Origin of the sequence: Bacteriovorax sp. BAL6_X (genome assembly GCF_000443995.1) — a bacterium.
In the GTDB taxonomy this organism is placed as follows: Bacteria; Bdellovibrionota; Bacteriovoracia; order Bacteriovoracales; family Bacteriovoracaceae; genus Halobacteriovorax_A.
In genome coordinates this window covers 1-115,343 of record NZ_AUMC01000009.1, presented here as the reverse complement: position 1 = coordinate 115,343, position 115,343 = coordinate 1, and the positions used below count along the sequence as shown (strand labels likewise).

Here is a 115,343-nt window from a genome sequence, read left to right as displayed (position 1 = left end):
AGTTAGCACAAGAGATTATTTCAAAATACTACCGAGGAATTAAGTGAGTGATATATTAGAAGAGAAAATTGCAAGTCGTAAGAAAAGCTTTCTTAAGATGTGTCGCGATTCATTTTTAATTATCTTATTTCTTCTCACTTTCAGATCTTCTTTCTATGAACCTTACCGAATCCCATCTGGATCAATGATTCCAACATTAGAAATAGGGGACTTTATTCTAGTTGAAAAATTTAGTTATGGATTTAAGCTTCCTTTCTCTGATATTGCCTTAGGTGGAATAAATTCAAATCCTTTCTATTTGCTAAGAACTAATGATGTTCAACGTGGGGATATAATCGTTTTCAAGTATCCAAATGATCCTAAAATTAATTATATAAAGCGAGTAATTGGCCTACCTGGTGAAAGCATAGAAATTAAGAATAAGAAGATCTATATTAATGGTAAGGAGCTTACCGAAAAACTTATAGCAACTAAATATAATGATAATTATGACTACCTTGAAACAACAATGAAGGACAAAAAATTTGTTGTGAAAAAAGATATGGATAATATATATAAGCTTAATTATCCACTGACAAAAATTCCAGAAGGTCACTACTTTGTAATGGGTGATAACCGCGATAATTCTTCTGACTCACGAGCGTGGGGATTTGTCCCATTTGAAAATATCAGAGGCCGTGCGTTCTTTGTTTGGTTTTCAATGATGCAAGATAGTTATACTGGTCAGATGAATATAAAGTCAGAACGTATCTTTAAGACTATTGAGTAAGATCAATACGTGTTGCCCCATCGTTACCTTCGTCCGGTGACCAACTTAAATCTCGCTGTCTTCTAAGTTCATTTCTAAGCCACTTCTTTAAAGTTCCATCTCCATGTCCGTGGACAATAATTAAATATGGAATATGGCCCATTCTAAGATCGTCTATACAAGAGAAAACCTTTTGCTGAAATTCATTTAAGCGCATACCACGACAATTAACTTCGGTAGTATAGTTAATTGTTTTGAAAACATTAATTTCAATTTTTTTGGACTTTTGAGGCTTTTTATTATTGATACCTTGTTGATCAAAGAGGGATGTCTTTGGTACAGAAATCTTTTTACCATTTACTTCGACAGTACAATTCTTGCCCTTAATTTCAGAGACAACGCAAGTCGTGTTTAAACGATCACAAAAATAACGTGAACCTACTTTTATCTCTGAAGCAACTTGCCTTTCCTCTTTGGGTTTTTCAATTTTACTGGGCTTGAGCCTTTCATATTGTTTATTTAGAGAAGATATCTCATTACTTAAACTTTTGGTTTTGACATCATTAAGACCTTTGATAATTTTTTTAATTTCTTTCTCATATTGATCATAGGCCCTTTGTTTCTCTAGAAAGAGAATACCTTCTTGAGATTTTTTTTGATTTTTGAGTTCGTGATTAAGCTGTATATTTTCTTTAAGTGTTTTATTGATTCTTTCTTGTTTCTTGGAAAGGTCTTGTAGAAGTCTTTCGTAGGTTACATATTTTGTATCAAGCATCTTTTTTGCATCATCTAATATGAATGCAGGTATATTATGCTTCTTACTTAAGCGATTAAAGATTTCCAGTGCCATCGATGAACCCGGAGTTCCAATGATTAGCTTGTAAGTAGGAATATTATTGTCAAAGTCATAGCCTACATGGGCAGAAATAAATTCTTTACTCTCTTGTATCTTTGTTTTTAAGAGTTGGTGGTGAGTTGAAATTAAAACGTCACAACCCAGCTCTTTAGTGACATAGTTAATAATTGAGTAGGCCAGCGATGATGCTTCATCTGATGATGTCGAATTAAAGATTTCATCCGCTGCAATAAGTGAATCATTTTGGATATTCTCAAGCATTGATAGTATAACTTGAACTTCTCCCGCAAATGAACTTAAACCCATTTCTAAGTCTTGATAGTCACTATCAAAATAAAACACATCGCTTTTGTACTGTAGCTTCGCTTTTTGCGCTGGAATAAATAATCCAAGCTTTAAAAATAGGTGCGCAATAACAATACTTTTAATGGAAACAGTTTTCCCCCCTGTGTTTGGCCCTGAGATGATAATCCCCCTCATTTTACTTTCAACTTCAATCGTATTTCGAACACAGTTTTCAATAAGGGGATGGTAGAAGTCCACTAAGCTAGTCGTTCCATCTTGGCTAACCTCTGGGGAGCAGAAATCCTTAGTATGTGAATAACTAGCTAATGTATATGTATAGTCTAGCTCGATAAAGAATGAGTAAACAGCACGCATTGTCGTAAGATCATTATTGATCAGATCGCAATAACCTTTGCAAATTTGAGAAATTGCGTAATCAATCTTTGAGTTAATTTCGATTAGCTCGTTTGACATTTTCCTTGTTGCAACAGGTTCAACAAAGAGTGTGTTACCTGTTGATGATCTTGCTACAATACTACCTAAGTCACTTCGATAAGAATCGCTTCTAATAGGAATGACAAATCTTTCATTAATAATATCAAAAGTGTCCATTTGAAGACGTTTTGAAATATCTTCGTCTTTTAAAATAAAGTTAATAGTTTCACGAATTCTTCTTTCTAGACTTATTTGCTCTTGAATAAGAGGCGCAATGATAGGGTGTTTTTCAAGGTGAACACTTCCATCAGCATCCACAAACTTTCTAAATGGATTAATAAATTTTTGCTTAAGCCTCTGTGTTTTATTAACTAATTCATCTAGGAAAGCTAGATAGTGGCCAAAGTTTAAGACTCGTTTAGTTGAAAAAAGATTTTCGATCGTATTAGCTAAGAAATTAAGCTGATCTAATGTTGCGACGCCACCTTTTGCAATATAATTTAAGGCATTGTGGTTCTCATCACTATCTCTCAAATTGCTAAAGAAGAAATCACCAAGATTCCCTGTTTCGTCAATTTTCCTAATAATCTCGTTTAAGTCATAAAAATGTTCGTTTAGTTGTTCAGATTCGAATATCTTTGGATTATGTTCTATAATATTCTTATTAACCTGAAACCTTGCATGGGTGATAATTTCAGAAGCAATCTTGCTCCAGTCAATATTACTCAGTGTTTGTGACAAAATTGTTGGATTATTCATGAATTTAAATTTCTCAGAGCTAGGGCGAAATGTCGATAAAATTAATGCGCAATTATTTGAAAACGGTATGTCGACAAACCCAAAAATTCAAAAAATATTTTCCTCTGGAAAGCTTGTTTTATTACAGCTGAGACTCAGAGGTAAGAATCTTTGTATTACATTGGGAAGAGGCGGAGAGCATTGTGGAATTTGGGACTCAATTGCATCCATACCTTCTGAATATCGAATAACTAGGGATCAGTTTTTAGAGTTTTTAAGATCAAATATTAGAAACGCACGTTTAAGTGAGATTGAAGTCGACACGAAAGATAAATGCTTAAATTTAAAGTTCTCTGACAAGAGTAATCTCTTGCTCTTTTGGAAAGGACGTCAACTCTTCTTCTCTTATATATATCTAAATGAAGGGAGAAGGCTTCATTTCTCCCCTTGGCAATCAAATAAAAAACAGATATTTGAGTTTGAAAATTTCTTCGATATTTTTAATGAACTAGGTCGCAAGCAGCTAGATAATAAAGATATTAATGAGAAGAAACTCGTTTTAGAAGAAATTGAAGTATTCAATAAAAAAGCTGAGACAACTTATAATAAGAAGTTGATGAGAAAAAAGAAGTTTATTGAAAAAGATTTAGAAAATTGCCAAGTCAGACATGAAATAGAAAAAAAACTAATCAATGATGAATTAGATTTGAGCGAACATATCTTCAAGTATAAGAGTCTTAAGGCAAGATTTGATTATGGCCTTAGTTATTATCAAAAGAAAAATGTAATCTTTACTAAAATAAAAAAACTTAGAAAGGGTGAAGAGTTTCTTGAGAAACGTCTTGAGGATGTCATTAAAGAAATAGAGTCTAAGAAAGTCGTATTTGTTAAAGAAAAGATTAATGTGCCTGTTTGGAAAAAGGTAGCTCAAAAGAGTACTGAAGTGAATAAGTCAGATGATCACTCAATCTTTAGATGGAATAATATCTCAATTGCTGTTGGCCTAAATACAAAAGGAAATGATTATATCCGTAGTAAATGGTCAACTAAAGGCGATATTTGGTTTCATCTCGATGGCGATAAGAGTGCTCACGTTATTGCAAAAAATTTAGATGTCTTTGACTTCGATAAATACAGTGTTGTAGCCTCAATATTGGCCGATTATAGTGAATTTAACGCTGATCAAATACCTGTTATTTTTACTCAAGTAGAAAATCTCAAAGGAGTAAAGGGAGCTGCTGGAAAAGTCATTTATAAGAAAGAGAAGCATTTGATTCTCCCTAAAGTCAATTGGAAGGAAATAATTTCAACTAGTTGGTAATGGTCTATGTCCCTTTTAAAATAAGTTAAAAGGACATAATATGCTGAAATTTAACTTATCTCTAATTATTGTTTTATTGCTTTCTGTTTCATCTGTTTTTTCTAATAATAGTAATATTTTTAACGATCACAAGTTAAGAACGTATACTCCATTAGAAGGACAAATACAGGACCTGTTTTTTGATATTCGTGAGCCAAACTTAGAAAAATACGTAAGGTCAAATACGGCCTTAGAACCAGATGATGTTTACTATCGCGTATATTGGGTTTATCCAAGTAATATTAGAATTAGAGTTGAGGGATTACCAGATAAGGGTTTTGATTTATTAAAGCAAACTTTAATCTCAAAAATTAAGCCGTATGTAGAGTTGGTGTTAGCGAAAAACTTAACGACACCTCTTGAACAGAGTGCATTCAAAAAAGATCCAAAAAATAATAGTCGTTACATTCGAGTTAAAGATAAGGCAGAACTACTAGATTTAAGTATTGAGCTATACTCAAGTGGACAAATTAAAGAAATTGAATCAAGTAGTCCTCAGTTACATACGAAAACGTCATTTTCTTACGCCAAGAAGTCATGGGCAAAAGGAAGAAGCGTAATTTCTCAAATTTCTATTTCAGAGGGAAGGGGTGCCTCTTCTGTTATTAAAGAAATTGAAATTGACTATGATAAATTTGGAACATTCGGATTACCAAGTAATATCAAAGCTGTGTCATATGTTGTGACAGGGGATAAGAAGGTTGAGCTAGGTAAACTTGATTTGAAAATTCAAAACTATCAAATCAATACTGGGCAAGCCAAAAAGATTATAGGTCTATAAATGAGACAAATAGAAATTAATAAAAAAGTTAGACTTTACTTTGAAAGTAAAGTGATCCATTTATCTGAAAACGATATTGAAGACTCACTCCGTTCACATCGTCCTGGGGAGTGGTGTAGCTTTAGTCATTTAAAAGATAAATATATTGGATTTGTTAATCCAAACTCAACACGGAAGAAGAATATTGCGATATTCAAATCATCACTTGAACCTTGGGAATATGTGGCAAAAGCTATCGAAGATGCAATCAACTATCGCTCTGAAATAGGTTATGGACAAGATGCTCGTTTGATTTATGGTGATGAAGACGGACTTCCTGGACTGATACTTGATGGCTATAAGAACTGCGCCATTGTTCAGATAAATACTGCAGGAATGGACACTTACCGAAATGAAATAAAGACACATATACAAAAGCTTCTCGATAAAGAAGTGATACTTCTTGATAATAAGAAGTATCGTGATATCGAAGAACTTCCGGTTTTTGAAAGTGATGAACTACCTGAGCTAATCGAAATTGAAGAAACTGGTTTTAAATATCAGATCAAAAGAGAGATGATGCAAAAGGTGGGATACTATTATGATCACCGTGAAAATCGTAGAAAGTTTGAAGAACTTATTAAAAGAACAGGGCAAAACTATAAAAAAGGACTAGATCTATTTACTTATGTGGGGTCATGGGGATTGCACCTCTTACGTGCTGGAGTGGAACAGGTTGAGTTTGTTGACCAAGCAAATATGGCAGAAGTGGTTAGCAATCATGTTGAGCTTAATAACTTTAGCAATCGTGGGAGTTTCACGCGTCAGGACGTCTTTAAGTTTTTAGATGAAAAAGTAAGTGAAGGTGCAAGCTATGATGTAATCGTTTGTGATCCTCCAGCATTTAGTAAGAGCTATAAAGATAAGAAAGCCGCACTTAGTGGTTACGAAAAATTATATACTCGTATTTTTAAAATGATTAATAAGGGTGGAGTTCTAGCGGCAGCATCATGCACTCAAAATATCTCAATGAATGAATTAGATCAATGTGTTGTTAAAGCTGCTCAGAAGAATGACCTTACAATTAGGTTAATTGATACAGGTATTCAAGGCCTGGATCATCCTATTAGTCGATTAGATTCAAAATCAAATTATATAAAATATTTAGCTTATAAGGTGGAAAGAAATGACTGATAATTCAAGACAGAAGGTTAATAGTGTTTTAGATAGGGCCAAGAGAATTGTATATGGTCAAGACGAAATGCTAGATAGTATTATTGCAGCATTAGTCTGTGAAGGACATCTCCTTATTGAAGGTATGCCTGGTTTAGGTAAAACATTATCTGTATCAACAATGAGTAAGCTTTGTGACTTAACATTTAAAAGAGTTCAGTTTACACCAGACCTACTTCCATCTGACCTTGTCGGAACAATGGTTTATTCGCAACAAAAAGAAGAATTTTCTACTAAGTTTGGCCCAATCTTTACACAACTTTTACTTGCCGATGAAATTAATAGATCACCGGCCAAGGTACAATCAGCACTATTAGAGGCCATGGCCGAAAAGCAAGTAACGATTGGTGATTCTACTCATAAGCTATCAAGTCCATTTGTTGTACTTGCAACACAGAACCCTATTGAGCAAGAAGGAACTTATCCTCTTCCAGAAGCACAACTTGATCGATTTATGATGAAAGTAAGCGTTAATTATCCTGATTTTGAAGCAGAGAAGTCAATTCTAGATTTAGAGAATATTAAACAAGATTTAAGCTCTATTCTTTCAACTGATGATATTCTTTCAATACGTGCAGAGATTGATAAAGTTTATGTAGATGACAAGATGAAGGATTTAATCATTAAGATAGTAAGAGCAACAAGACCGGGTGACAAACACTTCTCTCCTGATTTTAAAGGACTTGTGCAAGCGGGAGCATCACCTCGTGCTGCTATCTGGTTACAAAAGTTAGGACGTTTTAACGCATTTATGGCCCAACGTGATTATGTCACGCCGGATGATGTAATGAAAGTAGTTGCTTCTGTTTTAGGACACAGAATTATTTTAACTTATGAGGCATCTATTGATGGAATTAACCCAAGGGACTTAGCAGTTAAGATTGCTCAGAAATTGATTTAATATGAAAACACTTGAAGTACATCAAATTGTTCAAAATATGAAAAATAGTTTGTTCAAAAGAGCAAACTCATTTTCCATTGGTATGCTTAAATCTCACTTCAGAGGTACGGGATTGAAGTTTAAGGAACATCAGGTGTATGTTCATGGTGATGACGTACGTTTTATTGATTGGAAAATGGTCGCTAAAACAAATACGCCATATATCAAAACATTTGAAGAAGAAAGAAATGTTGAGATTACAATATTACTTGATTGTAGCCCTGGAATGGTTATCGGACACAATGGGAAGTCAAAACTAGCTGCTGCTTTTGAAATTATCTCATTACTCTACTTACTCTCTGAAAAAACTCATGACTATATTGAAACAATAATTTGTTTGAATGATCGTGTTGTAAGAGTTCAAAAGAAAAGAGGTGAAGCAGGGCTTGTGGCATTTGTTGATGCACTAAGGAAGTCTAACGTTTTAAATACGGTTGGAGAAATTGATACAGAATATCTAGTTTCTCAAAAAGAACGCAACTTTGAAAAGTTTGATGCTGAGTTAGTAAGAGAATTTTATAAGAAAAGAGAAGTTGTTATCCTTAGTGACTTCTATGAGTTCTTATCGCCGGAAACCTTGAAGAGACTAACTGCACGAAAACATGTTCATGCCTTTAGATTACTTTGTCCACTTGATACTTCAAATGAGTTTCGTTTCTCTGTGATTGGACGTATTGCTGGGAAGGGAAGCGGTAAAGTAGATGCCAGACTTAAAGGTAAAGTTGAACCTTTAGATTTTGGGTTCAGACTAAAGGATATAAATGTAGGAGATCGCTACTTGGAAGATTTTGTTAAGGAGATGTTATAATGAGACTACATTTCTTTTATTCACTGCTTTCAATAGTTCTAATGATATTTACTTTTAATGCGAAAGCTCTTGATACTAAAGTAGAACTGAGTCTTGAAGGTGATGAAAAGGCTTGGAGTGTTGGTGAAATTCGTGATTTCAAACTTACAATTTATCCTATAACAGATGTAATTGATGAAGATATTAACAATAATCTAATGTCACGTGACTTCGCTGACATTGTTAAGATATCAAAAATTAATAAACAGTATTTTTTAAAAACAAATCCGCAGTACTATATCATTGAAGCTAGTGGAGTTTTAGTTGCAACACCGAAGAATTCTTTTCCAAAAATTTGGGACTATCGTGGTATGGCCCTAGGTGTTTCATTTTCTGGTATCAATTTTCAAGATACTCAAGTTACACAACAAGATTTCATAGTGTTTGATAAAAAAATAGAAGAGGAAAAATCTTTTGTCGAGTATGTCATATATATAATAGTACTACTAATTGTATGTTTGGCTTCATTTTATGGGTTTCATGTTTACAATATAAAGCAGAGTGCAAAAAGAGTTTTGGCCGAAAAGATTGATCTATTTAAAAATGCTGATACTCGTGAAAAACATGAGGATATCTATTCGAAAAAAATAAATTATGAAGAAATATTTGAAAACGCAGAGTTTTTTAAGGACTACTTAAATAAGATTAATGAGCTTCAATATAAGAGAAGTTGGACCCATGATGATGATATAACAATTTCTGATCTCCATAATCGTGCAAAGGAGAATATCATTGTTAAGTAATTATATCTTTCACAATAAGTATTTATTCATCGTAGGAATTATAGGCTTTCTATTTTGGTGTATTGATTTTTTTGCAATCTTCAAAAAAGGAGAACTAATCCTTCCTCCTCGATATAGCCTGAAGTCTGGGCCATCATTTTTAAGAGGGATTTTATTTCTTATCTCATTTCTATCATGGGCGCTTATTAGTTTTGCTTTAATGGGACCAAAGACTCCTATGGGGAAGAGTAACGTAAAAAAAGAAATTAACGATATTTACTTTGTTGTTGATGTGTCTAGATCAATGTTAGCGGAAGACTTTCCTCCTAATCGTTTAGAAGCTGCAAAAAGTCAGATAAGGAAGTTTGTTGAACTATCTCCAGTTGATCGTATCGGTATAATCATGTTTGGAGATAAGGTATTTACTTTAATTCCAGTAACTACAGACTTAAAGCTTGTAGAACAATCTGTAGAACAAATTAATATAGGATTTCTAGGTTCGGGGACAAATATAGGTGATGCGCTTGGACTCGCCCTCGCTAGATCAGAAACGAGTGTTGCTGAAAATAAGTCAATTGTTTTACTAACTGATGGGAGTGCTAACGCTGGCCTAATGTCTCCTATGCAAGCAGCAGAAAAAGCAAAAGAGTTAGGAATAAAAATTTATACGATTGGTATCGGTGGTGATCCAGATGCGAAGTTACCAATTGGTCGTGATGCTTTTGGGAGAAAGCGGTACCAGAATATGCCTGGCGCAAGTATGGACTTTGAAACTCTACAAAAGATTGCAGAACTATCAGGTGGAAAAGATTTTGTTGCTTCTGATAATGACTCCTTAAATGAAGTTCTTTCAGAGATTAATAAGCTCGAAAGAAAAGGGCTTGAGATTAAAGGTCGTATTATTTATCAAGAGGATTATTATAAGTTTTTACTTGTCGGTGTTTTGCTTTTAATGTTTGTTGAGGGAACTCGACGTTTATACTTAAGGGAAGTTGCATAATGGATTTTGTTAATACGAAGCTATTGATCATTTCTATTATATCGGTTGCTATATTTATTTCACTCTTATACTTATTGAGAAAACGTTTTTTTAAAATAGTTAAACAGGTTTGGAATTTTAATTCTAGACCAATCAGTAAATTATCAATGCTGTGTTATACCTTAGCCTTTTTTGGTTTCGCGTTTTCTCTTGGAGATCTTCGTGGTCCCGAAGAACTTGTTGAATCAAATATTCCTAATCAACGTACACTAATCTTGATTGATAATTCTCTAAGTATGCTAGTTGAAGATATTAGACCTAATCGAATTTCGAAGGCAGCTATTATTGCAAAGCACTTTGTTAAAAATGCTTATGGCCATCAAGTTGCTTTAAGTATTTTCTCTGATATTCAACGTAAAATAGTACCATTTACGGATGATGTCGATATATTAGAATCCCGCCTGGGTACAATGTTGAGTGCAGCACCAGAAGGCGGGTCAAATGTTAGTCTTGCGCTAAAGGAAGCATTCCAATTCTTTAAAACAAGTGATGGATTTTCAAAAGGAAATATTCTACTAATCACAGATGGTGAAGAGCACTCTAATATTGAGGTTGATATTCCTAGTGAAATAAGTTTGGCAATCGTAGGTGTTGGAACAGACGAGGGCGGAAAAATACCTAGGCGTGGAAAACGTGGAAACTTTCTTGGTTATAAAAAGTTCAACAGCGTTGAAATTATTTCTAAGCTAAATAAAAAGTTTTTTGAAGATCTCGTTAATAAATCAAAATATGCAAAAGTATGGTTTGTGGAATCATATAGTTTGCCAACTAAAGAAATTCTAGGGTTCTTTAAAGATATTCATTTGAACTCTTTCACCAAAGGAACATTGAGATCAAGGCCTGTGCTAGGATATTGGCTAATTGTTGTCAGTATTTTTCTTTATGTTTTATCTGTTTTTTTGGGGCGTTTCAAGACATTCAAACCGATAGTCATGATAATTTTAGTTTGTTTATTGATTGTTCCTGCTAACAGTCCCTTAGCACAAGAAGAAGTAGAAGTTGATCCAAAACAAGAAATGCTCGTTGATAAAATGAGAGCGGGTAAAATTTCAAAAGATGAAAAGCTAAAGCTGGCAGAGCTTTTTTTAAAACAAAAGGATGGCCAAAAACAAGCAGCAGAGATCTATAGTGAAACACTGAATAATTATGAAGATGAAGCACCTACTGACCTGTTTAATTATGCAACAGCACTCTTAAAAAATAATCAATTTGTCGATGCAGTTAATCTTTATAAGTATATTTTGGAAAAAAATGCGGACAATAAAGAGCTTGCAGATGCAGTTAAAAAGCAAATTAAATTTGCTCTCCAAAAGCAGAAGCAGGATAAGAAGAAACAAGAACAAGATAAGAAGAAACAAGAAAAGAGTAAAGATAATAAGGATAATAAAGATAGCAAGAATCAAGACCAACAGCAGAAAAAGAAAGATGGTCAAAAAAATAAAGATAGTAATCAAGATCAAAAAAAGCAAGGACAAAAGGGTCAAGAAGATCATAAAAAAGATCAAAAAGAATCTGATAAAGGTAATGAAAAGAAAGATCAAAATAAGTCTGAAAAGAATAATGATAAAAATGAAAAGAATAAGAAAAAGACTCAGCAGCAACAGTGGAAAGAACTTGAAGATCAGGCCAAAAAGAAGAAGCGTATGAGGAAAGCAAATGGAGTCTTTAAGCAAATTATGAATGATGATTCACAACTACAGAAGAAATTTATCGACACAACTTCAGATGGAAATAATAATCGTAAGGATTGGTAATGTTTAAGTATATAATTTTAATTTTATTAACATTTTCTTCTATCGCACAAACTATAACTGCAAAACTAAGTTCATCTGAGGTCGCGTTAGAGGATTCGTTCAAACTAATAATCAATTTCGAGTATCAGGGAGAAACTGAGCCTTATGTAAGCTTTAAGCTTAATAATGCAGAAATAGTATCTGATAACACAAATGATGCGAGTAGACTGATGGTGAAAGGGTATTTTGCTGGCGGTAAAATGATTCAGAAAAAAGTTTATAATTATGTCTATGAACTTAGAGCATTAAAAAAGGGAAGTGCTGTAGTTAGAGATATTAAAGTAGACTTTGGAAATGAAGTTATCAAACACCGATCTTTAACTGTGCGTATTTTGAGTCAGAGGGCCCGTTTGCAAGATTACTTCGTTAGGGCCGAGGTAGATAAAACGCAGGCATATGTTGGAGAGAAGATTGATCTTATCTATTATGTATATTTTAAGGGCGAAATAACTAATCCTGAATTCGTAAAATTTCCAGTACAAAAGAATTTTTTAAAACGTTTTGAGTTACCTAGGACAAATGTTGAAAGAGTAAGTGTACAGGGAGACGTCTATAAACGTATTCCTGTATACAAAAGTGTTCTTTACCCTGAAAAGCCAGGAGACCTTTCAATTGATCCTATTGAAATTCGTTTTCAACACCCTGATTATAAAAATAGACGTGGAAACGCCTTTGGGATGTCGTTTTCATTTAGCTCTTCAACTTATAAATCAAAAACAATTAGAAGTGAACGAATTAAAATTAAGGCCCTTCAAATTCCAATGGAAAATATGCCTAAATCTTTTACTGGGCTCGTTGGTAAACACTCTTTTAGTTTGAGCCTTAATAAAAGTAAAGTTGTTGTGAATGACGTATTAGAAGCTCGTTTAGAAGTTCGGGGTGATGGAGCTCTTGAGAAATTTGATGCTCCTATATTAATCAATTCAGACGCATTCGAAGTTTTCGAGACACGGGCCGAAATGATTGAACAAACTCCGCTTATTAAGAATAAAGTATTTGATTATACGTTCTTAGCAAAAAGAGCAGAGTTTGTATCTCAAAGAAAGATTGAACTATCGACATTTAATCCAATTTCAGGTCAGTTTGAAACGACAGAGTTAATCGTTGACCCACTGGTTATTATCGGCTCAGGTAGTGCTGCATCAAATATTGCTTCTAGTGAAACAAAGGAAGTTGTAAAAAATAATCAAACTGTTTCACCAACTGTACAAAAAACAATACTTGCAGAAAATATAATGGCGCCAATATTTGTTACTTCTAGTAAAAGAAACTTATGGGATATTATCAATTATTCTCTAATGGGAGTCATCGTTTTAATACTAGTGATTACGGCATTCCCTTATATTAAATTTTTTGACAGAGATCCATTTAAGAATCTAAAAAAAGAATTTAACTATTCAAATATTTTTCACTACATCACAATATTTACACCTAGTGTACAGGGTGATAGCTTAAATGATCGTATTAAGGGGATGAAAGTTTCAGATGAAGCTAGAAAGTACTTTTTTGACCTTGTGGATAACGCCGGTAAAAATGAGTATAAAGGGGCCAGGTTGCCTCTTAAATATAAGAAAGAGTACTGGCAAGAACTAGCTAGAGCAGAATATGAAAATAATTAAAAACTTAAACGAAATAAAATGTGATAATTTTGCTGTTACTATCGGTAACTTTGATGGTGTTCACCGTGGCCATCAAAAAATCATTAATCAGATTTATAATGAATGCTATGATGCGGGCTTAAAACTTGTCGTGATAACATTTACTCCACATCCGATAGAGATTCTAAATCCAAAAGAGCATTATCTAATTAATAGTTATGAGGAGAGAAGAGAGCTTCTTTCTAGTCAAAATATTGATTACCTACTAGAGATTGAATTCAATCGTGACCTTTCAATGAAAGAGCCAGAAGTATTCTTAAATGAATATATTTTCAATCATATAGAGCCGAAAAGAATTTATCTAGGTCATGACTTTGCCTTTGGAGCTCAAAAGAAAGGAAATCATGAATTTGTTAAAAGCTTTTGTTCATCAAAGAAGACAGAAGTAAATGTACTTTGCTCTTATGATGTTGAAGGGGATAAGGTCTCAAGTACTGTTGTACGTGAATCTCTGGCAAATGGTGATGTTGAGAGTGTTGGTAAATACTTAGGGCGAAATTATTTTATAAGAGGTCGAGTTATCAAAGGTGCTGGCCGTGGCCGTCAGATTGGAATTCCAACCGCTAATTTGGCCCTCGATCGCTACCGTCGTTACCCCAAAAATGGTGTCTATATTACGAAAACTAAATTTGGTGAATCAACTTGGTACTCAGTAACAAATATCGGTCACAATCCTACATTTACAGATGGAAATAATGTTTTTGTTGAAACACATATTCTAGACTTTGATAATGATATTTATGGAAATGAACTAGAGGTATCATTTATTAAAAGATTAAGAGATGAAAAAAAGTTTTCATCAGTAAATGAACTCATTGAACAAATTAAATTAGATGTGAAAAAGACGCGAGAATATTTTAATGCTTAAGCTGGGTCTTTTGGGAAAGAATATTCAACATTCAAAGTCACCAGATATATATGATGAACTCTATGATGGTAAAGTCAAATACACTCTTTTGGATATTGATGATGAAAAAAATATTCCAAAATTAAAAGAGATATTCTCTAGTCTTCAAGGACTTTCGATTACAGCTCCCTATAAGAAACACTTTCTAAACGAAGTCTCACTAGAAGAGAGCGTAAAGGAAATTGGTGCAATTAATTGCATTAAGTATGATGGAACACAATTTTTTGGCACAAATACTGACTATTTGGCCGCTAAAGAGATCATTCTCAAAAACTCATATGAACAAAGAGATGTTGTTATGCTGGGTGATGGCGCTATGACAAATATGTTCAAAGTTTTATTTAAAGAGCTAAATATCATTTTTCATCAATTCTCTAGACGAAAGAATGGCGATCTTAATTCTGTTAAATATGATTCGTTTGTTGATCTAGATAAGGCACTGTTTATTAATTGTTGCGCACGACAATTTCACTTTAATTCCGAACTATCTAAAAACTCAATTTTTTGGGACATGAACTATTCCCATGAATATCATCTGTCTTTTCTGAGTAATAAACTCACTTATGTAGACGGAAGTGAACTTCTTTACCTACAAGCAGTAGCCGCAAAAAAATTTTGGAACTTTACGTTATAATAGTAAACAAATAGTAAATAATTAGAGTGTCTAAGTATTCAATATTTAAAGAAACTAATATTAGGATAACGTAAGGTGATAAGAAAAGAATTTCTAGAAGTCATTTCAAAAACCGGTATGGTACCACGAAAAGATTTAGTGCCATTAGCTGCGAATAAGAACCCTGGTGTTGTATCAGAATTAGATCTATTAAAGTTTAATTTTTTTGATGATATTAAATTTGCAAAGGCCGTAGCAGAACAAAGTGGCCTAGCTTATGTTGATTTAAAGGAGACTCGTGTACCTGGATCAACACTAAAACTAGTAAAAAAAGGTGTTGCAACAAAATTTCGTATTGTCCCTTTAAAGAGGCAGTCAGGTACTATATCTTTAGCTATTTTCGATCCGTCACTTGTTGAAATTCGTGCAGAGATACAAAAGGAAATTCAATCAAACGTTGAGTTTGTACTTACATCTTTATCTGCATGGAAAACTCTTTATCAAAATATTCAAGCATCAATTGATGAAATTCTTGAAACAGTAAGGGAAGTTAGGGGTGATCAGGCCCAAGGTGATGAGAATGTAAAAGAAGAGGATATTGGTGAAGATATCATCTCATACGTTAATAAAGTATTAGCGGAAGCGTATATTAAAAAGGTATCCGATATTCATGTGGAGCCTTATGAAAATAATTTTAGAATTAGATTTCGATTAGATGGTTCTCTCCATGAGTACGCTGCTCCTCCAAGGTCAATGCTATTGCCATTAGTTTCAAGAATGAAAATTCTTTCACAACTTGATATCTCTGAAAGGAGAATTCCACAAGATGGGCGTATTAAATTAGAGATTGATGGCAACCCTATTGATTATCGTGTTTCTACTCTTCCGACATTATTTGGCGAGAAAGTTGTAATGCGACTTTTGGATCAATCAAATCTTCAGTTAGATATGACAAAGCTAGGTTTCGAAAAAAAACAACTTGAAGTTTTTTTAGAGGGTATTAGACAACCGTATGGAATGTGTCTTGTTACCGGCCCAACAGGTTCAGGGAAAACAACGACTCTATACTCTGCATTGTCAGAACTTAATAATATTGAAAAAAATATTTCGACGGCCGAAGATCCTTGTGAATTTAACTTAGAAGGGATTAATCAGGTAAACGTTAGAAAAGATATTGGACTGGACTTTGCTAGAGCTCTTAAGGCATTTCTTAGACAGGATCCAGACATTATCATGGTTGGAGAGATTCGTGATCAGGAAGTAGGTGAGATTGCCATTGAAGCGGCCTTAACTGGTCACATGGTTTTATCAACTCTTCACACAAATGATGCCCCATCTACAGTTACACGTTTACTAAATATGGGAATAGAACCTTTTCTAGTAACAGGCGCCCTAAATGTCGTTGTTGCACAAAGATTATGTCGAAAGATTTGTGAAAACTGTAAGACTCTCGATAAAAGTGTAACTGTTGATCAAATTGTTGCATGTGGTGTGACTCCAAACTCTGCGAAAAATCTTAAGGTATATCACGGTACAGGTTGTGAGTTTTGTGATGGCTCCGGTTATAAGGGACGAGTTGCTATTTATGAAGTTCTGGAGATGACTCCTGCTGCAAGAGATCTTGTTTTAAAACATTGTTCGTCGGATGACTTGAAAAAGCAGGCAATAGCAGATGGGATGAAGACATTGAGAATGTCGGCCCTGACTAAAGTTGCTGAAGGTGTCACAACTTTAGCTGAAGCAATTAAGAATTCAAGTGTTGATAAATTATAATAATATTTTCTATAGGTGAAATAGATGAGTAGCGATGGTACGCAAACAAAAACTAAAACGGAAACAAAGACTGGTGCTGTCACGAGTGCCGAATCCCTAAAAATCCAACAACTATTTAAGTTGATGGTTGATAATGGTGGCTCAGATTTACACTTAACACCTGGGACAGCTCCAGCAATGAGAGTTAATGGTGATATTGTAAGAGTAAAACTTCCTGCCTTAGATGCTTCTACAAGTAAGTCGCTTATTTATCAAATTCTTTCTGAAGAACAAAGAAATGAATTTGAAAAAAACCTAGAACTCGATCTTGCCTTTGGAATTAAAGGGCTAGCGCGTTTTAGGGCCAATATATTCTATTCAAAAGGTGGAGTGGCCGCAGTATTTCGTTTGATTCCTAGTGCTGTTCCTGACTTTAAAGCACTGAACTTACCAAATGTATTGATGGAAATGACTGATGTTTCAAATGGTCTCTTTCTTGTAACGGGACCAACTGGTTCGGGGAAATCAACAACACTTGCAGCACTTATTAATCGTCTTAATGAGATGGAACCTGCTCATATTGTAACTCTTGAAGACCCTGTCGAATTTGTCCATCCACATAAAACAAGTATTGTGAATCAGCGTGAGATTGGACGTGATACTCACTCATTTGAAAATGCTCTTAAAGGACTCCTAAGACAGGACCCTGATATTGTTCTTGTTGGTGAGATGAGGGATGTGGAAACAATTGAAGCTGCTTTAACTGTTGCGGAAACAGGACACCTAGTTTTTGGTACACTCCACACTAACTCGTGTGTGCAGACGATTAATCGACTTGTAAACGTTTTTCCGTCTGATCAACAAGACCAAGTACGTACACTGCTTTCATTTGTTTTACAAGGAGTTGTCTCACAGCAGCTATTACCAAAAACATATGAACCAGGGCGAGTTGCTTGTCTTGAGATTTTAAGGCCAACACCGGCCATTAGAAATTTAATACGTGAAGATAAAATGCACCAGATTTACTCACAGATGCAAATTGGTCAGGATCAAACAGGAATGACGACAATGAATCAATCTATTAAAAAGCATGTAGATTCTGGTGCAATTGATGTTGAGACAGCAATGTCATATTCAACAAACCCAGAGGAACTAGGTCCACAGCTAGGTATTAAGGAGCGATAGAGTAAGATATGCCACTATATAAATGGGAAGGACTTGATAAGAATGGAAAAAAGGCCAGTGGACAAATCCAGGCCAATGATGAAAAGGATGCGAAGAAGAGACTGCGTGCTCAAGGTAATCGTGTTCGAAAGATTATACCGCCATCTATTTTTGAATTTGATATTAACGCATGGTTAATTGAGAAGGGAATTGGTTCGGCCTTCGGTGCTCCCGAATTAATGAATTTTACTAAGCAATTATCAATTATGATCAATGCAGGTGTACCTATTATTTTAGCACTTGAGATTATTTATAAATCAGAAAAGAATCCATCTTTGAAAAATGCTGTTAAGAATATTGCAACAGACGTAGCAGAAGGGAATACTCTTGCAGAGAGTATGCGTAAACAACAAGGTTTCGATAATCTCTATTGTAACCTTGTTAAGGCAGGTGAGATTGGTGGGATTCTTGATGAGATCTTATCTAAACTTACTGAGCATTTAGAAAAACAAGAAAAAATAAAAAAACAAATCAAATCAGCTATGAGCTATCCATTAATTGTTTCCGGTATTGGTGCACTTGTTGTTTGGGGTCTTATTACATACGTTGTACCTCAGTTTACTGGAATGCTTGCTGATACAGGACAAGAACTTCCTTGGATTACTCAGTTTGTTATTGATACGTCGGAGTTCTTTGGTGAGTACTCAGGGAAAATGATTATAGGTGGAATTGTTACTATGATTTTCCTTACATACTTTGTTAAGACTCCACAGGGAAAGATTGCTTTTGATAAGTTTGCTATGAATATCCCAGCATTTGGTAAGGTTATTATAAAAGGAAGCTTGGCTCAATTTTCGAGAACATTGTCGACTCTTCTTGGTTCAGGTGTTGCTCTAATTGATGCTTTAGAAATATGTGTTGAGACAATTGATAATACTGTAATCAGTGGTGACATCAAGGAAGTTAGAAAGAAGGTTATTGAGGGAAAAACTTTAACTGAACCTCTTACAAAGATTGACTACTTTCCAGAGATGGTTGCGCAAATGATTAAAGTTGGTGAATCCACAGGTTCAATTGATCAAATGTTAGCGAAAATCTCTGTTGTTTTTGAAGATGAAGTTAATGATGCAATTACTGCTGCAACAAAAATGTTAGAACCTTTAGTTTTAGTGGTTCTAGGTGGAATTATTGGTGGTGTACTTATAGCAATTTACTTACCAATGTTCATGTCAGCAGGAGCCTAAATAGCTGGATTGACAGACTTTAGTGGCAAGATTGTCGTTATAATAAATTATTAGTCTAGCGTAAGTTGTTAATATTATTGAAAGCTAATATTTAAATTAAATATACCGTAAAGTTATTATAGGAGTGGTTAAATCTTAATTTTGGCCAAGCCTTATATATTTATAATTAATCTATCTAAATTAGGTTAACGAGGAGAAAAGACATGAAATTTACAAACGAGTTGAGAAACTCTAAGGGGTTTACCCTGGTTGAGTTGATGGTCGTTGTTGCCATCATCGGAATTCTATCTGCGGTAGCAATTCCAAACTTTAAAAAGTACCAAGCAAAAACGAAAACTTCTGAAGCAAAGCTTCAACTAGCTTCAATTTATTCAGCGATGACTGCTATCCAAACTGATTATGATTCTTTTGGTACATGTCTAGGTGATGCTGGTTACGTATCTCCAAACGGTACATGGGACTCTTCTACACCAACGAGTGGAAGTAACTATTATTCAATTGGATTTAGTGCTGCTAATTCTACGCCAAACCAAATTGTTAGGGATAATGGTGGAACTTGTCAAAATATTGAATTTGGTGCACCTGCATTTAGAAAAGTTGGGGGACAGAGAACAACTGTTGCTAACATCTCGACTATTGCAATTTCAAACATGGGTGATGGTTCACAAACAGCACCAGGAGTTGATGCTCAGGGTGGTTACTTTGTAGCTGGTGCAATCGGTTACATCGATTCAGATTTCATTACTACAGCTAATGCAAGTAAGTGGGCGATTGATCAAGATAAAGTACTTAGAGAAATTAATAAGGGTTATTAATCTTTTAACAAGTAACCTTAGACAGAAGGCTTCATTTATTTGAGGCCTTCTTTATCTCTTCTATTTTCTTTCGTAAAATCTCTCTTTCTTTACTGTCTTTTGTTTTATTCATCTGTAACATTAAAAGTTGAATATGGGATTCTTTAGTTTTCTTCTTATCCTTTGCTTCTTTTATTAACCTTGGAAGTATAATGAAATTTGTTGCATATGGACTTTGTTGAATCTTTTGATACAAAATAAGTGAGTTATTATAGTCTCTAAGTTGGAAGTGATAGTTGAATGCAGCATTATACATTAGGCGATAGTCATTTGGAAAAACTTCCAAACCTCTATTGAAGATTATTTCTGCGCCTATGATATCATCTTTAATAATCGATAAATAAATACCACCATGAAGGTAGTTCTCATAAAACCCTCTGTCTAGGTCAGCTATTAGTTTGAAGCGATAATATAGCCAAGATTTCTCTCCGCTTTTCACGTGCTCAACATCAGCATCCAGTAGTGTTTTGGTCCAGTAGTAGCTGGAAATAAAGCGGTAATTTCCAAATGATATAACCTTTATAAAGTCACTGTTTAAGGTAGTAAATAACTCAGGATTAATAGGCTTTCTAAATGAAAGCATTTGGTTAATACCTACTAAAAAAGTGAATAGGATCAGTGGAATGAATTTATTTGCAAGTTGTGTTTTCTTCATGAGCATATCTGATTATACTGGTATTAAAAAAAATAAAAAGGCTTCTATGTTAATTTGTAAAAATATATCGAAATCGTTTAAGAAAGATTTCTGGAATAAAGATTTCGTGGCATTACATGATGTTAATTTTGAACTTAATGATGGAAAGATTGTTGGTTTTTTGGGTGCAAATGGTGCTGGAAAAACAACATTAATTAAAATAATACTTGGATTCATTAAACCAAATACAGGCTCAGTTAAGATTTTAGATATTGATTGGACTGAAGATGAAGTAAGGAAACTTATTGGTTATATGCCTGAGCGTCCATTTTATTATCAGAATCTCACAGGACATGAATTCTTAACTTATTGTGGTGAATTACAAGAGATTGATAAAGAAACAATAGATAAAAATATAGAAAAATGGGCGACTAAGCTAGAAATAAAGTTTGCCTTAGATAGAAAAATTAAAGGCTACTCTAAAGGTATGTTGCAACGTCTTGGGTTTGTTTCTGTACTTCTACATAATCCACGTCTTATTATTTTAGATGAGCCACTTTCTGGATTGGATCCAATTGGTCGTAAAGAGTTTAAAGATGTTATTAAAGAAGTTAATGAAGAGGGTGTTGGTGTTTTCTTTTCTTCACATATTGTAAATGATGTTGAAGAAGTTTGTCATGATGTCGTAGTTCTAGAGAGTGGAAATATTATTTATAATGGTCCAATCAAGGAATTAGTTTCTCAAAATACAAGTAATAAATTTGTTATAAAGTATAATGATGGAATCAAGGACTGTGAATTAATTGTGGAGGAATCACTTAAAGATAAGAAAATGCTAGAACTAATTGAGTCTGGAGCAATAATATCAAAATTAATTAGAGAAACCTCGTCTCTAGAAGAAATTGTATATCGGTTAAATAAATGAATAATATATTAACAATCGCAAAATTTACATTTAAAGATATCGTTAAGAGTAGGGTTCTTTATCTTACTCTATGGATTGCTCTCTTTGTTTTAACTTTAAGTTATATAACCTCAGAATTTTCTTATGGGAATGTTTTGAGGATATCAATTGATTTCGGTCTTGGTGGAGCATCTTTGGCCGCAAATCTATTGGCTATTTTTGTAGGTGTAAATGTACTTTCTGATGAAATTGAATCTAGAACTATTTACATAACTCTGTCTCGTCCTATTTCAAGAGTTAAGTTTTTATTAGGTAAGATTTTGGGTGTTTCTTCGATTCTAGTTCTAAGTGCTTTAATCATTTTTGGAACTTCTCTCGTGGTTTATTTAATTCGTGGTGGAGTTTTGGATAGTATTATTATTAATTCGCTGTTTTTAGGGATTTTAGAATCAATTCTTTTATTTTTAGTAGTTCTGTTTTTTAGTTTAATAACTTCACGTGCACTTAGTGTTATTAATACTGTTGTTATATATTTTGTTGGTCATGCAATAACACATATCTCTAGTTTGTCTTTTGTAAAAAGTCGAGAAGGATTAGAACTAATTCTTAGGCTCTATAAAGCAGTTTTGCCTGACTTGAATTTACTTAATTACAAACCTTTTGTTTTCAATGCTGAACTTGTCTCAAGTCAAAATATCATTAATAGTTATCTATATGGTGTTACTTATATCTTGGTGCTTTCATTCATTAATGCTTTTGTTTTCAAAAATAAAGAGTTGAGCTAATGATATTTCTATTTAAAATCTATGCATTTATTTTTGGTGCTCTTATTGGGAGTTTCTTAAATGTTTTAATACTTAGACTTCCGACTAATGAGAAGTTTTTTATTGATCGTTCTCGTTGTCCTAAATGTGGATTTCGACTTAAATGGTTTCATAATATTCCAATTTTAAGTTTTGTAGGTTTATTGGGGAAGTGTGCCAATTGTAAAACAAAAATAAGTTTTCAGTATCCAGTAATAGAGCTTTTAACAGCGTCAATCTCTCTCTTGTTATTTGGTAACGATATCAGTTTCCATGGCCTAACTTCCTATTTATTCTTCTTCACAATTGCCTGTTGTTTACTTGTCCACTTTGTTATTGATATTCGACACCAAATCTTACCTGATGTTATCAATGTATACCTTGGTGTGATCTTCTTTATTCATGTTGTGTTCTTCTTTCATTGGAAACACTGGGTACTTGGTAGTTTAATAGGATTCTTAGTACCTTACTTAATTACTTACCTATTTTATAAAATTAAGGGTGTAATAGGTCTTGGAGGTGGAGATATCAAGCTCTTTGGCGTCTTAGGTATATATCTCGGTCCACTTGGTATTATTCACAATATGCTCTTTTCTTGTATTCTTGGAAGTATACTGATGCTTCCACTGTTGATGTTTAAGGTTATCAAAAGAGATCAGGCAGTAGCCTTTGGGCCATTTATAATAATCGTTGCTGTTATTCAAATCTACTTTCCTAACGTGTTTAAAATGATGCTGAGCGCATTACTGTTTTAAATAACTTCTTGAAATGACTGGACTGTGCAGAGTATAATAAAATAATACTTTGATAGGTCACGGATGAAGAAGAATATTGATATACAGGATGTTATATTTAAAATTAGGGAAGGTTTAGGTTTAGTTCCTAAAGAACTTATTGGCGTTGACATTGGTCAAAGCTCGGTAAAGATCTCTAAAATAGTCACTAAAAACGATACTTATAAATTAGTTAAGTATGCATCTGTTCCTCTTCCTGAAGCTGCAATTATTGAAGATGAAATTCAAGATGAAGAAGCTCTCAAAGAAGCTTTAGAGGATGCTTTTAAAGAAGCTAAAGTAACAGAGCCATATATTTGTCTTGGTTTATCCGGCCCCAATACAGTCATAAAAAAATTGCAATTAGCTGGTGGTGATGACGAAGAACTTGAGGACCAAGTTATTTGGGAAGCTGAGCAGTATCTTCCATTTCCTGTTGAGGATTGTAATATTGACTGGTATGTCATTGGCGAAAACATGGGGGGTGGTCTCGATGTTATTGTCTGTGCAGTTAAGAAGGATGTTCTCGAGTCATTCAAGTCAATTATTGAGTCATTAGGTAAAATCGTTAAAGTGGTTGATTTATGTTCAATTGCTCTCACTAACATCTATGAGCTTGCTTCTGAAGATGATGATATTGAAAGTAATATTAATAATGATTTTGACGACGAAGTTTTTGAATCTACATCAAGTACAGATGTAAACAAGGTGCTAATTCCTTCAAGTTTATTAATAGATATAGGATCACAGGCGACAGTATTTATTGTTCTTAAAAAGGGAATTCCTGTTTTTGTTAAGGAAATCATTATTGGTGGTGCCAGCATTACCGAAGAGATCCAAAGACAATTAGGTGTCACCTTTCGAGAAGCAGAAGACTTAAAAAAGATGTCTGCTGGTGGAGGAGTTCCAGATGATGTCTTGATGATTATTAATGAAATCAACGGAACGCTGGTTAATGAGTTAAAAAAGGCACATGATTTTTATATTAATGCTACATCAGACGATTCATTGAAAAATATTACTGTGACAGGGGGCTCTGTTCGATTACCAAATTTACTAGAAGAAATTCGATCTTCATTTGGAGTTGATGTAAGCGTACTGAATCCATTTAATGAGATTGAGTTTAATGAAAGTGATTTCGATGATGATGAATTAAATGCAATGGCCCACGAAGGTGTTGTTTCATTTGGATTGGCCCTTAGGGAGTTTCCAAAATGATAGAAATTAACTTATTAGAGAAAAAGAAGCCAATAGAGCTTCCTGTTATACTTGGTGTTGATCTTAATAAAGTGAATAAGAAATCACTCGTGATTGCTTATGTTTTGTATTATGTAATGACATCTTATTTAGTACCAAATTTTAAAAATCAAAATAAAGATATTCAGGATCAGATCGTTCAACAAAGAGCGACTTATAATAAGCTAAAGAAAGAAGTCGATTCTTATGGTTCTTTAACAGAAGTAATGGATGCATTTACGAAACGAATTGAAGAGCTTAAAAGCCGTGAGGCCCTTGTTGCACAAGTTATGTCGAAGAAATCAAATCCATATAAAGTGTTAAGAGGTCTATCTGGATCTTTAAATGATGATATCTGGTTCAATACACTTACTATCGATGATGAGAAGGTTATCAAAATTGAAGGGGAGTCCATTTCTTTTTCTTCAGTTGGGGACTTCATTAATAATGTAAAAGAGCTAGAATATTTCATTCCAAGAAATGGTTTTAGCTCAGAGACCTTTGGAATGAAAGAATTGAAAGAGATACAGGACCAGCTATATGGTGAGAATGTAACGTTACAAAGTTTTTCGATTGAAGGGAAAGTTCAATCATATGGAGATCTTTAGTAATGTTATCATTAATTAATAAGTTATATTTACTACTTATTTTTTGGGGAGCCTTTCAAGTGTACGAGGCTTATAATTTAGTTGATTCAGAAAGAGAAATTTTACAATCTGATCTGAATGCAATAAATGGCCGAATAGCTAAGAAGAAAAAAGAACTAAAAAAACTTAAAGATTATGAGAGAGATGTTGAGCAAAAGAAAGAAGAAATTGAGACAGTTGCTCAAAAACTAGAAGAAACACAAAGACGCTTACCTAAAGATATAAGTGATAATGAAAGTATTAATCTTATTAAGAAGTTGGGTGAGAGCCTTAAGGTAAAAGATGTACAAATCAATCCAAGTGGCCAAGAAGAGAATGGATTTTATATCACAAAGTATTACACATTTTCTGGAAAAGGAACGTATCTACAGTTCTTACTACTACTAGAGAATATATCTAAACAAGAAAGAATTCTTAATGTTAGAGATATTAACTTAAGTAAAATTACAAAAACGAATAAGTCTAGATACGAGATTATAAATCTTTATGCGACAATTGAGAGTTATATTTATAATCAAAATCATAGAGAAAATCGTGGTATTAAGGAAATTGAGCAGCAGTTAAGTGAAAAACAAAAAAAGACTGCACCGAAGAAGAGAACTAGGAAGAGAAAATGAAAAAAATTAGCAACGTAATGCTCATCTGTTTATTTTCGTATCTCTCATTTGGAGATGTATCTTCTGACTTAAGCTCTGGACGAAATATTCGTGACCCATTTAAGGTAAAGTATAAGAAGAAAATGGGTAATAAGAAGGCCAGAAGAGAGAAGTTTACTGGGTTTTCAAATAAGCTCACTACAGACCACTTAAGAATTGATCGTTTAAGAGTAACGGGAATATTCTTAGGTAAAGATGCAAGAGCAATTATTAAACAAGTTGACGATGAAGGACTATCTGAAGCTGTTATAATTAAAGAAGGGATGAAAATTGGCCCAGATCAAGTTGAAGTTAAAGCAATTTTACCTGGTGGGGTTGTATTAGTTGAGAAAATTATTAATGTATATGATGAAGAAGAGTATCTAGAAACAATACTCCCTTTATCAGAGTAATGCATAATACTTTTATAAAACTCAAATTGTGATATCATAAATATATAATAATTTTACTTAGGAAGAGTAAAAATGAAAAAAATAGTCATAGCAGTATCGATTCTATACTCATTTTTTGCACTATCTGCAAATTTAACAAAAATTGATTTTCAACAAAAAGATGACTTAAGTTACTTGAATTTTAACTTTGACAAGAATGACTTCAAAATTAAGAAGTTTCAAGTAGTAAAAGATAAGCAAGTAATCATCGATATTGAAAACGCTGTATCTACTCAAAGAGTTTTAAGGGCCTTTGATACATCTGAATTTTCTGGAAGTGTTGTATTTGTTTCAGCATTTAAGGCACCAGGAAGTTCTAAAGATATAAGAGTCGTCATTCAACTACGTGATAATGTACGTTCAAAAATTCAAACGTCTGGGAATTTAGCGAGTATTATTTTTGAAAATCGCTACGGGGCATTTGCTAGTTCAAAAGAGCAGGATAATGTTGTATCTGCGGTAGAAGAAAAGAAAGCAGAAAGGCTTTTAAAGCCTAAGTCCAAGAGCATGGAAGATATTCTCGAAAACCTAACTCTTTCAGGACAAAAGAAATATGTGGGTAATAAAATCTCTCTAAATGTTAAGGATATGAAAATTAACGATATTCTTGATCTGATTGCAGATGCTTCTGGTTTTAACGTTATTATGACAAACGATGTAGCAGAGCTTAAACCCTTATCGCTGAACCTTGTTAATGTTCCGTGGGATCAGGCATTAGACACTGTTTTATCAATTAATAAACTTGTTGCTGAAAAAAATGGCGCAATTTTAACGATTAAGACGCTTGCTCAAGCAACTGAAGAGAAAAGAAAAGAGAGAGAAGCTACACAGATTAAAGAAGTCGCAGAGCCTCTTGTAACAAAAATTCTTCCAATTTCATACTCAAAGGCAAAAGACTTAACAACACTTCTGAAGGATTATGTAACTCCTGCAAGAGGTTCGATTATTGCTGATGAGCGTACTAATAATTTAATTATTAATGATACTTTAGAGACTACTGAAAAGATTGCTAAAATTGTTGATATCTTAGATCGTCAAACACCTCAGGTATTAATTGAATCAAAAATTGTTGAAGTCAATGAAGGATATCAAAAACAAATTGGTCTACAGAATGGTTTAAATTTTGGCTATGACCCTATTGGGCAAATTCCTACTTCGACAGAGTTAACAGGCTCGGCAAGTACGACGAGTATTTCTGGTCCAGGGTTAAGTTTTTCAAGTGCTCCGACAACTGGTGAAGCTACAAGAAATCTACTTGGTGTAACAATCTCTCGTTTTGGTCGATTATTTGACCTAAACTTTCAATTACAGCTTCTAGAAAGTGAGTCGAAAGGAAAGATCATCGCATCTCCGCGTGTTGTAACTAAGCACAATGTTAAAGCTGAGATTATTTCAACTGATACTACTTCATTTGAAGAAAGAGAAGGAACAGGTGAGGACCTTACAATTACATTTAAAGAAACAACAGCTGAGCTTAGCCTTGCTGTTACACCACAGGTTGCAAATGATGGGGCAATTGATCTAATTGTTGAACTCTCAAAAGAACAATTTGGTACGGCACCAGCTGCGGGAGCACCACCTGATAAAACTAAAAGACAGGTAAAGACAAATGTACTTGTTGAAAATGGTTCAACTATTGTTCTAGGTGGTCTTTATAGCTATTCTAAAATTGAATCACATTCAGGTGTACCTTATTTAAAAGATGTTCCAATTGTTGGTTGGTTATTTAGAACTCCATATAACCCACAGATAAGTAAGACAGAACTGGTCATTTTTATTACACCAAGGGTTATAAATCAAGAACGTGCAGGTTTAACAAGTAGCTTGTAGATGAAAAATTATAATAATTTAATAACAAAATATAAGAGTCAGTTGGAGAAGGACCCTCGTTCGAAGGTCTTTGCTCCGCTTGCCGAAATATATCGTAAAGTAGGTATGAATGATGAAGCTCTTATTTTACTGAAAAGAGGTTTAATCCATCACCCTAGCTTCTCTGCTGCAGTTATTATTTATGGACAACTTCTTCTTGAACAAAATGAGATAGAAGAGGCATACACTATATTAAGGCCCCAACTTTCTATAAATGGCGATAATATTAAATTTTTAAAATTATTTGCTCAATCTTGTTTTAAGCAAAACCTTATTCTTGAAGCACTAAATACATATAAGAGAGTTCTCTTCATCTCACCTAAAGATATAGAAGCTTCTGAGTTTATTGTTAAGTATGATAATTTCGATAGCGTTGAAGATGAGGACTTAACTCAAAAAACTTTTGATATTTCTAATCTTGATGACGAGATAGAAAGCTGGAGCACACTAAGTTTGGTTCCACAAATAAAAGAAGAACCTGTAGTTGAAGAGAAGAGTAAAGAGGAATCAGGATTAATCTTTAGTCATACATTAGTAGATCTTTACTTAAAGCAAGGTGCCAAGCAAAAGGCTATTGAAGTACTAAATAGCGCACTCGTTGAGAACCCTGATGATACTAGAGTTCAAGATAGACTAAGAGAGCTTGAAGGACTTGATGAGATAAGTGAGAGTAAAGGCCGTGAAGATTTAATGGCCGCGTTTGAATCTACGGCCAAGAAGCTAGAAGAAAAACCAAAGGTTGAATTAGAAAAATTATCAATGGCATTTGAGCTATTTGAATCATATCTAAAGAAAAGAAGCAGTGAAGTTTTAAATGGATAAATTCTTAGTCATTAATGGTCCTAATTTAAATTTATTAGGTAAGCGTGAACCTGAAATTTATGGAACACTAGATCTTGTCGGTATTGAGGCGTATACAAATAAAAAACTTGAGAAGCTCGGCTACAAAGTTGATGTCGAATGGTTCCAGTCTAATGGTGAACAAGAAATTATTGAAAAAATACATGCTGCGTCAGAGGGTGGTTATAAAGCACTTATTATAAACCCAGCTGCGTTTTCTCATACTAGTATTGCTATTTTAGACGCTTTGCGCGTCATGAAGTGTCCAGTAATTGAAGTACATTTATCTAATACAAATCTTAGAGAGGAGTTTAGAAAGAATAAAATTACTGCAAAATCTTCATCAGCTGTGATAGAAGGTTTAAAAGAAAAAGGTTACTTCCTAGCAATATTATCGCAATTAATTTAAAGGGTTTTTATGGAAATATCGACAAATGATTTTAGGAAAGGTTTAAAACTAGAAATCGATGGCAAACCATATGTTTGTATTAAATGTGACTTCACTAACCCTGGTAAAGGTTCAGCTTTTTACAAGCTTAGAATTAAGAATCTTGAAACAGGTGCAGTTATTGAAAGAACTTTTAAATCTGGTGTCGCAACGGGTGCAATGCAACCGGATCTAGACGAAAAAGAAGTAGAGTATTTATACAATGATCCTGATGGATTTAATTTCATGGATCAATCAACTTTTGAAACAATTCATGTTGCAACAGAATATATTGAAGATGCTGCTAACTACCTTCAAGAAGGTATTAAAGTAGAACTATTATATTATAAAGGAAAGCCAATCTCGATTGAACTTCCAAACTTTGTTGAACTTGCTGTAACTGAAACTGATCCAGGCTTGAAAGGTGATACAGCTCAAGGTGGACTAAAGAAGGCCATCATGGAAACAGGTCTTCAAGTCAACGTTCCATTATTTATCAAAGAAGGTGAAACCCTGAAAATAGATACGAGAACTGGCGACTATGTAGAGCGTGTAAATAAATAAAATATCCAATATTAAGGGCCCTTTTAAAAGGGCCTTTTTCTTATCTCTATTCCAATTATTTCTGTGGTAAAAAGTACGCTTAACATTAATTAAATTAATTATTTGATATAATAATATTAGATAGTTAGTTGTATTTTATACCAGGGGCAATGTGTCAGAAAACACAGTGACAAATTCAAATTTTGATTTAAAAACGTTACTCGGTAGTACGCGGGAACTCATTGCGTTTTTAGAAAGTGATTCAATTAATAATAATGAATTGAGTTTAAGTCATAATTTATATATCGATTCAATAGTTAAAATTCTATCATTTCATTCAACTGGAAAAGTACAAAAACTTTCACTCGAGATTAAAAAATTAATAAGCTATTTGTTAAAACGAAAAAAAATTAATCGTCTTAATGAATTGAAAAATATTTTAGACCATTTCAATGTTTCATACTCACTAAATTTTGATTCATATATAAGTATATTTAGTGCTGATAAAGTAGATGAAACATTCTCGAATTATATTTCAACGATAAGTACTGTTAAAAACTCTGAAAAATATTTTCAGTACTCAACATTAAGAAAAAACCTTGAAAGAGATTTGGAATTAATCGATCCTTTGATGTTCATCGAATCTATTTTTAAAGTCATTCCTTTATTTTTCGAAACAAGTGAATATAAGTCTATTATTTATAAGTATGGAAAGAATTGTGATGACAATGATCTGATAAGAGCTATTAATTACTACTTAAAAGATTATAGTGATATTCCAGAGTTTGTTAAAACTACTCCAAAGCCTGTATTGGATAGAGAATATATTGATGGCAATGATATAAAAATAAATAAAAGAGACGAGCTTCTATTATTAGTTGAGTTAAGAGAAAGATTAGTTGATGGATGTAAGTCGAAAGATGAATATATAAATACATTATTTGAAATGGCAGTTGCCTACAAAAAACTCGGAAACGAGGAGAGAGCATACTTCTTAGCAGTTATTGTTAACCGAATATGTCCTGGTTATAGAAATGTAGAGGGTATGTTAAAGAGATGAGATTTGTTAATAAATTTCTAATCATATTCACTCTTGTTTTTGGACTTCTTGCAGTTGGAGCTTGGCGCTTTATTCAATCGCGATATGTATCAACGATATTAACAGAATATATAAATAAAAATCTCATTCTTGATTCAGATATGAGTCTCTCATTCTCTAGAGTCTCAGGTGGATTTTTTCCTCCTCGTACAATCTTAGAGGATGTTAATTTTAAGGTGAAAGATGAATTAGAAGTTCATGTAAAGGATGTTTCTGCAGCTTTCTCTTTATTGAGCCTATTTTCATCGAATATTAGATTTAATTCAGTAGACTTCAGTGATGGCTACATTGTTCTTGAAAAATTAGAAAAAAGTGAAGATGATACTTCTCAGGTAAGCGTTTTTAATACGCTTGATAATGTAACTGATCAACTACCTTTCAAGATAAATAAAATTGAAATTAGAAATTCTGATTTTTATATCTCTGAAAATAACCTTAATATTCCAATAAAATATTTGGCCCTAAGTCCTTTCGAATATAGTTACGATATTATTTTAGATATTGAAAATGTTAGTTGGCAGGGTGCTGTCGTTGATAATTTGTTTTTAGATGCTGAAATAGTTGAAAACAATATTCGTGTTAGAGATGGATATGTATTTATTAAAGATTCAAAAATAAGTGGTTCTGGAAAATACGAGTTTAAAAATAAAAAAATTCATTCAGATATTGAGTATAAAATAAACTTTGATAGCTTTGAGGAGTTAAAGAAGAAATATCATGTAAAAATAGATGGTATCCTAGAAGGAAAGGCTACGATAACTGGTGCTATTGATAAGAAAGATATTTTTGTTAGTGGGGTTTCAAATGGAAGTAATATTCATTCTGATTATGTTAACCTTGATAAATTTCAAACGAAATATTCATTCCGTAATAATAAACTAGCATTAAGAGAATTTGTTGGTGAAGTTAATAATGGACAAGCTAGAATCTCAGATAAAATAGTTTTGAACTTTAGTGCGGAACAAGTAGTTGAAAATAAAGTTATTGTTGAAACTAGGAATCTTCATTTAAATGACATTTTATACTTCTTAGGAGATGACTTTGTCCTTTTAAAAGGTCGTGCAAATGGAAAAGTATTATTAAGTATGAATGAAAACGGAGACGTCCTTGTTGACAATATAAAAGGTAGTCCCGTCTACATCAAGAATTTAGCTCTAAAACCATCTCATGATAACATTTTAAATTTTGAAAGAGTTGATATATCAAGCCTAAATATCTTTGCTGGGAATGATTTTAGAATTGGTATTAATGCAAAAATGAATAATTCTTCTCTTGTTGGTTGGGGATCTGTTATTGGTAGTGAAGTGGACTTCACAGTTAAAGCAAATGATTTCAATATTTCTGACCTAGGTGGAGAGATTGCGGAGGTTGCAAAAGGTCGAGGTGACTTTGATATTAAGATTAAAGGATCCGATGAAGTTGTTATTGATGTTCATACTTTGAACGCGAAGTATATTGAAGTATTTGGTTTTCTTTTAGAAAAAGAATCTAACGTAGATCTAAGATACTCTATTGATAAGAATATTATTTATGTGAATGAACTTAAAAACAGCACTAATGGACAAACATCTATTGCAGGAACTGTTAACCTAGATAAAGAAGTGGTTAATTTAAATATTGGACTTAATAATGTTGACTTAAATCTACTAGAACGAAATGTTAAGCCAATATGGGAAGATATAAAAGTCTATACGACACCTTTTGATGGTGTTTTTAATGCTGATGTAAATTTGAATGGTAAGTTTTCAAGCTTTAATACTTCTTTAAAAATCAACTCAGATAAAGTTAGCGTTTATAAGGAACCTATTGATAATATCTCTTTGAAGCTTGTCGTTACAAATGACGATGTTTCTATTAAAGATGCATTTGTTAAGAAAAATCAATCAAGTGTATCGGCAGACTTCATTTATAATTTTAAAAATGGATTTGAAGAAATTAATTTTCTAACTACACCGATAAAGCTTGGTAGCTTTTATCGATATCGTGATCTTGGTTTAGGCTATAATGGCCACTTTTCCGCTAGTGTTGAAGCAAAGAAAAACGGCGTTCTTAAAGGAAAAGGGAATGCATATTTATCTGAAACAAAAATTGGAAATGAAGAGATTGGAGCTTCAGAGTTAGAATTTAGTTTTAAAGATAAGGTAATCAACTTTAAAACTAATTTACTAAATCAAAGTATCCATATGGACGGCGAATTAGACTTTAGTAAAAGTCATCCACGAATTAATTTAAACTATAATGTAGACATGCCAGACATCAAACCGTCTCTAGCATTTATTTCTGAGCACAACTCTTTTAATAATGAATTGAATGGATTCGTGCAACTTAGTGGTCAATTATCTTACGACTTCGATCCAAGTCGTCCTGTGAGTTCTATCGTAAATTTGACTCAGTTTCACATAAGTAATTACGGACGCTCTTTAACATTAAAAAGGCCGACTTCGATTGAAGTCGACCAATCTGAAATTAAGCAGCTAAACATATCACTTAGTGGCTCTGGTGGCTTCTATAATTTAGTGGGTAGTGGTAATGTTGATACTAATTTTCAACTCGTGCAAGACTTAGACATTAATCTTAGTTATTTAACTCTTTTAACAAGTGAGATTGAAAGGATTCTTGGAACAATTAAAGGGAAGGGGATTATTGTTGGAAATCGTAATAAATATGACTTGTCTCATTCATTAAGTACTTCCAACTTTGGACTCAAGCTAAAAAGCGTTGCATTAGAAATTTCAAATGCAAGTGGTGTCGGTTCTTATCGTGACAAAAAAATATTAATTAATAATTTAAGTGGTGAGATTGGGTCTGGTGACTTTGATTTGTCTGGATATATAAAGGCAAGTTTTCCACTGCCTGAGGTATATTTAACCTCTAATTATACGAATGTAGGCTATCAAGTAGAATCGCGATCAATTATAAACACAGATGGTAAATTAACTCTAAGTGGCCGTGGCTTTCCTTATTTAATTAAAGGAAGTGTTTTTGTTAATGGTGGACTTATTGAAAATGAATTTAATGACTTTAAATCTTCATCAGAGTTTAATAAGAGTTTGAGTAAGTATATTACCCAAAACCAAAGAGGTATTCCTGATCTAATCAATCTTGATATCGATTTAAGTATTAAAGAAACTGTTAGGTTAAGAAATCGTTTAGCAGACCTTTTGATTGCGGGTGACTTACAAATAGATGGACAGTTTACAAATCCCTCAATGCAGGGACAACTTATTATAGTTCCTGGCTTGAGTAAGTTTAAATTCAGAGGTAATGACTTTATCTTATCTGAAGGAGTAGTTTTCTTTACGAAAGAAGAGAATATTGAACCTATTACTTTGAATCTCTTAGCAAATTCTACTATTGGACAATATGATATTGAAATGGGAATTACAGGTTCAGTTGATGATATTTCAATCAACTTAGAATCAAATCCATCTCTTTCTCGTGATAATATTTTTTCATTGCTCACGCTTGGAGTAACATCTGACTTTTCCCAAAACTTAGAAGATAGTCAAAGAACAAATTTAACAACGATTGGAATTGGAACATTTTTAGTTGATCAGTTAAATATTAATGAAGGACTAGACGCTGCACTTGGCTTAAAACTTAGTGTTTTACCAGAGTTTACTGAAAGCTCTGATAGCCCAATTGAAGAAGCTACGAAGTCTGAGCAATCTGTAAAAACTGCCACTAAATTACAAATTACGAAAAAAGTAAATGACAATATCAACTTAAAGTTTTCCAATACCTTTGATAGTGAAAGTAATAAGCAATCGATCAATGTTGATTATAGTATAAGCGACAAGCTTTCTATTGAAGGAATTTTTGAAAGTGAAGATGATACTAATAATAAAGAAGGAACAGACGGCTCTGTGGGTGCCGATATAAAATATAAATGGTCATTCTAAGATTAATTCTCACATTCATTTTTATTTTTGGTACTGCTCTAGGTGCTAAAAATATTCACATTAAAAATGTCGATATTGATTGTACGGGCCGTGAAGAGTGTCTTTTTATCATTGAAAGTTTTAAAAAATACGAAGGCAAGGAATTAACACGTGAAGAGTTAAGTCGTATTATTCAATTTGAATTAACTAAACCGTATTACAAAACTTTTTATTATGAAGTAAAAAAGAACCGTCTAAATATAGTTGTAGAAACAAAGCCTAGAATTCTTTCTATTAATGTAGAGGGGACAGACTCTGTTCTTAATCGTCGTATTAAAAACGATTTTAAATTGAAGGAAGGTGATTATTTTGATGAAATGGCGGCACAAGATGGTCTTAAAACCATAGGTAAAGAGTATTTCAAAAAAGGGTCAAAAGTAGGTTCAATCTCTAAAGAGTTAAATCAAGAGGGAATAAAGATTACATTAAACCTATTTAAAAACGAGATTAGACGACTAGAGGAAATAAAACTAAATGGTCTCGCTGGTTTAAAATTATTCGAAGCTGAAAAGTTCTGGCATCGTATTAAAGGAAACTCACTTGATTTTACAAATTATAAGAAAATGCTTCAAGAGTATCGTTCCTTATTAATAAGAAATGGTTTTTGGCTATCACGAGTAAAAGAAGAATTAAATGTTTTAAAGAATGGTAATTATGAGCTAGTTTTTAATGTTGAATTAGGATCTCGATTCGGTGTTAATTTTCATAATAATTATCGCTTGAATCATAACGTCCTTCTCTCCCACGTTAAAAAATATATACAAAACAATAAGGGACGATTTGATGATATTTCACTTAATCGACATATTGTTAACTTGTACCGTGAAAATGGTTATTACTATGCAAAGTCTAAACTAACAGAAGCACGTGGCGTTGATATTAATGGAAATAAAATTTTAAATTTTTATTTTACACTTAATGAAGGACGCAAGGTCAAAGTGGCCCAGATTAATTTTAATGGAAATCACTTTAAAAATCGTAAAAAACTAAATGAAGTCTACTATAAGACTGACTCTGATCTGTTAAAGGCAGACTATCTGCATGAAAGAGGACTTGAGAATGCCTCTGAGAAGATTAAAGAAATTTATGTTAAAGATGGTTATATCTTCGTTAATATTGAAAAGCCTAAAGTCGACTTTATCGATGGCGGGGATGCTGCAATCGTATCTTTCTCAATTTCAGAAGGTTCTCAGTATGTTTTAAGTAAGATCAATATTGAGGGGGTTGAAGATGAAGAGGCCAGATACTTTATTAAGGATGTACTTAAAAATAAAATAGGAAGGCCCTTCAATGTTGTTCATATTGATGAGGACTTAAAGAATGCTCTTGTTTCTCTAAAAACACGTGGTTATTACTTTAGTACTTATACTGAAAAACGTCCGAAAAAGATTGTTAATGTAAACTCGGCAACTAATGAAATTGAATTAAACCTAAAATTTGGTGTTGGTGTAAAGACCTACCTTGGTAATGTCATCGTTACTGGGAACTCAACGACAAAAGATGTTGTTATTAGAAGAGAGCTTCCGCTAGAACGTGGTGATCTCGTTACTCCTAAGGCCATGAATGATTTTATTGCTCGCTTAAGAGAACTAGGCTTATTTTCAAATGTAAATATTTCTTCATTTGTTGGTGAAGAAGTCTCACCGACAGAAAAGTACTTAAACTTTGTTATTAAAGTTACAGAGAAAGATTTTGGTCTTGCTGAAATAGCCCCAGGCTTTAGAACCGATCTCGGTTTAAAATTCTCTACTACAATTTCTTACAATAACTTCAATGGAATGAACCGCTCTTTCATCTTTAAAGCACAGACAAACTGGAGAACTGATTTCTCGTATCTTGATGATCGAAGAAGAGAGGACTCGAGAAAATTGTTAGAAGGATTAGTACAGTTTCAATATGTTGAGCCGTATCTATTCTATGATCTATTCAAATCAAAAGTAACTTTTAAGGCCACTGCTCGATATGAAAGAAAAAGATACTCTGACTTTGATGCTGATATTATTAGTTTCTCTCCACAACTAATTAAGACCTTCTCTGACGTCTTATCAATGACTCTTACTTATGAATTTGATAATATCAGACAATTTGATGCAACTGATGCAATTGATGAAGATAAATATATCATTGGTGCAATCAGGCCTGAGATATCATTAGACTTTAGAGATAATAAAACGCTTCCTAAGAAAGGCGCTTGGTTTAATTTCTCTTGGGAATTTGCAAACCCGTACCTTGGTTCACAAGAAAGCGAAGACCTAACTATTGACTATCATAAGGCCGTGATTCGCAACTTCAACTATATCCCTATGGGAGATATTACTTTAGCAACTTCGATTGCCTTAGGCTACGAGCACAACTTCTCAAGCGATATCGTTAAAGATAGCAGTGGAAATATTATTATCGATACTGATGGTAAGCCAATGACAACAGGTTATATCCCACCCTTAAAGGTTTTTCGTTTAATTGGACGCGACTATCTTCGTGGTTATAGTGATCTAGAAAGTGGAAGGCTGACAGATGGTACATATATTAATGATACAACAGTTAGAGGCGAGGCCTTCTTTGTAAACTTTAGACTTGAACCAAGATATTATATAGGTGATTATTCTGCCATTGCTGTCTTTTTTGATGCGGGACGTGTCTTTGTTGATAAAATTGATAACTTCGACCTATTGAAGTCGGTAGGTATGAGCTTTAAGTTTTTTACTCCTATTGGCTCTTTAGATTTTGACTACGGGATTAAATTAGACCGCATTGGTGGTGACTCATTTGGCCGTTTTCATATCACGATTGGCCAATTTTAGAATTTTTCGTAATTTCAGATATTTAAGATCGAAGAAAATATTACGCATGGCCAAAAAAATAACAATTTCCCATTGTTTTATTGGCATAAATTGTTTAATATCTGCCGAAACCCGTTACCCCACAAACAACGGAATTATGGGCCTTTAGGTCCTTAAGTGTTGTAAACAAGTCATTTTATTCTGATGATGCGTTTACGTTTTATTGATTTTTAACATTATTAAAGTGGAAGGTTACTATGTACACTGAGAAATCATTTGTGTTGAAGCCAGCAGACGCTGACAAAAAATGGCACTTAATTGATGCTACTGATATGGTAGTTGGACGTTTAGCAACTGAAATCGCTAATGTATTAAGAGGAAAGAACTCACCAAAGTACACTCCTCATACAGATTCTGGTGATTTTGTTGTTGTTATTAACGCAGAAAAAGTTAGATTTACTGGGAATAAGTGGAACGATAAAGTTTACTACAGACACACAGGGTATGCTGGTGGACTTAAAGAAAGAACTGCTAAAGAACAATTAGAAAGAAAGCCAGAAGCGATTCTTATGAACGCTGTAAAGGGTATGCTTCCTAAGAATTCTCTAGGTAGAAAACAACTAACAAAACTTAAGGTTTTTGCTGGATCTGAGCATGCTCATAGCGCTCAAAACCCAGTAGAATACAAATTCTAGTAAGAGGTTATTATTATGGCTAAAGGAAAAACTTGGGATTCACAGGCAGTTGGTAGAAGAAAATCTTCAGTTGCTAGAGTTTATATGGCTGCAGGAACTGGTAAAGTTGTTGTTAATAATAGAGATATCAAAGAGTACTTCACAAAAGGTACAGATAGATACGTTGTTAACCAACCTCTAAACCTACTTAAACTTGCAGATAAATATGATCTAAAGATCAACGTTACTGGTGGTGGAACTACTGGTCAAGCGGGTGCTACTCGTCTTGGTATTGCAAGAGCAATTCTTAAGATCGATGCAGCTCTTAGAGGCGAGCTTAAATCAGCTGGATTCCTTACAAGAGATCCAAGAAAAGTTGAAAGACAAAAAGCTGGTCAGAAAGGTGCAAGAGCAAAGTACCAATTCTCGAAGCGTTAAGATTTATCTTACAATATTTTCGAATATATGCGGGGCCCACAATTGTGGGCCTTGTTTATTCATGGGCCTATCAAAAACTTTTCATCTATGCTATAAACTCTTATGGCAAAATCCATTCAGCTTAAAGGCGTAAGAACTAATAATCTAAAAAATATTGATGTTGAATTTCCAATTAATAAGATCTCTTGTGTTTCTGGTGTATCTGGATCAGGAAAGTCTTCACTAGTTTTTAATACATTGGCAAATGAGTCCAAGAGAAGATTTTTAAATTCGCTTCCTTCTTCAATGAACTTCTTTGAAAGAGTTCCAACAAGTGCTGAGGTTGATAGTATTTCTCCTGTTTTACCTGTTTGGAGTTTAGCGCAAAATAATCCAATCGTTGGATCACGCCTAAATATGGCCGACCAACTTGAGATAAGCTACGAGTTAGCGCAGTTATTTTTTGAGCCGTACTCAACAAAGTGCTTAATACATGGAAATAAATTTGTTGATGGACTTTCACAAGTTGAAACGGAGATATCTGATACTCTAACTGATAATTGTAAAGTTATTCATGTGCTAATTGGTAAGGATCATTATCTCGAGAACATAAGTGGGATGCCTGCTAGAAGTTTTGATTCAAAAACAACAACAATACGTGATTTTGATAAAGATGATTCCCAATGGGAGATCTTTCGAATAAAGCCTAAGAGTATTGGCCAATTTAGAAAAAAATGGATGGAGTTAATAAAGAATAATTCTGTTGCCCAGTTAAGTGTTTATCTTGCTGGTCAAGACGAACTTAAACACTTCAACTTAAATACGACGGCCTTTTGTCCTAAGTGTTCAAAAGAAGAAGTTCGTAGTGCGAGACAAATTAGCGATCTTCTTCCTTACAATGGAGTTGGAGCGTGTTCTGAATGTAAGGGATATGGATCGACACTTAGTTATGATATTAATAAAATTGTAAAATTTCCTAAGAAAAAAATCTCTGATGGGGCCATTACTTTCTTAGAGTATGCAAAATATAGTGAGCATTATAAGCACTTTATTGCCGAAATTAAGAAAGTAGGAGTCTCTCCAGATAGTCGTTTTTGTGATGTTAAAGACGAAATTGAAGAAATTCTTATGAGAGGAAGTGGACGCTTTTATGGTGTTTTAAACTTTCTCTATGGACTTGAAGAGAAGCGATATAAGCGTTCTGCGAGAATTTTTCTAAGGTCACTACAAAGTGAAAAATGTTGTCATATTTGTGACGGTAGAAGAGTTTCTCCTAGTGCTCTACTTCATTGTGGAAAACTACAGAATATAATCTCATATGGAGATTGTTTATCTCTAACTCTTGAAGAATTATATGAGAACCTATTTGTAGACAAGAGTGATACAATCGTAAAAAAAATCTTAAGTAAATTAGAAATTGCAATCGAATTAGGCTTAGGTCAATTTCCTCTAATGACAAAACTTAAGTCACTAGAGACGAGTGAGTATCAAAAATCTCTATTAGTACGTTATTTAAGCTTTCAAGGAAGTGGTTCTTTATTTGTTCTTGATGAGCCAAGCCTTGGGATGAACTCGGATGAACAAAAAGTACTATTAAAATTTTTAAAAAAACTTTCAATAAATAATACAGTTGTGATGGTTGAACATAGTAGAGTTCTGCAACAAGGAAGTGACCACAATATTGTAATTGGACCAGGTGCAGGTCATCTTGGTGGTGAAGTTGTTGCACATAAATTACCAAAAATTGAAAAAGTCCAAAAACAATTATCAAAAAAGAAAATATCAGACGAAGAAATTATTTTTAAAAATATAGAGTTTGAAGGATTTAGATATAATGAAATTAAATTTCAAGTTGGAACAATTAATCAAGTAAAAACTAAGATAGATTCCTTTGATAAGAGGCTTGTTATCAATGCTTTGTTTAATGAGTTGAATGAAGATATCTTCAATGAAAAGTATGATTTTGAAACTACTTATGAAATCGATGATTTAAATTATCCTGATGGTATTGAGAATATCTTTATTTATGAAACAAGAATTGAAAAATCGACTAGTCGTTCAACTGTTGGAACGGCCCTAGACTTGAGTGGCCACGTAAGAAATTATTTTTCAAAGCTTCCTGTTTCTAAATCTCTTGGCCTAGAAAAAGGACACTTTTCTAAAAACAGCAAACTTGGTCAATGTGTAGTTTGCGAGGGAAAGGGGATTCAAGAAATTGATATGCAATTTTTAGAAGACGTTACTTTCGATTGTGATGAATGCGGTGGAACGGGGTTGAAGAAATTCTACGCTTCTATAACCGATGGAAGGTACACTATTATTGATGCTTGTAAGACACCAGTATCAACTTTATTTGAAACACTTCCTACAACACCTAAAATCAAAAGAACGATTGAATATTTAAAACTTCTAAACCTTGACTACTTAACTCTCGACCGAACAATTCCTTCGCTTTCTGGTGGAGAGAGGCTTCGGGTAAAACTTCTAAAGGCGATTGATAAGAAGGTAAAGAACTCGATTATTGTGCTAACAAACATCTCCTATGGTTTATCAATTAACGAACTGTCTTCCATTTGTGAATTGCTTGAGGGATTAACTGGCCAAGGTAATACGCTAGTTCTTCTCGATAACCATGAGGTTTTTAGTAATTTCAATACGATAGAACTTGATTAAAAGGCTAAAGTATTAGATGTAATATCCGATAAGAATCGTATGTTAAGGTTCTTATTGTGCTCTATTCTTATATTTATTTCTATAACTAGTTCAGCACAAGAGTTATTTCAAATCCCATTGAGTAAACAGCTCTCTGAGTCCAATGCTATTATTATGGGAACCTATCAAGGTAGTTTTCCTAAGAAGTTAAGTGATGGATCAGTTGTAACTAATGTTTCATTTAATTTAGAGAAATCAGTAGGCTTAGGCTCTCGACAACTTTTGAATAAGAACTCCTTTAGCTTCGTCTATAGTGGCGGAACTTGGCAGGGGATTGATTATCCTAATAAGCTAAAACCGAGATTCGTTGTTGGACGCCGCTATATCGTTCTTTTGAGAAAAGGTGAGTATGATTTTTATCCGTTAAATGAACGTCTTGGTGTTTATAATGTTATTGGTCGCAATGGTGAAGATGCCGTCATTTCACAAGCATTTCCAGATAATCCTAAATTTGGTGCCAATTCATTTAGCACATTTAATCTATGGATAAGTAGTATCTATGGTGAAGGGTTGAAAGGAATTGGAACAGATAAAGATATTTTTCATAAGAAGTCCGTAGGTAGAAAAATTGCATCAGTCGATAATTCTAAAGAATCTAGTGAATATAAAATTCACATCTATTGGTTAGCTCTTTTGTTTGGATTACTTGGTGCGGCACAGTTAAGAAAATCAAAAGCCTAATTATCCAAATTTACTATTCATTTTTAACGCGCAATTTAGTAAAATTTAACTAATTATCCCATGGAAGGTAAATATGAATCTATTAAAAGTACTTTTGTTATTCACAGTTTTTTCACTGGGCCACCAGGCCTATTCACAAGATTTATTAAACGAAAGAATTCGTAAAATTCCGGATAAAAAAAGGTCAATCTTTTTCAATAAAGGAATCTTTCACTCGACAAATAGTAATGCTACTTCTGTATTGAAATCAATTCGTCATGGAAATGGTAGCTCAAGAGGTTTTGAAAGACTTGTCTTTGACTTTGAAACAAGTGAGGCTCCAAGAGTCTATGGTTATAAGTCGGAAAAAGAGAATAAGATCTATGTAGATTTCTTTAAAACAAAGCTTAATAAAAAAGTTGGTTCTTTTGGAACTTCTAAACTTGTGAAGAAAGTAGATTTTTATCCAGTTGGAGACGATACACTTTCTGCAGAACTTGTCATTGATGGAAAACATTCAATTGATGTTTTTACTTTAAAAAATCCAGGTCGATTAGTAATCGATATTAAAAAGTAGGTGTGACTTATTATGAATGAATACGAAGAGTACAACGTGCAAATTAAAGACTCTCAAGGAGATGAAAAATTTCCTGAAGATGTTGTAATCATACCTATTATGAATAGCCCGATTTTTCCGGGAATGATTGCGCCAATTATTTTAACTGAAGATAAGTTCACTGCTGAATTAGATGAGTATCTAATTAAAAGTGGTTATCTTGCTCTTAACCTTGTTAAGAATGATCTTAAAAATGAAGAAGGAGAAATTGATCCTTCTATTCAAGAAGACCTAGACTCTAGGGAAATAACTTCAAAGGATATTTATAAAGTAGGTGTTCTTTGTAAGGTAGTTAAAAGATTGAAGTTACCGGATGGTTCAGTTAATGTTCTCGTTCACGGTATAAAAAGATACCGTGCTTCAAATATTTACGAACAATCTCCACTACTAAGAGCTAAGTACGAAGTATTTGACGATATCTTAGAAGAAGATGAAGAGCTTGATGCATACACTCGTTCGATCATCAATCAGGTTAAAAAACTGAGTGAAGTAAATGCTTACTTTAACGAAGAAATGAAACTTGCGATGATTAACTCTTCTTCACCTGGAGCGCTCGCTGACTTGGTTGCATTTGCACTATCGCTAGATATTCCAGAAGCACAAGATTTTCTAGAAACCCTTGTTGTTAAGAAACGTTTTGGAAAGCTATTAGTATATCTAAAAAGAGAAAAAGATGTTGCTGATATTCAAAAGAAAATTTCTGATGAAGTAAACGATAAGGTTAATAAGTATCAGAGAGAATACTTCCTACGTGAACAGCTCAAGGTAATTAAATCTGAGCTTGGTCTAGAAGAAGACGACAAGGCCCGTGATATCAGTAAGCTTAAAGAAAGAATTCTTGAAGCAAAACTACCGGAAGATGTTCTTAAATCTGTAAACGAAGAAATTGAAAGACTTGAGGTAATTCCTGATTCTTCTCCAGAGTACAATGTTACTCGTACATACCTAAATTGGATTGTCGATCTTCCTTGGTCAAAATCAACTGAAGATCATGTTGATATGGATAAGGCGCAGAAGATTCTTGAAAAAGAACACTATGGCCTTGAAAAAGCAAAAGAAAGAATTATGGAGTTCTTGGCCGTTCGTAAGTTAAAGCCACAATTTGATGGAACAATTCTTTGTTTAGCAGGTCCTCCTGGTGTTGGTAAAACATCGATGGGGAAATCAATTGCGGAATCTTTAGGTCGTAAATTCTATCGTTTTTCTCTTGGTGGTATGAGAGATGAGGCAGAGATTAAAGGACATAGAAGAACATATGTTGGAGCAATGCCTGGCCGCTTAATCCAAGCGATGAAGCGTGTTGAGGTGAATAATCCTGTCATCATGCTTGATGAAATCGACAAGCTAGGACAATCTTTCCAAGGCGACCCAGCATCCGCGCTACTAGAGGTTTTAGATCCTGAGCAAAACCATAACTTTATCGATCACTACCTAGATGTTCCTTTTGATCTTTCGAAAGTTCTTTTCATCTCGACAGCTAATTACATTGGCGATATTCCTGAGCCTCTTTTAGATCGTATGGAGATTATTGAACTTAGTGGTTATACGATGGAAGAAAAGCTTTCAATCGCGACTAAATGGGTAATTCCAAAACAAATTAAAAAACATGGATTAGAAAAGAAAGATATTAGCCTGACAAAATCCACTCTTAAGAAGTTAATCGAAGATTATGCACGTGAGCCAGGTGTTCGTGTGATGGAGCAGATGATCGCTAAAATGTGTCGTCGTGCTGCGCTTGAAAAAGTTAAGGCCAAGAGACATAAGGTATTTAATCCAAAACCTACAGAACTTGAAGATATCTTAGGAACTGCACGCTATCAAAGTGAGAAGGCACTGAAAAAGCTTTGTCCTGGTATGACTACGGGGCTTGCTTGGACTGGTTACGGTGGTGATATTCTTTATATCGAAACACTTTCTCTTAATGGCAAAGGTTTCAAGCTAACTGGTCAGTTAGGTGATGTAATGAATGAGTCTGCTAATCTTGCATATAGTTATGTTAAGCAACTTCTTCAAAATGAGATGGAAGAATTTTTCAAAATGAAGCCTAAGAGAAAGGCTTCAGATGAAAATGAAGATGATATGGAAGACTTCCTTTCTGAAAGAGAAGTTCACCTTCACCTTCCAGCTGGTGCGACTCCAAAAGATGGGCCATCTGCAGGTATTACAATGGCACTTGCTCTTTACTCGCTTGCTCACAATGTGACAATTAAGAGTAACCTGGCCATGACTGGTGAGCTATCTTTAACAGGTAAGGTTCTTCCTGTTGGTGGAATTAAAGAGAAAGTATTAGCTGCAAAGAGAGCAGGTATTACGAATATCATGTTACCAATTGATAATGAAAAGGATTTAAAGGAAGTTCCTGAAAGACATAGAAAGGGAATGAAGTTCTATCCTGTTGCGCACTTTGATGAAGTTTTAAAAATAGCGCTTCCAAAATTCAAACCAAAATTTAAGTAATAAAAAAGGCCCTTATTAGGGCCTTTCTTATATTCAAAATAGTTTTTTTAAAATTAAATTCGACTTAGAACTCGTCTGAATCGTACTCACTTACCGGAGCATGCTTAACTTTACCAGCTGCGATCTCTCTAAGTGCTGTAACAACATCTTTATTTTTACTCTTAACAAGTTGGTCTGCACCATCTCTTAATTGCTTTACGCGTTTAGCAGCTAGGTGTACTAACTCATAGCGGTTTTCAACTTTTTCTAGACAGTCTTCAATCGTAATTCTTGCCATTTTGTGCACTCCGAAAAATTAAATGTGACTTAAGTTATTTTTATAGGACAAAGCGCTGTTTTTGTCTAGAGATAGGGCCTAAATATTTAAAATATTTAGAAGCTCTTATACATGAACTATGCAATTTAAGCTAGTTAGAGGTATTTGTTGAGCACTTTACTTGCATAATAATATTTTATGAAGCAACAATTATTTATATTTATTGAACATCAAGCTGTATTAGAATCGGTTAAACACTATAAACAACAATTCCATGGAATTTGTGCTGGAAACATTTTAAGAAAAATTGATTTAACTTTTAAAAATGGTCCATGTAATTTGGCAATTGGTTACTATATTTTTAAGATTGATATAATAAAAATTGAATCACAAACACTTTTTGGTGAAGTGTTAAGTTATAAGTATTTTGGTGACTAATGGATAACTCTACTATTGTTGAACTTGCCTTAGAGGAAAGAAAGTTTCTTCACGAAATGTCTAATAAGCTAGCTATTGCAGATGGAATGGCCTCAAAGGTATTAAGGCTATTAGAAGAACAAGGTGGAGATGAAGAATTAATAAGAAGACAAAAAAAGGCTACAAAGGCCATTAAAGAGCAGATAGAACTTCTTAAGCAAAGAAGGTTTCTGCTCCATGAACGCTCTAATTAAGACTTACGTTAACCTTATCTCCAACCATAAATGCAGTTATCTCTAGAATTGGATGCCTTTCTTTATCATTAAAATGTTTTGTAACAGCAATTGAGGTATCGGAATCGTGATGAATAACCTCAAGCTGTCCAACTTTCATCTTATGACGGTAACGTTTCTCACGATCATATGGATCGTTTAGAATCACTACACGATATACATCAAGAAGAGTACCATTCTTAATACCTTGTTTTTCACCTAAGTTTACATAGTAGTTTTTTTGAATTTCTTGTACGTCATTGGTCATTGGTAGTTCATGCTCTACTGAATAGATCATGTAGTCTTTTGCCATCACCTGAGCTTGAAATAGTATGCCTATGATGACGAGTATGAAATGTGCAAGAGTCTTCATTCATTACTTCCTTTGTTGCAGTAGTAGGCTTTGAGAGCGTACTGATCTACTATTCGGAAATATGGGGAAAAAAATGATAGGGGCAGTTGTGTCGAAATACGGGGGAAATTTATTCCCCCGAAATAAGATGCTTATTTACTATTTTAATCTTAAGTATTTAACTTTATTAACAACAAGATCGTTATATCTAAAGTTTTTTAGTCGGTTATGATAAACGATATAGTCACGTGAATAGTACAGGAGGACCCATGGAAGGTCTTCTAAAACAATATCTTCAACTTGTGACATTAATAGATATTTTTCATCACTATCATTCATAACTTTAATACTTTCAAATTTCTTATCAAAGTCTGTGTTTGAATAATTTGAAACATTAGGACCAGGAGCTTGGTTCTGGGTTGTTAAAAGCTGTAAAACATTTTCACTATCTGGATAATCAAGAGTCCAACCATCTAACCAAATTTGAAGTTTTCCTTCTTTTGATTTCTTTAAGAAAGCAGGAAATGTATTAAGTTGAATTTTCATTTTAATACCAATTGCTTCAAGATCTTGCTTAAGAAGCTCTGCACGTTGTCTTTGTGTCGTAGAAGATGCTCTCGTATCGTAAATAAGTGTTGGAAGTCCTTTCCCATCCGGGTAACCGGCTTTTCGTAGGTATTCCTTAGCTTTTTCTATATTATATGAATATGGAAGTTTTCTTGATGGATCATAACCTGGGATTCCAGGAGGATAGATCGAGTTGGCCTTAAGACCGATATTATTTGTAAAGGTCTTAATATACTTTTCAACATTAACAGCATGTGCAATGGCCAATCTTAAATTTTTATTTGTCCCTACAATTGGATCCTTCATATTAAATGAGAACCACCAATAAGTGAAACTTGAAAAGATATCAAGAGTAATCTTCTTATCACGAAATTCTTCTGTTAGCTCTCCACTAGGTGAAACAAGCGAGTGATAGTTATCTTTTGGAACTCTTAGGAAGTCGAGTTTTCCTGACATGAATTGAAGCCATCTCGTTTGTGCTTCTTTGATAATATGAAATTCAATTTTATCAATAAAAGGAACGCGCTTGCCTGCATCTGTTAAAAGGTTCTTACTGTGGGCAAAACGATCACCTTTTCCTGGATAAAAAGATTTGTGATAATTATTAAATCGGCTCATAAAAAGCTTTGAGCCACGAAACCACTTATCTAGTTTATATGGACCTGTACCTATTAACTCATCAAGAAAAGTTTCTTTCTTCATAACTTCAAACGGTATTGGTGAAGTAAAGCTCATTGCAAGAGCATTTAACATTTGAGGATAAGGAGCGATTAGTTTTATTTGAAGCGTTCTTTTATCTAGAGCTCGTAGTCCATCAACATTAGTTGTTAATAGTTTTTCAAAATCACTTCCAACTTCTTTTCTAAACTTATTTAAACCAACGACTCTTCCATCAAAAAGCCACCAACCATTACTACGATAGGGTGTAAAAGCGAGACGTTTGATTTGATTAATAAAGTCTTGAGCCTCAACATAACGTGGCAGTCCGTTGAAAGCAGGGTGATCGTGGTACTGAACTCCCTCTTTAATTTTTATCGTATAGGTAAGTCCATCGTCAGATACTTGTGGCATTTCTTCCGCTAATAGAGGAACAAGTTTTAATGGCTTTCTTAGATAGTGATATTCAAATAATTGTTCATAGCCTTGATAGATTACAGACATTGATACAGAATCATATGCATTTACTGGGTCAATTGTAGAAATCGATTCTGTTAAAGGAAATCGAAGTGTGTTCTTATCATCTTTGTCAACTCTACAAGAAAATAGAGGTAGCAATAAGATAAATAGAATAAAATTAAAAAGGGGAGTTTTGTGCATTACTTTCCTCATCATTTTGGACATTTTTTAGTTCAGTATTAATTTTGTCGTATGAATGTCCTTTTGACAAAAGAAAGCGTATCAACTTTTGCTTAAAATTAAAATCTTCAAGGGCCGAAACACCCTTTGAGCGCAATTTCTTGTTAATTAAGTCTCGTAATTGCCCATTTTCAGTATATCTATACTCATCAAACAATTCATCGATTAGCTCTGTACTTGGTTCAACTCTTTCTGAGCGCAACTTATTGAGAATATTTCTCTTACTTAGTCCTTTGTACATAAAGGTTTTAATACGAGTACGAATATATTGTTCTTCTTGTAGATATTTTGCCTCTTCTAAGAAGTCGAGTAGTTGATCAATAAATGGAGTGTATTTCTTTTCGTATAGTTTTTGAGATAATTTATATCTTGAGTAATCTCTCTTTGAAAGAAGCCAGATGCAGTATTGATAAGCTCTCTTGAATGAACGAATATCCTCTGATTTTGTTTCAGATTCTCCAAGCGGAAGTTTATCGATAGTTTCTTTGAGAGTCATTTAAAAGGGTGCCCCTTAATATTAATATCTATCATTCGATAGGATAGAAACCTAAGGGGCTATATTTGATTATTGTACTACTTTCTTAGACTTAGATTTGCTCTTAGTCTTCTTTTCTTCAACAACTGGCTCATCTTCGATAATTTCACCAGTTGCTTGGTCTATAACAGTGTTATCTTCAATAAGTCCGTGTAGGGCCAGAATTTTATTTTTAATTTCTAGAGCTACTTCTGGGTTATCTGCTAGGTACTGCTTAGAGTTTTCACGTCCTTGACCAATTTTAGCTTCATTATATGAGAACCAAGCACCTGCTTTTCCAACGATATTATTCGCTACTGCAAGATCTAATAAGTCACCAGTTTGAGAAATACCTTGTCCATACATAATGTCGAACTCAACGATTTTGAATGGAGGGGCAACTTTATTTTTAACAACTTTTACTTTTGTTCTGTTACCAATTACTTCATCACCATTTTTAATTGCACCAGTTCTTCTGATATCAAGTCTTACTGAAGAGTAGAACTTAAGGGCATTACCACCAGTTGTTGTTTCTGGATTACCAAACATAACACCGATTTTCATACGAAGTTGGTTAATAAAAATTACTGTACAGTTAGAACGATTAATCGATCCTGTAAGTTTTCTAAGTGCTTGTGACATTAGTCTTGCTTGAAGTCCCATGTGTGAATCACCCATATCTCCTTCAAGTTCAGCTCTTGGAGTAAGTGCTGCAACAGAGTCAACAATTAAAAGATCAACTGCACCTGAACGTACAAGCATATCCGTGATTTCTAAAGCTTGTTCACCACTATCTGGTTGAGAAATTAGTGTGTTTGGAATATCAACACCAAGTTTTTGTGCATAAACTGTATCTAGTGCGTGCTCAGCATCAATAAATGCTACGGTACCACCTTGCTTCTGAGCTTCTGCAGCAATATGAAGAGTTAGAGTTGTCTTACCTGATGATTCTGGGCCATAGATTTCGATAATACGACCTTTTGGTACACCACCTACACCAAGAGCTAAATCAAGACCTAAACAGCTTGTTGGAATTGCTGGAATTTTTTCTGGACCATTTTCATTGTCCAGCTTCATGATTGCACCTTTACCAAATTGTTTCTCAATTGTTGAAAGTGCTAGGTCTAATGCTTTTTGCTTGTTGTTCTTTTCAGTTGATGTTGTGGCCATAAGCTCTCCATTTTTCTATTTACTTTGTTCTACCAAATTTATCTGTCATCAGCTAATGCAAAAAGGACGATTTTTAACTTCTGTGTAAGTACAGTTAATTAAAGTGTCTTATTAGATGACTTTCTAATTTTTTACTTTTTGCTTATTAATATTTTTAGCGTAAGTTTTGCGTAAGTCAAGAGATAAATTCTAACAATTTAAAAGTAAGGGTGTAGGTTATACCTGCCATAAGACCTGCTGCGACATCGTCTAACGTTGTTCCTATAGCGTCTTTACGGTTGTCAAAGTATTTAACTGGTCCTATCTTCCAAATGTCGAAGAGTCGAAAGAGGGCAAAAATCGCAACGTAACTTACGTAACTATGATCCAGAATAAAGAATGACGCGATCCATATTCCAATGACTTCATCAATTACTATCCATGATGGATCGATACAATCATATTCTTTTTCAATCACGCCAGTAATAAATATTGCTCCAATTGTAAGGATGAGAAGAAAAGGAATAAAGAAGAAGAAAGGTGCATTGAGTTTACCAATAAAATAAAGAAGGATAATAGTTGCTAAACTTCCAACAGTTCCTGGCGCTTTTGGAGCTAGGCCTGTACCAAAAAATGTAAGAAATAAAATTCTTAAGTCAGTTAGTGACTTTAATGTCAGTTTTTTTGTATTTTTTAGCTGATTTTCTGTCTTCATGGGCTTATGGTAGCATTACTCAACGATAGAACAAAGTAACTTTATGAATCGACCTGACTATTTAAAAAATTATATTTTCGACTGGGATGTATTTGATGTTGTTGTAGGTGGTAAGTCTGCACTCGACTCAAATTTCTTTGTTGCTAAACTAGATGACATCACAGAAGTTAATAAATTCTTAAAGGGTTATGGACTTGATACAGATGATCCTGTTTCAAGGGCAGAGTTATTTGGTAATTTTCAAGAAGCGGTCCAGTTTATTAAACGTTACTTTCTAAAAGATGGAACACCGGACGGCCTTGATCTCGAGATTCCAAATTCGCTTTATACGGTTACAGATATTAGTGGTTTATTTCTAATGGCCACAGGGAACTCAGATCACACAGTTGAGGAACAACTATGGGCTGAAATTGTTTTAAAAGTTATGCATACTATATTGCATGCCGATAAAGATCTTCGTTCAAACTACTTCAATCAAATTCAAACGCAAATTTTTGACAAATTTTATCGCTATCTTCATCGTGATCATGATAATAACCTTTTTTTAAAGTCTGGGGATATTTCAATTCCTCTTGTTGATTTTGAAACGAAATCAAAAAAATCACGTGATAGTGTTATTATTAAATTACTTCATAAGGCAGAAAATGTTGCGGAAGAACTTTTTGATAGGGTCGGAGTTCGTTTAGTTACTAAAAATAAATTAGATATTTTAAAAGTTCTTCAATTTTTAATTCGTAATTATGTTGTTACTCCTCATAATATTAAACCTTCAAGATCACTAAATACAATTTTTGATATCAATCATTTTAGAACAAAGTATTCAAACTTAGTAAAAATGGCGTTAAGGAATAATCTTTCTGAGGAGAGATTTGTTTCTGCTGTAAATCGTGAGATTGACGAATGCAGTTTTGATAATTTAAAAAATGAAAATAACCTTCATTCTTCAACAAAGTATCGTTCGGTTCAATTTACTTGTCGGCAGTTAATCAAGTATAAGAATCCTTTTTTGGCAGAATTTTTTAAATTAAGAAAGCTTGCTAAAGAAGAAGATTCAGCAGTTGCTAAAGAGTTACTTGGTTTAGACTTTTCTTCACTTGCTAGAGATATCAGGTTCTTCTATCCTTTTGAAGTTCAGGTCGTTGACGAAAGTTCTTATCGAATTAATTTTGAAGGTGAAGCATCTCATACTGAATACAAGAAAGCGCAACGTATCTACGCTATGAATCGTGTTTTCAAAAAGCTTCTAATTCATAAAGGTTTAGTTCAAGAATAAATCTATTCTTTCATTGATAAATTCCGGGAAATCAACTTGCGGAACATGGCTTCCGTTTTTAATGATGTAGAGCTCAGAATTCTTCAAACTATCGTGTAGAATTTGTTGAAGATAATTTGGGATGACTTTATCTTTATCTCCACCAATGATTAGTGTTGAAGTTTTAATTTCTTCAAGCTCTTTAATTATTTTTTGATCTCTCATTTGGTCTAGAAGTTGAAAAAAGATATCTGGTGAAAGCTCTCCAAGCTTCTTCATGTAATATTCAACAAATTCAATGTTTGTTTTCTTAATATTAAAGCCACCATTCCATACTAGTGCGCTGGCAAGAGGGTTGCGGTAAACATTTTTCCAAATGAACTGAAATTGCGATTTCCACTTACTTTTTAATTGCTTTATATAGGGCTCAGTCATATCAATAATATTTGAATCAAACATTACATCTTGTGGAGGAAAGATAGTTCCAGAAATTAAAACAATTTTTTGTACCTCTTGTGGATACTTATGAGCGTAGTCAAGAGTGACATTAACTCCCATCGAGTGGCCAATGTGAATTGATGTTTTGATATTAAGTGTAGTGATTAACGAATTGAGATCATTAACAATATTTTTAAAAGTTATAGATTCAATACCTTGAGTTGTTTCTGACTGATAGTGTCCTCGATAATCATGTAGTAGAATTTTATACCCAAGCTTTTCAAAGTGATCAATCTGATAGACAAAATGTCTTGTATTACAAACTAGGCCGTAATTAAAAATAATTACACGATTATGTTCTTCTTCTAAATTATCAATATTAGTCCAATATTGAATCTTAGTGGTTCCATCTACTAGATGATATTTTGCTTTATTTCTCCAGGAAGTCATCGTCGTATTTTCCAGTTAGAGTAATATAATGTTCTTCGAGAGATTGAATGAATTCGAATTTTGCAGGATCATCAACTTTTATTTTTTCAAGGTATTTGTAATAGTCTTGAAAGTCACTTTCTTCACTTTTTTGAAATTCAAGTATTTGAATTTGTAGTCCTTTGCACTCAAGGATATCTCCTTTTTCTAACCTAACAATACCTTCAACAGCTTTAGAATTTACTTTATAAGAATTTCTTGTTTCAAAGACTAGATAATGACTAATTGACTTCAATACTCCAATTTCTTTTTCAATGCTATCATCTTCAATGATCAAGTTATTGTGAATAGATCTTCCAATATAAACTCTTGGTAGATTAAAGTGGTATTCTCCTAGAGATAAAAGGTCATTTGTTTTTAATACTTTTATGTGAATCATTACTCTATTTTATACTCGATCTGAGTTTTTTGCTAAGTTAAATCGTAGTGAAAACTTTTTCATCATGATTCATAAAATTAATAAGGAAGTCAAAGTCGTTAGGGTATTTCTTTATATCCTCAATTGCTTCGTATAAGATGTCTTGATTAAGGACGATGTTGGCCAATCTTTTTTGAGTAACGACTCCAGATTGTTCTTGCCCAAAGAGGTCTCCCTCTCCCCGAATCTTTAAATCTTCTTCAGCAATTTTAAATCCGTCGGTGTATTTTTCGATAACTTGTAGTCTTTGCATGCTATCAGGTGTGATTTCTCTGTCTGTGACAAGAAAGCAGAAACCTGGTTTATTTCCTCGTCCAACACGTCCTCTCATTTGATGAAGACTGCTAAGTCCAAACCTTTCAGGGCTTAGAATGGCCATAATAGTTGAGTTAATAATATTGATACCTACTTCAATAACTGAAGTCGCAATTAGGATATCTGTCTTATGTTCCTTGAACTCTGTAATTGCGGATTGTTTTTCATCTGGTGACATTCTTCCATGAAGATATGCAATCCTAAATTCAGGGAAGTATTTTTTGTAAAGCTCATATGTGTGTTCAAGATTTCTGATATCATCATTTTCAGATTCTTCAATTGCCGGTACGACAACATAGGCCTGCTCTTTCATTTCAAGTCTTGTTTTCACAAAGCTTAAATAGTTATTTAAATTTGTATTTGTAACAATTCGAGTTTTTTGACCTTTTCGTCCTCCAGGCATTGTTTTAATGATGGAGATATCAAGGTCGCCATATTTGGTTAGACTAAGAGAGCGGGGAATAGGTGTTGCAGACATAATTAAGCAATGAGGATTTTCACCTTTCTTCATTAGTTTAATTCTTTGCTCGACACCAAATTTATGTTGCTCGTCGATAATAGCTAGTTCAAGATTCTTGAATCTTACACTGTCTTGAAAAAGAGAGTGAGTACCTATTACGATATTGCAATTACCATTTTCTAAAGATTCATTAATTTTTTTCTTTTCACTGCCCTTAGTACTGCCAACAAGAAGTTCAACATTAAATTCACTTCCAAGAATCTCTTCTATTTCTCGGTAGTGTTGAAGTGCTAAAGTTTCAGTAGGGCACATAAGAGCAACTTGCCCACCAGTTCCTAAGATTAAATAAGCAGAAGCAACAGCAACAGTTGTTTTTCCACAACCTACGTCTCCTTGAATTAACCGCATTGAAGGTGTCCTTCCTTCAAAATCAGAGACAATATCGTCTAGGGCCTTATCTTGATCGGTAGTAAGTTTGTAAGGATATAGAGACTTCGCTTTTTGTACTTGCTCTGTACTTATTTCAAGACTATTACGTAATAGTTCTGTTCTCTTATTCTTTCGTAGTTTTATCTTAAGTTGATCATAGAGAAATTCTTCATAAATAATTCTGCGTCTAGCTTGATCAAATTTCTCTTGGCTCCACTTATTGGAAGGAACTCTACCGTGGAGATACTTAAATGCCATACTACGAGATAGTAGTCCTTTGTCTTCAAGTATATTACTTGGAATAACTTCTGGAATTTTATCCCAAAATCCATCAGGTAACTTATCAAAGACTTTTTGAATATGATGTGACTTCACGCTATCAATTGTAGGGTAGGTGATGCGTAGTCCACTTTCAGACTCGGATTTACCGATTTCGAAAATTTCAGGATTAACAATTTGTAGTGATTCATTGAATACTGAAACAACACCTAGGAATTCGAGGTGTTTGAGTTGTTCAAGCTTCTTTTGAATTGACTGGTAAGCATTAAACCATTTTAAAGTTATATAATTGTCACTTAAGTCATCTTTTACGGTAACAGCGATATTGAGTAAAACAGCTCTTCCTTTTCCTCTCGACTTAAAGTTTGGCTTTGCTTGCATTGAGACAATTGTTGCGCGACCACGAAAGAAATCGCCAATATTTGCGTAATCAAATTTAGCAATTTCTGGCAATTTAACGATTCGCCTTGGCATAAGCCAAAGCAAATCGTTAATTGTATATATATTTTTTTTGTTAAGCGCTTCGAGTGTTTTGGTAGGCTTTGCGTAGAGGTCAGAAATTTGAGTAGATAGGATATCCTTATTTAAACTCAATGCTCTCCACCTCATATTCAATATCACCTTTTGGTGCACGTACGACAACTTCGTCACCTTCTTGCTTACCAATAAGTGCTTTGCCTAAAGGGCTATTATATGAAATTAGTCCTTTCTTCATATCCGATTCCGACTCACCAACAATCTTAACAGTCTGTGATTCGTCAGTTTCCATATTTAAAATAGTTATAGTTGCTCCAAAAACAACTTTATCAGATTTAATTGTACTAGGGTCGATAACTTCACAGCTCGCAAGAATCCCTTGAAGTTGCGAGATACGTCCTTCAACGACGCCTTGTTTCTCTTTAGCTGCATGATACTCAGCATTTTCTTTTAAGTCACCAAGCTCTCTTGCTTCGGCTATTGTAATCTTAAGCTCTTCTCTTTCTACTTTTATCAAGTGGTCAAGCTCAGTTTGAATTGTATCGTAACCTTGTTTTGTTATTGGATTTGCCATTAATAATTCCTTTATTTAAATAATGCGTTTGCAGCGGCAAGTAGGTCACCCTGACTATCTCCGCCATCACCACCGCCCTTAAGGACGAAGTAGTCACAAAAATTAGCTTTTTCTTTCTCAACAATGCGGTCAGCACTTGATTCTCGACACTCGTTATATGCGGTAATGTCATAGAACTTACACATTTTACAACAATGAACACTAGCGTAGCAATACGGACACTCTTCTTTTAACGAGATTTTCTGTCCCGCTTCAAGGTCCAATGCTTTATGACACGCATGGCAAGTAATTTCTTTATTGTCCATCATTAGAAGCTCCAGCTTTTTTCAATATAAACTTCAGGCGTATTTATTTGGTCATCAGACTTTAGAAAGATCTTAGGTTCTTGTCTCTTATTGTACTCATTAATACTCTTGTAAAGTAGCTCTTCATTACTAGTTTGAATTGTCTTCGTTAATAAGTAGTTAAGAATGAGAACAACAGTTCCTGATGCAATAAGGCTTCTTCTGGTATTTGAGCTAGGGTTTGTTAGAAACGCGGACAAAATAAGGCCCGATCCAATAGTTCCCATTACTGCAGGACGCCAAATGTCTTCCTGTAATGATTGATAATCATTTAAATAACTTAGGGCCACTTTGTCTTTTTCAAGATGGTAGCGAAGGCCCTCTCCTTTTAAAGAGGAGCTTGGATCAATAAGAATTTCTTGTTGATTAATTACTGCAACGCGCGAGCAAGTCTCATCATTTGCATGAGTCACTAGAGAAAATAAAAGTGATGTAATAATAAAAATATCTTTCACTCCTTATTTTTACCATTTTTCTGGCAATAGGGCTATGCACCTTTTGGGTCTATCGTGATAAAATAATAGATATTTTCTAAAGGATATTATGTGGGCCTAATAACGACGAGCTTTAAGATAACGAAAACAATTAGAAATATTTCTCGTTTAAGAGAGATTGCTACGGTTTTTGCTAAAAACGGCCTTGATGAATTTGTTTCTCAAAATGTTATTAATATAATCCCAAACTTTGTTTTCCCTAGAAAAAGTGAAGAATCACAAAAAGTTTCTGTTCATGACAATTCGTGGGGTGATGTAATGGGGTATCGCCTAAGACTTTGTTTCGAAGAACTTGGGCCTGCTTTTGTTAAATTTGGCCAGCTACTTAGCACAAGAGAAGATATTTTTGATGAAGACTTCATTAAGCATATGAAAAAGCTTAGAGATGAAGTGAAACCGATCCAATTTTCAGAAATCAAAAAGAATGTCGAAGCCTCGCTAGGGAAAAAGATAGAGCAAATCTTTAATAATGTAGAAGAACAGCCGATTGGAACGGCCTCTATTGGTTTAGTCTATCGAGCTGAATTACTAACAGGTGAAAAAGTTGTCTTAAAAGTTAAAAGACCAGGAATTGATCGAATCATTCAAACAGATCTTTCAATACTTATCTTTTTGGCAACACAAACAGAGAGGGCGGCAGATGACTTTAAGTTCTTGGGCTTCTCTAAAGTTCTAGAAGATTTCTCTTTCTCTCTCCAGAGTGAATTAAACTTCAATGTTGAAGCACTTAATTGTGAGAAACTCAAAAAAATAATTGCGAAGTACGATTCATCTGAAATCTTTCATTTACCTAAAATATATAAAGACTTTACTTGTCATGACCTATTGGTCATGGAGTTGATTGAGGGAATACCATTTAGTGATAGCACTAGAATTAGTGAGCATATCGCTGAATTAGACTCAAAACTCGATGAATGCGTAAAAATCTTTATGCGATGTTTTTTAAATGAAGGATTCTTTCACGCAGACCTACATGGTGGAAACTTCTTTTATCTTCCTAATGGAAAAATTGCCCTAATTGATTTTGGCCTTGTTGGAAACCTTTCTAAAAATGCTCGTCAAAACTTTATCGCAATTATCTATGCTATCTTAACTCAGAATTTTGAAAACTTAGTCTATGAGTTCTTGGATGTTGCAATTTATGAAACTGTACCAGATGTTGATAAGTTAATTATTGATATAAAGAATGCAATTGGTCCACAAATTGGACTAACTGTTCAACAGACTAATTTCTCTTTAATTATTAGTTCAATTATTACTACTCTTAGAGAACATCATATCTTTTTACCAAGTGAGTGGTTTGTCGTCTTTAGAGCATTGATAACTCTTGATGGAGTTGGGCAGTCTCTTGATCTTGATTTTGATATCTTTAATCTTTTAGAAGGAGATATAAATGACATTATAAAAGATAGCTTTTCAACTGATAGTTTTATTGAAGATGGAATGTGGATTGCAAAAGATGTCTTAAGTGCGTCTAGAATTGTTCCGAGGCATCTGAAGTGGTTTTTAAAAGAGTTTGCAAAAAATAACTATGCAGTTAAAATTAGGCATAAAGGTATTTGGAAACCAATTTCCTCACTAGCAAGTAGCGTAAGATTATTATCTTTTTATATCCTTGGTGGAGTGCTGTTTTTTGCTGGAAAGTCATTTGTTTCTGGGCCAGACCTCTATCGAGGTGCACTTCTCGATTACCCAACTATAACTTTAATCCTGTGGTTATTATCTTTAGGAGCACTAGGTTATGGAACTCTTAAACATCGTAAATAATTAAATACTATCTGCGCCAGTAATATAGATTTGAGGAATTAAGTCTTGTAGCTCAATTGCTTGCTCTGGCCCAAATAGAAGTGGTAGGACTTCTTCTCTTTTAAATAAATACGATTCTTCGTTAATTGTAAGAGTTATCTTATCTGAATCTGCTAGAAATTCTGAAATCGAAACCTGACCATTTGTAATGGCACTCAAGAATTTTGAAAAGTCTGAAGTATTTATAACTTTCCCCCATGCAAGGTGGATGTAGAATGAATTATTATCTAGAGGGGTTGGATTAAGTAATTGTAGTCCTTTGAATTTTGAAAGCTCTACTTTATTATTAGCGAAAGAACATTCATGAATAATACCTTTTAAATCTTGTCCCTTCTCAAAGAAAAGATAATCATTATTGTCATTCATATATATTTTCATCGAAGATATTTTTTGAATATCATTCCATTCTGTTAAAGTCCTTTTAATAGAAATAGTCTCTTTATATGATTCGTTATATTTATTTTCCAATCTTTCTTTTGGGATTTGTTGGATAGGAACTTGATGATAGCCTCTTTGTTTAATCTCGTCCTCTGTCGAAGGGGTATCACCAATGACTGCTGTTAGTCCAAATTGAGTGTAGCCAAGTTTTTTGTAGACACTCATATTGTCACTCCAAAGAATTGCCAGTGAGTAGTTATCCTTATAGATACTCTTTATATGATTATAGAGTTTTTTAAAGTGGCCTTTTCCTTGAAACTCTTCTTTAGTGACAATACCTCCAAGAAGTATTGTTTTTAATTCTTGGCCTTTATAATGTAGTGTGACTGGCCTTACACCTATATGGGCGATTAAGTTCTCATTCTCATCAAGAAGAAGGTGACAGTTATTATGATTGCTCTCCTTCATTAGTTGGAAGAAATCAGTATTAAAGCTATTGTCATCTTTATAATGAAAAGCTTTTTCAATTTCTTTATTGAGTATGTCTTTTAAGTGAGAATATTGATCTAAAGTTGTAAGTATCATGTCCATATATTTTACATTTTTTTAAAACTTTAATCTCGAGTAAATTAATCTAGAATTCAAAGTCCCCATGAATACTGAGAAAACTTCTTAACTAGGCAAAAAGTTTCGTATAAGAAATATACAATTTTTTTCTAAAGAGTTAAGAATTTGGAGCGATAAGGTGGTGTAACAATTGTACAGCTGTATGGATTTCAGCTGACTGACAGGAAGGAATCTTGTCGGTACCCAGTCAAGGAGGATAGAATGGGACTACGAATTAACACGAACGTTGCATCTCTAAACGCACAGAGAAACCTACGTGGAACACGTCTTGGTATGCAGCAATCTCTAGAAAAATTATCATCAGGTCAGAGAATTAACAGAGCGGGTGACGATGCCGCAGGTCTAGCAATCTCTGAAAACCTAAAGGCTCAAATTAGAGGTCTTGGACAAGCTGAAAGAAACGCAGAAGACGGTATTTCACTAGTTCAAATTGCTGAAGGTGCTTTAGGTGAAGTTTCAAATATCTTAATTAGACTTAGAGAACTATCAGTACAAGCAGCTTCGGATACTATTGGAGCAACTGAAAGAAAGTTCCTAAACGTAGAGTTCGAACAATTAACTTCTGAAGTTGATCGTATCGCTAACTCAACAGAATTCAACAGAGTACCACTACTAAATGGTACAGGTGCAGTATTTGATATTCAAATCGGTACGCGTAATGACCCTATATCAGATCGTTTAACATTTGATGCATCATCAGCTGACGTAAACGTTGCAGCTCTTGGTCTTAACTTAGCATCAGTTGCTGATAAGATTTCTGCACAGAACTCTCTATCATCAATTGATCAAGCAATTATCTCTGTATCTGGTATTAGAGCAGACTTTGGTGCCCTTCAAAACAGACTTCAGTCAACGGTAAATAATATAGCAACGTCGATTGAAAACTTAAGTGCAGCAAACTCTCGTGTAAGAGACACTGACGTAGCTGCAGAAACTGCAAACTTAACAAAACAAAATATTCTAATGACTGCCGGTACTTCGGTTCTTGCTCAAGCGAACACTAGTACAAACAGTGCACTAAGCTTAATCCAGGCAGCTGCTCAAGGGTAATAACCCCTGACAGCGCCGGATGGCACTAGCATTGTTTAGAAAATTTTAGAGTAAAGAACACGGAGTCAATAATATGCATACTACTGGATAAGTTATGTACGGCAATTAGAGACTGCAACCTTTAATTGCTTGGCAAAATATATAAAGAGGAATGATTGGTTTATCCGTAGAAGCATTATTTAATTATTAACGAATTTATTGAGCTGGAAGCTCAATTATCAAACAGGAGGTTTATATGATGATTGAAGGAGACTAATCATGGGTATCAGAATTAATACAAACGTGGCATCTATCGCAGCACAAAGAGCAATGTCACTTACAAATAAAAGAGTTGGGGACAACTTAAGAAAACTATCTTCAGGTGAACGAATTACAAGAGCTGGAGATGACGCCGCTGGACTGGCAATTAGTGAAAACTTAAAAGCACAGATCAGAGGTATGAGGCAAGCAAAGAGAAACGCAAACGATGCAATCTCACTTGTCCAAGTAGCAGAAGGTGGATTAAATGAAGTTTCAAATATCATCATTCGTCTTAGAGAGCTTGCAGTACAAACTGCCTCTGACACGATTGGGGATACTGAAAGGGCATTTTCAGACATCGAGTTTCAACAGCTTAAAGACGAGATCGATAGAATCGCGAAGTCTTCAAACTTTAATGGAACACAACTGCTCGATGGGACAGGAGGCAGGCTGGAATTTCAAGTTGGAGTCAATAATGATCCAATGCTTGATCGACTCACGTACGATGCAGCAGGGTCTGACGCAACTATTACAGCGCTGGGACTTTCCTCAGAAAGTGTTGCTACTAAAGAAGGCTCACAAGCAGTTCTTAAGAAACTTGACGATGCGTTGGTCGCAGTCAACGGTTATCGCGCTAATATGGGTGCGTTACAGAATAGACTTACATCAACAGTCAATAACTTGGGAGTCAGCGACGAGAACTTAAGTGCAGCAAAATCGCGAATTAGAGATGTTGATGTGGCAAAAGAAACTGCCGACATGACTAAGAACAACATTCTAATTCAGGCGGGAGCCTCTGTTCTTGGACAGGCAAACCAAGTGCCAAATGTGGCATTAAAACTAATCGGATAAACTAATCAAATAGGCGACTATGGTCCTGAATAGGACATAGTTGCCTCCTCTTTTTTTTCTCAAAAATCAAATCTTACCTATATAATAGAAACATGACTGAACAAAGAACCAAGACTATTTTAATCTTTGGTATTTCTTCTTTTGTAGGTTCTTCGCTTGCGAGCTTCTTAAAGAAAGATTACAAAATAGTTGGTACATACCATAAGAACCCTGTCTCTATTGATGGCATCACAACTATTCCTTGTGATGTTCATAGTAAACAAGAAGTTCAGTTAATCATGTATACTTTCAAGCCAGACATTACGATATATGCAATAGGACTTTCATCAATTGTTGATTGTGCCTTAAGTGAGAGAAGAGCTGATGCGCTAAATACAAGCGGTCTTTTCACTGTTGCAGATACTTGTCAGCGCTATAAATCACAAATTATCTACCTATCTTCGAATTTTGTATTCTCTGGTGAGTCTTCTGAAAATTTCGAATTAGATATACCTGATCCAACAACAACATACGGCAAGACTCAAGCTGCTGCAGAGTTTTACATTCAGAAATCTTCACTTAATTATCTTGTATTTAGAGTCTGTAGACTTTATGGAAGAGGAGGTGTGCATGTTAGAAGAAACCTCTTTGAAAAAATTCAAGCAAAGCTACATTCAAGAGAGGAAATAGAATTAGATGATTATATTAAGACTGGATTTCTTGATATTGATTACCTTGGAATGGTAATTAAAATCTGTGTTGAGAGAGGTCTTAAAAATCGCCTCTTACAAATTAGCTCCAATGATTTTATGTCGACATATGCCTTTGGAAAGCTTTACTGTGAAAAGTTTCAAGAACCAGGAAAATTAATTTCTTCAGGTAAATGGCCATATCCAATTATGAGTTCTGCTAAAGTAGGTGATAATAGTTCAGGTGTACTTAATTTCAATATGAATATAGCGAATGCTGAAGGCTATCTTCAATTACGACTTCCATCAGTAGAAGAGTCTTTAGAATACTCTGTTCAAAAGTTACGAATAGGTCTCGATTCTAAAGAAACACATGAATCTAAAGATACAATCAACTATATCTAAATTTATTAACGGGCCGAAAGCTTGATGAATTCGCTTAAGTAGTGTCTTACTAGTGCATCACAATCAACAACTTCATTTTCAAAGCGCCATGTAATTTGGTTAAATGGCCCAATATGTGCACGAATTTCATGTAGGTGACCGCCACCATGAACTTGTGATTCATTTGTTCTTGCGCTAAAGACATCTTTTCCATTGGCCAAAAAGCCAATTGAAATAAGATCATCAGACTTTCTTGCAAAAATAAGACGAAGTGAGTTGCGATAGATCATAAAGTCATTGATCGTATTAGCGATTTTGAAAATCTTGATCGTATTATTATCGCCGCGGTATTCATTAAATTTATGGACATAAATCTCAAAAAGGTCTCTGAGTTTATTCATGAAGTTAATTGAAGATTCTTCAAGTTGGAATGCCGGATTTAAATGGTCGTTAAAACTAACAACACCACTTTCGTCCATATTGATCTCTTCGAGAGCAAGATTTTCAATCCATTTTGTTGATACTTCCGTGTTTCTTTCAAATTTTGTAATATCCATAACTTAAATTCTACTAGATATTGATGATTTGAAAAGAATTTTTTGGATTGCGCAATTGAAAGGGCAGTGTGAATGAGCTAGATGAGCGATGAAAGTTTCCGCCCGTCGTACGACAGGTGGATGTAGTGATAATCACTTTAGGCTTCCCACTGATTCATGGGCCTGCTCACCGTGACCAGTGACCACTTCCTTTCTAAGCTTTGTAGGGCGAAACAACTTTATTTAGTGCCCATCTAGCTCACTCATAAATTATACCCGAAAAGCGCAAACGGCAACAATAATAGGCATAATTAAAAGTACTTGACGGTAGTAATTACATGTATTTATGAACAAATAGCTGTTTTCTTTGTGTCGTTTCTGCAAAGTGTTAAAATATTTTTAAGAAAAGTTAAAGCTTTACTCAGATATTGCCGAAACTTTCAAGTAGTTATTTAAGTTTCAACCCCACTGATTGGGGGTGATTGAAAGGAGTATGAAATGAAAACCTTACTAGCGTTTCTAAAAGACGAAGAAGGTCAAACATCAACAGAGTATATTCTACTTGTTGCTGTTGCAGCGATGCTTGTTATGAAGTTTAAGGAAAAGGCGTCTGAAGGTATTACAACTCTGACAGATGGTGTTTTCGGGAACACAGACAACTTACTTCGCGAACTACAAGGGAACTAATTCTTCCGCTCTTTAGTCAGATGCGACTATTAAGCACTCTATTCTAGAGAGCGGAGGAAAAACTTTCTCACCAAAACCTTTTGCGTACTTAATGTAGAATATTAAGTATGTCACGTCAGTCTCAAAGCGGTCAGGCTTTAATAGAGTATATATTTATCCTAGCGTTCTTCGCCGGTATTTCCATTGCTATGGCAAGGGGAATAGGAGTCTATACAACAGGCTTTTTTAAAAGCTTTGCATTCCATTTATCGCAAGAGCTTGCAACTGGCTCATGTCCGAGAGGATGTTGGCATTCACCATATGTAAACCAAGATAGGTAGGTTTGAGTGCCAGTTAGTGTCTATGTTTTTATCTTTATCCAATTGTTGTACGTATCGTATATCGATATCCAGTCACGTAAGATTGCAAATGTGTGGTCCATTGGAAATATTTTTTTATTTCTTGTTCTCGTTTTCTTTTTCCCAAATAACTACATTATTGGAATTGAGACACTTCTTTATCCGTTGGGGATATTTCTCGCGGGCTTTTTGTTATTCATCTTAAAAATAATGGGAGGTGGGGATTCGAAATACCTAGCAAGTTTATTTCTTTTAATTCCAGTTGCTCATCAGGATCAGGCCCTGGTTTCACTTTCTGTTGTTACAGTCATTGTTGGACTTTCTGTCTTCATCACAAATATTTTGAAAAATCTTGAGTTTATTATTCAGGCTTTTAAAGAAGGTAATGTTGTTCAGATTAAAAAGATTTTTGGGAAGAAATTTGCATTTGCCCCTGTTATACTTATTTCATGGATATTTCTAGGATGGAAAATAAAAAAACATATATTTTTTTAGGCCAAGGAGGACAGTCAACAGTTGAGTACATTTTACTCTTTGTTGTCGTTACATCTTTTGCAATGCTTGTTTTTAAAAGTAAAGGCTTTCAAGATATGATTGGTGAAGGGATGTTTGGGACATTGGCCCGTTCGATGGAATACTCAGCTCGTTATGGTGATAAGGGAAGTGTTGATACATATGGAAAAACTTACGGTAATCCTGTTCATCCACTATATTATAATAATGATGAAGGAAGATCTCACTTCTTCTCTCCAGTAGGGGTTTACGATGAAGTTCCATAAAAATATTAAAAATCAAAGAGGTCAATCGACAATTGAGTTCTTATCGACTTTTACCTTTGTTATCGCCTTCTTCTTTGTCTTTGCGAAGATTGCAATTAACTACACAAATACATACTTACTACAATATGCAAATTTCATGGCCTCAAGGGCATATCTCGTTGCAGATAATAAGATACCAAATGATTCTCTGGCCCGTCAAAATGCAACCACAGTCTTTAACTCTTATAATATGGTTAATTGTGGTACTGACTGCCAAATTAAGTTTAATTCAAAATCAACGAATCAATGGTTCCTAAGTGGTACTTACTTAGATTATAAAACTAAGTTTTCAGTTATGAAGGTATTAACAGGAGACATTGATTTGGATTTTAGAATTGAATCCTTTCTTGGTAAAGAACCAACAATAAGGGAGTGCCTTGCTCAGGTTTGTCGTGCTTTTTCTGAAGTTGCGACAGATCTAGGAAATGGAAATTGTTCAAGTACGAACTCAACAATTTATGATAATGGATGTTAGATTGAATCCTAGTCAGAAAAAAGCCATTTTTAAAAATGAAGAAGGTCAGGCCTTGTTTGAGGCTATGATCTTTATTCCAATACTTCTTTACATGGTTGTGATGCTCATCACGGTAGGAAACTCAATCAATGCATCAATCAATCAAAATAAAGCAACTCGAACTTATACATTCTTTATTTTAAAAGGGAATTCTGATGGTATTGGTGCGAATGATATCAAAAGCTTAGGTGGAACTTTTAGTGAGATTGGAGGCTTTATGATTGGTTGGAATAAAACTTTACAATCCAATAGTACACCGATTTCGTCAACTTTTAAAATTCCTAGTTTACCATGGGCACCCGCTGAAGAAGAAAATTGTGAAGAGGCGGGAGATCCTGAAGATACTAGTTGTATTAAAGTGTTCACAATTTTTGGTGTCTGTGGTGAAACCTTCACTAAACCAGGTGATGTTTTATTTAGGGCCAATGACGCCACCATTCTTTCACCGGTAACTTCTTGTAGCTATAAGTAGCCAAAAATGCCTCATTGCAACTAAATGCTTGTTTTTTGTTAAAATATTAATTGATTACTTAACAAAGTAAAACAGGATGTTTTATGAATACTAGAGCTTTTACGCTGGCCCTTATTATTGCAGGTGTTGCCATGTTTATGGTCCACACTTATATCGAAGATCAACAATCTGCTTTGATTAAAAAATATGGAACGATGAGTTCTGTTCTTGTTGCTAAAGAAGATATACGAGAATTTGATCTATTAGATGAAACAAAGGTTTCAATCATTACAGTTCCTCAAAAGTTTCTAGCACCTGGAAGTTTTAAAACAGTTAAAGAAATTGAAAATACAATTGCAACAGTTCCAATCCTAAAAGGTGAGCAAATAACAAAGCCTCGTGTAACTTACCCTGGAGAGAGTACAGGCCTTTCAAGAGAGGTAACTGTTGGCATGCGAGCAATTGCTTTTCAAGTTGATGAAAGAAGCTCTGTTGGTAAACTAATTCGTCCTGGAGATCGAGTTGATGTTCTTGCTCCTATTGACTACACCGGTGGAGCGAGAAAGGATCAAGAAAAAATTGTTACGATTCTTCAAGACGTGCGTGTTCTTTCAACAGGAATGAGTGTTTCAAATAATATTCCTCTTATTGGTGTTAAAACTGAAGAAGTTGTTAGAAAGATGAAGCTTAACACTTACTCAAATTATACGACGGTAACACTTGAGCTAAGTCCTTTTCAAGCTCAAAAGATCGCACACCTATATGTCTTCCAACCTAATAAACCAATCTTGACTCTAAGAAATATTAATGATGGTGAGAAGGCAATGATTGAAGGAACTAGACTTTACGATATTCTTTCAGACTCAGATAAGAACGAAGCGAGAATCTTCTTTAACGAAAAGTATAAGAAAAAGAATTAATGAAAATTTTAACGTACTTAACTCTATTCATATTTGCATTTACGGCCAGCGCTCAGCAGGCCTCTTCTGGTATTGGAGTATCTGAAGAAAAAGTTGAAGTAGTTCTTGGAATTGATAAGGTACTGCCAATCGATTTCACGATCACTTCTCGAAGTGTACAAATTGCAAATCAGAGAATTTTAAAAGTACAACCCGTAAATACAGCAGCTGGAACGAGTGAGCTTGTATTAAAAGGTGAGGCACCTGGGATTACATCCGTCACTGTTCGTGATCGACTAGGGGCCATCAAAAAACGCTACCTTGTTACAGTTACGGCCACAGAGAAGTCAAAACTTATCGCGGAAATAAAAGAACAACTAGGCCCTATTGAAGGCTTAGAAATTAACCTTAAAGGTGGAAAAGTATTTGTTGAAGGAAAGATCATTGTTCCTGGAGATATTGGTCGAATCGTAAAGGTTTTAGAAGATTATCCTGATGTGAAAAATCTCGTCGAAGTTTCTCCGCAAACTTATCTAATTATTTCTCGAGAGATGCAAGAAGGTCTAAGAAGAAATAATTTAAAAGATGTCACTGTTAGATTCTTTAATAACTCTTATCTACTAGAAGGGATTGTGAATTCGGAAGAAGAGAGTAATCTTGCTGTTAAGATTGCAGCAACATACTTACCTGATCGAATTCAAAGTTTAGCAAGAAGGACTGATTCTGTTCAACAACTTGATAAGGGTGAGATTATTAGAAATTTTCTTGCAATCAATAGAAAACCTCAGCCTCCGCAGGCCGCAAAGCTAATTAAAATTACGGCACAATTTGTTGAATTATCTAAAGACTATAACCGTGTCTTTGGTTTTAAGTGGAACCCAAGTGTTGGTACTACTGGGGGACAAATTGTTTTCGGAAGAACTGAAAATGGTGGAACGGTTACGACATCATCAGCTGGGAATTTTGGAGGAACGATTTCTCAATTATTTCCTAAACTCAGTTCTGCAAAAGCAGCTGGCTATGCACGTATTGTTCAGTCCGGAATGGTTATTACTAAAGATGGTGAAAAGGCAAAGCTATCGAAAGGTTCTGAGAGAAACGTTGCTGTTGGAACGGGTGAATTTCAACAAGCAAAAGTAATTGAAGCTGGGTTCAACTTAGATGTAACACCAAAGATCCTACAAGAAGAAAAAATTAACCTTGATATAATTCTAGGAGTATCTTCTTCTCAAGGAACAGATAAACAAACTAATAACCTTGATACAAAGATCATTGTTAAGTCACGAGAGTCTGCTGTTGTTGGTGGTATTTCGATTAATAAAACGGCTACAGAATATGATAAAGATCCACCAGATGGTGTTTCGACAACAGGTAGTGATGGAAGTGAGGAAGGACAAGTTTTCTCGCTTTTCTCATTTGTACGCTCCAAAGATGTTTCAAAATCAAAAGAGCAATTTGTTGTGTTTATTACACCTGAAATTATTGAGAGTGCTTCGACAGGGACTGAAGATATCAAGAGAAAATTTAGAAAGAGGGGGCCATAGTGGCCGAAGGTCATATTATAACAGTTATTGGTGGTAAAGGCGGTGTTGGGAAGTCTCAAGTTGCCACAAACCTAGCTTTTGCCTTTAGTGGTGAAAAGCGTTCTAAAACACTTCTTCTTGATTTTGATCAAAGAGCAAGTGGTGATTTAAATCTATTAACTGGTATTAAAACAAATAAGAATCTAAAGGATCTATTTAATTTTAATGGAAATATTGATCCTCGAACATTTCAGCCTTTTGTGAATATGCACCCAAGCGGGGTTCACTATATAGGGCTACCAAATGATCCTGTCGCAACTGAAGGAATGAGTGTTGACGGTGCTGGTAAAGTTTTAAAGTCTGTAAAGAGTATGTATCCACTTACTGTTATCGATGTGGGAACAGAGATTACAGAACTTACAGCAAAGGCCCTTGAACATTCCACAATGATCTTAGTTGTAATTACGCCAGATTTACTGGCATTAAATCAAACAAAGCGTCTTGTTTCAGAGCTTATTACAATGATGTTTCCTAAGGAGATGATTCATTTTGTATTTAATCAAGCTCAAAAGGGACACCCTGTTACTGCTGATGTTGCAGGAAAGTCTGTTGGACGTCCTGTACTCGCACAAATTCTAAAAGACGAGCAAACATGTGCAATGGCCATAAATCAGAAAAAGCCTGTCATGTTGGCCGCAAAAAATAGCGCTTTTGCAAAAGGTGTTACAGAGTTAGTTCGAACGATCAATGGGAAAGGGATATTAAGTCAATTATCTAAGCTGAATAAACCAAGTGAAGTTGGTACTAAGCAAGATCGACCTACTGGTGCAGCTGCAAATGGTTGGCGTGACCTTAAACTTAGGATTCATAAAGGTCTTGTTGAAGAGATGGATCTATCAAAAGATGATGACAACGATCCAAAAGCAAAAATTATTCTTAAAGAGAAAACTAAGAAGGTCGTTATTGATCTTCTTGGGAAAGAAGATACAAAAGGTATTTTAAATAATCGTGACGATATGAATAGTATCGTTAAGGAAATTCTTGATGAGGCCCTTGGCTTAGGGCCTTTGGAGGATCTTCTTGCGGACTCGGCAATTTCTGAAATCATGGTTGTTGGCCCTAATAAGATTTATTACGAAGAAGATGGAAAGGTCAAACTTTCTAAGGTTACGTTTTCAAATGATAGACAAGTTTTAAATGTAATTGAAAGAATCGTTGCACCAATTGGTCGACGAATTGATGAGAAAACTCCTTATGTAGATGCCCGTCTTCACGATGGATCAAGGGTGCATGCAATTATCCCACCTTCAGCTATTGATGGATGTTGTATCACAATTCGTAAATTTCCTGAGGAGCGATTAACTTATAAGCATCTTGTTGAATTTGGATCATTCACACAGAATATGGCAGATTTTCTTCGTATCGCAGTTGAGGGACATAAAAATATTATTGTCTCTGGTGGTACCGGTTCCGGGAAAACAACTCTCGTAAATATTCTTGGAAGTTTCATTCAAGCTAATGAGCGTATCATTACTTGTGAAGACTCGGCCGAACTTAGTTTCCCTCAAGAACACGTGGTTCGTCTTGAAACGCGTCCACCATCTCTTGAAGGTGATGGTGAAATTGATATTCGTTGTCTCGTTAAGCAGTGTTTAAGGATGCGTCCTGAACGTATCGTTGTCGGCGAATGTCGTGGTGGTGAAACACTAGATATGCTACAGGCAATGGGAACAGGTCACGATGGTTCACTCACGACTGTTCACTCGAATAATCCAAGAGAGTGTATTGGACGTATTGAAACTCTTGTACAATATGCGGGAGCAGGTCTTACTCCTAAAGCAATTCGAGAAATGATTGCAAATGCTGTTCACTTGATTATTCAAGCATCTCGTCTTGATGATGGTTCACGTAAAATTACCCATATTACTGAGATTGGAGGAATTCAAGGAGAGGTTGTAACTCTGCAGGATATTTTCTTATTTCAGCAAAAAGATATTGATAAAAGTGGAAAGATCATTGGAGCACACCAAGCAACAGGTTTTATTCCTAAATTTATCGAAACGCTTGAGAGGCAAGGTTATAACATCCCTCGTGGGTTATTTTCTAATGCTCCTGGTGCAAGTGGGGGGCCTCCTGCAAAGAAGCCAGCACCACCGCCTCAAAATAAAAGGCCTCCACAACAAGGCCAGCAAAGGCCACGACCTGGTCAACCTCAAGGCAGACCTAGGCCAAACAATGGTACGGCCCCTGTAAAGAAGAAGGCCTAGAGAGTAGAGGATTAAATGAGCTTTTTTATTGAACAAATTGGACGAAGTGGATTGATTGGACTTGTAGGTCTAATCTTTTTCCTATTTTGTTATCGATACTCTGTTGGTATTTTTGATCTCATTGAAAAGCAAACCTTTGGGACTAGAACATATATCTTAGAGAAATTTGAACTTCTCTTCATTGATGTTAAACCCGATCATGTTACCTATGCGCTTTTAGCACTATCATTTGGTTTAGGAACTCTTACTCTCATTATATTTGGGCTTTTGGGAAGCTGGGGAGGAGGAGCCTTTCTTGGGTTAGTTGTTGGCTTTATTGGCTTTAAGGCCCCTAAACCTGTTGTTGATTATCTCGTTAATCGCCGTGTACTAGCTTATCAAAATCAAATGGTAGATGGCCTTACCCTTCTTTCTAATGGTCTAAGGGCCGGGCTATCAGTACCTCAGGCTCTAGGAATGGTTGTTGATGAAATGCCACCTCCTATCTCGGAAGAGTTTAATATTATCCTTCAGCAGAACAGAGTTGGGGTGACATTGGAAGAGTGCTTCGAAAACTTGGCAGAGAGAATTCCCACTCAAGATAATGATATGTTCGTTTCAAGTGTTAATATTTTACGCGAAACCGGTGGTAATCTTGCCGAAGTTTTTGACACTATCGTTTCTGTTATTCGCGAACGAATTAGATTGAAGCAAAAAATTGATACTGCTACAGCGCAAGGAAAGTTTCAAGGTTTTACTATTGCAGCAATGCCCTTTGTAATTCTAGCTATTTTCTCAGCAAATGACCCAACCCTTCTACCAAAGATGTTTTCTTCGGCCATTGGGATTGTCTTATTTGTAGTCGCCTGTGTTTTAGACGGTATTGGTACCTTCTTCATTCTTAAAATAGTGAAAATCAAGGAATAAAGTTAATATATGTTTAAGTTTTGGTTAGAGGCCTCCGATATGTCTATGGAGAGAATGAAGATTCTTTAACTAAATAAGGATACAAGTCATGAGGATCAGTTTAAAGCTATTAGTACTATGTTTGTTTTCACTGGCATCGATTGCTGGTGTAAATCTGAAAAATGGAAATTTCTACATTACGTACACGGATATTATCGTACCTGGTGGTGGAAATGACCTAGTTGTAGAAAGAACATACAACTCAAAGTCACCTGGAAAAGGATGGTTTGGTTATGGTTGGGGTTCTGACTATGAAACTTTCTTAGTTGTTTCTGCAGATGGGTCAGTAACAGTTCACGAGAATGGTTCAGGTGCTAAAACACGTTTTACACCAAGACAGGCAGTTGACGCTAAAGCTGCTGCTGAAAAGATTGTGGATGTAATGAGAAAGAAAACATCACTATCAACGACAGTTGCTAAAACTTTAGTTACAAAGCTAACTAATGATGCTGAACTTAGACAAGCTTATGCTAAGAAATTTAATGTATCTTCAAATCTAGCAGTTGGAACTGAACTTTATTCAAATGTTCGTGGACTTCAAAAAGTTATTAAAACTGCTAAAGGTTATATTAGAAAGTATAATGACGGAAAGGAAAACCATTTCAATAAAGATGGTAAGCTTGTTCAAGTAAAAGATAAGAACGGATATGTTGTTAATCTTGATTACACGAAAGAGGGTTCTTTAAAGTCGATCAAAGATTCTATGGCAAAGCAGATCTTCTTCAAGTGGTATCCAAATGGTCTTGTGAAGTCTGTTGAATCTGGAGCAGGAAAAAAGACAACTTATACTTATGACACAAATTATAACTTAGTAGATGCTAAGGATATTTCAGGAAATAACTTTAAGTATGATTACGATGCAAACCACAATATGACTCTTATTACATATAAGGACGGATCATCTCAAAAGATCTCTTACGAGAAGAAAACTCAATTTGTGAAAGAGCTTACGAAAAGAAGTGGTGAGGTAATTAAGTATTCTTACGAGAGTAATCCTAAGAACCCTGACTTCCATTACTGGACTCTTGTTGCAAAGAAGTCTCCAACAAAAAAAGAAGTTGTAAATCGTTATGAGTATGAGATCAAGAAGAAACCAGATGGATCTCACTATACTTACAGAATCCTTACTGTAATTAATGGTCTAAAAACTGAAACTATTTATACTGAATGTTGTTCTCTTCCAAAGCAAATTAAAAGAGGAAATCACGTAACTAATTTTGAGTATAATAAGGATGGACTTCTTGTTAAGAAAGCTTCTTCAAGAGGTGATTTTGTAGAGCTTGAATACCACAAGCAGTTTAAGAAGATTACAAAAGTTGTAAACCCGCGTGGATGGACAGAGTTTGACTACGACAAAAAAGGTAACCTAAAGAAAGCAAATAATTCTAAAGGTATGTCTGTAGTTCTACTGTACGATTCAAAAGGTCGTATCTCAAAAATGATGGATTACAATAAAAAGACAAAACAAAAAAGAGCTCTTGAGTTTCAATATAATGCTCAAGGTAAGCCAGTTGAGATTACTATGAATAAAGTAGGTAAAATCAACGTTAAGTATGATAACTACGGTGAGATTCTTAAAGTAGAATCAAAAGCAGGACATAAGATGGCCTTACAAGTTACTCAGGCCTTCCAATCACTCTTAGCAATTGTTAAGCCTGCTGGTGTTAACCTAAATATGTAATTGGAGGGATATATGAAGAAACTACTAACGCTTTTAATGGTTCTTGGTTCATTTAGTATTTTTGCGGCAGATGGCGCGGTAACAGGTGAAAAAGATGGTGATTGTCCTAAGGTTAACTTAGACAATCGAAATACAACACCTACAGCAGCTGTACCATCTACGACAGATCCTGTAGCGAACCCTGGTGGTGTTCAGTCAGGTTCAAAATAAGATTGCATAAATTAATAATAAATTAGGCCCGTTAAATTAACGGGCCTTTTTTTGTCTAAAATCTATTCACTGTTCAAAATATTACACTCTTTGATTTTATAACATATTGAAAACAGAACGGAAAAACTGGCATCCTCCTTGCTTTATAAATAGCAAAGAAACAAAACCATAATGGGGGAAATTATGAAAAAGTTATCATTAGTATTTTTATTTCTATTAAGTGTATCAAACGTATTTGCATTAAATGAATCTGGAACGAATTGTGATGATATGTATGCAAGTTCTGATAATGTAGCAAACGTTGAAGCTGAAGCTCCTGCTGCTACATCTTCTAGTTCAAGTTCGTCAACTCAATCAATCGGACAATAAAATTTAACTCAAACTTAACCCATACTCCTTATAAAAAGCCTGGCCAAGAGTCAGGCTTTTTTTTGCCTGATTAATTTAAAAACGGCTATAATAAGGCCATGGATAATAATATTACAACTGTATACTGTGCTCAGAAAGGGCGTGACAATTTAACATATGAAGATCGCATTAGTGTCCTTCAGGCCTTAGAGAGCGAAATAAGGGCCCGAGAGAGCGAAATTCTTGCTGCCCTCAAAGCAGACTTAAATAAGAGTGCCTTTGAGTCTTACCTTTCTGAAATTGACTTCTGTTTGCATGAAATTAATCTCGTGAAAAAGAAGCTAAAGAAGTGGATGAAGCCGAAGAGAGTTTTTTCTCCACTGCCATTTATGCCAGCAAGAAGTGAAATTCACTACGAACCATATGGACAAGTTTTAGTCATTGCCCCTTGGAATTATCCATTTCAATTGGCCATCGTTCCCCTTATCGGTGCAATCGCTGCGGGAAATAAAGTTATTGTGAAGCCTTCTGAAATGGCCCCAGCAACCTCTAAGGTTATTAATGATGTCATTACAAATGCACTTGATAGTGATATCGCAGCTGTTATTGAAGGAGGGGTTGAAGAGACGACCGAGCTTTTGAATTTAAAGTTTGATTATATTTTCTATACTGGAAACGGGCATGTTGGGCGAATTATTATGGCGGCTGCTGCTAAGAACCTAACGCCACTCACTCTTGAGTTAGGAGGGAAGTCACCGGCGATCATTACAACTAAGAACCTTGACTTAGCGGCCAAACGAATAGTTTGGGGGAAGTTTTTCAATGCTGGCCAAACATGTGTTGCACCTGACTATATTCTAATCAATAGAAAAGACGAGGATAGGTTTATAGCTGCTTCAAAGAAGTACCTCACGCAATTTTATAGTGAAGAAATTAAAAGTAGTCGCGATTACGGACGCATAATTAATGAGCGACATTTTGATAGGCTTTCGGCCCTGATTGATAAAAACTCCGTTCTTATTGGCGGAGATGTGGATAAGTCTCAATTATATATTTCTCCAACATATGTAAAAGCAAATAAAGATAGTGCAATTATGAAGGATGAAATCTTTGGTCCTCTACTACCAGTTGTTTATTCTGATAGTTTAGATGATTCTATTGAATTTGTTAAAAGCTATGATAAGCCACTTGCTTGTTATGCTTTCGTTGATTCTAGTGGAGAAAAGAAAAAGGTTATAGAGTCAATTAGTAGCGGTGGAATGGTTATTAATGATACTATCGTGCATTTGTCGAATGAAAAGTTACCATTTGGTGGTGTCGGTGAATCGGGAATGGGTGCCTATCACGGTGAGTTTTCGTTTAAGTTATTTTCTCACGAAAAGGCAGTTATGAAGAGAAGCTTTTGCTTAGAGAATGATCTTCGCTATCCTCCTTATGAGAAAAAGGTATCTCTAGTTCGTAAGATTATGAATTTACTGTCGTAATACTTTACGGTCATTGAAAGCTTTTCAATATTGAATTACATTTATTAATTGTTCGTATAATAGGGTCATGAAAATGGCCCATTTTTATATTCTTTTAATCAGTCTTTTTGCAAACGCTAATTTAGTCTTTGCAGATATAGTATTAGATCGTGCTGATATTCCCGAAGTTTTCCAAAGGGAATATATCTATACCTCTGGGGCCAAACATGAATTTGTTCAAACTTATGGTGTTGCAACTTGTGTTGTTCTAATTATGCACAATTATGAAGGCCATTCGGTTTTTGCCCATTTAGATAGTGGGACAATGGTCGAGCAGGCAATTTCTAACTTCATTAAAGATCTAGGAAATATTACTTCAGTTCGTTTATTTGGAGGCCAACCACCATATCGTTTAGAAGATCGTATTATTTCAGAACTTGAAAAATACAAATTATACCCAGAGATTATTATAAGAAATGAACGTAATAAATCACTAAATGTAATGCTGAATCTCAAGTCTGGTGATGTTGTAGAGTATGATGAAGTAATTGCTTCAACTGATTTTAGAGTCGTTAATGAAAAAGTTAAGAGATTGAAATTTTCATCACGAATTTATCGTCATGAAGAATCAATTGGTGGAGGAGATATTATAGAAATAGATTCTCCAGAAAGTGACCTTGGCCTTAATATGTTTTTACTTCCGTATTAGTGTTATCATGCTAGACTTTCTTTATGAAAAGTCTCAAATCAGTAATTTTAATTCTTAGTTCTCTTATTTCTATTTCTTCTATTGCGAAAGTAAGTGCAAAAGAAGTTTTTAAAACGAATGACATTATTTGGGGAATTAGCTTTATCAATGAAAATGAAATTCTTTTCACCGAAAGAGGTGGTAAAATTAAGTATCATAATTTTTCAACAAAACAGACCAAAGAACTTATGGCTCCAAAAGTAAAAGCACAAGGTCAAGGCGGTATGCTTGATATTGTCTTTAAAAAGATAAGTGGCAAGGACTACGCTTACTTTACTTATTCTTCTGAAGTAAAGGGTGTTGTCGTAACGACATTGGCAAGAGCTGAATATATTAAAACTCAATTGAAAAAAGCTGAAGTACTTTTAGAAACAAAAGTTGTAAGTGATACTACCCGTCACTTTGGTTCACGCTTGTTATTTAAAGATAATTATCTTTTTATGACTATTGGTGATCGTGGAGAGAGAAAGTATGCTCAGGACCTTACACATCATAACGGCAAGATTTTACGTTTAAACTTTGATGGTACACCCGCCAAAGGAAATCCTTTTGAGAATAAAAAAGGTGCACTAAAAGAAGTATGGAGCTACGGACATCGCAACCCACAAGGAATTGGGATGAATAAGAAGGGGGATATCTTTAGCTGTGAATTTGGTCCTCGCGGTGGAGACGAGCTTAATTTAATAAAACCAGGTCTAAACTACGGCTGGCCTATTATTACTTATGGAAAGGAGTATTGGGGCCCAAGCATAGGTGAAGAAAAAAAGAAGGGAATGGAGCAGCCTATAGTCTATTGGACACCTAGTATTTCACCTTCGGGAATGGTTGTTTATGAAGGAGCTAAGTATAAGGATTGGAAAGGGGATATATTTCTGGCCGCTCTTGGCAGTGAGCATTTGAGAAGGCTTAGAATGGACGGAAATAAAGTGATTTCTCAAGAAAGCTATCTTGTTGAACTTGATGAAAGAATGCGCCAGATTGTGGTTTCTCCGGCCGGAGAGCTCTATTTAACAACGGACTCTGGTAAGATACTTAAGGTTGTAAGGTAAGTGTTAAAAATCTAAACAGCCTTGAAAAAATGTATACTTCTTAAACAATTAATACATAGTAAGTAGTTGAAAATACGATCGCTTTTGTTGGCATACATCATGCATTAAATATAGTGACTACAAAAGGAGAAGTATTATGAAAAAGCTATTTTTATTATCTGTACTAGCACTATTATCATCTCAGGTATTTGCCGGAGTAAAAGAAGCGACAACAAATACGTCTGATGATTCTATTTGTGAAACTAGGGGATTAAACCTTAAACAAAAGATGCAAGAAATTGATAATTTAATTGCGAGTTCTGGTGGGACTATTGAAAAAGAGACAGAATCAAAGTCTATTAATCAATAATTTATTCACTTTCTCGTAATACTTTTAAAAGGGCCTCACGTTCTTCAACAGTATACTCACCATGTTGATAATCATCCAGAGCGTCGAGGCCTTGAACTCTCTTACCAATCGGTTTCGTAATTCCTGAAGATTCTCTTTTAACGTAATCTACTTTCTTTGCTGTATTATTGAAAAGCTTAACTGTCATTTCTTTGCCTTCACTAAGGCTTGTATTTAAATAAAAGGCGATTGTTGAATATACTTTTTGTGTATATGGCTTCAGAGGTTTGTTAATACTATCGAATACTGTTGAATTCTTAGCTACAGGAAACGCCAAGATTAAGAAACTAACTGTAAAATATATTAAAAACCTAAACATGCTATTAACTCGCTTTTTCTGACGCAATATCATGAGTCAGCTTATCTACAGATCTAAGTAGATCTTCTCTTTTAAATGGTTTTACTAAAAAGTCTTGTGCACCTGAAGAAATTGCTTCAATGCATACTGATTCAATATCAAGTGAAGACATCATTAGAATTTTAGCATTAGGAAAATTACTGGCAACAGATTCAGCAAGCTCTAGCCCACTGATTCCTGGCATAATAACATCGATGATAAATAGAGTTGGTGGATTATCAAAAGCAAGCTTTAAAGCATCCTGAGCACTACCTACACATCCAACAACTTCATGTCCTTCTTGTTCCAAAATATCTTTAACAGAAGTTCTAGAGATTTCAGAGTCGTCTACAATCATTACTTTCATTTCTTCTTTTTCCATATACATTCCATTTTAATTTAATGTTGGATAAAAAAAAAGAGGGCCTTGTTGGCCCTCTGTATTTAAGCGGCAACGCCAGCTTTCGTTTTTTCTTGATGTTTTTTGTCCACTTTTCTCATTTGAACTTCTTTCTTGTATGCTGCCCAGTCTACTAGCGCGATATCAAGAACCTCATCAATTGTTTTAACAGGAACAAAATTGATTTTCTCTCTTAGATTCTCAGGGATATCAACAAGGTCTTTTTTATTACCCCATGGAATAACTACTGTAGAGATACCCATTCTAAGTGCAGCAAGTGCTTTTTCTTTGAGTCCGCCAATTGGAAGAACTTTTCCAGTTAAAGTAATCTCACCAGTCATTGCAACATCACGGCTAACTGGAACACCTGTACAATTTGATACTAGGGCCGTTGCTAATGTGATACCTGCAGATGGTCCATCTTTTGGAGTGGCACCAGCTGGTAAGTGTACGTGGAACTCGTGATTTTCAAAAATATCTTCATCAATTCCCATATAAAGTGCACGAGATCTGATATAGTTAATTGCTGTTTTTGCAGACTCTTTCATTACGTCACCAAGTTGACCTGTAAGAGTTAGCCCTTGTCCTTTCATCTTTGTTGTTTCGATGTAAAGAACTTCACCACCATGAGATGTCCAAGCTAGACCAGTTGATACTCCAACTTCATCTTCATCCTTATGATCTTCTTTTACGAAAATTGGTGGACCTAGGTATTTAACAACAGTATCTTTTACGATATGTGTTTTACCCATATCGCCCTTAGCAATTTTCATTGCAACCTTACGACATAGAGTACCGATTCTTCTTTCTAAGTTACGTAGTCCAGCTTCTGATGTGTAGTGCTCGATAACACTTTCAACACCTTCATCTGTAAATACGACGTGCTCATTATTGATACCATTTTCATCCATTTGCTTTGGAATGATATATCTTTTAGAAATTTCAACTTTCTCTTCTCTTGTGTAACCAGATAAATTGATTACTTCCATACGATCTCTTAGCGGACCAGGAATGTTTTCAAGCATATTAGATGTTGCAATAAACATACAGTTTGAAAGATCAAATGGTACGTTTAGATAATGGTCTCTAAACTCTACATTTTGTTCAGGGTCTAGAACTTCTAGTAGGGCCGCTGAAGGATCACCTTTGTAGTCACCAGATAGCTTGTCAATTTCGTCAAGTAGTACAACTGGATTATTTGTTTTCGCTTGCTTCATCGCCTGAATAAAACGACCCGGCATTGCTCCAACATATGTTCTTCTATGACCTCTAATCTCGGCTTCATCTTTTACACCACCAAGAGAAATCCTTACAAACTCTCTTCCTGTAGCACGAGCAATTGACTTCCCAAGTGAAGTTTTACCAACACCAGGAGGACCTTGGAAACATAGGATTGGCCCTTTCATATCATCACCCTTAAGTTGTCTAACTGCTAGGTGCTCAAGAATTCTTTCTTTGATTTGAGTAAGCTCAAAGTGATCTTCATCAAGGATCTCAAGAGCAGAGTTAAGATCAATATGCTCTTCAGATTTTTTACTCCATGGCAGGTCACACATCCATTCAATATAGTTTCTCATGATACTTGCTTCAGACGAATCTGGGTGCATCTTTTCAAGACGCGCAAGTTGCTTAGTTGTTTCTTTTAGAACTTCTTCAGGCATTCCTGCTTCTTCAACTCTTTTTCTGAACTCTGCGAATTCATCTTGTTCTGAGTTTCCGTCACCTAGTTCTGATTTAATCGCTTTTATCTGTTCTTTTAGAAATACATCTCTTTGATTAACATTTTCAGATGAAGTATTTGTTTTCATCTTTTGTTGCATCATTAGGATTTCTAATTCACGATTTAGAATGTCGTTGATTGCATGTAGGCGATCAACAGGGTCTAGTGTTTCAAGAATAGTTTGTGCTTCTGAAACATGTAGATTTAAATTTGATGCAATTAAGTCCGCAAGTCTTGATGCATCTGTAATATCTTCGAGAACCATTAGAATATCTGGAGAAAGAACTTTCCCGAGCTGAATAACCTTTTCAAGTTGTTCCTTGATTGTTCTCATAAGTGCTGTTGTCGCAATATTTGAGCTATCTGTTTTTGTATCTTCAACCTTTTCTACCTTTGTAATATAGAAAGGTGATTGTTGATCAAATGACGTAATTCTAGCTTTTGATAAACCTTGTACTAGAATTTTAATTCTTCCATCAGGAAGCTTTCTCATTCTCATGATCATGGCAACAGTACCAAGTTCATAAATCTCTTCTGGAGCAGGATGTTCTGCTACAATATCTTTTTGACTCGAAAGTAGAATCAGACGATCTGAATGATTAATAGCATGATCAATAGCTTTGATCGATGCTTCTCTACCAACAAATAGAGGTAAAATCATAAATGGATAAATAACTAAGTCTCGGATTGGTAAGAGGGCCAATTCTTCCTTAAACTCAATGTTCTCACCCTCGTAATTTGTAACCATAAAATTTTCCTCCAACAGGTCGGCGCAATATAGGCAATTTGTTCTTAATTAACATCGGGCAATAAAAAAAACTCTTTAATAAAAAGAGCGAAAATGCGTGATTTTTTTGAGTTTTTTAACTGATTTTTTTGCTATGATTTAGTTAATGTGTTGTAATTTCATAAAGTGAAAGAAGACCGATATAGTCGGTTATTAGGAGTTTTAAAGATGTCAAAGCATACGACAAAGAAGGTAGCGGTAGTTGTACTTGCTGCGGGTAAGGGAACGAGATTAAAAATGGATGTTCCAAAACCACTTGCACCATTACACCAAAATGCTTTAGTCGATTATGTCATCGAAACTTTTAAAGATTTTGGAGATATCACTTTAGTAACCGGTCATCAACGTGAACTTGTTGAAGAACACGTCAATAAAAGACATGAAAATATCAACTATGTTTATCAAAAAGAACAGCTAGGTACAGGACATGCTGTACAAACATATTTAAAAGATTTTGAGCACTCTCGTGGCTATGACTACACAATCGTTACTTGTGCGGACACGCCTTTGATTACAAAGGAAACAATCAGTGCTCTTATTGAAGAGATTGAAAAAGGTCCAAATGCCGTTTGTGCAACTTTTACGGCAAGTAACCCTACAGGTTACGGAAGAATTATTCGCAAGGGAACTGGCTTTCAAATCGTTGAGGAAAAAGATGCAACAGATGAGCAAAGGCTTGTAACTGAAGTTAACTCTGGCCTTTATATTTTTAAAACTCTCTATTTAATGGATCATGTTTTTAATCTTTCTGATAATAATAAGTCAGGTGAGTTCTACTTAACTGATACCTTTAATCCTGAAGCCAATGTAGCTCCACTTCTTTTTGAAGATGCCCGTGAATTTCTAGGTGTTAATAACCTTATTCAGCTTTCAGATGCAGATATTTATCTAAGGCGCTCAATTTCTCGTTTCCTGATGTTAGAAGCGGGTGTGCGTTTTTCAGATCCTTCGCATACTTACTGTTATTCTAAAAATATTGGTCAAGGAACACACCTTTTCCAAAATGCTTTTATCGATGACAAAACTGTGATTGGAAAGAATGTAGTAATCGAGCAAGGCGTAACAATTAAAAATTCAATCATCGAAGATGGTGCGATTATTAAGGCCAACTCATATATTACAGACTCAAAAGTATCTAAAGGTGCTTCAATTGGCCCAATGGCGCAACTTCGCCCTGGAAGTGATATTGGTGAAGGTGCAAAAATTGGAAATTTCGTCGAGATTAAAAAGTCTAAGATCGGTAAGAAGTCTGCGGTCTCACACTTAAGTTACGCAGGAGATGCTGAGATTGGAGACAATGTTAATATTGGCTGTGGTTTCATCACTTGCAATTACGATGGTGCCAATAAGCATAAAACAATTATTGGTGATGGATCATTTATTGGATCAGATTCACAAATGATTGCTCCTATTGAGATTGGCAAAGAATGCTATATTGCATCAGGTTCAACTATTAGCAAAAGTATGCCAGATGGTTCATTTGCAATTGCTAGAGGGCGTCAAGAGACGAAAGAAGGCATGGCAAAGCGTTTCATTAGGAAAAAAAGCGACAAATAGGCCCGCAAAAATTTTATTTTCGCCCGCAAAATGGTATCTTTCTTTAATTAGTATTTTTTAAACATATAAGGAAGTGACTATGTGCGGAATTGTTGGGCATTTAGGGCCATCAAATTCAGTTGACGTTGTTCTAGAAGGACTTAGAAGATTAGAGTATCGAGGGTACGATTCAGCTGGTGTTAGTTTTATCAGTAAAAATGATGAACTTCTCGTTTATAAAAAAGAAGGTAAAATTGCTAACCTTGAAGCCGAGCTTGAGGGTAAAGATATTCATGCAAGATCTTGCATTGGGCACACTCGTTGGGCCACTCACGGTGGTGTAACAGATTATAATGCTCACCCACACGTATCAACAAAAGATGGAATTGCAATGGTTCACAATGGAATCATTGAGAATGCTACTGAAATTAGAAATGAACTAAAAGAGCATGGAATCTACTTTGAGTCTGAAACAGACTCTGAGACTTTTCTTGGGCTTCTAATTTTTCACAAGCGTCAAGGAACTCCAATTAAAGAAGCGGTCATCAAATCTTTTGAAAGAATTGAAGGATTTTCTGCATTTGTCGTTCTAAATCGTGAAACAGATGAAATCTTTGCAATTAAAAAAGGTGCTCCTCTAGTATGTGGAAGTAATGAAGTAAACTCTGAAGTATTTGTTTCAAGTGATCCATATGCTCTTGCTGGTATGGCAAATCGTATTTACTTCCCTGAAGATAATGTTCTTTGCCATTTAAGTGTTAAGAATAATCAACTACTGAACTTTTATGAATTAGATGGAACTAAGACTCATCGATATATGTCAAAAGAGCAGACGATTGATCACGATCCTGCTTCTAAAGGTGAGTTTGAACACTATATGCTTAAAGAGATTCACGAGCAGCCAGAGTTGATTCGTTCTCTAACTCAATATTACTTTCAAGGAGAAGGGAAAGAGAGTTTAGAAGCGGCGACAAAACTTCCTATGGATGCAGTTAGTATTACAGCTTGTGGAACTGCTTATTACGCAGGACTTGTGATTAAGGATTATTTTGAATTAAATAACTGTATTAGATGTATAGCAGAAGTTGCCAGTGAGTTCCGTTACAGAAATCCAATTTTAAACCAAAATGAATTGGCAATGTTTATTTCTCAGTCTGGTGAAACAGCAGATACACTCGCGGCCCAAACAATGTGTAAAGAAAGAGGAATGAAATCTCTTTCAATTGTAAATACAGAAGGTTCAACACTGTACCGTGATTGCGATGTTAATCTTATGATTCGCGCGGGTATTGAAATTGGTGTTGCTTCAACAAAGGCCTTCACTCAGCAAGTCCTTACAGGTAAAACTCTTTCTGAAGTAATAGCAAATGGAAGTATGAATGATGAACTAAGAAATTCATTATCAGCACGTTATAGCTTACTTGCTCAAAGAGTAGAGCAGTTACTTGATAATACGAAACCTATTAAAGAAGTTGCAGATGCAATATATAAGTTTAAAGGTTTCTTTTATACTGGACGAGGTTCTTACTTTCCTATCGCTCTTGAGGGGGCATTAAAGCTTAAAGAGATCGCTTACGTTCATGCTGAAGGTTATGCTTCAGGGGAACTAAAGCACGGTCCAATCGCTTTAATTGATGAAGAAAAAGTCAATATCGCCTTAGTTGGTGAAGATTTATATGAGAAGACAGTTTCAAATATTCAAGAAATTAAAGCTCGTAAGGGACTAATCGTTTCGATCGGTCCAAAGGGTAAGGAAGATTTAAGAGAAATCTCTGATCACTATATCGAACTAAATTTTGAAGGTCTTGGAGATTTAGCACCTCTTTATGTAAACGTAGTTAACCAATTACTTGCATATTATATTGCTAAAAATTTAGGAACAGATATTGATAAGCCAAGAAACTTGGCGAAGTCGGTAACTGTAGAATAAAAAGAGTAAATTAGGAATTTAAATGAAGTTAGATCATCTCAACATTCAACAACGTCAAGCCGTTAAAGAGATTGATGGACCAATGATGATCCTTGCTGGTGCAGGGTCAGGAAAGACAAGAACGCTTGTAACAAAGATTGCTTATCTTTTAGAGGAAAAGAATATTTCTCCTTTCCAATTACTGGCCCTAACGTTCTCAAATAAGGCCGCAAAAGAAATGCGAGACCGTGTCGGACGTGATGTAAGTTGTGATGTTGGAGCTCTTCAAGTGACTACATTTCACTCTTTCTGCGCAAAAATGCTAAGGTCTGAGGCAAATTACCTAGGCCTTAGTCGAAATTTTACGATTTATGATACGTCTGAACAAAAAAGTGTTGTTAAAGCAATTCTAAATCGTCGTGGAATTTCTCAAAAAGAAACAGCACCATCTGAAGTACTTTACTTTATTGAAGATCTGAAAAATCACGGACATTATCCGGATCGTGATATCTCAGATAAGGATTATGAAGTAGAAAGTGATGATATTTTCTATGATATGTATCTTGAGTATGAAAAGGAACTTCACAAGGCCAATGCTACAGATTTTGGTGGACTAATCTGTGGAGTTATTCAGCTCTTTGAAAAGTTTTCTGAAGTGCTTGAAAGATACCAAGATCGTTTCCGCTATATTCTTGTGGATGAGTATCAGGATACGAACCGTGCTCAATTTGATCTTGTCACAAAACTTGCTATAAAAAGAAGAAATATCTGTGTTGTTGGCGATGAGGATCAGTCGATCTATTCTTGGCGTGGGGCGGATATACGAAATATTTTAGACTTCGAAGAAGTCTACAGTGATGCTCAAATTTTAAAGCTAGAGCAGAACTACAGATCATCTAAAAATATCATTGAAGCTGCTGGTGCGGTTATCTGTCGAAATACTCAACGTAAAGGAAAGAGTATGTGGACTGATAATCCAGAAGGTGAGTCAATTGAGATTGTCGAATGTGCTAGTGATCGCGAAGAAGCGGATTTTGTCGCAGAACAATTAGTTCATCATCATAATGAAGATGGAGTTAATTACGATGAAATGGCAGTTTTCTATCGAACGAACTCTCAGTCGAGACAGATTGAAGATGCTCTTAGAAAGTTCAATATTCCTTATCGAGTTGTGGGTGGGATTAAATTCTACGAGAGAAAAGAAGTAAAGGATTTAATTGCTTATATTAGGCTTCTTGTTAATGATAAAGACTCATTGGCATTAAGCCGTATTATTAATGTACCAACTCGTGGGATTGGTGCAACAACGCTAAGAAAAATCGAAGAAGAGGCAATTAAGTCTGATAGTTCTCTTTGGGAAGTTGTTAATAGAATTGTGGATAACCCAGAAGATTTTAAACATATAAGACTTTCGTCTCGTGTTAAGTCCTCTCTTTCGCAATTTGTTCATTTAATTACTGAAGCGAAAGTTGCTCATGACGAAGGTGAAGGCCTAGAGACTGTTTATGAAAAGCTGCTCTACGAATCTGGTTATTGGGAAATGCTTCGTGCAGCAAAAGACTATGAGTCACAAGCTCGAATGGAGAACTTAGAGGAGCTTGGTAGTGCTTTTACTCAATTTGAGGACCAAAATCCTAATGGCCGTTTCGGTGCATTTCTAGAAACAATCACTCTTGATAATTCAGTAATTGGTCAAGAGGAAGAAAATCAGGGGGAAGTATCCCTAATGACAATTCATGGGGCCAAAGGTCTTGAGTTTGAATATGTCTTCGTTACAGGTGTTGAAGAAACTGTCTTTCCAAGTTATCAATCAATCGAAAATGGTGAAGTGGCAATTGAAGAAGAGCGTCGTCTTTTCTATGTTGCAATGACCAGAGCAATGAAAAGACTCTATATCACTTTTGCTCAAGGGCGTATGCTATTTGGACAATTACGCTTCAATGGCTTTAGCCGTTTTATTCAAGAAATACCTAATAAATTTTATATCTGGAAAAAATTAGGTGGTGGACGTCAGCAATCAATGGATAATGATTGGGATGACCTATGCGATCCGGTTTATGACGATGAACCAGTTTACAGAGTTGAAAAATCGCCAAGTATAAGTACAAAGAAAGTAACTTATCCTAAGGGCTCAAAAATTGTTCACTCACTCTATGGTGAAGGGACTGTTTTAGATTGTATTGGCCCGACAGGAGATGAAAAGGTAACGATTAAATTTAATGACGGTGCTCAGAAGAAATTTATGGCAAAATTCGCACCACTGACTTTAATCTAAAATACCATTGGAGGGTATGTGAAAACTAAGTCACCATTAAAAATAATTTTTTTATTTTTAGGATCTATAATTGTTTTTTCTGCAATTATTTTAATTGTTGCTAAAAAGAACTTAAAACCAGATGCTATCAGGAAGGCTTTTACAACCCAACTTCAAAAAACTTTACCAAATGCAGAAGTATTAACTCAGTCTCTTGATTATTCCCTTGGGATTAATTCTAAAGTTAATATTAGAGGCGTTGATATTCTTTATCCGCACGGTGGTCGAAAACTTCCGCTATGCTCATTTGAAAATCTACAAATTGAAATTCCATTTTGGACAATGCTTATGGGGTACGGGACTATCTCGGTAAATATTGATAATCCAAAAGTAAGTTATATTGAGTTCAAGAAGGGCTCTAACTGGGAAAACTCTTTTACTTCTAAAGAAATAGTTAGTTTTAAAGAAGAAAAAAAAGTCATTTCTAAAGAGATTCAGAAAGAAGGTTCTGACTCTGGCTTGGCCGTTCTAAGTTTTTTCTCAGATGCATCTTTAAATTTTAATGTCACTAATATTAATGCAAATTATGCTCTAAGAAGTGGAAGCTTCGGTGAAGTTAATATTGAAAAGCTTGCACTAAGAGATATTGGTTTAAATACAACATCTGTATTTGAGTTGAAATCTCATTTTATTTTGTCTAAAGGCAAGCCTAATGAAACATCTTTTGATGTGTTGATTATTGGTGAAACTGTGCTTGATAAATGGCTTGAAGAAAAAAAGCTAAATTTCAATGCAGAGGTCGATATTAATAATGTTAACTCTAGTGTACTTATAAAACCTCTTAAGAAGTTTTCTTTGAAAATGGATGGTGGTGTAGAAAATCGATTAATGTCTTCAAAAATTGTTGTTGCACTTGAAGAACATCAATTTATGAAGTCAAATCTCGATTACGATTTTAGTAAAGAAGTTTTAAAACTATCAAATATAAACCTGGTAAGTGATTTAAACAATATTACTTCGTACTTTGTTAATGTCAGTGATTTCGGAGTAAAAATAAAAGATGGGCAACTTAAGGTCGAGGGTAGTTTAACATCAAGACACGATAAGTTATTTCCTAATATTACAACTAGTGTGGAAAGTAATATGATTGCATTAGGCATCCCTGTAGTTGTTAATATAAAAAATAATTTAAATAGTAAGCAGATCAGGTCAGCAATTGAGTTAAAACTTCTTGAAGGGAGTATTAAAGTAGGTCAGAGAACTCCTTTTGTTCTTGGAGTAGATCGTTTTGATTACTTGAAGACGTCTGATATAAATCTACATCTACAAGATATTCAGATTCCGACTGAGATAAAAGAGAGCATGCCTAAGCAGAAAACTGTTAAGGAAGAAATAAAAGAAGAAAATACTGATGTTGATATTTCGAGTACAAACGGTGAAGTATTTTCAAATTATCCGGTTAAATCGAAAATTAAGTTCTCTAATGTAATGCTAGGGGAGTCACCGATCAATGGTCAGGTTGAACTTAGCGTAAATCGCAAAAAGTTAAATATTTTATCAAATAGATTAAAGCTTGGCACGGCACCTCTAAATATTAAAGTTAATTCAGAAATTAATAAGAAAGGAAAAACAACAGAATTAGCTGCCTCATTTAGCGAGGTTGATATTTCAAGTGCGGCCCTATTTGTCCCACACGATATTGTGAAGTCTATTGAGGGGAAAGCGTCAGGTAAAGTTGATGGGAAGTTAATTGGCAAAGGTTATGATTTTAATGTTGCATTAAATGTTAAAGAAGCAAAACTTCATAAGATAAATTTAGCAAATGTAGTTGGAAGTATATTTAAAAAGCTTGAAAAACTAGCTAATAAAGATATCTCAATTGATGGTGACATCAGTGAACTATCATTTAATGGACGATTAGATGATCGTTATCATCAATTTAAGAGTTATAAAGTAGTATTAGATGAAGGAAAGTATGCTTTAGAAGGAAATGGGAAAATTGACTTTAAGGCTCCCGGTGAGCTTCTCGGTGCAATTATTGTAAATGAAAAAGAAATTAAGCATGACCTTGAAAGAGATTATGGAACAGCTAAGATTCCATATCGTCTAGAGGGAGTAGGATATGCTTTAACTAGCGACTATGAATTTACAATTGAAAAATTGGCCAAGAGTGCTGCTAAGAACTTATTAAAAAAAGAAACGGATAAAGTCCTTCAAAAGAATAAAGTTAAAATAAAAAAATTATTTAAAGGTATTTTTAAAAATGACTAAGAATTTAATTGGTTCTGTAGATATAGGTTCTAATTCTACACTACTACTTATTATTGATTGTAATACTAAAGAAGTTGTACAAGAAATTTCGACAATTACAGGGCTTGGTAGAGGACTTGATAAAGATGGTATTTTCCAGGAAAAATCAATGGCGGATACTTTTAGGGCCTTGAAGGAATATCAGGAAGAGTGTCAGAGGCTGGGTTGTGATAAAATTATAATTACGGCAACTGAAGCGTCCCGTGTTGCTAAAAATGCTCCGGAGTTTTTCGCTAGAATTAAATCTGAGCTTGGTTTGGATATTGAAATTATTTCTGGTGAAGGGGAAGCGTTTTATACCGCTCTCGGAATTAATGAAATGATGAAAAAAAAATCAAAGAAACAACTTATCCTAGATGTAGGTGGCGCATCAAGTGAGTTAATTCTTATTAAAACAAAACCTTTTGAAATTATTGAAACAGTTTCATTGCCAATTGGTTCAGTGAGAGTTGATGATTGGATTAAGGACGGCCAGTTGAAAACTAAGGTTGATGAAATTTTTGAAAAATTTGATCTTGATTCATATGTTGGTCAGGATGTTATAGGAGTCGCAGGTACTTTAACAAGCCTTGCGTTGATGTTTTCAGGTGCCCCTGCATATGATGCAGATTCGATTAATAACTACAGTATTGGCCTTGCTGAGTTCAATGAAAGTACGGATCGTATTCAACTAGTTGAAGCCAAGGTTCTTGGTAAGCAATTTTCTTTTCTGGGAAAGAGGTCAAAAACAATACAGTCTGGGGCAATTTGCGCACAGACAATTTTAAACAAAATTGAAGCGAAGAATATTCATTTTTCTACATATGGACTTCGTTATGGTACGGCGCTGAGGGGAGAGATAGATGACGTTTACCGCGTATGAAAGTAGTAAGATTGAAGTTGAAAACTTGCTATTTAAAGAGAGCACAAGTGCTGAGTTTATCTTTCTTGTAAAATCTGGAAAACTTTTAACAGTTAAAGAACAAAACGGAAGATTAGTTCCAACAGGTACACATAAGAAAGGAGATTTTCTTGGTGTTTCTGGTGGAATCAATCGTAAGGTTTATGATGAGTCATGCTTTACTATTGAAGATGTTGAAGTTGTGCCAATTCCAATAATTGAAGTATCAAAAATTATTGACTCAAATGAATTGTGGCTTAAGAAAATTGTTAATACAACAATTGACCGTCTCGATAGTGCCATAAATATTTTAGCTGAGCATAAAATATTTGATACTGCCAAGAGTAGTGACTTTGTTTTTTCTGATGAAGTTGAGGCCAAGTTTAGGAAGTTGTTAAATGAATAGGTTATGGACTCTATTTTGTATTCTTTTCTTATTTGCTTGTAGTGGTAAGAGTAGTGATTGGCATGGTGGAGCTGATTCTAATAATAATGGTGTACGTGACGATATTGATTCATGGATTGAAAAGAAAGCTAAGGGTGATGAGAGACTTAAGAAGGCCCTTACTAATCTTGCTAAGATTAATCCTGCTAAATGTGAATACTCAATTAAAGCAAAATGTCTGGATCAGTTAAGTGATGATGGAATTTTTCTTCAGATTGAATTACTTGATTTACAGTTAAATACAAAAGAGTTGAGGGCAGAATTTGAGGGCAATATCAAGAAATGCCCCCAAATTGATGATCGAAAAATTAATTATAAATGTGATTTATAGACTAAGTCGTCCTCTGTTATTGAGGGCGACTATAGTGTCTGTAACACGCTTTCTTGCTCTTTGAATATCGCGTGCTTCATTTGCTCCAAGATTCTTTACTAGATAAGAATAAGCTTCTTCTGCAGCTTCTCTTGGAAGAATAGTAAGAACTTTCTTTTGAAAAGACTTCTCACACTCCTTTAGAGCTACACCAATAACAGGTGCTTTAATAAACTTAACAACTTGGTTTAAATCGATCTCGTCTAATGCGTAGATTGTATCGAAAGTAATACTTTCAGCGTAGAGTTCTTTGGCAAGGGTAGGATTTCTCATTTGAATATTCTTCAAGAGAGTGGCCCTTTCTTCTGAATTCATAAATTTTAGCATCTCAATAATTTGAGCCTTTCCATTTATAAATACACCACCGTTTTGCTTATTCGCTTCCATTTACTTTCCTTTGGGAGATTTATGCTTCTTCCCACTTCATTTTTTCTTTCATGTATTTCTCGCGCGCTTGATCGAGTGTATCTCGATGAGACTCGTTCATTTGCGAGATCTGATTATCATGAGTTTCCTTTAGTTCAGCAACTCTCGCTTCATGAGTCTTCTTCATGTTTTCAAGCTCAAGCTCCATGCGTCCGTGCTCTTCTTTTACCAGTTCAGTTTGCTTGTCTCTAATTTGCTTTAATTTAAGTTCTGTACTGTTTTCAACACTTTTAATTTCTGTTTCATAGTGTTTATTGAGCCTTTTTAGGTCGGCAAGATGCTTCTTCTCAGTCTTCTGATATTCCTGAGAGTTCTCAAGCTTGGCCTTCTTTAGTTGGTAGGCATGTCGCTTATACTCTTGCTGTTTGAATCTCTCTAGCTGTTGGCGATTGATTTCTGTTGACATAAATTACTCTTCTTTGACTAGGACATAAAAGCGTCCTAATATATTTTAGTAAGTATTTAACAGTAAGTGAATGGAGGCAAATATGTCCTTAAATAAAGGCCGTCGCGTATTTTTAGTAGATGGAAAACGAACGCCATTTGGTAAATTTGGTGGTTCTTTAACGGATATTAAGCCAGTTGACTTAGCTGTTGCTGCCACAAATTCACTACTTAGTGAAATTGGGGTTAAAGCCGACCTTATTGATCAGGTAATCTTAGGCAATGTTGTCCCTTCTTCGACTGATACTATGTACGGTGGGAGACATCTTGCTCTTAAGTCCGGATGTGCGCAAGAAACACCTGGAGTTACAATTAATAGACTTTGCGGGTCAGGTATTCAGGCCATTCTCGATGCAGTTCGTTTAATAAAATTAGAAGAAGCTAACTGTGTGCTTGCTGGTGGGACTGAAAATATGTCGATGGTTCCACATTTAACATATGGAGCACGATTTGGTACGAAATACGGATCATTGAAGAATGTGGATATGCTTCTTGATGCTCTAACTGATCAACATGCAGGTTGTCCAATGGGGATTACCGCAGAAAATCTAGGGGCCAAATATGAGGTTTCTCGCTCTGATTGTGATGAATTTGCTCTCTTATCACATCAGCGTGCAGCAGCCGCATATGAAGATGGAAAGCTTCAAAAAGAAATCTGTGAAGTTGAGATTAGAAAAGGCTCTGTTTCTAAGGATGAGCACTTGAGGGAAGAAGCTTCTCTTGAAGATATGAATAAGTTGCGTTCATCTTTTGTAAAAGATGGACTTGTGACTGCTGGTTCTGCATCAGGTATTGTTGATGGAGCGGCAGTTGCTCTTGTAGCAAGTGAAGACTTTGTGAATGAGCATGGACTAAAACCAATTGCTGAAATTATTGATGGTGCAGTCGTCGGTGTCGATCCAAATATTATGGGGATTGGGCCAGTTCCGGCCATTCGAAAACTTCTTGCTGATAATAAGATGGAACTTGATCAAATTGATCTTGTGGAAATTAATGAAGCTTTTGCAGCTCAAGCACTTGCTTGTATTAAAGAGCTTGCTCTTGATATAAATAAGGTTAATATCTGGGGAGGAGCAATTGCTCTAGGGCACCCTCTAGCTGCTTCTGGAACTCGTATTACAACGACTTTAGCAAATCAACTTGCAAGTGAAGGCAAGAGATATGGAATTGCTAGTGCCTGTATTGGCGGTGGCCAAGGAATTGGTATCTTAATTAAAAGAGTTTAAATGAAAAAAGTTAACGATGAATTAAAGTTCTTTCATCATGATTATGCATCTTTTCGCGACTGGCTTTGCTTGGATATTCAAAATGTTACGTGGCAAGGAAAGTACCGTGAAGATTTTGAACGCTTTTGGGATGTGTTCTTTGATGAAGACTTAACTCTTTTTGAGATTTCAAAAAGATTTTACTATATCATCGATAATATTCATGTTGGCCCACTTGAGTCTTGGTTTACTTGGCTTAGAGATAAATTCATTTGTTTTGTTTTTATTTCACGTGATGTTTCTATTGAAGAACTTGCTAGTAATTTACATCAAAGTGAGCGCGATACTTCAATCTTACTACGTAGTTTCTTCGTTGAAGTTTTTCCTCAGCATGAAGCTTATATCAATGAACATTTTACTATAAATGATATTCTTTCAGGTAACCGAAATGTTAGTGCAAATCAGTTAGTTACTGACCTTGGTATCGACCTAGCATTTTCAGGTAGCCACAATCATGAAATTTTAACATCTATGGAAGTAACACTTTATCAAGAGTGGATCTATTTTGTGAAGAAAATGGAAAAAGACTTTCGTGGAACAAGTTTTAATATTTCTAGGCTAAAACTAAGAGATAATTTAAGTTCCAAGATGCAGAGTCTCGCCCAAATCTTTGCCTTTATTGGAGTGGCCATATTTCTTATATGGGCAATTGAATTTGCCAATAGAACTTATGAAAAATATCTTTCAGATAAAATTAGTGTCTATGAACCTCAATTTCGCTGGGAGAATGAAGGTTTAAAATTCACTGAAGAAACAATTGCGGATCAAGAACAAATTGCACAATTTGAATTAGATATTAAAGATATTGAAAATGTTGACGACAGTGAAAACTTTCTTGGTGAAACTTTAGAAGATGAAGAACGTGATGAAGTAGAATCTGAAGTTGTCCTAACTTCAATTGATACTCTTCCTCGTGATATTTCTTCTGCCGATAGAGAACAGTCATCTTTTGAAGAGGATATTAAAGGTGGCGGTTATCGTGATAGTCGATACGGTAACACAAAAGTTTATCGTGTAATGATGAACTCTGCTGACACTAATGATACAAGAAAGCGTCTTAGTAAACTTCTTGATCTTTACCAAGTCACTCAGGTTGATAACGTTAAGCCTGGTCTCGCTGTTCCAGGTGGATTTTACTACAATCTCTATGTGCCTAGAGCTTATCTAAAAGAATTTATGGCCCAAGTAAAAGGGGATGACTCCGTAATAATTTACGAATCAAGAACTCGTACTCGTCGAAACCCACCGGGGCAAAACAAGGTTTTTATTTGGCTTAAGGCTATTTAAGCATCCGCCAAGTGAGGTGCCAAGTGAGGTGCCATGCTCTTTTGGTTTCGCATGTGCACAACAAAGGGTGCATGGCACCCTACAGTGGCACCCTACAGCGAAGGATCTACATCTGCCCATCTGGAATACTAAACAATGTCTTTACTTCACGAAGTAGTTGGTGTGTTTGACCTAGGAACCACCATTGTCTAACAAACCCAATTAACATCGAAGCAATAAACCCATAGGCAACACCAGAGTGTGTTGTCTTTTCAACCATATTTGTATCGTGTGCACCACCAAGGAAGAAAGCAATCATGCCAAGTATGATCATCAGCATTGTCCAAGGAATTGTTTGTCTCTTTGCAAGGTCTGCTTTGTGAACGTATCTTTTCACTTTTTCTCTATAAGGTGTTAAGTCACCTGGCTCTTCATCAAATAATTCATTTAAGTTTTGCTCACTCATAAGGATCAAATTGATATTGTTCACAAGGCGGGCAACACCAATGAAGTAAAACATGACGAACGCTTGTGCGAAGATTGTATAAAGATAGGCTGGAATGGCCAATTTAATGTGGCTAATGCCCACATCAACAAATCCTAGTGCTACGCAAGTTGTTAATCCAATTGCAGCAACCATGATAACGATCAGTCCTCTAAGTAGATAGGCCATAATTTCACCTTTTATAATTGTCAACTATACTCTAATTTGCTAATTCTTATCCCATATTTAATAAAACATTTACTATAAGGCAATTTCTTCGTGAGCGAGAAAAATCAAAACACTAAGTTAGATAAAAAACTACTTGAAAGTAATCCGGTAATGGGGTCATTAATGGTTCCTATTGCTATCGTACTAGTAGGAGCACTGATCATTTTTGGTGTGACGAAAATGCTTTCCAACGACCACTCTTATAAAGATCTAGTTCATGAGATGAAGTCGAAAACCTTTGGCAACAAGTGGATTGCAGCACTTGAGCTTTCTAAAGTTATCTCAGCTGGTGCAGTTAAAGAGGAAGATATTCCTTGGTTAGTTACGAATTTAAGAGATATCTATAAGACCACAGTTGACCCAAGAACTCGCGATTTTATTGTTGTGGCCATTGGGGCACTTGGAAATGAAGGGGGACTTCCTGTTCTTGAGCATGCTCTACAGGCAGATAATCCAGAGATTAATTTTCACGCGATGGTAGCACTGTCAAAAATGCCTAAAGGTATTTCATTTAAATGGGATCTTGTAAAAAAATTCATAGAGAAAAATGATGCGGCCATGGTGCAAGTGACAATCTTGACTCTTGCTACTCATGAAGTTGATAGTACAGAAGATTTGTTTACTAAGAGTCTTAATAGTGATCTTGGTTTTTCTGTGAGATATGCTGCGGCGACAGCGCTAATCGCATATAAGAACGATCAGGCCATTGCGACGATCAATGAAATTTTAAATTTAAATGATGAGTCTTTAGGTAAGAAGTTAACTGTTCAAGAGATTAGTGGCCTTAAATTTAATGTACTCACTGCGTTAAGGCGAGCTGGTTGGAAAAAGATGGCGCCGAGCGTTGAGAAAATGATTAATATTGAGAAAGATATAAAAGTAGTTAGTCTTGCAAAGGAAGTTTTAAATTCGTTGAAATAGTGATAACATCCTTCAAAGTATAAAATGAATTTGCAATAACTTATGAATCATAAATTGGGTCATCGTGACTTAAATTTGTGTATTTATGATTAGAAATAGAGGTTTTTTAAAATGTCTGATGATGTAAAAAAACAGTTAAACCGAAGAGAGTTCTTTAGTTTCGTAACTGTTGGTTGGGTAGCCTTCACTTCTGCGGTAGCAGGGTTTTTAACATTAATTTTCCGTTACACTTATCCAAACGTAAACTTCGAGCCAGAGATGGATTTCGTTGCTGGTCGTCCTAACGATTACGAGGAAGGTGTAGACGAGCGTTGGAAGAATGGTTACGGTGTTTGGATTGTAAAAATGGAAGGACGTCTTTTCGCTCTTTCTAACATTTGTACTCACCTTGGATGTGTTCCTAACTGGCTTCCTGCCGAGTTAAAATTTAAGTGTCCATGTCACGGTTCTGGTTATTACCAAAATGGTATTAACTTCGAAGGGCCAGCTCCAAGACCACTTGAAAGATATAAAATCTCACTAAATGCTGAAGGTAAAATCATTGTCGATAAAACTAAGATTTATCGTTATGAAAAAGGTCAGTGGGATAATCCACAAAGTTACTTAAAAGTTTAATTTAGATAAATAAATAGGAAGGAATAACAATGGCTAAAAGAGGTGTTGTTGATTACATTAGAGAAACTCAGGTCTGGAAATCGATCTTCAGACACGGGCCTCCAACGAACGCAAGAAATAGAGCTGCTGTCGTAGCTGGTAACGTGTTTTTACACTTACACCCAATCAAACTTAAGAAATCAGGGGTTCAACTTGGTTATACTTGGTGTATGGGTGGACTTACATTTTTCATTTTCTTAGCACTAACTGTTACTGGTGTACTTTTAATGTTCTATTACAGACCAACTGCAGAGTACGCATATAACGATATTATTGCACTTAAAGAGCACGTGCCTTTAGGGATTATGCGTGAAATTCACCGTTGGGGTGCTCACGCCATGGTTATTACTGTGTGGCTTCACATGTTCCGCGTATTTATGACAGGTTCATATAAACCACCTAGAGAATTTAACTGGGGTGTTGGTGTTATCCTTTTAGTATTAACTCTTCTACTATCATTTACTGGTTACCTACTTCCATGGGATCAGCTAGCGATTTGGGCGATTGCCGTTGGTTCAAACATGGCGAAAGCGACTCCATTTATGGGGCATGGTGGTCCAGGTGCAGCTTTAGCACAAATTGGTGACTTCGTAATGGTTTCTGATAAGAACGACGTTCGTTTCCAGCTTCTAGCAGGACGTTTCGTTGGGGAACCAGCACTACTAAGATTTTATATTCTTCACTGTGTATTCATTCCACTTGTTGTTGGTGTTCTAATTGCAGTTCACTTCTGGCGTGTAAGAAAAGACGGTGGGATTTCAGCACCACTTTAAAAAATATATTTTGAGAGAAAGGGATATATAAATGAAAGAACTTATAAACTGGCTGGCCGATCCGATTAGATCATTCCCGATTACGACGGTCCTATTCTTCTTCATGATGAAGTACTATCGTGTAGTAGGAAGCAAGAAATTTGCTAAATGGGCACTTATTGCTGCTGCTCCTATTACAGTTTGGTTTTGTATGGATGCAAACTTTAGAGCAATTATCCTATGGCCAGATAATATTCCAATTAACATTATTATCGTTCTTATTGCTTGGCTGACTTGGTATGCACTTTATAGAGCTGCTGAGAATGACAAGAGAATTGAAAATGGTGAGTGTCCAATCGAGGCACTTCCTGAAAATAGAGAGAAAGTATGGGTATGGCCTAACTTAGTTTTTACTGAGTTAATGTGTATGATCGGTACGACTATCTTCTTAGTTGTTTGGGCAATTATTTTTAAGGCTCCTCTAGAAGAGCCTGCAAACACTACTTGGGCCCCTAACCCTGCCAAGGCACCATGGTACTTCCTTGGTCTTCAGGAAATGCTTGTATATTTCGACCCTTGGATGGCCGGGGTTGTACTACCAGGTCTTATTCTTGTTGGTCTAATTGCAATTCCATATATTGATACTAACCCAAAAGGGAATGGTTACTTCACAATTAAAGAAAGACCAATCGCTATGTGGGGATTCCTATATGGTTGGATCGTTCTTTGGATGTACTTAATTATCGTTGGTACTTTCTTACGTGGACCAAACTGGACTTTCTATGGTCCATTTGAATTCTGGGACTTCCACAAAGTTGTTTCTGAATACAACGTAAACCTTTCTGAATTTGTATGGCTTAAGTGGCTTAACACTCCAATGCCTTCAAATATCGTTGTTAGAGAGATTGTGGGTATAATCCTAACTCTTGGTTACTGTTGTGTACTTCCAGTTGCGATTGCTAAATCGAAGTATGGAAAGAAGATTATCGAGAACACTGGTCAGATTAGATACTATATTTTCATCATCCTTGTACTTGGTATGACATCACTACCAATCAAGATGGTTCTTAGATGGCTATTTAGCTTAAAGTATATTATCGCTCTACCAGAGTGGGAACTTAACCTATAAGCGAATCTGGATATAGATATATAAAGATACTTAAAGAAGAAGTAATAAAGGGTATATAAAAATGTCAAAGAAACATGAGCCAGGCATGGCCTATGATATGAAAAAACTGAATAAGATCTTCGCGATCTTTTCACTGGTTCTTTTGGTTACGGTAATATGGGTATTCCTAGATGATTACATGAGACCATGGAAAGCAATTCAAATCGAAGCAATGAAGATTGAAAAAGAAAAAATTGCTAAAGATATTGCTGAAGAAGAAGCAAAGATCAGTACTGAAAAAGTAAAGGTTCTTAATGATGAACTAGCGGCAGCTAAGAAATCAGTTGAAGCTAAGGGCAAAGAAATTTCAAAAATTGAAGCTGAGCTTGATCAGGTAATTAAAGATATTAAAAAAGAGCAGATCGTTAATGGTCGTCTGAACTCAGACGTTGCTGCCCTTGCTTTTAATTACGGTGTTGCTCATGCTGAACATGCGCCAAATGCTCATTCTTTATTTGAAAAACTTCAAGAGAATAAGAAGAAGTTTGCTGCTTCTACTGATAAGAAGAAAGCACTTCAAACTAAAGAGAAGAATTTAAAGAGACAACTTGCAGCTTTTAATGCTGATGTTGATTCAATTAATAAGAAGATCAACGGAATCGTTGGTCGTCTAGAGCTTCTTAAAGGTGCAGAGAAGAGAAAAGAAGTAACTCCTGTATTCGCACTAAGAAACCTACCTTTTATCGACTTTATGGACCCAACTGTTAAGGTTCAACAAGTTGTATTAGAAAATATTACTGACGATAGATTCTTTCAACACGTACCGAAAGTTGATCGTTGTATGACTTGTCACACATTCATTGATAAGCCAGGTTACGAAAATCAAGCAAACCCGCATAAGACTCACCCTAACTTAGACCTAATGGTTGGAGCTAACGGTAAGCACCCAATGAAGAACTTTGGTTGTACTTCATGTCACGGTGGAGAAGGGCATAGAGTTAATGACTTTAATGCTGCTGCTCACATGCCAGCTACTGAAGAACAAAAACAAGACTGGATTGCTAAGTACAATTGGCATGAACCACACAAGGTGCCTATCGTACAATTAAGACGTGGTGACTATGAAGCTGGATGTGTTAAGTGTCACAGTGGTGTTCAATATATTCCACAGGCAACTACTTTAAATGAAGGTCGTCGTGCTCTTGAGAAATTTGGTTGTTATGCTTGTCACAAGATTGAAGGTTGGGAGCATAAAAGAAAGCCGGGTCCTAGTTTAGAGAAAATCGCTGCAAAGCTTGATAAAGAATTCTTTAAAAACTGGGTTTGGGAGCCAAAAGCATTTAATAAGCATGCAAAAATGCCTCAGTTCTTTAACAATGATAACAATAACTCGCCAGAGTTCGTTAAGAAGAATATCGCTGAAGTAAATGCAATTGCTGAAGTTATTTACGCACAGTCAGAAAGCTATAAGCCTTTCATGAAATATACTGGTGGTAATAAAGAAAAAGGTAAGCAACTTGTTGGTGAAATCGGATGTCTTGCTTGTCACGGTGTTAAAGATTTTGCACTTGAGTCTCAAAAAGTTGATGCTCACAAAGGTCCATACCTAGATGGTATTGGTTCTAAAGTAAAAGATGCAAACTGGATGGCTTCATGGCTTAAAAATCCAAGTCACTTCCAGGAAGATACAATCATGCCATCTTTCAGATTATCTGATAGAGAAGTTAATGATATTACAGCATACCTAATGAGCCTAAAGAATGATCAGTTCGAAAAACTTAAGTTTGCAGATATGGATAAAGCTGCGAGAGATGAGATCCTTGTAACTTACTTCTCAGCATTTGATACTATTGAAGTTGCTAAAGCTAAGCTTGCAACAATGAATGATCATGAGAGAACAATGGAGCTAGGACGACGTTCAATCGGTAAATACGGTTGTTACTCATGTCACAATATTAAAGGTTTTGAAGATCGTGCACCAATTGGTCCAGAGCTATCTAAACTTGGTTCTAAACCTTTAACTCAATTTGGTTTCTCTCACGAGAAAGTAGAACACTCAAGAGAAGCTTGGATTAAAGCACACCTATTAAACCCTAGAAGATGGGATAACGGTGTTGATAAACCATTTAAAGATTTACTAAGAATGCCTCAGTTCCATATGAACGAAAAAGACGCTGCTCTAATTACAACAGCTCTTATCGGACAAGTTGATCAGAAGATTCCTCTTAAAGGTGTTAAGAGATACGACGCTGCTGAAACTGTTGCAAATGAAGGTATGAAAGTTGCTGTTAAATACAACTGTATTGGTTGTCACCAAATTGATGGTGAATTCGGTGATATGCTAAAAATTTACGATGATGTAAACGAAGCGCCTCCTCGTTTAGTTGAGCAGGGCCACAGAGTACAAACTGACTGGTTCCATTACTTCCTTGGTGATGTATATGAAATTCGTCCATGGCTTAAGTTAAGAATGCCTTCTTTCAATATGAGTAAAGAAGAAAAAGAAAAACTTGTTGATATGTTCCGTGTAAAGGCTGACCAACCTATCTTTGACGAAAATGAAAAAGTAGTTTGGGAAAGTAAGGAAGAGAGACGTGCGGCCGTTCAGTTATTTAACGACCTGGCATGTGCTTCATGTCACACTACTGGATTCAATAGGGATCAAGCACTTGCTCCAGATCTTCACTTTGCGAAGAGAAGACTAAGAAAGAGTTGGATTAAGAAGTGGCTTGAAGGTCCAGATAAAATTATGCCTGGTACTACAATGCCATCTTTCTGGCCAGAAGGAGAGGCTGCGGATCCAGAACTTCTTGACGGTGATGCTAAGAGACAAATCGAAGCAGTTACTAAGTACGTACTTGAGTTAGGAAGTGATTTTTACTCACCAAAAGCTAAGAAAGCTGGAAAGAGATAACGGGAGTTTATAAATGGCAGGACATGCTAATACAAAAGATTTAGTTCATGACGGTGTAATTAGTTATCCAAATGACCCTCAGTTTGGGCACGCAAGTCCAAATAAAATTGGGATGTGGTTATTTCTTGGAACTGATGCCATGTCATTTTCAGGCTTACTAATTGCTTATGCAGTACTTCGTGCTACTAAGCATTGGCCAAACCCTGTAGAAGCTCTTGGTGGAGTTCACCTTTCAGGGATTATGACTTTCATTCTAATTTGTTCATCTGTTTCAATGGTTATGGCAATTGATGCTGTAAAAATGAGACAACCAAAAGCAATTAGAGGATGGCTTCTAGCTACAATTATCGGTGGTGTAATCTTCCTTGGTATCCAAGCATATGAGTACGTACATCTAATGTCAGATATGGGTATGACATTCTCGACTTACGAGCATGGTAATAACTTATTCTCGTCAACATTCTTTGCTATTACTGGTTTCCACGGGCTTCACGTACTATCAGGTGTAATATTTCTTATTTACATGTATGTACTTGCTCTTAAGGGACGTTTTGACAAAGGTGACTATGGACTTCTTGAAGTATGTGGTCTTTTCTGGCACTTCGTCGACCTTGTTTGGATTCTAGTATTTACATTTATTTATTTAATTTAATGAATGAACATATGTTGTAAGAAAGGCCCTACTTGTGTAGGGCCTTTTTTGTTTCGAGCTAAAATAATGGACTAAGCCCTCCGAAAGGTATATAAGGCAATTATATGAAAAGTTTCTTATTACCAATTGGCATATTAATTCTAGTACTATTTTCAGACTACGTTTTTGCGTGTCCTGGTTGTGCTGGATCTATGAATAATCCAAAAGATGCAAGGCTGGTTTGGATTCTTGTAACTTTCATTGGCCTAATCTATATTCCGTTTTTTATTCTTTATAAAACAATTCATAAATATAGAAAAAACTCAGTAGCTTCTAGGATTCATGAAGAAGAACAACAGTAATTTTATCTATACATTACTCTTTATACTAAGTGGATTAATTGCACTTTTCTTAGTTTGGTTTATCTACTTTAAACCTGAAGCGGCCGTTAAACTTTGGTGGGTTGATTATCTACCTATGGTAAATGCTGTACTGAATTCAATTTCTGCAACTTTACTGTTTGTAGGTTGGCGATTTATTAAGAAAAAAAATGTATCGGCACATATTAAATGCATGTCTGGGGCAACTGCTACTTCTGCATTATTTCTTGTTTCATATCTTCTCTATCATCACTTTCATGGAGATACGAAATTCATCGCACAAGGTTTAGTAAGACCTGTGTATTTTACAATTTTAATTTCTCACGTTCTTTTAAGTATTGTGATGTTACCGATGATTTTAATTACTCTTTGGAATGCTTTGACTGGAAGCTTTAAGAGTCATAAAAAATGGGCAAAGTGGACTTTACCCATTTGGCTTTATGTTTCAGTTACGGGTGTTTTAATCTTTTTCTTTTTGAAATATCTTAATTACTAGATTCTTTCTTTGCTTTCTTTCTCTCTTCAGCATCAAGTCTTGATTTTGGTAGCACCGCTTCGTGTGGAGAAACAACAACTTTTTCACCGATAATGACATCTCCCATAATCGATGCCTTTAGTCCAACTGTTGCTCCTCTTTTTATTACAGTTGGTGCTATTACGAGAAATCCAGCTTGAGCATAATGCGCAAAGATTGTAGCCGAGCCACCAATTGTTACATAGTCCTCAAGCGTAATTAGGCATGGATCTGAAATATTCGTTGTATTTATGACACAGTTTTTTCCAATCTTCATCCCCATCATTCGATAAAATAAAGTGATAATTGGTGTTGCTTGAAAGAAGTCTAAAACTGTGTAGCGTACTAATTGCGTTAAAGCATTATGGTAGTACCAAGGAAGAGTTTCTAGTGAAATCCAACTACCTTTAAATGGTTTCATTTTAAGAGGATAGATCCAGTTAAAGAATGGAACGATAAAGATAAGTGTTAATGCATAGGCTGCATAGGACATAACAAATGCAAATGACATTGTAAGAGCTTGAATAAGAAAGTGTTGGCCTACAACGTTTTCATAAGCTGTCGTTAAAAAGATATAGCCTGGAGTTAAGCCTAGTGTAATACAGATAATGTAAACAATAATTGGAGGTAGCATTGCTGCCATATAACCAATTGCTTGATTCTTTCTAAAAATATTCTCTATTGCTTTAGCAAGTCCTTTCTTGTTTGAGGCTCCTGATTGAAGCTCTTCTTGTGATTGCTTTTTCTTTTCTTCCATCTTTTCCTAACCAATATTTTTAATTATTTTAATAAGTTTAATTATATCATCACTATCTTGATATATGCTAAATCCAAAGCGCAAAATATTTCGACGGTAATCAATATTTACATGATTGGCCTTAAGGTTTGCGGCGTAGTCTTCACATTCATGTGACGTTGAAAATTTGAAAGCAATAAAATGACCTTTGTTTGTTGTTGCCACTATTTTACTTTCTAATTTTGTACCTAAGATACCAGTTAAGAATTCAGTTTGATTCTTTTCGACGTGAGAGTGAATATCACGTACCGAAATGTTCTCATGCTTCCATAAATTTAAAACTGCATTCATTCGATAAATTGCTGAAAAGTCCATTGTCGATCCAGCAAAACGAAAGCCGTCATTACTAAATGGGACTTTGTCTTCACTGAAGTTTGTAAGATCTCCCATCTGCGCAAACCAACCTGTGTTTCTTGGAGTTAGTTTTGTATTTTTGGGAGAGATAAGAAAACATGAACCTTCCCCGGAGCCACAGTATTTATATCCACCGGCCATGTAGAAAATTCGATCTTCTATTTCACTTAGGTCTGTAGGCAGGGCCATAAATGCATGGTAGGCATCAATGACAATTTCGGCCTTAGTGTTAATTGATTTTACAAAAGAGACGAGATCCTTAATTGCAAAGGCAGAATTAAAAAATACTTGGCTAATGAAAATCAGATCATATTTGTCAGTATTTGCTTCTTGAATGAAGTTTTCAAGAAAGCTTTCGTCATTAGTGTTCTGAATCTTGGTCACTTCGAAAATATCTTCTTCCGAAAGACGGTTAATTTGACGATCAAATGAGTAGAATTCACTATCAGTTGTTAAGATTTTTGCCCCATGGGGAAGACCTGAAAGAACTCGATAAGCTAACTCATGTGTGTTTGGTGCAAATGTAATTTGCTGAGGATTTGAAATATTTAAAACGCTTGCAATATTAATTTGTAGCTGTGCAAACTCATTTGAAAAAAACTTCCCCCATTTTTCGTCAACGTATTTAGCACTATCATCCCAATATTTGATTTGCGCCTCTCTTGTGACATCTGGCCAGTAATGGTGAGAGTGGGCCGCAAAATGAAGTTTTCCTTCGTTTGCATTTAAAAATCTTTCAAAATATTTTTTATACATTCTAATCTCTGTAGTTAAAGTTCATCGCGGTTTTTAGTTTCTCCGGAAGAACTGGTCTTTGTGATCTTGGAATAATAAAAGTTGAAAGGTTAAATAGGTCGATAAACGATCGATTGTTATCAGCAGCATCTTTTAAATACTGATGACCAGAAGACCCACCTGTTCCAATTTTTGTTCCTAACATTCTATGTGCCATCAGTGCATGTTTGTAGCGCCAAGTAGTAAAGTTCTCATCAATATCCATAAGGTGAGCGAGTATAGTGTATGGAAGAGTTAGTATAGGCTCATCTCGATATAGGAGAACGAATAGGGCATTTAGGGTAGCTTTTTGAGAAAGTCTTCTCTTTCCCTCTCTTACTAATTTATTATATTCATCAGAATTAAAAAGCGTTTCAAATGTATCACGAGTACTTTGAAGGTTCGCCTTTTGAATCTCTAACGCTTTTGGTGGAAGAGTTGCCATATTATCTAAGACTGTAAGCTCATCTCCACATAACATATCTTCAACACATGATTGATATTCACTCCAGAAATCAAATTCATCGTTAAATGTGAATGGCATTCTTTCTAGCCACTTTTCAAGGGCCGAGAATAAAGTAGGCTCTTTTTCAATTTTTAGAAGTCTTTGCTTATCTTGTTCGTTCAGCCTTCCAAGGAAGTATTCTCGATCAACTTCTTTCCTTTGATTTGTAGAAAGTCCTAGCAAAATTTCAATTTCTCTAAATTGAACACTTTGGAAACCTGAGGCAGGAACTAATAAATCTCTAAACTCAAGAAAGTCCATTGGCGTCATTGTTTCCATTACTTCCAATTGTCCCAAAAGAAGCGTTTGTACTTTTTTAATTCTTTCAAGTCTTGAGCAAACAGTTGAAAGTAGTGACTCTTCCACTTTTTCTGCAGAGAAAATGCTTTTTATCGAATTAAACTCGTGAAGTATTTGTTTAAACCATAATTCATATACTTGATGCACAACTATAAAGAGTGTCTCATCATGGGCCTCATCTCCATATTTTTTAGAGAGAGGATTTTGCGTATCGAGTAATTTATTCAGTTCTAAATAGTCACCATAATAGACAGGTCCGTGATTTTTGTGCATATTGACTCCTTATAAAGAAATAGTATCCCATCACTTTGAAATTGAAAATTATTCATATTTCTTGTTGGGTTAAGAAAGTTGAAATCAAGTTGAAGTTGAAATGGAAAGTTCTAAAAAGTTACGATTCAAAAAGTTTTTGCCTGTAGTCATAATCACTGTTTTTGCACTTATTTTAATTGGAGGAATGGTTAGAAGTACTGGAGCTGGAATGGGATGTCCTGATTGGCCAACTTGTTTTGGTCAAGTTGTTCCTCCAACGAGTATTGATCAGCTTCCTGCTGATTATCAGACTCGTTTTGCAAAACCTGGTCGAGTTGTCGCAGTATTCAATCCAATTCACACATGGACTGAGTATTTCAATAGAATGGCCGGTGTGTGGACAGGTATAGCTTCAATTATTCTATTTGTGCTTTCATTTGCTTATAAAAAAGAAAATAAGAGGGTTGTTTGGCTATCTGGCCTAGCTCTATTCTTAGTCGTTCTAAATGGTGGTGTTGGAGCAATGGTTGTAAAATCACACCTACATCCTGGGGTGATTACGATTCATATGCTCTTGGCGATATTTCTCGCTTTTGCCCTTGCCCATCTAAAATACGAAGTGACAGAAATTGAATTTCTTCGCAAGCATAACGTAGACCGTTACAAAGACTTCTTATGGGTTCTTGTTGGTCTAGTTGTGATTCAAATTGTACTTGGTACACAAGTTAGAGAGCAAATTGATTTAATTACTAATACTGAGCCGAATTTATCTCGAACAAATTGGGTTGATCGTCTTGATATGATCTTTTATATCCACCGTTCGTTCTCAATTCTAATTCTTTTAGGTTTTTCTTACACTCTTAGGAAAGTCATGGAAGAGTTTAAAGAGAACTCTTTTGTCCAAAAGAAGTGTATCTCTATTATGTTAGTATTAATTGGTGTCATCACAGCAGGTGTCATTTTAGCATACCTGGCATTCCCTGCTCTTGCTCAACCAGTTCACTTACTATTTGCAATTTTACTATCATATTTTATTTATGAATTATTAATCATCCTTAAAAAATCACAAGAAGTGGAGCTGTAATGTATCGTACACTTGCCTTCATCAATATCTTATTAACATTAGGTTTAATTGTCATTGGTGGGTTAGTGAGTGCGGACTTCACTGGCCTAGAATGTACTTCTTGGCCAATTTGTTATGCGGTGACTGTTGATAAGTCGTCAATATATCCGATACTTCACAGAATCTTTGCTGGAATTATTATTGTTTTAAATACATTTCTTTTTATTAAACATCCAAAAGAGAAATCTGTACGCTTAGGCCTATTCCTTCTCGTTCTCCAATCACTTCTAGGTGGGATTAACTTTATTTATAAATTACCTACTTTAGTTAGTGTTTTTCATTTAATTCTAAGCTTTGCTTATATCGCTATTTTTTCTCAGCTTTTTTATCCAGTTGTAGAAAAGCAAGATTTACATTTAAAAGGTTATTCTCCATCAGCAAAAGACCTTGTTTTCATTATGTTACTCATTGCTTTTGCGCAGTTCTTTTTTGGTGGAATTGTTCATCAAACCGCAACAAAAGATGTATGCGGGCTAGGGGATAATATTAATATCTTATGTCAGACGACAGAGGGACTAAGTTTTTGGCCTTCAACTGTTGCTGCGCAAATTCACTCCCTTCATAAGTATCTTGGAGTTCTATTCTTAGGCTTCTTGCTAGCTTTTCTTTTTAATATCAGAAAAACGATCTTACTCTTACATGGAAAAGCCTTTAAGCAATTTTCGTTGCTAACCGGAGGTTTAGTTACTCTATTTCTCATTCACTTATTTAACGCAAAGAGATTGTTTTTACTGACTGATACGACCTACTTTCAAGTACTACATCTTTTATTAGCAGTTCTTATCACACTAAATCTACTATTCTTGTTCCAGTGGTTTAAGCGTTTTGAAGATACATATTTTGGTGGGTATAAGCACACAGTTGCAAGTGACTTATTAAGTTTAACTAAACCACGCCTAGGTTTACTTGTTGTTTCGACAATTGTGTCGGGGATTCTTCTGACAGGACAATATGTTGATTTCTTCTATTTAATTAATGCGCTGATTTTTTCAATTTTGATCGTGATGTCAGCAACGACAATTAATTGCTATATGGAGATTGAAGTTGATTCAAATATGGCCCGTACAAAAGATCGCGCCCTTCCTGCTGGAAGAATAAAACCAATTTATGCCGTTATTCAAGGTTGGCTACTTTTCATTCTTGGATTTAGCTTAACTTACGTATTTGTAAATAAAACTACAGCTTTACTTGGTGCGTTGGCATTTTTTTCTTACCTTTATGTGTATACGCCAATGAAGAGGAAAAGTCCTGCCGCGTTATTTGTAGGGGCTTTACCTGGTGCAATTCCACCGGTGATGGGCCGCACAATTGTAACAGGTGAGATTGATGGTCTAGCAATTTTATTGTTTGGAATTTTGTTTATTTGGCAGATTCCTCACTTCATGGCCATCTCGATTTACCATAAACAAGATTATGCGGAAGGGGATATTAAGGTCTACCCTCACTACTACTCGATTACCAAAATGAAGATCTGTATTGCTCTTTGGACATTACTCCTGTTTTTGTTTAGTAGTGCGGGGTACTTCTTCGATCTTAATTCTAAGAATTTTTATATCGCGTCTCTAGTTGTGAATGGCGTATTTTTCGCACAGAGTTTGCAAAGCTTTTTTATTCATGATGAGCCGAGTTATGTAGCTTGGGCCCGACAATATTTTTGGGGTTCTATAATCTATTTACCACTCTTGCTATCAATGATGATTTTCCTTAGCTAAATCGTGGAAAATGTTATAAAAAAGGGTTAAAATTTATCAATTCAAATTAATAAAGTATTTCAATAGAAGGAAGGTCTATGGGATTTTTGACACCTGTTTTAGCTACAGTTGTTAGTACAACTTCTAAGCAGATGAGTCTTTGGGAAAGAATGAAGCCACCTGAAGATATCTCTGTGCACGGTCACTTAATCGATTGGTTATTTGGCTACACTACTTACATGAACATCTTTTTCTTCGCATTGGTATGTGCAGGATTATTTGGTTTCTCTTACTTTTATTCAGCAAAGAGACACCCAAAGCCTTACTATACTTATGGGAATAAGAAGATTCATATCATCATTGCGACTGTAATTGGTCTATCAGTATTCCTTGGAATCGATATGAACATTACAAGAATGTCGAATGAAGACTATGTAAATGTTTTTGCTAAGTGGCCAAAAGAGGATGAGAATCCACTTCGTATTCAGGCACTTGGTCAGCAGTGGGCATGGCACTTTAGATATGCTGGTGCAGACAATGTTTTTAATACTGAAGATGATGTTGTTCAGCTAAATGACTTAAGACTGCCTATTGGTCGAAAAGTTGTTATTCAAGTACTTTCAAAAGATGTTATTCACTCTCTATATTTTCCAAATGCTCGTCGTAAGGTTGATGCAATTCCTGGTCGTTTAACTCGTCTATGGTTTGAGCCAACTAAAGCTGGTACTTGGGATATTGCTTGTGCAGAGATGTGTGGAACATATCACTATAGAATGAAAGCTTCACTTACTACTTACTCTCAAGAAGACTATGCTGCTTGGATTGCAGAGGCTCAAGAGAAAGCTATTCATGAGAATGACCCTGAAAACCCTGAATTATTCTGGGGTTGGAAGTGGCAGTACTAATTACAAGATAACTTTTAGGAGAATATAAAATGGCATTTTTCGAGCAACATATTCACTCAGAGCCAAAGACTTTCATCTCAAAGTATATTTTTTCTTATGATCACAAAGTGATCGGAAAACAATTTCTTTGGTACGGAATCATCGGCCTTGGTTTAGGTGGGATGATGGCCCTTATGATTCGCTGGACACTAGCGTTTCCTGGAGAGGCATTCCCAATTCTAGGTAACTTACTTTTCCCTTCAACAGGAGGAGTTGTTCCACCAGATACGTACGCGATGCTTTTTACTATGCACGGTACGATCATGATTTTCTACGCTATTACACCAATTCTAATTGGGGCGTTCGGAAACTATCTTATCCCACTGCAGATTGGGGCAAGAGATATGGTCTTCCCTTTACTTAATATGCTTTCTTTTTGGATTGCAGCTGCTTCAGCGTTAATCCTTGTTGCATCTCTATGTTTACCATTAGGTGCTGCAGCAGGTGGTTGGACTTCATACCCAACTTTATCGACGCTAATTGGTTCACCTGGGGCCGGGCAAACTCTTTGGACACTTGCTCTTTTCCTTCTTGGTGTTTCTTCAACAATGGGTGCAGTTAACTATATTACAACGGTTATCGTTCTTAGAGCTCCGGGGATGGGATACTTTGATATGCCACTATCTGTTTGGGGTCTATGGCTAACAGCTATTCTAAACGCGATTTTCCTTCCAGTTCTTGGTGCAGGTCTTTTACTACTATTATTTGACCGTGTATTTGGAACTACTTTCTTCCTAGCTGGTGCAGCTGCAACTACTGGGACAGGTGATCCAATCCTTTATCAACACGTATTCTGGATTTTCGGTCACCCTGAAGTATATATCCTTATTCTTCCTGCATGGGGGATTGTATCTGACTTACTTTCTTTCTTTGCAAGAAAACCAGCATTTGGTGCGAAAGCAACTGCGCTTTCAATGACTTCAATTACAATTCTTTCAACAATTGTATACGGTCACCACATGTACACGACTCAAATGAGTCCACTTTTAACTCAAACGTTCATGACTCTTACAATGACGATCTCAATTCCATCTGCAATCTTCTTTGCAAACTGGTTAGGGACAATCTGGAAAGGGTCGATCAAATTTGATACTCCAATGATCTTCTCACTTGGTGTTGTATTTGTATTTGGTCTTGGTGGTCTAACTGGTCTATACCTAGCAACAGTTACAACTGACCTTTACCTACACGATACTTACTTCGTAGTTGGTCACTTCCACTACACGATGGCAGCTTCTGTTCTTCTTGGTGGATACGCAGCGATTTACTTCTGGATGCCAAAAATGTTTGGTAAGTTCCTGAATGAATTCTGGGGAAAGGTACACTTTTGGATCACAATGATTGGTCTAAATGGTGTATTCATGGGAATGATGATTGTTGGATACGCAGGTATGCATAGACGTCTTTATAACCCATTTGTTTACGAATTCATGGAAAGACTAATCCCAATTAATGCATTTGTTACTTACTCTGCATTACTTATGGGTCTAGGGCAAATTCCATTCGTGATCAACTTTGTTTACACAATTTTCTTTAAGAAAGAAAAAGAGCCAGTACCTAACAACCCTTGGAATGTTGGTACTCTAGAGTGGACAATTCCATCACCTTCACCAGTATATAACTTCAAAGAAGTTCCTGTTGTTAAGTGTGGACCACACGAATTAGGAAACCCTAATCTTCCTGAAGGTAAGGATTTCCAATATCAAACTGAAGAATTAGTTGAGGCGTAATTAGAATGAACCAAGTAATGTCGAATAAAGAACTAGAAGCGAGAAAGATTACATCATCAATTGCGATGATCGTCCTACTTGTTTCTTTTACAATGCTCTTTGCTTCAATGTTACTTGGTTATTCAGTTTACCGTCTAACTGTCGATGTATGGCCACCTATGGGGATGCCGAGAATACCTCTAACAATCCCTGTGGTTAGTACAATAGTTATTGCGTTAAGTTCTGTGACCCTAGTATTATTTGAATCAGCATTCAATAAACAAAATACTAAGGCCATGAGGCTTTACTTCGCTCTAACATACTTACTAGGTCTAGGTTTCATGTTTGTTCAATGGCAACTTTGGAACTCAATGGCCGCGATGGGACTTCAAGCTTCTGGCGGAGTTTTTCCATCACTTTTTTACGCACTAACTTGGACACATGCTGCGCATATCGTTCTAGGTTTGATTGCACTTTTATTTCTTCTACCTGTTTCAATGAAAGGTTACAGTATGGAGAAAGTAACTTGGGTACAGAACGTATCAAAGTTTTGGCACTTTTTGGGTGTCGTTTGGTTAGTAATGTTTATCGTTATGTTTGTATTTTAAGAGGATAGCTATGAAGAAAATGGCATTAACTTTAACAGCAATGTTTACAATTTTATCTTTGGTTTCTTGCCAGGAAAACCACTTCAAAGAAGATAAAGTATTCGCAGGTGGCCTCTATGTTGAGAAAGATGTTCTTAATAGAGGGAAGCAAATTTACACTGAATACTGCATGCCTTGTCACGGTGTTGACGGTGACGGTAAAGGTGTTGCAGCTAAGGCAATGAAAGTACCACCACGTGACTTTACTAAAGGTGTCTTCAAATTTGGAGAGGTTGAAGCAGGAACTCTTCCACACGATAAGCACCTATACAAGATTCTTGAGAAAGGTCTTCATGGAACAGCAATGCTTCCTTGGGACTTAACTGAAGATCAAATGTTTGAAGTTGTTCAATACATCAAGACTTTCGCTCCATCTGTTTGGGAAGGTAAGGATAAGGAGCTTGGTAAGCAAATTACTCTTGGTAAAAACCCATATGGTGTTGCTCACATCCAGTCTGCAATTGAAGAAGGTAAGAAGGTTTACCACTCAGATGCTATGTGCTGGTCATGTCACAGAGCTTACGTTCCAAAAATGGAACTTGCTCAGCTTACAGGTATGAGTGAAGGTGATTTCTCTGATGCAGATTATCAGTCTAAGCTTCAAGAAACAGAGTGGGGATTCAAGTCTTTACCACCAGATTTTACTTGGAACACAATTCGTTCGGCTGAAACAGTTGAAGAGATTGCTCTTCGTTTAGCAGCTGGTGTTGGTGGTACAGCTATGGCCGCTTGGAAAGGTACACTTACTGATGACCAAATCTGGGCCGTTGCACACTACGTTGACTACCTAAAGAGTTTAAAAGATACAGAAGCTCGTAAAGAGTTAATGGATCGTATTAAAAATCAATAAGAGTTAAATAATGACTAGTTTAGGTATAAGAAGATCAAATTCACTAATCGAAACGCTTGTCTCAAAGAAGGCGTTTTGGTTAGTTTTTGTTCTTTATTTCTTTTCTGTACCTTTTTTAAAATCGGTTTTCAGAGAACTTCCTCCTGAACTACCTGTCGTAAAAGAGCTGCCGGCCTTTTCACTCACTAATAGTTTTGGGAAAACATATGGGTCCAAAGAACTAGAAGGTCGCGTTTATATTGCGAACTTCATTTTCACAAATTGTCCGTCAAGTTGTCTTAGACTTACGGCCGAAATGCAAAAGATTCAAAAGAGAGTTAGAGGATTAGGACAAAAAGTTGCTCTCGTTTCATTTACTGTGGATCCTGAAACGGACAATCCTAAAACACTATTTAAATACGCTAGAAAACATCAAGCGAACCCTTATATTTGGACTTTCTTAACTGGTAAGACTGAAGATATGCAAGCTACAATCATAGACGGTTTTGGAACTGAGATGGGGAAAATGCAAGAAGTTGAAGCTAATGTTAATGGTGAAACGGTAACAATGTTTGATATTGCACACTCTGAAAAGCTTGTTCTTGTTGATGGACATGGTAAAATCAGAGGTTATTACGATTCAACTAGTAAAGATATTAATAAGCTAATGATTGATCTTGGTTTACTAGTTAATAAAGAACAGTACTTAAAAAATTAATTTATTATAAATGGAGAATAAAATGGCTGAAGGCGCACATCATTCACACAAGAAATTATATATTTTTATTTTCTTCGTTCTAACGTTCCTAACAGTTGTGGAACTTATCATTCCTGGGATGACAAATATTGCAAAGTTTTACCGCGATAGTGCTCTAGTTCTTTTAGCATTTGGAAAAGCTTTCCTAGTTGCTTACTACTTCATGCACTTAAATGAAGAAACAAAGTGGACTCGTTTTGTTGCTGCAATCCCAATTTCAGCTGGAGTTTATGCCACTGTGCTTATTTTAGAATCAATGTTTAGATAATAAGACAAAAAGGAGTTTGTATGTCTGAAAACACGAATACGACTACACAACAAGTACCAAGTAAAGAGCCATTACCAGTAAAAGACGGACAGTTTACTGCAAAGACAAGTTGGATTATTGGATTTTTAATTCTTGGGCTCCTAATTTTAAAAACATTCATTTATACGAAAGATAAGAAAAGACACGGAAAATAATAAAGCCTGCATTTAATGCAGGTTTTTTTTTATCAACTCGTAATTAATTGTGCATTTAATTCCTAGTCACTAAATCCTTAAACACCGAAAACAAAATATAAAAATATCTTTTGTATTGATTGTTGAACATGGTTTCTTGTTGAAAGAAGTAAGTTTATCTCACTTATTTAACCTAGCAGACTAAATTGTTACAACGCTCTTAGAATCTTCTATGAAACCTTAATTGATATGCTCTTAAAAACTTTTTAATTGTATTGAATCTTTTTGATCATGAAAAAACCTGCACTAAGCAGGTCTATTCAATCTGATAAAGATTAGTATTATTCTATGTATTCAATACTAATGATTTTATCGTCCTTTTTAACTTTCTTTAGGATGTCTAAACCATCAACAACCTGACCAAAAACAGTATATTTATTATCAAGATGTGGAAGTGCAGTTAAAGCAATATAGAACTGAGAATCAGCACTATTTTCATCTGTTAAAGTACGTGCCATTGCCATCGTTCCTGTAACATGACTTATATTATTAAATTCTGCTTGAATTTTTTTTCCAGAGCCACCACTGCCTGTTGCTGTAGGATCTCCAGTTTGAATAACGAAGTTAGGTATTACACGATGGAAGGATAAACCATCATAAAACCCACTTTGTATTAACTGAATCATGCGTGCGACAGTATTTGGTGCCTTTTTTGGGTAGAATTTAAAAGTAATATTTCCGTGAGAAGTCTTAATAATACCTTCTGATTCAGATAATCCTGTACGATCTACATTTATTTTAAAGACATCAACCTTTTTGTCCGATACTTCTTCCTGTGTTTTTGTATCAGTGTGCTTTGTACATCCTATAAAGATGAAGAGAAAGAGTGATATTCTTACAAGCTTAACAATAGTCATTATTTAAAATCTCCTTTTCTAATGAAATTATGATAGGAAATTAAAAAAAATGCAAAAGAAGTAAAAAAAAAGAAAAAAGTGTGTTGACATATGAAACGAGGTCACATAAATTACGTTTCACCTTGAGAGATGAACGAAACAAATCACTGCTTAAACAGTGAGAGTTATCTTGTGGGCGTGTAGCTCAGTTGGGAGAGCACCTGCTTTGCACGCAGGGGGTCGCAGGTTCGACTCCTGTCATGTCCACCATTTATTTCAAGAGGCTCTTTAACATTTTAATATAGTATAAAAGATTTGCTGCTTAGGCAGTAAACAAGATGAGAAGAAATCCAAAATAAGTTTTAAACGGTTTTTGAAAGATCTGACGTAACTGAATCATTGAAGTTACTTCAATCAGTCAGATGCCATTTAAGCTTAAAATCTTTGAGTTTAAATCGGAAGATTCAGGACAAACGTAAATTGAGTAAATTAAATTTTTTCAAGATATATGCTTGGAGAGTTTGATCCTGGCTCAGAACGAACGCTGGCGGCATGCTTAACACATGCAAGTCGAACGAGAAAGCACCTTCGGGTGTGAGTAGAGTGGCGCACGGGTGAGTAACGCGTAGGTAATCTGCCTCATAGCGGGGGATAACCAGGAGAAATTCTGGCTAATACCGCATACGATCTACGACATGGAAAAAGTAGATGAAAGAATGCCTCTCCTTGGAAGCATTTACTATGAGATGAGCCTGCGTTGCATTAGCTTGTTGGTGGGGTAACGGCCTACCAAGGCGACGATGCATAGCTGGTCTGAGAGGACGATCAGCCACACTGGAACTGAGACACGGTCCAGACTCCTACGGGAGGCAGCAGTGGGGAGTAT

General features: G+C 35.2%; 113 protein-coding genes, 1 tRNA gene, 1 rRNA gene and 1 other RNA gene (1 of these 116 running past the window's edge). 89 read left to right on the top strand and 27 right to left on the bottom strand.

Features of this window, described 5'->3' with window-relative positions; all coding sequences use genetic code 11:
- Both M902_RS09260 and lepB read left to right on the top strand, forming a co-directional pair.
- Window positions 1-47: the 3' portion of a penicillin-binding transpeptidase domain-containing protein gene (locus tag M902_RS09260; RefSeq protein ID WP_021267446.1), read on the top strand. Its footprint begins 1,165 nt before the window's first position; only the last 47 of its 1,212 coding nucleotides appear in the window; the start codon falls outside the window, past its left edge; the stop codon is at window positions 45-47.
- Window positions 44-769: a signal peptidase I gene (gene lepB / locus M902_RS09255; protein ID WP_021267472.1), complete on the top strand. Its 726-nt coding sequence runs from the start codon at window positions 44-46 to the stop codon at window positions 767-769. The genes M902_RS09260 and lepB overlap by 4 nt, the downstream gene beginning before the upstream one ends.
- Here lepB and M902_RS09250 read toward each other — a convergent pair.
- The gene (locus M902_RS09250) at window positions 759-3,083 is read right to left on the bottom strand and encodes a Smr/MutS family protein (protein WP_021267544.1); all 2,325 of its coding nucleotides are present in this window, start codon (window positions 3,081-3,083) and stop codon (window positions 759-761) included. The two genes, lepB and M902_RS09250, sit on opposite strands and share 11 nt — an antisense overlap.
- On the opposite strand from M902_RS09250, the gene M902_RS09245 reads away from it, so the two are divergent.
- From M902_RS09245 to M902_RS16795, 15 genes are all read left to right on the top strand, one after another.
- Window positions 3,082-4,383 carry an NFACT RNA binding domain-containing protein gene (locus tag M902_RS09245; RefSeq protein WP_021267665.1) on the top strand — a complete coding sequence of 434 codons (1,302 nt, stop codon included), beginning with the start codon at window positions 3,082-3,084 and terminating at the stop codon, window positions 4,381-4,383. The two genes, M902_RS09250 and M902_RS09245, sit on opposite strands and share 2 nt — an antisense overlap.
- A gap of 40 nt (window positions 4,384-4,423) precedes the next feature.
- On the top strand, window positions 4,424-5,203 hold the full coding sequence (locus M902_RS09240; protein WP_021267501.1) for a hypothetical protein: 780 nt from the start codon (window positions 4,424-4,426) through the stop codon (window positions 5,201-5,203).
- Window positions 5,204-6,376 (top strand): class I SAM-dependent rRNA methyltransferase, encoded by a 1,173-nt coding sequence (locus tag M902_RS09235; protein WP_021267749.1) that lies wholly within the window; start codon window positions 5,204-5,206, stop codon window positions 6,374-6,376.
- Window positions 6,369-7,316 carry a MoxR family ATPase gene (locus M902_RS09230; RefSeq protein WP_021267664.1) on the top strand — a complete coding sequence of 316 codons (948 nt, stop codon included), beginning with the start codon at window positions 6,369-6,371 and terminating at the stop codon, window positions 7,314-7,316. The genes M902_RS09235 and M902_RS09230 overlap by 8 nt, the downstream gene beginning before the upstream one ends.
- Before the next feature lies 1 nt (window position 7,317).
- Window positions 7,318-8,163, top strand: a complete 846-nt coding sequence (locus tag M902_RS09225; protein WP_021267619.1) for a DUF58 domain-containing protein — start codon at window positions 7,318-7,320, stop codon at window positions 8,161-8,163.
- Window positions 8,163-8,945 (top strand): hypothetical protein, encoded by a 783-nt coding sequence (locus tag M902_RS09220; RefSeq protein WP_021267722.1) that lies wholly within the window; start codon window positions 8,163-8,165, stop codon window positions 8,943-8,945. The genes M902_RS09225 and M902_RS09220 overlap by 1 nt, the downstream gene beginning before the upstream one ends.
- A complete protein-coding gene (locus M902_RS09215; protein WP_021267647.1) occupies window positions 8,935-9,924 on the top strand; it encodes a VWA domain-containing protein in 990 nt (329 codons plus the stop codon). Before M902_RS09220 ends, M902_RS09215 begins: the two co-directional genes overlap by 11 nt.
- Before the next feature lie 146 nt (window positions 9,925-10,070).
- Window positions 10,071-11,717, top strand: a complete 1,647-nt coding sequence (locus M902_RS09210; RefSeq protein ID WP_198011890.1) for a VWA domain-containing protein — start codon at window positions 10,071-10,073, stop codon at window positions 11,715-11,717.
- Window positions 11,717-13,375 (top strand): BatD family protein, encoded by a 1,659-nt coding sequence (locus tag M902_RS09205; RefSeq protein ID WP_021267469.1) that lies wholly within the window; start codon window positions 11,717-11,719, stop codon window positions 13,373-13,375. The genes M902_RS09210 and M902_RS09205 overlap by 1 nt, the downstream gene beginning before the upstream one ends.
- The gene (locus M902_RS09200; protein WP_021267503.1) at window positions 13,362-14,282 is read left to right on the top strand and encodes a bifunctional riboflavin kinase/FAD synthetase; all 921 of its coding nucleotides are present in this window, start codon (window positions 13,362-13,364) and stop codon (window positions 14,280-14,282) included. The genes M902_RS09205 and M902_RS09200 overlap by 14 nt, the downstream gene beginning before the upstream one ends.
- Window positions 14,275-14,955, top strand: coding sequence for a shikimate dehydrogenase substrate-binding domain protein (locus M902_RS09195; RefSeq protein ID WP_021267649.1), 681 nt, complete (start codon window positions 14,275-14,277; stop codon window positions 14,953-14,955). Before M902_RS09200 ends, M902_RS09195 begins: the two co-directional genes overlap by 8 nt.
- 75 nt (window positions 14,956-15,030) lie before the next feature.
- Window positions 15,031-16,707 carry a GspE/PulE family protein gene (locus M902_RS09190; RefSeq protein WP_021267484.1) on the top strand — a complete coding sequence of 559 codons (1,677 nt, stop codon included), beginning with the start codon at window positions 15,031-15,033 and terminating at the stop codon, window positions 16,705-16,707.
- Window positions 16,708-16,731: 24 nt separating this feature from the next.
- Complete coding sequence (locus M902_RS09185; protein WP_021267562.1) at window positions 16,732-17,871, top strand: type IV pilus twitching motility protein PilT; 1,140 nt, start codon at window positions 16,732-16,734, stop codon at window positions 17,869-17,871.
- Window positions 17,872-17,879: 8 nt separating this feature from the next.
- Window positions 17,880-19,094: a type II secretion system F family protein gene (locus M902_RS09180; protein WP_021267460.1), complete on the top strand. Its 1,215-nt coding sequence runs from the start codon at window positions 17,880-17,882 to the stop codon at window positions 19,092-19,094.
- Window positions 19,095-19,297: 203 nt separating this feature from the next.
- Window positions 19,298-19,909 (top strand): type IV pilin protein, encoded by a 612-nt coding sequence (locus M902_RS16795; RefSeq protein WP_021267733.1) that lies wholly within the window; start codon window positions 19,298-19,300, stop codon window positions 19,907-19,909.
- Between the two features lie 31 nt (window positions 19,910-19,940).
- Here M902_RS16795 and M902_RS09170 read toward each other — a convergent pair whose 3' ends face one another.
- The gene (locus M902_RS09170; protein ID WP_021267728.1) at window positions 19,941-20,603 is read right to left on the bottom strand and encodes a hypothetical protein; all 663 of its coding nucleotides are present in this window, start codon (window positions 20,601-20,603) and stop codon (window positions 19,941-19,943) included.
- 46 nt (window positions 20,604-20,649) lie between these two features.
- Here M902_RS09170 and M902_RS09165 point away from each other — a divergent pair, with 46 nt between their 5' ends.
- The 20 genes from M902_RS09165 to lon (M902_RS09070) all read left to right on the top strand — a co-directional run bounded on the left by M902_RS09165 (window position 20,650) and on the right by lon (M902_RS09070) (window position 45,067).
- Window positions 20,650-21,507, top strand: coding sequence for an ABC transporter ATP-binding protein (locus tag M902_RS09165; RefSeq protein ID WP_021267652.1), 858 nt, complete (start codon window positions 20,650-20,652; stop codon window positions 21,505-21,507).
- Window positions 21,504-22,271, top strand: coding sequence for an ABC transporter permease (locus tag M902_RS09160; RefSeq protein ID WP_021267567.1), 768 nt, complete (start codon window positions 21,504-21,506; stop codon window positions 22,269-22,271). The genes M902_RS09165 and M902_RS09160 overlap by 4 nt, the downstream gene beginning before the upstream one ends.
- Window positions 22,271-23,044 (top strand): A24 family peptidase, encoded by a 774-nt coding sequence (locus M902_RS09155; protein ID WP_021267509.1) that lies wholly within the window; start codon window positions 22,271-22,273, stop codon window positions 23,042-23,044. The genes M902_RS09160 and M902_RS09155 overlap by 1 nt, the downstream gene beginning before the upstream one ends.
- Before the next feature lie 63 nt (window positions 23,045-23,107).
- Entirely contained in the window at window positions 23,108-24,280 is a 1,173-nt protein-coding gene (pilM, locus tag M902_RS09150; protein WP_021267407.1) for a type IV pilus assembly protein PilM, read from the top strand.
- Complete coding sequence (locus tag M902_RS09145; RefSeq protein ID WP_021267747.1) at window positions 24,277-24,906, top strand: PilN domain-containing protein; 630 nt, start codon at window positions 24,277-24,279, stop codon at window positions 24,904-24,906. The genes pilM and M902_RS09145 overlap by 4 nt, the downstream gene beginning before the upstream one ends.
- Window positions 24,907-24,965: 59 nt before the next feature.
- On the top strand, window positions 24,966-25,562 hold the full coding sequence (pilO, locus tag M902_RS09140; RefSeq protein ID WP_198011889.1) for a type 4a pilus biogenesis protein PilO: 597 nt from the start codon (window positions 24,966-24,968) through the stop codon (window positions 25,560-25,562).
- Window positions 25,559-25,993, top strand: a complete 435-nt coding sequence (locus M902_RS09135; RefSeq protein WP_021267466.1) for a hypothetical protein — start codon at window positions 25,559-25,561, stop codon at window positions 25,991-25,993. Before pilO ends, M902_RS09135 begins: the two co-directional genes overlap by 4 nt.
- Window positions 25,994-26,065: 72 nt before the next feature.
- On the top strand, window positions 26,066-27,862 hold the full coding sequence (gene pilQ / locus M902_RS09130; RefSeq protein ID WP_021267551.1) for a type IV pilus secretin PilQ: 1,797 nt from the start codon (window positions 26,066-26,068) through the stop codon (window positions 27,860-27,862).
- Window positions 27,863-28,723: a CDC27 family protein gene (locus M902_RS09125; protein ID WP_021267651.1), complete on the top strand. Its 861-nt coding sequence runs from the start codon at window positions 27,863-27,865 to the stop codon at window positions 28,721-28,723.
- The gene (locus M902_RS09120; RefSeq protein ID WP_021267744.1) at window positions 28,716-29,150 is read left to right on the top strand and encodes a type II 3-dehydroquinate dehydratase; all 435 of its coding nucleotides are present in this window, start codon (window positions 28,716-28,718) and stop codon (window positions 29,148-29,150) included. Before M902_RS09125 ends, M902_RS09120 begins: the two co-directional genes overlap by 8 nt.
- Window positions 29,151-29,159: 9 nt before the next feature.
- The gene (gene efp, locus M902_RS09115) at window positions 29,160-29,732 is read left to right on the top strand and encodes an elongation factor P (RefSeq protein ID WP_021267488.1); all 573 of its coding nucleotides are present in this window, start codon (window positions 29,160-29,162) and stop codon (window positions 29,730-29,732) included.
- Between the two features lie 151 nt (window positions 29,733-29,883).
- Window positions 29,884-30,771, top strand: coding sequence for a hypothetical protein (locus M902_RS09110; RefSeq protein WP_040314550.1), 888 nt, complete (start codon window positions 29,884-29,886; stop codon window positions 30,769-30,771).
- Window positions 30,768-34,712, top strand: coding sequence for a translocation/assembly module TamB domain-containing protein (locus M902_RS09105; RefSeq protein ID WP_021267480.1), 3,945 nt, complete (start codon window positions 30,768-30,770; stop codon window positions 34,710-34,712). Before M902_RS09110 ends, M902_RS09105 begins: the two co-directional genes overlap by 4 nt.
- Entirely contained in the window at window positions 34,700-37,552 is a 2,853-nt protein-coding gene (locus M902_RS09100) for an outer membrane protein assembly factor (protein ID WP_021267498.1), read from the top strand. The genes M902_RS09105 and M902_RS09100 overlap by 13 nt, the downstream gene beginning before the upstream one ends.
- 236 nt (window positions 37,553-37,788) lie before the next feature.
- The gene (rplM, locus tag M902_RS09095) at window positions 37,789-38,226 is read left to right on the top strand and encodes a 50S ribosomal protein L13 (protein ID WP_021267593.1); all 438 of its coding nucleotides are present in this window, start codon (window positions 37,789-37,791) and stop codon (window positions 38,224-38,226) included.
- A 15-nt stretch (window positions 38,227-38,241) separates the two neighbouring features.
- Window positions 38,242-38,643, top strand: coding sequence for a 30S ribosomal protein S9 (rpsI, locus tag M902_RS09090; RefSeq protein WP_021267519.1), 402 nt, complete (start codon window positions 38,242-38,244; stop codon window positions 38,641-38,643).
- 102 nt (window positions 38,644-38,745) lie between these two features.
- Window positions 38,746-41,295, top strand: a complete 2,550-nt coding sequence (locus tag M902_RS09085) for a hypothetical protein (RefSeq protein WP_021267592.1) — start codon at window positions 38,746-38,748, stop codon at window positions 41,293-41,295.
- Window positions 41,296-41,334: 39 nt separating this feature from the next.
- Window positions 41,335-42,015 carry a hypothetical protein gene (locus M902_RS09080; protein ID WP_156979794.1) on the top strand — a complete coding sequence of 227 codons (681 nt, stop codon included), beginning with the start codon at window positions 41,335-41,337 and terminating at the stop codon, window positions 42,013-42,015.
- A gap of 73 nt (window positions 42,016-42,088) precedes the next feature.
- Window positions 42,089-42,571: a hypothetical protein gene (locus M902_RS09075; RefSeq protein WP_021267566.1), complete on the top strand. Its 483-nt coding sequence runs from the start codon at window positions 42,089-42,091 to the stop codon at window positions 42,569-42,571.
- A 12-nt stretch (window positions 42,572-42,583) separates the two neighbouring features.
- A complete protein-coding gene (lon, locus tag M902_RS09070) occupies window positions 42,584-45,067 on the top strand; it encodes an endopeptidase La (protein WP_021267679.1) in 2,484 nt (827 codons plus the stop codon).
- 64 nt (window positions 45,068-45,131) lie between these two features.
- Here lon (M902_RS09070) and rpoZ read toward each other — a convergent pair whose 3' ends face one another.
- The gene (gene rpoZ / locus M902_RS09065; RefSeq protein WP_021267614.1) at window positions 45,132-45,344 is read right to left on the bottom strand and encodes a DNA-directed RNA polymerase subunit omega; all 213 of its coding nucleotides are present in this window, start codon (window positions 45,342-45,344) and stop codon (window positions 45,132-45,134) included.
- 177 nt (window positions 45,345-45,521) lie between these two features.
- On the opposite strand from rpoZ, the gene M902_RS09060 reads away from it, so the two are divergent.
- Window positions 45,522-45,761, top strand: a complete 240-nt coding sequence (locus tag M902_RS09060; RefSeq protein WP_040314548.1) for a hypothetical protein — start codon at window positions 45,522-45,524, stop codon at window positions 45,759-45,761.
- Complete coding sequence (locus tag M902_RS09055) at window positions 45,761-45,994, top strand: hypothetical protein (protein ID WP_021267715.1); 234 nt, start codon at window positions 45,761-45,763, stop codon at window positions 45,992-45,994. Before M902_RS09060 ends, M902_RS09055 begins: the two co-directional genes overlap by 1 nt.
- On the opposite strand, the gene M902_RS09050 is transcribed toward M902_RS09055, so the two are convergent.
- The 5 genes from M902_RS09050 to M902_RS09030 all read right to left on the bottom strand — a co-directional run bounded on the left by M902_RS09050 (window position 45,987) and on the right by M902_RS09030 (window position 50,665).
- Window positions 45,987-46,385 (bottom strand): hypothetical protein, encoded by a 399-nt coding sequence (locus M902_RS09050; RefSeq protein WP_021267657.1) that lies wholly within the window; start codon window positions 46,383-46,385, stop codon window positions 45,987-45,989. The two genes, M902_RS09055 and M902_RS09050, sit on opposite strands and share 8 nt — an antisense overlap.
- A gap of 138 nt (window positions 46,386-46,523) precedes the next feature.
- A complete protein-coding gene (locus M902_RS09045; RefSeq protein ID WP_021267457.1) occupies window positions 46,524-48,248 on the bottom strand; it encodes an ABC transporter substrate-binding protein in 1,725 nt (574 codons plus the stop codon).
- Complete coding sequence (locus M902_RS09040) at window positions 48,226-48,783, bottom strand: regulatory protein RecX (protein WP_021267450.1); 558 nt, start codon at window positions 48,781-48,783, stop codon at window positions 48,226-48,228. The genes M902_RS09045 and M902_RS09040 overlap by 23 nt, the downstream gene beginning before the upstream one ends.
- Before the next feature lie 69 nt (window positions 48,784-48,852).
- Window positions 48,853-49,971: a recombinase RecA gene (recA, locus tag M902_RS09035; protein WP_021267612.1), complete on the bottom strand. Its 1,119-nt coding sequence runs from the start codon at window positions 49,969-49,971 to the stop codon at window positions 48,853-48,855.
- 175 nt (window positions 49,972-50,146) lie between these two features.
- Window positions 50,147-50,665 carry a phosphatidylglycerophosphatase A gene (locus M902_RS09030; RefSeq protein WP_021267643.1) on the bottom strand — a complete coding sequence of 173 codons (519 nt, stop codon included), beginning with the start codon at window positions 50,663-50,665 and terminating at the stop codon, window positions 50,147-50,149.
- 43 nt (window positions 50,666-50,708) lie between these two features.
- Here M902_RS09030 and M902_RS09025 point away from each other — a divergent pair, with 43 nt between their 5' ends.
- Entirely contained in the window at window positions 50,709-51,938 is a 1,230-nt protein-coding gene (locus M902_RS09025) for a TIGR04552 family protein (RefSeq protein ID WP_021267419.1), read from the top strand.
- Here the strand turns inward: M902_RS09025 and M902_RS09020 are convergent.
- Genes M902_RS09020 through M902_RS08995 form a run of 6 tightly spaced genes read right to left on the bottom strand, consistent with a single transcriptional unit; the run spans window position 51,924 to window position 56,595 of the window.
- Complete coding sequence (locus tag M902_RS09020) at window positions 51,924-52,805, bottom strand: alpha/beta fold hydrolase (RefSeq protein ID WP_021267439.1); 882 nt, start codon at window positions 52,803-52,805, stop codon at window positions 51,924-51,926. The two genes, M902_RS09025 and M902_RS09020, sit on opposite strands and share 15 nt — an antisense overlap.
- Window positions 52,786-53,223, bottom strand: coding sequence for a hypothetical protein (locus tag M902_RS09015; RefSeq protein ID WP_021267690.1), 438 nt, complete (start codon window positions 53,221-53,223; stop codon window positions 52,786-52,788). Before M902_RS09015 ends, M902_RS09020 begins: the two co-directional genes overlap by 20 nt.
- A 37-nt stretch (window positions 53,224-53,260) precedes the next feature.
- Window positions 53,261-55,339: an ATP-dependent DNA helicase RecG gene (locus M902_RS09010; protein WP_052607423.1), complete on the bottom strand. Its 2,079-nt coding sequence runs from the start codon at window positions 55,337-55,339 to the stop codon at window positions 53,261-53,263.
- Window positions 55,326-55,796 (bottom strand): transcription elongation factor GreA, encoded by a 471-nt coding sequence (gene greA / locus M902_RS09005; RefSeq protein WP_021267719.1) that lies wholly within the window; start codon window positions 55,794-55,796, stop codon window positions 55,326-55,328. Before greA ends, M902_RS09010 begins: the two co-directional genes overlap by 14 nt.
- An 11-nt stretch (window positions 55,797-55,807) precedes the next feature.
- Window positions 55,808-56,104: a hypothetical protein gene (locus M902_RS09000; protein ID WP_198011888.1), complete on the bottom strand. Its 297-nt coding sequence runs from the start codon at window positions 56,102-56,104 to the stop codon at window positions 55,808-55,810.
- Complete coding sequence (locus tag M902_RS08995) at window positions 56,104-56,595, bottom strand: hypothetical protein (protein WP_021267564.1); 492 nt, start codon at window positions 56,593-56,595, stop codon at window positions 56,104-56,106. Before M902_RS08995 ends, M902_RS09000 begins: the two co-directional genes overlap by 1 nt.
- A gap of 90 nt (window positions 56,596-56,685) precedes the next feature.
- On the opposite strand from M902_RS08995, the gene M902_RS08990 reads away from it, so the two are divergent.
- Window positions 56,686-58,401, top strand: a complete 1,716-nt coding sequence (locus tag M902_RS08990; protein ID WP_021267734.1) for an AarF/ABC1/UbiB kinase family protein — start codon at window positions 56,686-56,688, stop codon at window positions 58,399-58,401.
- Here M902_RS08990 and M902_RS08985 read toward each other — a convergent pair whose 3' ends face one another.
- The gene (locus M902_RS08985; RefSeq protein ID WP_040314547.1) at window positions 58,402-59,403 is read right to left on the bottom strand and encodes a GNAT family N-acetyltransferase; all 1,002 of its coding nucleotides are present in this window, start codon (window positions 59,401-59,403) and stop codon (window positions 58,402-58,404) included.
- A 243-nt stretch (window positions 59,404-59,646) separates the two neighbouring features.
- Between M902_RS08985 and M902_RS08980 the strand changes: the two genes are divergently transcribed.
- The 3 genes from M902_RS08980 to M902_RS08970 all read left to right on the top strand — a co-directional run bounded on the left by M902_RS08980 (window position 59,647) and on the right by M902_RS08970 (window position 62,660).
- Window positions 59,647-60,495 carry a flagellin gene (locus tag M902_RS08980; RefSeq protein ID WP_021267425.1) on the top strand — a complete coding sequence of 283 codons (849 nt, stop codon included), beginning with the start codon at window positions 59,647-59,649 and terminating at the stop codon, window positions 60,493-60,495.
- Window positions 60,496-60,753: 258 nt separating this feature from the next.
- Complete coding sequence (locus M902_RS08975) at window positions 60,754-61,587, top strand: flagellin (RefSeq protein ID WP_021267659.1); 834 nt, start codon at window positions 60,754-60,756, stop codon at window positions 61,585-61,587.
- 92 nt (window positions 61,588-61,679) lie between these two features.
- Entirely contained in the window at window positions 61,680-62,660 is a 981-nt protein-coding gene (locus tag M902_RS08970) for a sugar nucleotide-binding protein (RefSeq protein WP_021267752.1), read from the top strand.
- A 5-nt stretch (window positions 62,661-62,665) separates the two neighbouring features.
- On the opposite strand, the gene M902_RS08965 is transcribed toward M902_RS08970, so the two are convergent.
- Window positions 62,666-63,196 (bottom strand): hypothetical protein, encoded by a 531-nt coding sequence (locus tag M902_RS08965; protein ID WP_021267415.1) that lies wholly within the window; start codon window positions 63,194-63,196, stop codon window positions 62,666-62,668.
- A gap of 70 nt (window positions 63,197-63,266) precedes the next feature.
- Window positions 63,267-63,439, bottom strand: a non-coding RNA gene (ssrS, locus tag M902_RS16350) — 6S RNA.
- A gap of 234 nt (window positions 63,440-63,673) precedes the next feature.
- On the opposite strand from ssrS, the gene M902_RS08960 reads away from it, so the two are divergent.
- The 17 genes from M902_RS08960 to M902_RS08885 all read left to right on the top strand — a co-directional run bounded on the left by M902_RS08960 (window position 63,674) and on the right by M902_RS08885 (window position 77,465).
- Window positions 63,674-63,862 (top strand): Flp family type IVb pilin, encoded by a 189-nt coding sequence (locus M902_RS08960; RefSeq protein ID WP_021267549.1) that lies wholly within the window; start codon window positions 63,674-63,676, stop codon window positions 63,860-63,862.
- Between the two features lie 107 nt (window positions 63,863-63,969).
- Entirely contained in the window at window positions 63,970-64,182 is a 213-nt protein-coding gene (locus tag M902_RS16520; protein WP_021267615.1) for a hypothetical protein, read from the top strand.
- 6 nt (window positions 64,183-64,188) lie between these two features.
- Window positions 64,189-64,695 (top strand): prepilin peptidase, encoded by a 507-nt coding sequence (locus M902_RS08955; RefSeq protein ID WP_021267667.1) that lies wholly within the window; start codon window positions 64,189-64,191, stop codon window positions 64,693-64,695.
- Complete coding sequence (locus M902_RS08950) at window positions 64,665-64,979, top strand: hypothetical protein (protein WP_021267709.1); 315 nt, start codon at window positions 64,665-64,667, stop codon at window positions 64,977-64,979. Before M902_RS08955 ends, M902_RS08950 begins: the two co-directional genes overlap by 31 nt.
- A complete protein-coding gene (locus tag M902_RS08945) occupies window positions 64,966-65,493 on the top strand; it encodes a hypothetical protein (RefSeq protein WP_021267662.1) in 528 nt (175 codons plus the stop codon). Before M902_RS08950 ends, M902_RS08945 begins: the two co-directional genes overlap by 14 nt.
- The gene (locus M902_RS08940; RefSeq protein ID WP_040314546.1) at window positions 65,483-66,004 is read left to right on the top strand and encodes a hypothetical protein; all 522 of its coding nucleotides are present in this window, start codon (window positions 65,483-65,485) and stop codon (window positions 66,002-66,004) included. The genes M902_RS08945 and M902_RS08940 overlap by 11 nt, the downstream gene beginning before the upstream one ends.
- Before the next feature lie 83 nt (window positions 66,005-66,087).
- On the top strand, window positions 66,088-66,903 hold the full coding sequence (cpaB, locus tag M902_RS08935; protein ID WP_021267630.1) for a Flp pilus assembly protein CpaB: 816 nt from the start codon (window positions 66,088-66,090) through the stop codon (window positions 66,901-66,903).
- Window positions 66,903-68,426 (top strand): pilus assembly protein N-terminal domain-containing protein, encoded by a 1,524-nt coding sequence (locus tag M902_RS08930; protein WP_021267499.1) that lies wholly within the window; start codon window positions 66,903-66,905, stop codon window positions 68,424-68,426. The genes cpaB and M902_RS08930 overlap by 1 nt, the downstream gene beginning before the upstream one ends.
- The gene (locus M902_RS15950; protein WP_021267473.1) at window positions 68,426-70,672 is read left to right on the top strand and encodes an ATPase, T2SS/T4P/T4SS family; all 2,247 of its coding nucleotides are present in this window, start codon (window positions 68,426-68,428) and stop codon (window positions 70,670-70,672) included. The genes M902_RS08930 and M902_RS15950 overlap by 1 nt, the downstream gene beginning before the upstream one ends.
- A 15-nt stretch (window positions 70,673-70,687) precedes the next feature.
- Window positions 70,688-71,578, top strand: a complete 891-nt coding sequence (locus M902_RS08920) for a type II secretion system F family protein (protein WP_021267685.1) — start codon at window positions 70,688-70,690, stop codon at window positions 71,576-71,578.
- An 88-nt stretch (window positions 71,579-71,666) separates the two neighbouring features.
- Complete coding sequence (locus M902_RS08915; RefSeq protein ID WP_021267716.1) at window positions 71,667-73,298, top strand: RHS repeat domain-containing protein; 1,632 nt, start codon at window positions 71,667-71,669, stop codon at window positions 73,296-73,298.
- A gap of 12 nt (window positions 73,299-73,310) precedes the next feature.
- Window positions 73,311-73,508: a hypothetical protein gene (locus M902_RS08910; RefSeq protein ID WP_021267496.1), complete on the top strand. Its 198-nt coding sequence runs from the start codon at window positions 73,311-73,313 to the stop codon at window positions 73,506-73,508.
- A gap of 183 nt (window positions 73,509-73,691) precedes the next feature.
- Window positions 73,692-73,877: a hypothetical protein gene (locus M902_RS08905; RefSeq protein ID WP_040314545.1), complete on the top strand. Its 186-nt coding sequence runs from the start codon at window positions 73,692-73,694 to the stop codon at window positions 73,875-73,877.
- A 98-nt stretch (window positions 73,878-73,975) separates the two neighbouring features.
- Window positions 73,976-75,340: an aldehyde dehydrogenase family protein gene (locus M902_RS08900; RefSeq protein WP_021267505.1), complete on the top strand. Its 1,365-nt coding sequence runs from the start codon at window positions 73,976-73,978 to the stop codon at window positions 75,338-75,340.
- A 67-nt stretch (window positions 75,341-75,407) separates the two neighbouring features.
- Entirely contained in the window at window positions 75,408-76,028 is a 621-nt protein-coding gene (locus M902_RS08895) for a hypothetical protein (RefSeq protein ID WP_156979792.1), read from the top strand.
- 23 nt (window positions 76,029-76,051) lie between these two features.
- A complete protein-coding gene (locus M902_RS08890; RefSeq protein WP_021267707.1) occupies window positions 76,052-77,116 on the top strand; it encodes a PQQ-dependent sugar dehydrogenase in 1,065 nt (354 codons plus the stop codon).
- Between the two features lie 136 nt (window positions 77,117-77,252).
- Complete coding sequence (locus M902_RS08885) at window positions 77,253-77,465, top strand: hypothetical protein (RefSeq protein WP_021267597.1); 213 nt, start codon at window positions 77,253-77,255, stop codon at window positions 77,463-77,465.
- Window position 77,466: 1 nt separating this feature from the next.
- Here M902_RS08885 and M902_RS08880 read toward each other — a convergent pair whose 3' ends face one another.
- The 3 genes from M902_RS08880 to lon (M902_RS08870) all read right to left on the bottom strand — a co-directional run bounded on the left by M902_RS08880 (window position 77,467) and on the right by lon (M902_RS08870) (window position 80,709).
- Window positions 77,467-77,823: a hypothetical protein gene (locus M902_RS08880; protein ID WP_021267518.1), complete on the bottom strand. Its 357-nt coding sequence runs from the start codon at window positions 77,821-77,823 to the stop codon at window positions 77,467-77,469.
- A 4-nt stretch (window positions 77,824-77,827) separates the two neighbouring features.
- Window positions 77,828-78,223 carry a PleD family two-component system response regulator gene (locus tag M902_RS08875; protein WP_021267706.1) on the bottom strand — a complete coding sequence of 132 codons (396 nt, stop codon included), beginning with the start codon at window positions 78,221-78,223 and terminating at the stop codon, window positions 77,828-77,830.
- Between the two features lie 62 nt (window positions 78,224-78,285).
- Window positions 78,286-80,709, bottom strand: coding sequence for an endopeptidase La (gene lon, locus M902_RS08870; protein ID WP_021267645.1), 2,424 nt, complete (start codon window positions 80,707-80,709; stop codon window positions 78,286-78,288).
- A gap of 207 nt (window positions 80,710-80,916) precedes the next feature.
- On the opposite strand from lon (M902_RS08870), the gene glmU reads away from it, so the two are divergent.
- The 7 genes from glmU to M902_RS08835 all read left to right on the top strand — a co-directional run bounded on the left by glmU (window position 80,917) and on the right by M902_RS08835 (window position 90,413).
- On the top strand, window positions 80,917-82,305 hold the full coding sequence (glmU, locus tag M902_RS08865; RefSeq protein ID WP_021267515.1) for a bifunctional UDP-N-acetylglucosamine diphosphorylase/glucosamine-1-phosphate N-acetyltransferase GlmU: 1,389 nt from the start codon (window positions 80,917-80,919) through the stop codon (window positions 82,303-82,305).
- Window positions 82,306-82,384: 79 nt separating this feature from the next.
- Window positions 82,385-84,214: a glutamine--fructose-6-phosphate transaminase (isomerizing) gene (glmS, locus tag M902_RS08860; protein ID WP_021267440.1), complete on the top strand. Its 1,830-nt coding sequence runs from the start codon at window positions 82,385-82,387 to the stop codon at window positions 84,212-84,214.
- A gap of 22 nt (window positions 84,215-84,236) precedes the next feature.
- On the top strand, window positions 84,237-86,468 hold the full coding sequence (locus tag M902_RS08855) for an ATP-dependent helicase (RefSeq protein WP_021267628.1): 2,232 nt from the start codon (window positions 84,237-84,239) through the stop codon (window positions 86,466-86,468).
- Between the two features lie 18 nt (window positions 86,469-86,486).
- Window positions 86,487-88,718 carry a hypothetical protein gene (locus M902_RS08850; RefSeq protein ID WP_021267550.1) on the top strand — a complete coding sequence of 744 codons (2,232 nt, stop codon included), beginning with the start codon at window positions 86,487-86,489 and terminating at the stop codon, window positions 88,716-88,718.
- Complete coding sequence (locus M902_RS08845) at window positions 88,711-89,619, top strand: Ppx/GppA phosphatase (protein WP_021267456.1); 909 nt, start codon at window positions 88,711-88,713, stop codon at window positions 89,617-89,619. The genes M902_RS08850 and M902_RS08845 overlap by 8 nt, the downstream gene beginning before the upstream one ends.
- Complete coding sequence (locus M902_RS08840; protein ID WP_021267495.1) at window positions 89,600-90,043, top strand: cyclic nucleotide-binding domain-containing protein; 444 nt, start codon at window positions 89,600-89,602, stop codon at window positions 90,041-90,043. The genes M902_RS08845 and M902_RS08840 overlap by 20 nt, the downstream gene beginning before the upstream one ends.
- Window positions 90,036-90,413 carry a hypothetical protein gene (locus M902_RS08835; RefSeq protein WP_021267701.1) on the top strand — a complete coding sequence of 126 codons (378 nt, stop codon included), beginning with the start codon at window positions 90,036-90,038 and terminating at the stop codon, window positions 90,411-90,413. The genes M902_RS08840 and M902_RS08835 overlap by 8 nt, the downstream gene beginning before the upstream one ends.
- On the opposite strand, the gene M902_RS08830 is transcribed toward M902_RS08835, so the two are convergent.
- Both M902_RS08830 and M902_RS08825 read right to left on the bottom strand, forming a co-directional pair.
- The gene (locus tag M902_RS08830) at window positions 90,408-90,839 is read right to left on the bottom strand and encodes a FliG C-terminal domain-containing protein (RefSeq protein ID WP_021267598.1); all 432 of its coding nucleotides are present in this window, start codon (window positions 90,837-90,839) and stop codon (window positions 90,408-90,410) included. The two genes, M902_RS08835 and M902_RS08830, sit on opposite strands and share 6 nt — an antisense overlap.
- A gap of 19 nt (window positions 90,840-90,858) precedes the next feature.
- Window positions 90,859-91,284, bottom strand: a complete 426-nt coding sequence (locus M902_RS08825; RefSeq protein WP_021267413.1) for a hypothetical protein — start codon at window positions 91,282-91,284, stop codon at window positions 90,859-90,861.
- Between the two features lie 82 nt (window positions 91,285-91,366).
- Between M902_RS08825 and M902_RS08820 the strand changes: the two genes are divergently transcribed.
- Window positions 91,367-92,548: a thiolase family protein gene (locus M902_RS08820; protein WP_021267723.1), complete on the top strand. Its 1,182-nt coding sequence runs from the start codon at window positions 91,367-91,369 to the stop codon at window positions 92,546-92,548.
- Window positions 92,549-93,874: a hypothetical protein gene (locus M902_RS08815; protein ID WP_021267608.1), complete on the top strand. Its 1,326-nt coding sequence runs from the start codon at window positions 92,549-92,551 to the stop codon at window positions 93,872-93,874.
- Between the two features lie 106 nt (window positions 93,875-93,980).
- Here the strand turns inward: M902_RS08815 and M902_RS08810 are convergent, their stop codons facing one another.
- Window positions 93,981-94,526, bottom strand: coding sequence for a hypothetical protein (locus M902_RS08810; protein ID WP_021267445.1), 546 nt, complete (start codon window positions 94,524-94,526; stop codon window positions 93,981-93,983).
- A gap of 90 nt (window positions 94,527-94,616) precedes the next feature.
- Between M902_RS08810 and M902_RS08805 the strand changes: the two genes are divergently transcribed.
- From M902_RS08805 to M902_RS08770, 8 genes are all read left to right on the top strand, one after another.
- Complete coding sequence (locus tag M902_RS08805; protein ID WP_021267520.1) at window positions 94,617-95,486, top strand: HEAT repeat domain-containing protein; 870 nt, start codon at window positions 94,617-94,619, stop codon at window positions 95,484-95,486.
- 111 nt (window positions 95,487-95,597) lie between these two features.
- The gene (locus M902_RS08800) at window positions 95,598-96,101 is read left to right on the top strand and encodes a ubiquinol-cytochrome c reductase iron-sulfur subunit (protein ID WP_021267552.1); all 504 of its coding nucleotides are present in this window, start codon (window positions 95,598-95,600) and stop codon (window positions 96,099-96,101) included.
- A 29-nt stretch (window positions 96,102-96,130) separates the two neighbouring features.
- Window positions 96,131-96,913: a cytochrome b N-terminal domain-containing protein gene (locus M902_RS08795; RefSeq protein ID WP_021267697.1), complete on the top strand. Its 783-nt coding sequence runs from the start codon at window positions 96,131-96,133 to the stop codon at window positions 96,911-96,913.
- Window positions 96,914-96,944: 31 nt separating this feature from the next.
- A complete protein-coding gene (locus M902_RS08790; RefSeq protein ID WP_021267606.1) occupies window positions 96,945-98,021 on the top strand; it encodes a putative membrane protein in 1,077 nt (358 codons plus the stop codon).
- Window positions 98,022-98,082: 61 nt separating this feature from the next.
- A complete protein-coding gene (locus M902_RS08785) occupies window positions 98,083-100,914 on the top strand; it encodes a c-type cytochrome (protein WP_021267532.1) in 2,832 nt (943 codons plus the stop codon).
- 13 nt (window positions 100,915-100,927) lie between these two features.
- Window positions 100,928-101,566: a cytochrome c oxidase subunit 3 gene (locus M902_RS08780; protein ID WP_021267400.1), complete on the top strand. Its 639-nt coding sequence runs from the start codon at window positions 100,928-100,930 to the stop codon at window positions 101,564-101,566.
- Window positions 101,567-101,670: 104 nt separating this feature from the next.
- Entirely contained in the window at window positions 101,671-101,907 is a 237-nt protein-coding gene (locus M902_RS08775; RefSeq protein ID WP_040314543.1) for a hypothetical protein, read from the top strand.
- Entirely contained in the window at window positions 101,888-102,421 is a 534-nt protein-coding gene (locus M902_RS08770) for a DUF420 domain-containing protein (protein ID WP_021267624.1), read from the top strand. The genes M902_RS08775 and M902_RS08770 overlap by 20 nt, the downstream gene beginning before the upstream one ends.
- Here M902_RS08770 and M902_RS08765 read toward each other — a convergent pair.
- The 3 genes from M902_RS08765 to M902_RS08755 are packed head-to-tail and all read right to left on the bottom strand — an operon-like array spanning window position 102,411 to window position 105,441.
- A complete protein-coding gene (locus M902_RS08765; RefSeq protein WP_021267670.1) occupies window positions 102,411-103,196 on the bottom strand; it encodes a transferase hexapeptide repeat protein in 786 nt (261 codons plus the stop codon). The genes M902_RS08770 and M902_RS08765 overlap by 11 nt on opposite strands.
- 6 nt (window positions 103,197-103,202) lie before the next feature.
- A complete protein-coding gene (locus M902_RS08760) occupies window positions 103,203-104,345 on the bottom strand; it encodes an aminotransferase class V-fold PLP-dependent enzyme (protein ID WP_021267642.1) in 1,143 nt (380 codons plus the stop codon).
- A gap of 1 nt (window position 104,346) precedes the next feature.
- Window positions 104,347-105,441, bottom strand: a complete 1,095-nt coding sequence (locus M902_RS08755; RefSeq protein ID WP_021267625.1) for a tryptophan 2,3-dioxygenase family protein — start codon at window positions 105,439-105,441, stop codon at window positions 104,347-104,349.
- A gap of 100 nt (window positions 105,442-105,541) precedes the next feature.
- On the opposite strand from M902_RS08755, the gene M902_RS08750 reads away from it, so the two are divergent.
- From M902_RS08750 to M902_RS16515, 9 genes are all read left to right on the top strand, one after another.
- On the top strand, window positions 105,542-106,504 hold the full coding sequence (locus M902_RS08750) for a heme A synthase (protein WP_021267541.1): 963 nt from the start codon (window positions 105,542-105,544) through the stop codon (window positions 106,502-106,504).
- A complete protein-coding gene (gene cyoE, locus M902_RS08745; protein WP_021267494.1) occupies window positions 106,504-108,255 on the top strand; it encodes a heme o synthase in 1,752 nt (583 codons plus the stop codon). The genes M902_RS08750 and cyoE overlap by 1 nt, the downstream gene beginning before the upstream one ends.
- A 77-nt stretch (window positions 108,256-108,332) precedes the next feature.
- On the top strand, window positions 108,333-109,139 hold the full coding sequence (locus M902_RS08740) for a cytochrome c oxidase subunit II (RefSeq protein ID WP_021267405.1): 807 nt from the start codon (window positions 108,333-108,335) through the stop codon (window positions 109,137-109,139).
- A 29-nt stretch (window positions 109,140-109,168) separates the two neighbouring features.
- Entirely contained in the window at window positions 109,169-110,908 is a 1,740-nt protein-coding gene (locus M902_RS08735) for a cbb3-type cytochrome c oxidase subunit I (protein ID WP_021267663.1), read from the top strand.
- A 5-nt stretch (window positions 110,909-110,913) separates the two neighbouring features.
- Window positions 110,914-111,495 carry a cytochrome c oxidase subunit 3 gene (locus M902_RS08730; RefSeq protein WP_021267572.1) on the top strand — a complete coding sequence of 194 codons (582 nt, stop codon included), beginning with the start codon at window positions 110,914-110,916 and terminating at the stop codon, window positions 111,493-111,495.
- 10 nt (window positions 111,496-111,505) lie between these two features.
- The gene (locus M902_RS08725) at window positions 111,506-112,384 is read left to right on the top strand and encodes a c-type cytochrome (protein WP_021267527.1); all 879 of its coding nucleotides are present in this window, start codon (window positions 111,506-111,508) and stop codon (window positions 112,382-112,384) included.
- Between the two features lie 10 nt (window positions 112,385-112,394).
- Window positions 112,395-113,081, top strand: a complete 687-nt coding sequence (locus tag M902_RS08720; RefSeq protein ID WP_021267438.1) for an SCO family protein — start codon at window positions 112,395-112,397, stop codon at window positions 113,079-113,081.
- Between the two features lie 22 nt (window positions 113,082-113,103).
- Window positions 113,104-113,388 carry a cytochrome C oxidase subunit IV family protein gene (locus M902_RS08715; RefSeq protein WP_021267717.1) on the top strand — a complete coding sequence of 95 codons (285 nt, stop codon included), beginning with the start codon at window positions 113,104-113,106 and terminating at the stop codon, window positions 113,386-113,388.
- A 20-nt stretch (window positions 113,389-113,408) separates the two neighbouring features.
- Entirely contained in the window at window positions 113,409-113,582 is a 174-nt protein-coding gene (locus tag M902_RS16515) for a hypothetical protein (protein WP_021267443.1), read from the top strand.
- Window positions 113,583-113,902: 320 nt separating this feature from the next.
- On the opposite strand, the gene M902_RS08710 is transcribed toward M902_RS16515, so the two are convergent.
- Window positions 113,903-114,478, bottom strand: a complete 576-nt coding sequence (locus M902_RS08710) for a peptidylprolyl isomerase (RefSeq protein ID WP_021267508.1) — start codon at window positions 114,476-114,478, stop codon at window positions 113,903-113,905.
- A gap of 173 nt (window positions 114,479-114,651) precedes the next feature.
- Here M902_RS08710 and M902_RS08705 point away from each other — a divergent pair.
- Together M902_RS08705 and M902_RS08700 are read left to right on the top strand one after the other, a co-directional pair.
- Window positions 114,652-114,727, top strand: a tRNA-Ala gene (locus M902_RS08705).
- A 239-nt stretch (window positions 114,728-114,966) separates the two neighbouring features.
- A 16S ribosomal RNA gene (locus M902_RS08700) occupies window positions 114,967-115,343 on the top strand; the annotation flags it as partial.

What these genes read in the sequence shown, in the direction of transcription:
- M902_RS09245 (WP_021267665.1), top strand. Translation starts at nt 3,082, where the DNA reads ATGAATTTAAATTTCTCAGAGCTAGGGCGAAATGTCGATAAAATTAAT.
- M902_RS09250 (WP_021267544.1), bottom strand. Translation starts at nt 3,083, where the DNA reads ATGAATAATCCAACAATTTTGTCACAAACACTGAGTAATATTGACTGG.
- M902_RS09240 (WP_021267501.1), top strand. Translation starts at nt 4,424, where the DNA reads ATGCTGAAATTTAACTTATCTCTAATTATTGTTTTATTGCTTTCTGTT.
- M902_RS09235 (WP_021267749.1), top strand. Translation starts at nt 5,204, where the DNA reads ATGAGACAAATAGAAATTAATAAAAAAGTTAGACTTTACTTTGAAAGT.
- M902_RS09230 (WP_021267664.1), top strand. Translation starts at nt 6,369, where the DNA reads ATGACTGATAATTCAAGACAGAAGGTTAATAGTGTTTTAGATAGGGCC.
- M902_RS09225 (WP_021267619.1), top strand. Translation starts at nt 7,318, where the DNA reads ATGAAAACACTTGAAGTACATCAAATTGTTCAAAATATGAAAAATAGT.
- M902_RS09220 (WP_021267722.1), top strand. Translation starts at nt 8,163, where the DNA reads ATGAGACTACATTTCTTTTATTCACTGCTTTCAATAGTTCTAATGATA.
- M902_RS09210 (WP_198011890.1), top strand. Translation starts at nt 10,071, where the DNA reads ATGCTGTGTTATACCTTAGCCTTTTTTGGTTTCGCGTTTTCTCTTGGA.
- M902_RS09205 (WP_021267469.1), top strand. Translation starts at nt 11,717, where the DNA reads ATGTTTAAGTATATAATTTTAATTTTATTAACATTTTCTTCTATCGCA.
- M902_RS09200 (WP_021267503.1), top strand. Translation starts at nt 13,362, where the DNA reads ATGAAAATAATTAAAAACTTAAACGAAATAAAATGTGATAATTTTGCT.
- M902_RS09195 (WP_021267649.1), top strand. Translation starts at nt 14,275, where the DNA reads ATGCTTAAGCTGGGTCTTTTGGGAAAGAATATTCAACATTCAAAGTCA.
- M902_RS09185 (WP_021267562.1), top strand. Translation starts at nt 16,732, where the DNA reads ATGAGTAGCGATGGTACGCAAACAAAAACTAAAACGGAAACAAAGACT.
- M902_RS09180 (WP_021267460.1), top strand. Translation starts at nt 17,880, where the DNA reads ATGCCACTATATAAATGGGAAGGACTTGATAAGAATGGAAAAAAGGCC.
- M902_RS16795 (WP_021267733.1), top strand. Translation starts at nt 19,298, where the DNA reads ATGAAATTTACAAACGAGTTGAGAAACTCTAAGGGGTTTACCCTGGTT.
- M902_RS09170 (WP_021267728.1), bottom strand. Translation starts at nt 20,603, where the DNA reads ATGAAGAAAACACAACTTGCAAATAAATTCATTCCACTGATCCTATTC.
- M902_RS09165 (WP_021267652.1), top strand. Translation starts at nt 20,650, where the DNA reads ATGTTAATTTGTAAAAATATATCGAAATCGTTTAAGAAAGATTTCTGG.
- M902_RS09160 (WP_021267567.1), top strand. Translation starts at nt 21,504, where the DNA reads ATGAATAATATATTAACAATCGCAAAATTTACATTTAAAGATATCGTT.
- M902_RS09155 (WP_021267509.1), top strand. Translation starts at nt 22,271, where the DNA reads ATGATATTTCTATTTAAAATCTATGCATTTATTTTTGGTGCTCTTATT.
- pilM (WP_021267407.1), top strand. Translation starts at nt 23,108, where the DNA reads ATGAAGAAGAATATTGATATACAGGATGTTATATTTAAAATTAGGGAA.
- M902_RS09145 (WP_021267747.1), top strand. Translation starts at nt 24,277, where the DNA reads ATGATAGAAATTAACTTATTAGAGAAAAAGAAGCCAATAGAGCTTCCT.
- M902_RS09135 (WP_021267466.1), top strand. Translation starts at nt 25,559, where the DNA reads ATGAAAAAAATTAGCAACGTAATGCTCATCTGTTTATTTTCGTATCTC.
- pilQ (WP_021267551.1), top strand. Translation starts at nt 26,066, where the DNA reads ATGAAAAAAATAGTCATAGCAGTATCGATTCTATACTCATTTTTTGCA.
- M902_RS09125 (WP_021267651.1), top strand. Translation starts at nt 27,863, where the DNA reads ATGAAAAATTATAATAATTTAATAACAAAATATAAGAGTCAGTTGGAG.
- M902_RS09120 (WP_021267744.1), top strand. Translation starts at nt 28,716, where the DNA reads ATGGATAAATTCTTAGTCATTAATGGTCCTAATTTAAATTTATTAGGT.
- efp (WP_021267488.1), top strand. Translation starts at nt 29,160, where the DNA reads ATGGAAATATCGACAAATGATTTTAGGAAAGGTTTAAAACTAGAAATC.
- M902_RS09105 (WP_021267480.1), top strand. Translation starts at nt 30,768, where the DNA reads ATGAGATTTGTTAATAAATTTCTAATCATATTCACTCTTGTTTTTGGA.
- M902_RS09100 (WP_021267498.1), top strand. Translation starts at nt 34,700, where the DNA reads ATGGTCATTCTAAGATTAATTCTCACATTCATTTTTATTTTTGGTACT.
- rplM (WP_021267593.1), top strand. Translation starts at nt 37,789, where the DNA reads ATGTACACTGAGAAATCATTTGTGTTGAAGCCAGCAGACGCTGACAAA.
- rpsI (WP_021267519.1), top strand. Translation starts at nt 38,242, where the DNA reads ATGGCTAAAGGAAAAACTTGGGATTCACAGGCAGTTGGTAGAAGAAAA.
- M902_RS09085 (WP_021267592.1), top strand. Translation starts at nt 38,746, where the DNA reads ATGGCAAAATCCATTCAGCTTAAAGGCGTAAGAACTAATAATCTAAAA.
- M902_RS09080 (WP_156979794.1), top strand. Translation starts at nt 41,335, where the DNA reads ATGTTAAGGTTCTTATTGTGCTCTATTCTTATATTTATTTCTATAACT.
- M902_RS09075 (WP_021267566.1), top strand. Translation starts at nt 42,089, where the DNA reads ATGAATCTATTAAAAGTACTTTTGTTATTCACAGTTTTTTCACTGGGC.
- lon (WP_021267679.1), top strand. Translation starts at nt 42,584, where the DNA reads ATGAATGAATACGAAGAGTACAACGTGCAAATTAAAGACTCTCAAGGA.
- rpoZ (WP_021267614.1), bottom strand. Translation starts at nt 45,344, where the DNA reads ATGGCAAGAATTACGATTGAAGACTGTCTAGAAAAAGTTGAAAACCGC.
- M902_RS09060 (WP_040314548.1), top strand. Translation starts at nt 45,522, where the DNA reads ATGAAGCAACAATTATTTATATTTATTGAACATCAAGCTGTATTAGAA.
- M902_RS09055 (WP_021267715.1), top strand. Translation starts at nt 45,761, where the DNA reads ATGGATAACTCTACTATTGTTGAACTTGCCTTAGAGGAAAGAAAGTTT.
- M902_RS09050 (WP_021267657.1), bottom strand. Translation starts at nt 46,385, where the DNA reads ATGAAGACTCTTGCACATTTCATACTCGTCATCATAGGCATACTATTT.
- M902_RS09045 (WP_021267457.1), bottom strand. Translation starts at nt 48,248, where the DNA reads ATGCACAAAACTCCCCTTTTTAATTTTATTCTATTTATCTTATTGCTA.
- M902_RS09040 (WP_021267450.1), bottom strand. Translation starts at nt 48,783, where the DNA reads ATGACTCTCAAAGAAACTATCGATAAACTTCCGCTTGGAGAATCTGAA.
- recA (WP_021267612.1), bottom strand. Translation starts at nt 49,971, where the DNA reads ATGGCCACAACATCAACTGAAAAGAACAACAAGCAAAAAGCATTAGAC.
- M902_RS09030 (WP_021267643.1), bottom strand. Translation starts at nt 50,665, where the DNA reads ATGAAGACAGAAAATCAGCTAAAAAATACAAAAAAACTGACATTAAAG.
- M902_RS09025 (WP_021267419.1), top strand. Translation starts at nt 50,709, where the DNA reads ATGAATCGACCTGACTATTTAAAAAATTATATTTTCGACTGGGATGTA.
- M902_RS09020 (WP_021267439.1), bottom strand. Translation starts at nt 52,805, where the DNA reads ATGACTTCCTGGAGAAATAAAGCAAAATATCATCTAGTAGATGGAACC.
- M902_RS09015 (WP_021267690.1), bottom strand. Translation starts at nt 53,223, where the DNA reads ATGATTCACATAAAAGTATTAAAAACAAATGACCTTTTATCTCTAGGA.
- greA (WP_021267719.1), bottom strand. Translation starts at nt 55,796, where the DNA reads ATGGCAAATCCAATAACAAAACAAGGTTACGATACAATTCAAACTGAG.
- M902_RS09000 (WP_198011888.1), bottom strand. Translation starts at nt 56,104, where the DNA reads ATGATGGACAATAAAGAAATTACTTGCCATGCGTGTCATAAAGCATTG.
- M902_RS08985 (WP_040314547.1), bottom strand. Translation starts at nt 59,403, where the DNA reads ATGATACTTACAACTTTAGATCAATATTCTCACTTAAAAGACATACTC.
- M902_RS08980 (WP_021267425.1), top strand. Translation starts at nt 59,647, where the DNA reads ATGGGACTACGAATTAACACGAACGTTGCATCTCTAAACGCACAGAGA.
- M902_RS08975 (WP_021267659.1), top strand. Translation starts at nt 60,754, where the DNA reads ATGGGTATCAGAATTAATACAAACGTGGCATCTATCGCAGCACAAAGA.
- M902_RS08970 (WP_021267752.1), top strand. Translation starts at nt 61,680, where the DNA reads ATGACTGAACAAAGAACCAAGACTATTTTAATCTTTGGTATTTCTTCT.
- M902_RS08965 (WP_021267415.1), bottom strand. Translation starts at nt 63,196, where the DNA reads ATGGATATTACAAAATTTGAAAGAAACACGGAAGTATCAACAAAATGG.
- M902_RS08960 (WP_021267549.1), top strand. Translation starts at nt 63,674, where the DNA reads ATGAAAACCTTACTAGCGTTTCTAAAAGACGAAGAAGGTCAAACATCA.
- M902_RS16520 (WP_021267615.1), top strand. Translation starts at nt 63,970, where the DNA reads ATGTCACGTCAGTCTCAAAGCGGTCAGGCTTTAATAGAGTATATATTT.
- M902_RS08950 (WP_021267709.1), top strand. Translation starts at nt 64,665, where the DNA reads ATGGAAAATAAAAAAACATATATTTTTTTAGGCCAAGGAGGACAGTCA.
- M902_RS08945 (WP_021267662.1), top strand. Translation starts at nt 64,966, where the DNA reads ATGAAGTTCCATAAAAATATTAAAAATCAAAGAGGTCAATCGACAATT.
- M902_RS08940 (WP_040314546.1), top strand. Translation starts at nt 65,483, where the DNA reads ATGGATGTTAGATTGAATCCTAGTCAGAAAAAAGCCATTTTTAAAAAT.
- cpaB (WP_021267630.1), top strand. Translation starts at nt 66,088, where the DNA reads ATGAATACTAGAGCTTTTACGCTGGCCCTTATTATTGCAGGTGTTGCC.
- M902_RS08930 (WP_021267499.1), top strand. Translation starts at nt 66,903, where the DNA reads ATGAAAATTTTAACGTACTTAACTCTATTCATATTTGCATTTACGGCC.
- M902_RS08920 (WP_021267685.1), top strand. Translation starts at nt 70,688, where the DNA reads ATGAGCTTTTTTATTGAACAAATTGGACGAAGTGGATTGATTGGACTT.
- M902_RS08915 (WP_021267716.1), top strand. Translation starts at nt 71,667, where the DNA reads ATGAGGATCAGTTTAAAGCTATTAGTACTATGTTTGTTTTCACTGGCA.
- M902_RS08910 (WP_021267496.1), top strand. Translation starts at nt 73,311, where the DNA reads ATGAAGAAACTACTAACGCTTTTAATGGTTCTTGGTTCATTTAGTATT.
- M902_RS08905 (WP_040314545.1), top strand. Translation starts at nt 73,692, where the DNA reads ATGAAAAAGTTATCATTAGTATTTTTATTTCTATTAAGTGTATCAAAC.
- M902_RS08900 (WP_021267505.1), top strand. Translation starts at nt 73,976, where the DNA reads ATGGATAATAATATTACAACTGTATACTGTGCTCAGAAAGGGCGTGAC.
- M902_RS08895 (WP_156979792.1), top strand. Translation starts at nt 75,408, where the DNA reads ATGAAAATGGCCCATTTTTATATTCTTTTAATCAGTCTTTTTGCAAAC.
- M902_RS08890 (WP_021267707.1), top strand. Translation starts at nt 76,052, where the DNA reads ATGAAAAGTCTCAAATCAGTAATTTTAATTCTTAGTTCTCTTATTTCT.
- M902_RS08885 (WP_021267597.1), top strand. Translation starts at nt 77,253, where the DNA reads ATGAAAAAGCTATTTTTATTATCTGTACTAGCACTATTATCATCTCAG.
- M902_RS08880 (WP_021267518.1), bottom strand. Translation starts at nt 77,823, where the DNA reads ATGTTTAGGTTTTTAATATATTTTACAGTTAGTTTCTTAATCTTGGCG.
- M902_RS08875 (WP_021267706.1), bottom strand. Translation starts at nt 78,223, where the DNA reads ATGGAAAAAGAAGAAATGAAAGTAATGATTGTAGACGACTCTGAAATC.
- lon (WP_021267645.1), bottom strand. Translation starts at nt 80,709, where the DNA reads ATGGTTACAAATTACGAGGGTGAGAACATTGAGTTTAAGGAAGAATTG.
- glmU (WP_021267515.1), top strand. Translation starts at nt 80,917, where the DNA reads ATGTCAAAGCATACGACAAAGAAGGTAGCGGTAGTTGTACTTGCTGCG.
- glmS (WP_021267440.1), top strand. Translation starts at nt 82,385, where the DNA reads ATGTGCGGAATTGTTGGGCATTTAGGGCCATCAAATTCAGTTGACGTT.
- M902_RS08855 (WP_021267628.1), top strand. Translation starts at nt 84,237, where the DNA reads ATGAAGTTAGATCATCTCAACATTCAACAACGTCAAGCCGTTAAAGAG.
- M902_RS08845 (WP_021267456.1), top strand. Translation starts at nt 88,711, where the DNA reads ATGACTAAGAATTTAATTGGTTCTGTAGATATAGGTTCTAATTCTACA.
- M902_RS08840 (WP_021267495.1), top strand. Translation starts at nt 89,600, where the DNA reads ATGACGTTTACCGCGTATGAAAGTAGTAAGATTGAAGTTGAAAACTTG.
- M902_RS08835 (WP_021267701.1), top strand. Translation starts at nt 90,036, where the DNA reads ATGAATAGGTTATGGACTCTATTTTGTATTCTTTTCTTATTTGCTTGT.
- M902_RS08830 (WP_021267598.1), bottom strand. Translation starts at nt 90,839, where the DNA reads ATGGAAGCGAATAAGCAAAACGGTGGTGTATTTATAAATGGAAAGGCT.
- M902_RS08825 (WP_021267413.1), bottom strand. Translation starts at nt 91,284, where the DNA reads ATGTCAACAGAAATCAATCGCCAACAGCTAGAGAGATTCAAACAGCAA.
- M902_RS08820 (WP_021267723.1), top strand. Translation starts at nt 91,367, where the DNA reads ATGTCCTTAAATAAAGGCCGTCGCGTATTTTTAGTAGATGGAAAACGA.
- M902_RS08815 (WP_021267608.1), top strand. Translation starts at nt 92,549, where the DNA reads ATGAAAAAAGTTAACGATGAATTAAAGTTCTTTCATCATGATTATGCA.
- M902_RS08810 (WP_021267445.1), bottom strand. Translation starts at nt 94,526, where the DNA reads ATGGCCTATCTACTTAGAGGACTGATCGTTATCATGGTTGCTGCAATT.
- M902_RS08800 (WP_021267552.1), top strand. Translation starts at nt 95,598, where the DNA reads ATGTCTGATGATGTAAAAAAACAGTTAAACCGAAGAGAGTTCTTTAGT.
- M902_RS08795 (WP_021267697.1), top strand. Translation starts at nt 96,131, where the DNA reads ATGGCTAAAAGAGGTGTTGTTGATTACATTAGAGAAACTCAGGTCTGG.
- M902_RS08790 (WP_021267606.1), top strand. Translation starts at nt 96,945, where the DNA reads ATGAAAGAACTTATAAACTGGCTGGCCGATCCGATTAGATCATTCCCG.
- M902_RS08785 (WP_021267532.1), top strand. Translation starts at nt 98,083, where the DNA reads ATGTCAAAGAAACATGAGCCAGGCATGGCCTATGATATGAAAAAACTG.
- M902_RS08780 (WP_021267400.1), top strand. Translation starts at nt 100,928, where the DNA reads ATGGCAGGACATGCTAATACAAAAGATTTAGTTCATGACGGTGTAATT.
- M902_RS08775 (WP_040314543.1), top strand. Translation starts at nt 101,671, where the DNA reads ATGAAAAGTTTCTTATTACCAATTGGCATATTAATTCTAGTACTATTT.
- M902_RS08770 (WP_021267624.1), top strand. Translation starts at nt 101,888, where the DNA reads ATGAAGAAGAACAACAGTAATTTTATCTATACATTACTCTTTATACTA.
- M902_RS08765 (WP_021267670.1), bottom strand. Translation starts at nt 103,196, where the DNA reads ATGGAAGAAAAGAAAAAGCAATCACAAGAAGAGCTTCAATCAGGAGCC.
- M902_RS08760 (WP_021267642.1), bottom strand. Translation starts at nt 104,345, where the DNA reads ATGTATAAAAAATATTTTGAAAGATTTTTAAATGCAAACGAAGGAAAA.
- M902_RS08755 (WP_021267625.1), bottom strand. Translation starts at nt 105,441, where the DNA reads ATGCACAAAAATCACGGACCTGTCTATTATGGTGACTATTTAGAACTG.
- M902_RS08750 (WP_021267541.1), top strand. Translation starts at nt 105,542, where the DNA reads ATGGAAAGTTCTAAAAAGTTACGATTCAAAAAGTTTTTGCCTGTAGTC.
- cyoE (WP_021267494.1), top strand. Translation starts at nt 106,504, where the DNA reads ATGTATCGTACACTTGCCTTCATCAATATCTTATTAACATTAGGTTTA.
- M902_RS08740 (WP_021267405.1), top strand. Translation starts at nt 108,333, where the DNA reads ATGGGATTTTTGACACCTGTTTTAGCTACAGTTGTTAGTACAACTTCT.
- M902_RS08735 (WP_021267663.1), top strand. Translation starts at nt 109,169, where the DNA reads ATGGCATTTTTCGAGCAACATATTCACTCAGAGCCAAAGACTTTCATC.
- M902_RS08730 (WP_021267572.1), top strand. Translation starts at nt 110,914, where the DNA reads ATGAACCAAGTAATGTCGAATAAAGAACTAGAAGCGAGAAAGATTACA.
- M902_RS08725 (WP_021267527.1), top strand. Translation starts at nt 111,506, where the DNA reads ATGAAGAAAATGGCATTAACTTTAACAGCAATGTTTACAATTTTATCT.
- M902_RS08720 (WP_021267438.1), top strand. Translation starts at nt 112,395, where the DNA reads ATGACTAGTTTAGGTATAAGAAGATCAAATTCACTAATCGAAACGCTT.
- M902_RS08715 (WP_021267717.1), top strand. Translation starts at nt 113,104, where the DNA reads ATGGCTGAAGGCGCACATCATTCACACAAGAAATTATATATTTTTATT.
- M902_RS16515 (WP_021267443.1), top strand. Translation starts at nt 113,409, where the DNA reads ATGTCTGAAAACACGAATACGACTACACAACAAGTACCAAGTAAAGAG.
- M902_RS08710 (WP_021267508.1), bottom strand. Translation starts at nt 114,478, where the DNA reads ATGACTATTGTTAAGCTTGTAAGAATATCACTCTTTCTCTTCATCTTT.